This is a genomic window from Tsuneonella dongtanensis, from assembly GCF_001698205.1.
Classification (GTDB): domain Bacteria; phylum Pseudomonadota; class Alphaproteobacteria; order Sphingomonadales; family Sphingomonadaceae; genus Tsuneonella; species Tsuneonella dongtanensis.
In genome coordinates this window covers 2747326-2858914 of the sequence record NZ_CP016591.1, presented here as the reverse complement: position 1 = coordinate 2858914, position 111589 = coordinate 2747326, and the positions used below count along the sequence as shown (strand labels likewise).

The following is a 111589-nucleotide window of genomic DNA, read 5'->3' as shown; positions in this document are numbered from 1 at the left end:
ACCCTGCGCCTTGAGCGAATCCACGACGTACTTGTTGTGGACGATCTCGTGGCGGACATAGACGGGCGCGCCGTAGCGCTCGATCGCGCGCTCGACGATCTCGATCGCCCGGTCCACGCCGGCGCAGAACCCGCGGGGGGCAGCGATCAGGAGCGTCAGCGCAGGCTTGCCAGACTTGGGGGATTGCAATGGAGCGTTCATCGCCCGCCCCCTAGCGCTTCGTTGCAAGCACCGCTAGGGCGGCGGCTCAACGACTTGACCGGGACCTCGATTGACATGACCACCCGCCTTCGCCTTGCCGGAATGCTGATGATGGGGGCCGCGCTTGCCGGCTGCAAGTCCGATGGCGAACTGGTGGTAGACCAGGGCGTGGGGATCACCGCGGTCCGCACCGCCTGCCCTGCGGTGGGCGTGCCCGACTACACCGGCGATATCACGACTTTCCGCGTACCGGGCGACACATCGGCGGCGAACATCGACGTGACTGCGTCGATCACCAACCTGCGTTCGACTTGCGACGAAGGAAGCCCGCGGATCTACACCAACGCGACGTTCGACGTGTTCGCGCGGCGGACCGATACGCGCGGCGCGCGCCAGGTGACGCTGCCGTACTATTCGGTCGTGCTCCGCGGCGGGTCTTCGGTGGTGACCAAGCGGGTCGGTCAGGTGACCCTGAGCTTCGCCGATGGCCAGGACCGCGCCCAGGCACGTGCGCAGGCCGGCGCCTATGTCGATCGTTCCGAGGCCACGCTGCCTGCCGATATCCGCCAGCAGATCACCCGACGACGCAAGGCGGGTGACGAGGATGCCGCGATCGATCCGCTGACCGATCCTGCGGTCAAGGCCGCCGTCGCCCGCGCGACCTTCGAACTGCTCGTCGGCTTCCAGCTGAGCGAGCAGCAGCTCGCCTACAACGCAACGCGCTGAGGCATCGCGCCGCGACCCCGTCGTATCGGGGGAAGGGCGCCGCCCTTGCGCTTTGGCCCGGATGGACTAACCGCGCCGCCATGTCTGATACCGCTACGCTTCACGCCGCCTTCGCGGCGCGCATCAATTCCGTGCTCCACGCGCTCGAGATGGAGGGCGCCCTTCCGGCCGGCGCCGCCGAAGGTTCTGCCGTGACGGTCGAACCGCCGCGCGATCCGTCGCACGGCGACCTCGCCACCAACGCGGCGATGGTCCTTGCCAAGAAGGCCGCGACCAATCCCCGGGCGCTGGCCGAGAAGATCGTCGCGCATCTCGAACGCGATCCGGCAGTGGTCGAGACTTCGATTGCGGGTCCCGGGTTCATCAATCTCCGTTTGGCGGACAGCGAATGGCTGGCCGAACTGAACGCGATCGCTGCGCTGGGCGCGGACTATGGCCGCTCGACCGTGGGCGAGGGGCGCCGGGTCAACGTCGAATACGTGTCGGCCAACCCGACCGGCCCGATGCACATGGGGCATTGCCGCGGCGCGGTGGTAGGCGATGCGCTCGCCAGCCTGCTCGAGTTCGTCGGTCATCCGGTCACGCGCGAATATTACGTCAACGATGCCGGCGGCCAGGTGGATACGCTCGCCCGGTCGGCGCACCTGCGTTATCGCGAGGCGCTGGGCGAGGATATCGGCGCCATTCCCGAAGGCCTCTATCCCGGCGAATATCTTGTCCCGGTCGGCAAGATGCTCGCCGAAGAGTACGGTGACCGCTTCGCCGACGCGCCGGATGCCGAGTGGCTGCCCGAATTCAAGGCCAGGACCGTCGCCGCGATGATGGACATGATCCGCGCCGACCTCGCGCTACTCGGCATCGAGCACGACGAGTTCGCGAGCGAGGCCGCCCTGCAGGCTGCCGGCAAGCCAGCCGAGGCAGAGGCGTGGATGCGGCAGCACGACCTCGTCTACGATGGCGTGCTCGAGGCGCCGAAGGGCAAGACGCCTGAGGATTGGGAGCCGGTCGAGCTCCCGCTGTTCCGCGCGACGAAGTTCGGCGACGACCAGGACCGCCCGATCAAGAAAAGCGACGGAAGCTGGACCTACTTCGGCGCCGACCTTGCCTATCACATGCAGAAGGCGGCCGCGGCGGACGAGCTGATCGACATTTGGGGCGCCGACCATGCCGGTACGGTGAAGCGCATCAAGGCCGCCGTCGCCGCGCTTGCCGAAGGCGAGGGGCGCTCGATCCCGTTCGACGTCAAGCTGGTCCAGATGGTCCAGCTGCTGCGCAACGGCGAGCCGGCCAAGATGTCGAAGCGGTCGGGCAACTTCGTCACGATCGCCGACATGGTCGAGGAAGTGGGCAAGGACGTCGTGCGCTTCACGATGCTGATGCGCAAACCCGACGCGCAGATGGACTTCGACTTCGCCAAGGTGGTCGAGGCGTCGAAGGATAACCCTGTATTCTACGTCCAGTACGCCAGCGCTCGGATCCATTCGACCTTGCGCAAGGCTGCCGCGGAAGGCCTCTCGCCTGACCCCGCCGCCCTCGACAGGCTGGGTGACGAGGAACTGGCACTGGTCAAGCTGGCCGCGCAGTTCCCGCGTGCGGTGGAGGCTGCGGCGGCCGCGCGCGAGCCGCACCGCATCGCGTTCTTCCTCTACGACCTCGCGGCCGGTTTCCACGCCTACTGGAATCTCGGCAACGATTCGCCCGACAAGCGCTTCATCGTCGCGGGCGACCCCGCGCTTACCGGCGCAAGGCTTTTCCTCGCCACGCAGATCGGGCAAGTAATTCGCAACGGCCTTGCGCTATTGGGGGTCGAAGCCGTCGAGGAGATGTGAGCATGACCGGGCGCGAGGATGACGATTACGTCGACGACGAGCAGCTGACGCTGGCCGACGACGACGAGCGCTTGCCGTGGCTCGAATCCGGCGACGAGGACGAAGAGGCGCAAGGCGTCGACACCGGACGTATCTTCGGCTTCGCGATCCTTGCCCTCCTTGCGCTCGTTGCCTTCGTCGGCGGAATTTGGTGGTTCGGCAACCGCTCCGCAGACAATGAGGTCGTGGCGGACGGCAGCACCATCGAGGCGCCGGAGGGGCCCTACAAGGAGCGACCGGAGGATCCGGGCGGCAAGCAGTTCGAAGGTACCGGCAACCTCGCCCCGGCAGTCGGCGAAGGCCGCGATACCGAGGGCCGCATTGCCGATTCGACGCCCCGACCCGGAATCGAAATGCCGAAGCCCGGTCCGGCGCCGACGGCAGCCGCGTCCGCGCCGGCTGCTGGTGGCGTCGGCGTGCAGGTGGGGGCCTATTCCACGCGCGAACAGGCCGAAGCCGGGTGGCAGAAGCTCCAAAGCCAGACCGACAAGCTCGCAGGGGTATCTCACCGCGTCATCCAGGGTCAGGCCGATATCGGAACGGTCTTCCGCCTGCAGGCCATTGCTGGCGACGCTGCCGCGGCCAGCCGGCTCTGCGCCTCGCTCAAGAGCGACGGGGTCGCCTGCCAGGTCAAGCCGTAAGGCCCAGACCCGCAACCCAACCGCTTTTGCACACCGCCGGAAGGGCACACGCTTGAACTGAGCGGCCCTTCCTGCGACTCTTTCGCCCATGACCCCCGCAATTTTCGGACTGTCCGGACTGACATTGACCGACGACGAACGGGCGTTCTTCCGTGAATGCGATCCGGCTGGTTACATCCTGTTCGGCCGCAACATCGACACGATGGACCAGGTCCGCGCGCTGACCGACGACCTGCGCACGATCCACGGACGCGAAAAGCTGCTCGTCAGCATCGACCAGGAAGGGGGGCGGGTCGCCCGATTGCGGCCGCCCAACTTCAGCGCGTTTCCCGCGGGCGCCGCCTTCGAAGCCCTTTACGACATCGCGCCCAGCTCCGCGATCGCCGCGGCGCGGGCCAACGCGCAGGCGATGGGGATCGAGCTGGCCGAGGCAGGCATCACGGTCGACTATCATCCGCCGCTCGATGTGCGGCAGCCGGGCGCGCACGACGTGATCGGCGACCGCGCCTTCGGCAGCGAGCCGCTTCGGGTGGCAGCCCTGGGTCGCGCGACCTTGGACGGGCTGGCCGAGGCGGGCGTCGCCGGCTGCATCAAGCACATGCCCGGCCACGGCCGCTCGATGTGCGACACGCACAAGGAACTGCCCACGGTCACCGCGAGCGAGGACGAACTCGAGACGGACCTCGCCCCGTTCCGCGCGCTGAAAGACGCTCCGGTCGGAATGACCGGGCACCTGATCTTCACGGCCTGGGACCCCGAGCATCCGGCCACCCAGTCGCCCACCGTCATCCGCGATGTGATCCGCGGCAACATTGGCTTTGGCGGTCTTCTGCTGACCGACGATCTGGACATGGAGGCGCTGTCGGGCTCGGTGCCCGAACGCGCGGAAATCGCGATCAAGGCCGGGTGCGACCTCGCGCTCAATTGCTGGGCCAAGATGGATGACATGACCGGCATCGCCGATCGCCTGCCGTCGATGTCCGCCGAGACGGCCGCTCGCCTCGACCGCGCGCTGGCGGGGACGGGCCGTCCGCCCGAAGGCGACAAGACCGAATTGCTCGCCACGCGAGACAGGCTGCTCGCGATCGTGGGGGCGAACGCGTGATCGAAGACGCGCTCGTGCTCGATCTCGGCGACCAGCCCGCCGACGACTGGTCCGGCCCCGCTGCCGCGCAGACCGACGACGCCGCGCTCTATCTCGAACTCGACAACTGGGAAGGTCCGCTCGACCTGCTGCTCGACCTCGCCCGGCGACAGAAGGTCGACCTCAAGGCGATTTCGATCCTCTCGCTGGTCGACCAGTACATCGCCTATATCGAGCGGGCCGAGGCGCTCCGGCTCGAGCTGGCCGCCGACTACCTCGTCATGGCCGCCTGGCTCGCCTACCTGAAATCGGCGCTGCTGCTGCCCAAGGAGGAGCAGGAAGACCCGAGCCCCGAGGAACTCGCGCTCCGGCTGCAGTTGCGACTGGCGCGGCTGGCGGCGATGCGCGAGGCCTCCGCGCGGCTCATGGGCCGCGACCGTCTGGGGCGCGACGTGTTCCTTCGCGGCGCGCCCGAGGGTCTCCGGACCGACCGCAAGACGCTGTGGCAATGCGACTGGTTCACGCTCGTCCAGGCCTATGGGCAGGTCAATGCGCGCACTGCGCCCGTCGTCCACATGGTTCGCGACCGTCCGGTGATGACGCTCGATTCGGCCCTCGACCGTGTGTCGGCGATGCTCGGCGTCACGCTCGACTGGATGGAAATCCGCCAGTTCCTGCCGCCGCATGCCGAACCGCGCCTGCGCCGCTCGGCACTCGCCTCCAGCTTCGTCGCTGCGCTCGAGTTGGCGCGGCTGGGCAAGGCCGAGCTCGCACAGGATGAGGCGTTCGGCCCGCTCCGGCTACGGCGCGCCTCGGCGTGAGCACCGAGCTCGAACGCGCGCTCGAGGCGACGCTGTTCGCCGCCGAGGAGCCGATGACCGCCGAAGCACTCGCCGGCCATCTCGGCGGGGCAGCCGCAGGCGAGGTACGCGATGCGCTGCGCCGGCTGTCCACCCATTACGAGCCACGCGGGGTGCACCTCGTCGAGCGCGGCGGGCGCTGGCACTTCCAGACCGCGCCCGACCTTGCGCATGTCCTGCGCCGGGAACGGGAGGCGGTTCGTCGGCTGAGCCGCGCGGCGACCGAGGTGCTGGCGATCGTCGCCTACCATGAACCGGTCAGCCGGGCCGAGATCGAGGCCATACGCGGGGTACAGACCTCCTCCGGCACGCTCGATGTGCTGATGGAGGCGGGCTGGGTGCGGGTAGCCGGGCGGCGCGAGGTGCCGGGCCGGCCGGTGATCTATGCGACGACGCCCGAATTTCTGCAGCATTTCGGCCTCGAATCGCGCAAGGACCTGCCGGGAATCGACGAACTCAAGGCCGCGGGCCTGCTCGATCCGGTCGACGATGCGTTCGATGCGATGACCACGACCGACGACGCAGAGGCCGAGGCTGGCAATGAGGCGGCCGATACCCTAGATTAGCCCTCAAGGAGATTACCCATGGGCTCGTTTTCCATCTGGCACTGGCTGATCGTGCTGCTCGTCGTGCTCGTCCTGTTCGGCAAGGGCCGGGTGGGCGACATCATGGGCGAATTCGGCAAGGGCATCAAAAGCTTCAAGAAAGGCATCGCCGACGACGAGGCCGAGGCGAACGCCAAGGCCGCGGCGGCCAAGCCCGTCCACAGCCTCGAAGGTCCGCACCACGATGCCAAGCCCGCTTCCGAAGCGGCGAAGGATCCCCACGTCGGCGCCGAGCACCGCGACTGACGCGCTTCCTCGCGAAAGGCTGAAGATCCATGTTCGGAATAGACTGGCAGGAACTGCTGGTCATCGTGTTCATCGCGGTGGTGGTGATCGGTCCCAAGGACCTGCCGCGGGCGATGCGCACCGCGGGCAAGTGGCTCGGCAAGATCCGCCGCACGTCCAACCATTTCCGCTCGGGCATCGAAGCCATGATCCGCGAGGCCGAGCTCGAGGAGATGGAAAAGAAGTGGGCCGAACAGAATGCCCAGATCATGGCCCAGGTGCCGCAGGTCGACCTGTCCGACCACGAGATGAAGCCGCTGCCCGCAGCTGATCGGGGACCGACCGCGGAATCGCGGGTCGCGGAGGCTCCCCAACCGGTCGCTGAAGAACCGCCCGCCGATCCACCGGCGACCGACGAACCGCAATTGCCGCTGCGCTGATGGTCTTCAAGATCCCCGAAATCGACGAAACGCAGGCCCCGCTGCTCGACCACCTGATCGAGCTGCGCGCGCGGCTGCTGCGCGCATTCACGGCGTTGCTGCTGGCATTCTTCGTGTGCCTCTACTTCGCGAAGCCGATCCTCGGCTTCCTGGTACAGCCGCTGCTCGATGCCGGGCAGACCAAGCTGATCTTCACCAAGCTCTACGGCCAGTTCTTCGTCGAACTGAAGGTGGCGCTGTGGGCGGCATTCTTCGTGAGCTTCCCGGTGATCGCCAACCAGCTCTGGGCCTTCGTCGCGCCGGGGCTCTATGCCAAGGAGAAGAAGGCCTTCCTGCCGTTTCTCCTCGCCACGCCGGTGCTGTTCATCGGCGGCGGCGCGCTGGCCTATTACGTCGTCATGCCGACAGCGTTTCACTGGTTCCTCGGTTTCGAGGGGACGCAGGGCGGGGTGGAGATCGAGGCGCTGCCCAATTCCGAGGATTACCTCGGCCTCGTCATGCAGTTCATCCTCGCGTTCGGCTTGAGCTTCCTGCTGCCGGTGCTCCTGCTGCTGCTCAACACCGCGGGGATCGTCAGCCGGGCGCAACTGGTCGGGGCGCGGCGCTACATGATCGTGTTCGCGTTCGTGATCGCGGCGATCGCCACCCCGCCCGACGTAATCAGCCAGCTGATGCTGGCGATCCCGCTGATCCTGCTGTTCGAGGGCGCATTGGCGGTGATGTATTTCACCGAGCGAAAGGCGGCAGAGGAAGCGAAGGAGGAGGCCGCCGAAGCGGCTACTTCAGTGTCCGAATGATGCCGGAGAAGTCGACCTCTGCATTCCCCGCACCGACGAAATCCTCGTAGAGAGCGCGCGCCCGGGCGGCGAGCGGCACGGGGGCATCGACGGCCTCCGCAGCTTCCATGGCAAGGCGCAGGTCCTTGAGCATCAGTCCGGCCGCGAAGCCGCCCTTGTAGTCGTTGTCGGCTGGCGTCGTCGGGCCGACACCCGGGACCGGGCAATAGCTCGTCATCGACCAGCACTGGCCGCTGCTCACGCTGCTGATGTCGTAGAACGTCTGCGGATCGAGCCCCAGCTTCTCGGCCATCGCGAAGGCCTCGCAGGTGCCGATCATGTGGATGCCGAGCAGCATGTTGTTGCAGATCTTGGCTGCCTGTCCGTTGCCGGCGGGGCCCGCGTGGATCACCGCCTTGCCCATGCATTCGAGTATCGGCCGGGCGCGCTCGAAAGCCGTGTCCGACCCTCCCACCATGAAGGTCAGTGTGCCGCCGTTGGCCGCCGCGATCCCGCCGCTCACGGGCGCGTCGACCATGTCGTATCCGCCCGCTTCGGCCAGTCCGATCACCTCGCGCGCAGTGGCGACGTCGATCGTCGAACAGTCGAGCAGCACCGCGCCGGCGGGCGCCTTGCCGATCACGCTGTCGGCGTAGACCGACTTCACGATCGCACCGTTGGGCAGCATCGTGACCACCGCGTCGACGCTCTCGCATGCCGCCGCGGCGTCGGTAAAGGTCGTGCAGCCATTCTCCCGCGCCACATCGAGCGCCGTGTCGGAGAGGTCGAACGCGTTCACCGCGTGCCCCGCCTTGACGAGGTTCGCGGCCATCCCGCCGCCCATGTTGCCGAGGCCGATAAAGGCGATCTTCATCCCATTTTCCCTTAGTCTACGAACATCGACAGGCCCAGGATAACCGCCGCTATCCCGATGACTAGCGGGATAACGACCGACACGATGCCGAGGCTGTCGCTATCCTCATCGGCCATCTCGTCCGCATCGTCAGACTTGCGACGATCGTCGCGCCATGCCTGCACCCCTTGGATTACGAGCCAGGTCCCGGTTGCGACAAGGAAAAGGCGGAAAACTAGCGCCCCTTCCACTTACCCTCACGCTTTTCGATGAAGGCGGCCATGCCTTCGGCCTTGTCCTCGCTCGCGGTGAGGATCTGGAAGATGCGGCGCTCGATGATCAGGCCCTGGTCGAGCGTGGTCTCGAACGCGGCGTTCACCATTTCCTTGTTCGCGATCGCGGCCATCGGCGGCTTGCTCGCGATCGTCGCGGCGATCTCGAGTGCCTTCTCGAGCAGGTTCTCGTGCGGGAAGACGTGCGCGACGAGGCCGCTGCGTTCGGCCTCCTCGGCGCCCATCATCCGGCCGGTGAGGCACATCTCCATCGCCTTGGCCTTGCCTACCGCGCGGGTCAGGCGCTGGCTGCCGCCCATGCCGGGCGCGACGCCGAGGTTGATCTCGGGCTGGCCGAACCGCGCCTTGTCGCTCGCGACGATGAAGTCCGCCATCATGGCAAGCTCGCACCCGCCGCCGAGCGCAAAGCCGTTGACCGCCGCGATCCACGGCTTGCGGACCTTCTTGACCAGGTCACTTGTCCAGCGAGCGAAGAAATCGTCGAGGTAGAAATCGGCCGCGGGCTTGTCGGCCATTTCCTTGATGTCGGCGCCGGCCGCGAAGGCCTTGTCGCCCGCGCCGGTGAGCACTGCGCAGCGCTGGCCGGGGTCGCCCTCGTATGCGGCGAACGCGCCGATCAGGTCCTCGAGTACCTGCGAATTGAGCGCGTTCAGCGCCTGTGGGCGGTTGAGCGTGATGAGCGTGACCGCGTCCCGCTGTTCGACGGTGATCGTTTCGTAGTCGGCCATGGGCCTCCCTTCCAGACTGTCCGCAGGTGCCGGGGGGCGTGGAAGGCGACACGAAGTCTACACCTAAACGCGGCCGGGCCTGAGGAAGCAACTTATTGAACTAGCGGTATTTCCCGGCAGCGATCTGACTGGCTCGGACCCTGACAAATCGGTTCGATGTAGGAAAGCGAATAACGACCTGCGCGTGGCGCGGGCGAGAGGGCGATTCTCACAGCGGCTGCCACTCCTCATCCTCGGGCAGCGGCGCGAAGATGCTGTCCAGCAGCTCCTCGCTCACATCCTCGGGCGTGGCCGGGTCCCACCTGGGGTCGTTGGTCTTGTCGACGATCACGGCGCGCACCCCTTCTGCGAAATCGGGACGCAGGAGCACGCGGCTCGCGATGCGGTATTCCATCGCCATGTTGTCGGCAAAGTCGTCGAGGGTCGCGCTCGTTGCAAGCTGGCGCAGCGCGACCTTGCAGGTCTGCGGGCTCTTGGTGCCGAGCGTGTCGCGTTCCTTCGCCGCCCATTCGCTGTCGTCGCTTTCGAGACTGGCGAGGATGTCCTCGTAGCGGTCCGAGCGGAAATGCCGCGCGATCTTGTCGGCGTTGTCCTCGATCCGCGCCCTGGGCGGCGAGCCGACCATCTCCGACAACTGGCCGGGAATGCGGCCGGGCTTCTCGATGATCCGCGATTTCGCCTCGGCGAGCAGATCGCTCGGGACGTAGTGGGTCGCGATTCCCGCCCAGAGGCATTCCGCCCCGTCGAGCCGCGCACCGGTAAGCGCAAGGAACTGGCCGAGGCGTCCCGGCAGGCGCGAAAGGTGCCAACCGCCGCCGACGTCCGGGAACAGGCCAATCCCCGTTTCCGGCATGGCGAACCGGGTGTTCTCGGTCGCGACGCGATACTTGCACGGCAGGGCGATGCCCACGCCACCGCCCATCGTGATGCCGTCCATGAAGGCCACGATGGGCTTGGGATAGGTCATCATCTGGTGGTTGAGCTGGTATTCGTCGTGGAAGAACCTGCGCCCCGACACGCCGCCGTCGGTCAGCGCGCTTTCCCGCAGCAGGTTGATGTCGCCGCCGGCGCAGAACCCGCGCCCCTCGGCATGGTCGAGGATTACCGCCTCGATCCCATCGTCATGTTCCCATTCGCTGAGCGCGGCGCTCATCGCATGGCACATATCCAGCGTCAGCGCGTGGAGCGCCTTGGGGCGATTGAGCGATATGTGGCCCACCGCGCCGTGGCGGTGGATCAGTACTTCGTCGGTCATGCAGCTTTCTCGAATTGCGCGTCGAGGACGTCCCAGCGGTTGCCGAAGCGGTCGCGCATCACCGCGACCCGTCCATAATCAGCGGTCCAAGCGGGTTCGGCGATCTCGACGCCGTTCGCGGCCCAGCGGGCGATCGTCGCATCAAAATCGTCGATGTTCAGGAAGAACGCGACGCGGCCCCCGGCCTGGTTGCCGATCGCCGCACGATGCGCGTCGGTGGTCGCTTCGACGAGGCGCAACCGCGCGCCATGCCCGGGATCGATCTCCACCCAGCGGTGGCCCGAGACATGGCGGGTGTCGGCTGAAAGCGCGAAGCCCCAGTCGTGAGTGAAATGCGCGATGCCGTCGTCCATGTCGGGCACGACCAGGGTCACCATGAAAAGCGAGGCTGCGCTCATTGCCGCAGCATGTCCCGGCCGACGATCATTCGCATGACCTGGTTGGTCCCTTCGAGGATCGAGTGCACGCGCAGGTCGCGCCAGAAGCGCTCGATCGGATAGTCCTTGAGATAGCCGTAGCCGCCGAACAACTGCAGCGCGTCGTTGACGATCTTGCTGCCCGAGTCGGTCGCGAGACGCTTGGCCATCGCCGAGAAGCGGGTCTTGTCGGGCGCGTTGTCGGTGACTTTCGCGGCGGCGAGGTAGAGCAGGGCGCGTGCCGCCTCCAGTTCGGTGGCCATGTCGGCGAGCATGAACTGGGTGTTCTGGAAATCCGCGATCGGCTGGCCGAACTGCTGGCGCTCCTTGGTGTACTTTACCGCCTCGTCGAGGCACCGCTGCGCGCCGCCGAGGCTGCACGCGCCGATGTTGAGCCGTCCGCCGTCGAGCCCCGCCATCGCGAAGCGGAAGCCCTCGCCTTCGCCGCCGACGCGGTTGGCGACGGGGACGCGGCAATCCTCGAAGATCAGCTGCGCGGTCGGACTGGCGTTCCAGCCTAGCTTCTTTTCCGGAGCGCCGTGGCTGAGGCCGGGGGTGCCCTTCTCGACCACGAGGCAGGAAATGCCCTTCGACTTGTCCTCCGAGGTGCGAACCATCACGACGTATATGTCGTTGAAGCCGCTGCCCGAAATGAACTGCTTGGTGCCGTTCAGTACGTAGTGATCGCCGTCGAGCCGCGCGGTGGTCTTGAGCGCCGCGGCGTCCGATCCCGAACCGGGCTCGGTCAGCGCGTAGCTGGCGATCTTCTCCATGCTCACGAGGCTGGGCAGGAAGCGCGTCTTGATCTCGTCTCCGCCGAAGCGGTCGATCATCCAGGCCGCCATGTTGTGGATCGAAACGTAGGCGCTCGTCGCGGGACAGCCATAGGCCATCGCCTCCATGATCAGCGCCGCCTCGAGCCGGCCCAGGGCGATGCCGCCGCTCTCCTCGCTCACGTAGATCGAACCGAAGCCGAGTTCGCCCGCCGCCTGGACGACATCGCGCGGGAAGTGATGATCCTCGTCCCACTGCGCCGCGAACGGGGTGATGCGGTCGGCGGTGAATTTGCGCGCCATGTCCTGGATGGCGAGCTGGTCGTCGGTCAGCTGGAATTGCCCTGTCATGGCTTTGCCCCTAGCCAAGAGGGGGGAGTGTTGGAAGGGTAGTGTAACCCTTGCGGCATTGTTTGCGAATGGGGAGACCATGACGGCCGAACATCCCCACCTGCTGATGGTCTACAACGCCGACGGCGGTGTGTTCGCGATGGTCAGCGACGCGGTGCACAAGGTGCTGTCGCCCGATACCTATCCGTGTTCGCTGTGCATGATCACGTATGGTGCGGTAAGCATGAAGCGCGAATGGCGCGTTTACCTCGAGCGGTTGCCGGCGAGGGTGACCTTTCATCACCGCGATGATTTCGCAGCAGCCTGGCCGGGTGCCCGGTTCGAACTTCCCGTGATCCTGCGCGAATCGGGCGGGCAACTGAGCATGCTGGTATCGGCCAGCGAGCTGGATGCAGTGGAGACCGTGGAACAACTGTCCGCGCTGGTGGATGCGCGGCTTGCTCAGCCGCAGCGCGTATAGGTGAAGGGTCCGCCGGGCTCCCCGCCTCCGCGATCGGTCCGGGTCAGCGTGTCGCCGTCGACGCTCAGCGAAACGTCGCGGGTCCACTCCATTCCCTCGCCCGCGAAGGCATAGTCGGCACGGATCGAGGTGTCGCTCCGCTCCTTGATCGAGCCGAGGCGGCCGACCGATTCGTAGAACGTGAGCGTCGTGGCGGAGACGCGCAGCAGTCCCTTGGCATCGCCCCGGGTGCTCGTGCAGTCGGCGGGGACCATACCCCAGTTGCCCTGGATGGCGGTCGGGATGCCCATCTCGGGAATGCCGGCCGTATCGGTCGGCGAAACAGTGGGCGAAGGCGCCGGAGCGTCGGCCACAGGACCCGCGTCCCGATTGTCTGCGGGCGAGCCTGGCGATTCCTCCGCCGGCTGCTGCTGACAGGCTGCAATCGACATCGCCATGATCGCGGTGACAAAGAGGGCTGGGCGCATGGTTCGGTCCTCGAGGTTGCTGCTCCTGCAACCCGCGAATGACCGATTGGGCTCCCGCTTCTCGGAAAAAAATTCGGGCGGCCCCGCCAAAACGAGAGCCGCCCAGTCGGAAGGTTACCCTTCGGGTCGCGTGCGGCCCCGTTAGGCGAGCGGCCCCCTGCGCGCGATAGCCATTTGTATAGCAAAGGTTCTTTTTTCGGTCGCTTCGCGTCCGCGCGTTGCCGATTGACCGGCGCGGCGCGTGCGCGCTAAGGGCCGCGCCGCGTTTCGCGACGCCTCATCGGGCGTTTCGCTGCGCGGGTATGATGTAATGGTAGCCTGTCAGCTTCCCAAGCTGAACGCGCGGGTTCGATTCCCGCTACCCGCTCCAGCCGGCCATGCCACGATCGGCCTGCAGCTCTAGAAATCGGCAGCTACGGACAATTGGAACCGGCGCTCGGGGTTGAATGCGAAGGCCGAGTTCGAAGAGACCTCCCACGCATAGACATCGAACAGGTTCGTGATCTGCGCCCGCAGGGTGATCGGCACCGCACCCGCTTTCAGGCGATAGCGCGCGCCCAGGTCGAACGTGGTTTGGGCCCCCGTGCGCAACTGGTTTCCGCCGAGCTCGCCATAGGTCAGCGCGCTCGCGACCTGGCCTGCCGAGTGGGCAATGCCGAGGTCGACGGACACGGGATCGAAGAACGGCAGGCGATAGTCGAGATTGGCGCGGACGACCAAGGGCGAGATGCCGACCGGCTTCGGACCGATTATCCCGAGCTCTACCGCTTCGCCGGTCACGTCGGCGTCCAGCAGTACGGCACCGGCCACCACGTTCAGTCCTTCGATCGGCCGCCCGGCCAGCGATATCTCGACCCCGCGATGGCGCACCGTGCCGAGCTCGCGATAGACGCGGCCCGGATCGAGATTGAAATAGGGTTTGCGCACGTCGAATACGCCGGCGACCAGCGTGATGTCGGGCGTCAGGGCATAGCGGATCCCGGCATCGCGCTGGCTGGTCAGCAGCGCCGGGGGCGGCTCGTTGCGGTTGACCGCATCCGCGGGCGCCGCGGCGCTGTCCTCGAGGCCGCGGGTGTAGCCGGCATAGGCCACCAGGGCCTCCGAGACGCGAAGGGCAACCGCGCCGTTGAACAGCCACGGACTGGCCTTCGTCCGGATTGCAGGACGTGCGGGATCGGGAAAGACCGTCTGCTTGCGGTAATCGGTCTTCTGCACCCCGAGGCTGAGTTCGCCCACATCGAGCCAGCGCAGTTCGTACCCCACGCCTGCAGTGAGCTGGCGAACGGTATCGCGGGTTCGCGGGCCGAACACATAGTCGGGTTCGGGCAGTTCGCGGTCGACGCCGATCACCGCATCGCCGAGGTTGCGCACGTCGGCCCCGCCGAATTGCCTGCGCGTATCGCGCCCGCGCAGGGCGGCATGCAGCGTGTGGCGCCGGTTGCCTTCGGTGATCGAATAGGATGAGCGCATCTCGCCGGAAAAGGACCTGGCGGTCGTGTCTTGGCTGGTGACCACGGTTCGCTGCGCCGATCCGTCGGGCTGGACGCCTCGATAAAGCTCGGTCGCGTTGCGGTCGATGATCCCTTCGGCGTAGAACAGCCCGGCCCGAAGCTGCCAGTCGTCGCTAATGCGCAGCGTGCCGAGCCCGCCTGCGACCTGCGCGGACACGCGCGATTCGGTCCATTCGAGCCCGAAGTCGCGCCGCTCGATTTCCGGCGGAAGGTAGGGCCCGCCCACGAAGATGCTGCCGACATCGCGATCGTCGATCACGTCGAGCCGGCCGTAGAAGGCCTTCAGATCCATGTCGCTCGCGGGTCTCAGGTCGAGCACGGCACCGCCCTGGACGATGTGTCCGTCGACGCCCGGGAAGTTCTCCTCGTACTTGTAGCTCGCGCCGGCGGCGAGGCCCCCCGCCTTGCCGAACAGCGGCAGCTTGGCGTCGGCCGAAAGGCCGAGAGTGCCGTACGGGCCGATCTGACCGACCGCGCTCAGGACGGTATCGGTCCCGACGCCGCGCAGGGTGAAGTCCGCAATCCCCGTCGGCGCAAGGAAGGGATAGCCCTGCGCCGTCAGCCCGACCCGGATCGCCGACCCGGCGACGTACCGGCTGTGCAGGCCGCCGTGCTGGGTGATCGCCAGCCCCTCGATCCGGATATTCCCCGCGGTCGACGGGCTGAAGCCGCGGACCTCGCCGGAATTGTAGAGGCCGATCTTCTCGTCGCCGACGCTGGTGCCGAAGGCGTCCTCGGCTTCCTCGACGGCGTTTTCCTCCGCCCTTTGTGCATGGGCAGGGGACGACAGGGCACAGACTGCAACGAAAGCGAAAGGGGCGGCGGACCTGATCACGGCATTTCCTCGTTCTGAAACGCGTGAATTGTGCCGCGAGCACGGGATTGCGTAAGTGCCGCAAGTGGTCCGCGGACCCATGACTTTTGGCATATGGCATGCGCCGCGAAGCTGTGTCAGGTTCACGCCGTCATGACGAACATGTTGAAAGCCCGTCAGAACTGGTTGTTCTGCATTCTCGCGCTGGCGACCGCCGTTGCGCTCGCCTGGCCGGTGTTCGAAAGGTTCGCGACCGGCGACACGATCCGGGGCGAGCCCGTCTCGCCTTACTGGTTTGCCGCCTTCGGCGTCTTCGCCGTGGCGATCGTTGCCTCGATGTTGCTCGAACTGCCCCGGCGCCTGCACTGGCTCGTGCTGGCCCTGCAGGTCGCCGCGGTCGCGACGATGGCGCTCATCGTCAATTGGGCGATGATGACCACGTTCCTCATGATCGTGGCCTGGCAGGTCGGACTGATCACGACATGGCGCCGGGCGACGGTCTGGGCGGTGGCCCAGACGGTCGCCGTCGTCGCCGCGCTCGCGCAGGCGCTCGACCCGGATCTGTGCTGGGTGATCGCCAAGGCTTTCGCCCTGCAGCTGCTGGTCGTCTTCACCGCCCAGGCGGTGCGCCGGGAAGCGGCCACGGCGGAGAAGCTGGCCCGCACCAACCACGAGCTGCGCAGCGCGCAGGCGGTCCTGGCGGCAAGCGTCCGCGACGCCGAGCGGCTGAGGATCTCGCGCGAGCTTCACGATGCGTGGGGGCACGAGCTGACCGCTCTCGGCCTACAGCTGGAGATCGCCAGCCACGCTTCGGACGAAGGCGTCGTCCGCCAGCACGTGACGCAGGCCAAGGGCCTGTCGAAGGCGCTGCTCGGCAAGGTTCGCGACGTGGTTTCGACCTTGCGCGAGGCGGAGCGGGACGAGCTCGATGCGGCCTTGCGCAAGCTGGCCCAGAGTGTCCCCGTGCCCAGGATTCACGTCGCGCTGACGCCGTCGCTGCGGGTTACCGAGGACCAGGCGCACGCGCTGTTGCGCTGTGCCCAGGAGGCCGTGACCAATTCCGTCCGGCACGCGCAGGCGCAGAACCTGTGGCTGAGCGTGTCGCAGGACGCCGGCGGCGTACGCCTGCTTGCCGAGGACGACGGGTCCGCGCAGCTGCAGGACCTCGTGCCGGGTTCGGGCCTGCTGGGGATGCGGGAGCGGATCGAAAGTCTCGGCGGACGGCTTGCCGCCGGGGCCCGGCGCGAAAGCTCCGGTTTCAGCATCAATGCCTGGCTACCCCCGACCGGCGCGCTGCCGGCATGATCCGGGTCGTCCTGGTCGACGACCAGATGCTGGTGAGGCAGGGCATCAAGGGCCTGCTCGATCTGCTGCCCGACATCGATGTCGTGGGCGAGGCGTGCGACGGGCTCGAGGCGCTCGAAATCGTTCCGGCACTCGGCCCCGACGTCCTTCTGCTCGATATCCGCATGCCCCGCATGGACGGCATCGCCGTGCTCGAGGCGCTGGCGGCGCAAGGTAGGCAGCCGGCCACCCTGATCCTGACCACGTTCGACGATGGCGATGCGATCATCGCCGCGATCAGGGCAGGCGCGAAGGGGGTGATGCTCAAGGACGTTTCCCTCGACGACCTTGCGAATGCCATCCGCGCGCTGGCGAACGACGGCACCGCGCTCCAGCCGGCCATGACCAAGAGCCTGATGGCGGCGATCCGGCGCAATCCGTCCGAGACGCCGGACGCCTATGCATCAGACGACCTCACCGACCGCGAGCGCGACGTGCTGCACCTGATCTGCGCGGGCTACAGCAACCGGGAAATCGCCGACCTGCTCCAGCTGGCCGAGGGCACGGTGAAGAACCACGTGTCGGCGCTCCTGCTCAAGCTCGATGCGAGGGACCGGACCCGCGCCGCGCTCAAGGGCATCCAGCAGGGGTACCTCGGCTAAGGCTCCAGCCGTCCCCCTGCGATGCCATTGCCGGACTTGCCAACTGCGCGTGCGCCGTCAATGGTGGCGCTTTGCAACCTTCTTCGGGGACGAAGGCTTGAACGACATCGCATCGCTGGATCCGAACTACGACGGGACCCTGCTCGGACGGTTCGGAGGCGAGCGGCCGCCGGCAGCGGCCTGGTTCGAAGAGGCGATCGCGCACGAGCCCGAGCGCTCGTTCTTCGAGGTCGACGGCGCGCAGATCGAACTGCTGACCTGGGGCGAGGTCGGCAAGCCGGGCCTGCTGTTCCTCCACGGCAATGCCGCGCATGCCGACTGGTGGAGCTTCATCGCCCCGCAGTTTGCCGGAGACTTCCGCTGCGCCGCGATATCGTGGTCGGGCATGGGCCGCTCCGGGTGGCGCGACCGGTATGCCATCCCGATCTTTGCGAAGGAGGTCGAAGCGGCGATCAAGACTGCGGAGCTGGGCGCTTCGGGCCGGGCCCCCGTCATCGTCGCGCATTCGTTCGGCGGCTTCCCCACCCTCCACGTCGCGAGTTTCCACCCGGAGATCATCTCCGGCGCGATCCTCGTCGATTCGGCGCCGCCGAAATCCGAAGGCGGGCCGCCGCCGCGATTGGCGCAGGGCCGGGCCCACAATCCGCGCTATCCCACGATCGAATCCGCGCTCCGCCGGTTCCGCTTCCTGCCCGAACAGGACAAGGGCATGCCCGAGATCATCGACTGGATGGCGCGCGGCGCGCTGCACGAAGTGCCCGAGACGGAAGATGCACCCGGCGGCTGGACCTGGCGGTTCGACCCGCAGTTCTGGCAGCACTTCGAACGCGGGGACCTGGGCCCAAGTCCGAAGGTTCCCATCGGCCTCATCGTCGGCGGGAAGTCGGCGCTGTTCCCGACCGGCCGGCTGGAGGAACTGCAGGCGATCGTCGAGGACCTGCGGTTCACCACGGTGGTCGCCGAAGCGTACCACCATGTCCTCGTCGATCACCCGCTCGAACTGATCGAGGCGATCCGGGAAGGCCTGCCGAAACTCGCCTGAGCGCTATTTCGGCGGCATGCGGATCCCGCCGTCGAGGCGGAACTGGTGTGCATTGAGATAGCCGTTGCGCGCGATCTCCAGCACCAGCGACGCGAACTCCTCGGGCTCACCGAGCCGCTTGGGGAAGGGCACGCTGGCGTTGAGCTGGTCCCACATCGCCGGATTGCGGTCCTTCATGCCCAGCATCAGCGGGGTCGCGAAGATCCCCGGCATGATCGAATTCACCCGGATGCCGAGATCCATCAGGTCGCGCGCCATCGGCAGGACCAGGCCGTTCACCCCCGCCTTGCAGCTGCCGTAAATGACCTGGCCGATCTGCCCGTCCTGCGCCGCGACGCTGGCGGTCAGGATCACGCAGCCGCGCTCGCCGTCGTCGTTGAGCGGGTCCGCGTTCGCCATGCCCAGGGCCGAGATCGAGGCCACGCGATAGCTGGAAACGAGCACGCCCTCGGCACCGAAGGCGTAGTCCTCTGTGGAGAGACGCTTGTACCCGCCGCTCGCCTTGTCCCAGCCCACGGTCTTGCCGCGGCGGCTGGTCATCGCGCAATGCACCGTGACCCGCTCCTGCCCGTGCGCGGCGCGCGCCTTCTCGAACCCGGCGACGACCGAGTCTTCCGAGGTGATGTCGACATGGCAGAAAAGGCCGCCGATCGCCTCGGCATGCGCTTCGCCCGCTTCCGCGTTCACGTCGAAGATCGCGACCTTGAAGCCCGCATCGGCAAGCGCCTGCGCGCTCGCCTTTCCAAGCCCCGATGCGCCTCCGGTCACCACTGCTGCCAGGCCGGGTTCGAACTTCATCTTCATCCTCCGCCAAGAATCGGCTGTTATCGCCGTGTCATCACGCTATCGCAGGCAGACGGCCAGAACGCCAAGAGGGAACGCCTGAAATGACCATGCCGATGCACCGCCGCCGCTTCCTGGAAGCGACCGCCAGCGCTTTCGCGGCGCTCGCCGCAAGCGGCTGCGCCACGACGATGAGCCGCAAGGGCGAGATCGGCTACGGCGGGCTGGTGCCCGATCCGGCAGGCTTCATCGACCTGCCCGAGGGATTCTCGTACCGCGTGCTGTCGCAGCTCGGCGAGAAGATGAGCGACGGCTTCACCGTGCCCGACGCGGCCGACGGCATGGGCTGCTTCGACATCGGCGGCGGCAAGCTGGCACTGGTGCGCAATCACGAGTGTTTCCCCGGCCGTCACGACGGCGGCGGGGTGATGGGCAAGGCCTACGACACCGTGGCCCGCAGCCTCGTGCCGCTGCCCGGGGGGACGACCACCATCGTGCTCGATGCGAAAAGCCTCGCGGTCGAGAAGCAGTATCGCTCGCTCGCGGGCACGATCCGCAACTGCGCGGGTGGCGAGACGCCGTGGGGCAGCTGGCTGACCTGCGAGGAATTCGTTGGCCTGGCCGACGGCAGGATCAACAAGGATCACGGCTGGGTGTTCGAAGTGCCCGCGAAGGCACCGGGCCTCGTCGACCCGATTCCGCTGAAGGCCATGGGCCGTTTCAACCATGAAGCCGCCTGCGTAGATCCGCGGACCGGCGTGGTCTACCTTACCGAGGACCGCGACGATTCGCTGCTCTACCGTTTCATCCCGAAAGTGCAGGGCCGGCTCGCCGAGGGCGGCAAGCTGCAGGCGCTGGTGCTGACCGATGGCGTGCGCGACACGCGCAACTGGGGCGGGGTCGCCTTCGCCCCCTTCAGCAAGCGCGGCGTGCGCTGGATCGACCTTGACGAAGTAGAGGCGCCCAAGGATGACCTGCGCAAGCGCGGCGCTGCTGCCGGCGCGGCGCTGTTCGCGCGCGGCGAGGGCATCTGGATGGGCGACGGCGAGATGTATTTCTGCTGCACCAGCGGCGGCACGGCCAAGCTCGGCCAGATCTTCCGTCTCGACGTCTCGGGCAGCGCGGACGAGTTGCACCTGTTCTTCGAATCGACGAGCCCCGACCAGTTCAACTACGGCGACAACCTGACCATCGCGCCGTGGGGCGACCTGATCGTGTGCGAGGACCAATACAGCGATCCGGTCGACAACTACCTGCGCGGCATCGCGCCTTCGGGTGTCGCCTACCCGCTCGCGCGGCTCCGGGCGCAGACCGAGTGGGCAGGCGCGTGTTTCTCGCCCGACGGCAAGACGCTGTTCGTCAACGTCTACAGCCCGGCCAAGACGCTCGCGATAACCGGCCCCTGGATCTGAGCGCGAGGGGCCGGGAATGGCCGCCGCGTTCCTTCTCGCCCTGACCGCGGTCTTCGCGGTTTCCCTCGGGGGACGCGACCAGCTTCTCATGGCCCGGCTGTCCGACCGGGTCGGCAAGGGCGGCGGGCTGCTCGTCGTCGGGGCGCTGGCGGCGACAGTGTCGGCAATGGCCATGGCCGCGGCGGGACTTGCCCTGACGATCGCGCTTCCCGGCCCGGCGGCAGACATGCTGGTGGCGATCGCGCTGCTCTTCGCCGCGTTCGAACTCGCGTGGCAGCGGCCCGCGCGCCTGCCCGAGGAGCCGACGCGGTCGCTTTTCGCCTCCTTCATCGTCCTCCTCGCCCGGCAACTGGGTGACGCGGCGCGGTTCTGCGTCTTCGCATTTGCCGCCGGAGGATCGGCCTGGATCGCCGGGGCGGGCGGGGCCGTTGGCGGTACTGCGGCGCTGGCGCTGGGCATTGCGCTTGGCAGCGAACTCGATCGCTGGCCGCTTCGCCCCATCCGCCTGGCGCTTGCCGCGCTCCTTGCGGGGACCGCGGTCTGGACCGGCCTTGCGGCGCGCGGCATCGTGGGCTGATCGGGGTCGCGAGACAGCGGATACGAATTTATCGGTGTGCGGCGTCGGCCGGACTGTCTGACGCCGCGCGTTCTGCTATCGGACACGGATGGACAACCTTTCCATCGTTGAAGGCGCCGACGACGCCGCAATCGCCGACTGGCTGGCGCGCGTGCTGGCAGAGGCGCTCGCCGCGACCGGGGGACCAGTGGCGATCACCGTGCCTGGCGGCTCGACGCCTTTCCCGATCCTCGAACGGATGGCAGCGATGCCGCTCGACTGGACGCGGGTAACCGTCTGGCCGGGGGACGACCGGGTGGTGCCAGAGGATCATCCGGCATCGAACACCGGCCGCATCCGCGCGCTGCTGGAACCGGCCGGTGCCGAAGTTGTCACGCTGACCGAGATGGAAGCCGTGCCGCGCTTCGCGATCGCATGGCTGGGCATGGGAGAGGACGGCCACGTCGCTTCGCTTTTCCCGAACACCGATCCGCGCGTGGACGAGCCCGCATCGATCCGTCGCCTGACCCCCCATCCCCTGCCGCCCGAAGCGCCGTTCGACCGCATCAGCCTGACGCTTCCCGCCTTGCTCGCGTCCGACCGGCTCGTCTTCGTGATCCGGGGAGAGGGGAAGCGGGCGGTGTTCGACGCGGCGGTGCGCGGCGAGCACGACCTGCCCGTCGCGCGGTTGCTGGGGGCGGCCAGACAGCCGGTGACATGCTTCACCTGATCCCCCGCCCGCTGCACCGGATGGCGCTGCGCTGGGCGCACGCCCTGCGTCATCGCTGGCGCAGGTTCGTCCGGGTGCGGCTGGCCGGGGTCTCGGTCATCGTCACCGATCTCGAAGGTCGTCTGCTGCTGGTCCGGCACAGCTATGGTCCGGGTGGGTGGGCGCTGCCGGGTGGGGGGATGGGCAGGGGCGAGGATGCGCTCGACGCCGCGCGGCGCGAAGTGCTGGAGGAGGTCGGGTGCCTGCTCGAGAGCGTGCGCACGCTGGAAAGCATCGAGGAGGTTATTTCCGGATCGCCGCACACGGCCTGGCTGGTGACCGGCGTGACGCAGGATCACCCCCGGCCCGACAAGCGCGAAGTGATCGAGGCGCGTTTCTTCCCGATGCATTCGCTGCCCGAGCCGTTGACGCCGCTTACCCGCAAGCGGGTCGACGTCTGGCGCCGGTTCCTCGGCTAGAGCAGCGAAAGCTGCGCCTCGTCGCGGGGGCGCTCCTCCGCGCCGCCCCGTTCGAGGTTCGACAGCGTCAGGCCCATCAGGCGGATCGGCAGCGGCAGGGGCAGAGCCTCGTCGAGCAGCGCCCGCGCCACGCTGGCGAAGGTCGCCTTGTCGGCAACGGCCGCGGGCAGCGACTTCGCGCGGGTGGAAATCTGGAAGTCGGTGTACTTCATCTTCAGCGTGACCGTGCGGCCCTTGGCCTGGGTCCGCTCGATCGATTCCCAGACGATATCGATGATGTTTTCCAGCGTCTCGCGCAGCGCCGTCCCGCTCGAGATGTCCTCGCTGAAAGTGCGTTCGCTGCCGACCGACTTGCGGATACGGTTGGCACGCACCGGCCTGAGGTCGATGCCGCGCGCCGCCCGGAACAGGTAGTCGGCCATCGAACCGAAGTGCGCGCGCAGCCAAGCGAGGTCCTTTGCGGCAAGGTCGGCGCCGGTCTCGATGCCGAGACGCGCCATCTTCTCCGCGCCCTTGGGCCCGACCCCGTGGAAACGGCGGACGGGCAGCGACTGGACGAACGCAGCTCCTTCGCCCGGGCGAATCACGCACAGTCCGTCGGGCTTGTTCTGGTCGCTCGCTAGCTTGGCGAGGAACTTGTTGTAGCTCACCCCTGCGCTCGCGGTGAGGCGGGTCTCCTCGCGGATGCGGCGGCGGATCTCCTCGGCGATGAGGGTCGCGCTGCCGATGCCCTTCAGGTCGTCGGTGACGTCGAGATAGGCCTCGTCGAGCGAGAGCGGTTCGACGTGGGGCGTGTAGTCGCGGAAGATCGCGCGGATCTGCTGCGACACCTCCTTGTAGACCTCGAACCGGTGCTTGACGAAAATGAGGTCGGGGCAGAGCCGCTTGGCGGTGATTGAGGGCATCGCGCTGCGCACGCCGAACTTGCGCGCCTCGTAGCTCGCCGCCGCGACCACTCCCCGTCCGCCCGACCCGCCGACCGCGACGGGCTTGCCCCGCAGCTCGGGATGGTCGCGCTGCTCGCAGCTCGCGAAGAAGGCATCCATGTCGACGTGGATGATCTTGCGCAGGCCCGAAGATTCCTGGGCCGCTTCGCCTTCCTCGTCGTCCTCGCTCATCGCGCAAGCTTAGGACGGCGCGGGCGATTCCTCCACATGGTCGACGCGGCGGCGGAAGGTTTCGGGCAGGAACAGCAAACCCACCACCAGCGTCAGCGCGGCAATCCCGATCGGATACCAGAGGCCCGCGTAGATATCGCCCGTCGTCGCGACCATCGCGAAGGCGATCGTCGGCAGGAAACCGCCGAACCAGCCGTTGCCGATGTGATAGGGCAGGCTCATCGCGGTGTAGCGGATGCGCGCGGGGAAAAGCTCGACCAGCAACGCGGCGATCGGGCCATAGACCATCGTCACGAGCAGCACGAGCGCGGTGAGGATCGCGACCACGAGCGGGGTGTCGACTGCGGCCGGGTCGGCTTTTTCGGGATAGCCGGCTTCCGCGAGCGCAGCGGCGAGGTCCGGCGCGGCGCCTGGAGCAGCCCGCAGGGTCGCGTTCCCGATCCGCACGATGGCCGCGTCACCGTGATCCGCGTCCTCGTTGGCGTAAGGCACACCCGCCTTGGCCAGCGCGGACTTGGCGATGTCGCAGCCGGTCCGGTCGAACTTGGTCTTGCCGATCGGGTCGAACTGGACCGAGCAGGTCGCGGGGCTCGCCTCGACCACTACCGGCGCGCGCGCCTGCGCTTCGGCCAGCGCCGGATTGGCCGCGCTCGTCAGCGCACCGAACAGCGGGAAATAGAGCAGCACCGCGAGCGCGCAGCCGGCGAGGATGATCGGCTTGCGCCCGACCTTGTCGCTCAGCCAGCCGAAGAACACGAAGAACGGGGTCCCGATCGCCAGCGCCACCGCGATCAGGACGTTGGCGGTCGCACCGTCGACCTTCAGGATTTTTTCCAGGTAGAACAGTGCATAGAACTGCCCGGTGTACCAGACGACCGCCTGACCCGCGACCGCGCCGAGCAGCGCCACCAGCACCCATTTGAGGTTCCGCCAGCGACCGAACGCTTCCGTCAGCGGCGCCTTCGAGGTTTCGCCTTCATCTTTCATCGCCTGGTAGACCGGACTTTCGGCAAGCTGGAGGCGGATCCACAGCGATACGATCAGCAAGACTGCCGAAATCAGGAACGGGACGCGCCAGCCCCAGTCGGCAAATGCCTCCTCGCCCATCGCGGTCCGAAGGCCGATCACCACGAGCAGCGCGGCAAAGAGCCCGAGCGTGGCGGTGGTCTGGATGAAGCTGGTATAGAGCCCGCGCCTGCCATCGGGCGCGTGCTCGGCCACGTAGGTCGCGGCGCCGCCGTATTCGCCGCCGAGCGCGAGGCCCTGGATGAGGCGCAGCGCGACCAGCAGGATCGGGGCGGCTACCCCGATGCTCGCGTAGCTCGGCAGCAGGCCCACCGCGAAGGTTGCCGCGCCCATCAGACCCATGGTGACGAGGAAGGTATACTTGCGCCCGACGAGGTCGCCGACGCGCCCGAACACGAGCGCGCCGAAGGGTCGTACCGCAAACCCTGCGGCGAAGGCGCCGAGAGCGAGGATGAAGCCGGTCGTCTCGTTCACCCCGGAAAAGAACTGCGCCGAGATCACCGTCGCGAGCAGCCCGTAGAGGTAGAAATCGTACCATTCGAACACCGTCCCCAATGACGATGCGACGATCACTTTCGCGTGGTTGCGATCCATCCGGCCCCTCCGATCCCGCGCGAGTGGTCGCCCGCTTCCCGATTGAAGTCAAACGGTGAAACCGCTTTCCATGGTGCGCTGCAACAGGCATGGCGCGGGCCATGAATGGGGCAATCCACGCGAGTCACGGACGCGAGCGGTCGATCGGCCGCGCGGAATTCGTTGCGCTCATGGCCGCCATCATGAGCCTCGGCGCGCTGGCGATCGACGGCATGCTGCCCGCGCTCGACGAAATCGCGGCGACGTTCGGCGTCGACGATCCCAACCGGCGGCAGCTGGTCGTCGGCGTGTACCTGCTCGCGGGCGGAGTCGGATGCCTCGTGCCCGGCAGCCTGTCCGACCGGTTCGGCCGCCGCCCGCTGCTCTTCGCCGCGTTCGGGTTCTACGTCGTCACCTCGCTGCTGTGCGCCATCGCGCCGAGCTACGACGCATTGCTGGCCCTGCGCGTGATCCAGGGGCTCGGCACGGCGGGACTCGGCGTGATCCCCGCGGCGATCATCCGCGACCGCTTCGAAGGCGACGCGATGGCGCGGCTGATGAGCACGATCTTCATCGTCTTCATGGTCGTGCCGGTGCTGGCGCCGACTTTCGGCCAGGCGATCCTGACCTTCGCCGACTGGCCGTGGGTCTTCGTCGGCATGGCCGCGCTCGCCGCGCTGGTCGCATCATGGACATGGGCGCGGCTCCCCGAAACGCTCGCCGCGGAGGACCGCCAGCCGCTCGATTTCCGCAGCGTGGCGCAGAACCTGCCGCTGACCTTCCGCACGCGCGAGGCGATCGGATACGTGCTCGGCAGCGGCCTCGTGTTCGGGGCGATGTTCGGCTACATCAACAGCTCGCAGCAGCTCGTCGGCGAACATTTCGGCGCGGGCGACGACTTCCCGTTCATCTTCGGCGCCACCGCCTCGACGCTCGCGGTGTCGAGCTTCCTCAACTCGCGCATCGTCGAGAAATTCGGCGCGCGCCGGGTGAGCCACTCGGCGCTGGTCATCTTCATCGTCGTTTCCGCCGCGCAGGTCTGGGCGTCGCTCTATCGCGGGGAATCGCTCGAACTGTTCGTGCCGCTGATGGCGGCGAACCTGTGCCTGCTGGGCTTCATGGGCGCGAACTTCGGCTCGATCGCGATGCAGCCGTTCAGCGAGACCGCGGGCGCGGCGTCGAGCGCGCAGGCCTTCGTGCGCATGTCGATGGGCGCGATCCTGGGGATCGCTATCGGCCAGCTCTACGACGACAGCGCGCGCCCGATGGCCTTCGCGCTGCTGACCTGCAGCCTGCTGTCGCTCACCCTCGTGCTGTTCAGCGAGCGCGGGGTGTTGTTCCGGCGGCCGAGGGATGCGCGCAAGTACCTCGCCGCGCACGGGATATATTGATCCTCCCCGGAACGGGGAGGGGGACCACACGGAGTGTGGTGGAGGGGCACCTTCGGATTGGAAGGACCTTGCGAGGTCACGCCATCGGCCTGTGCCCCTCCACCATGCTGCGCATGGTCCCCCTCCCCCGATGGGGGAGGATTATTCCGCCCCCAGCCTCCGCCAAGCCAGCCCGGCGAATTCGCACAGCAGCGGGCGGGTGTCCCGCGGGTCGATGATGTCCTCGACGTTGAAGCGCTCGGCGCTGCGGAAAGGGCTGGTGACCTTGGCGAGGCGGGCCTTGATCGCTTCCAGCTCCGCCGCGGGGTCCTCCGCTGCCTCGATCTCGGACTTGTAGGCGACCTCCAGCCCGCCTGCGATGGGCAAGGATCCCCAGTCGCCCGAGGGCCAGCAGTAGCGGTATTGGTAGGTGTCGGCGTTCGACATGGCGCTGCCTGCGATGCCGTAGGCGCGGCGCATGACGATGCTCGCCAGCGGCACGGTCGCCTTGTAGATCGCGTTCATCGCCTGGACGCCGTAGCGGATCGTGCCCGCCATTTCCGCCTCGCGCCCGATCATGAAGCCGGGGTTGTCGACGAGGTGGACGATGGGCAGGCGGAACAGGTCGGCGAGCTTGACCCAACGCTCGACCTTCTCGGAGGTCTTGGCGTCCCACGATCCGCCGAGGAAACTCGGGTCGCTCGCGAGCACCATCACCGGCCACCCGTCGAGCCGGGCGAGGGCGGTGATAGCCGCCCGGCCCCAGTTCTTGCCGATCTCGAACACGGTGCCCTTGTCGAACACCAGGTCCATCGCGCGGCGCATCGAATAGACCTGCTTGTCGCCGCGCGGGACGAGGGAGAGCAGCGCCTCCTCGCGGCGATCGGCGGGGTCTCCGGTCTCGATGCGGCGGGCGGGCTGGCCGGCGTATTCGGGCATGAACGAGAGGAAATGCCGCGCGCGGGCGAACGCTTCGGCCTCGCTGGCGACCTCGTCGTCGACCACGCCGTTGCGGGTGTGGATCTCGCTGCCGCCGAGCGCTTCCTTGGCCTCTTCGTGACTGGCCGCGCCGCCTTTCCAGCTCTCGCCGAGCGCGTCGACCACGGCGGGCCCCGCCGCGAAAATCTGGCTCAAGCCCCGCACCATCACCGAATAGTGGCTCGCCGCGATCCGCGCGGCGCCGAGCCCTGCCGTCGGGCCGAGCGAGAGCGCGACCACCGGTACGGTGTCGAGGTTCTTCACCACCTCGCCCCACATGTGCACCGCGGGGATGTAGGTCGCGCCGATCATCTCGAGCGTCTTGACCGAGCCGCCACCGCCGGTGCCGTCGATCATGCGGACGATCGGCAGGCGCAGCTCGTGCGCCATCTTCTCGGCCTGCTCCATCTTGCGCCCGATCCCCGCATCCGCCGCGCCGCCGCGAATGGTGAAGTCGTCCGCGGTGGCGACCACCGGCCGCCCGTTGATCGTCGCCTTGCCGAACAGGAAGGGGGCGGGGACGACGCCGGTGAGCTCGCCGTTCTCGTCGTAGGAGCCCTTGCCGGCGATCTTGCCGATCTCGCGGAAACTGCCCGGATCGACCAGCGCCGCCAACCGCGCGCGCGCGTCCATCTTGCCGCGTCCGTGCTGCCGGGCGACCTTGTCCGCGCCGCCCATTTCCTCGGCCAGCGCTTCACGACGGCGCAGTTCCTCGAGTTCCTTCGCCCAGGTCATGAATCCTCCCCGGCACGGGGAGGGGGACCACACGAAGTGTGGTGGAGGGGTACGCGCCAATGGCGTTCCGCCAGCGGAGGGGGCCCCTCCACCCCGCCGCTTCGCGTCGCGGTCCCCCTCCCCGTTCCGGGGAGGATCACTCCGCAGCCTCCACCCGCGCCAGCAGCGCCTCGACCTGCACCTGGCTGCCCTCGCCGACCGAAAGCTCGGCCACCGTCCCGTCGAACGGCGCGGTGAGGGCGTGCTCCATCTTCATCGCCTCGAGCACCATCAGCCGCTGCCCCGCGGTGACGGTATCGCCTTCGGCCACATCGACCGCGATGACCTTGCCCGGCATGGGGGCGATGATGTCGCCGTCGTGGGCGGAGTGGGTGCCGGTGCCGCGTTCTGCGAGCGCAAACTTAAATGGCTGCCCTTCGTCGAAAACGATGAGGCCGTCGCCTTCTCCGTAAACGGGGAGTCCGAGGTCTTCTTCGTCCGAGATTTCGATGACGCGACTATCGTCGCCATGACGCATCGCAACGGACAACCGAGGCTCTCGATTGAGGCGGAACCCTGTAAGCGAACCGAACTCTTCCTTCGCTTCGTTCAAGATGGCGCGTGCGGCCTCGTCCCAAGCGTGTGGAAAAGGGTTGGGGTGCGGTATGACTCTATCGAGGTGGCGCTCGATGTAGCCGGTGTCGATAGCGTCGCCCTCAAAGAAATCGTGGCTGAGAATCAGGTTGAACAGGAATGTGGCGTTGGTCTTCACGGGCCAGATCGCCATTTCGTCGAACATATCGGCGAGTGCCCGGATGGCATCTTGGCGGGTCTCTCCCGTGCCAATCAGCTTCGCGATCATGGGATCGTAGAATGGCGACACTTCGCCGCCCTGTTCCACTCCGGTTTCGATGCGGCCTTCGTCGCCCAGATCGAAAATCTCCAATGGCCCCGTGCTCGGCAAAAATCCCTTCGCCGGGTCCTCGGCATAAAGCCGCGCTTCCATCGCCCAGCCGTCGATACGCAGCTCCTCCTGCTTGAGCGGCACCGGCTCGCCGCTCGCGACCCTGAGCTGCCATTCCACCAGATCCACCCCGGTGATCTCCTCGGTCACCGGGTGTTCGACCTGGAGGCGGGTATTCATCTCCATGAAGAAGATGCGGTCGGCGCGCAGGCCCTCGCTGGCGTCGGCGATGAATTCGATCGTGCCGGCGCCCTCGTAGTCGACCGCCTTGGCGGCGCGGACGGCGGCGGCGCAGATCGCTTCGCGGGTCGCCTCGTCCATGCCGGGGGCGGGGGCTTCCTCGATCACCTTCTGGTGGCGGCGCTGCAATGAGCAGTCGCGTTCGAACAGGTGGACGACGTTGCCGTGGCTGTCGCCGAAGACCTGCACCTCGATATGGCGGGGCGAGGTGATCCACTTTTCGAGCAGCACCTCGTCGTTGCCGAAGCTCGCCGCGGCCTCGCGGCGGCACGATTGCAGCGCGGCTTCGAAGTTTTCGGGCGCGTCGACCTTGCGCATTCCCTTGCCGCCGCCGCCCGCGACCGCCTTGATCAGGACGGGGTAGCCGATCGCGTCGGCCTCGGCCTTGAGGCGCTCGGGCGACTGGTCCTCGCCCTCGTACCCCGGGGTCACCGGCACGCCGGCGGCGCGCATCAGCTTCTTGGCCGCGTCTTTGAGGCCCATCGCCTCGATGCTTGTCGGTTTCGGCCCGACCCAGATCAGCCCCGCCGCGATCACGCTGCGCGCAAAATCGGCGTTCTCCGACAGGAACCCGTAGCCCGGATGGATGGCGTCCGCCCCGGTCTCTTTCGCCGCGGCAATGATCTTCTCCCCGACGAGATAGCTTTCCGCCGCGGGCGAGGGGCCGATGTGCACCGCCTCGTCGGCGCTGCGCACGTGCAGCGCCTTCGCATCGGCATCCGAATAGACCGCGACCGTCGCGATCCCCATCGCGCGCGCAGTGCGCATGATGCGGCAGGCGATCTCGCCGCGGTTGGCGATCAAGAGCTTGGTGATCATAATTCCTCCCCGGCACGGGGAGGGGGACCGTCCGCGCCAGCGGATGGTGGAGGGGGCCCGGCATCGCGGCAGGCCTCGACAATAGCTTTCACGCAACTCTCCAGATCGCTCAGCACTTCCCGCGCCGGGATGCGCAATACGCGGAAGCCTCGTTGCATGAGAAACCGGTCACGTTGCAAGTCGCGCCGTGGCGCATCGCCGCGATCATGGGAGCTTCCATCGATTTCGATGGCCGTCCGAGACGCGAGGCAGGCGAAGTCCAGGGTATAAGGTGCTTGCGGGAATTGGCGACGGAACTTGAAGCCGCCGGGCCTCTTCCTGAGTTCCTGCCACAGCAATACTTCGGGAAGGGACATCTCGGAGCGCAGCCTTCGTGCTCGCTTCACCTGCTTAATCGGTTGGGCCAGCACGTCGGGCGGGCCCCCTCCACCGTGCTGCGCACGGTCCCCCTCCCCGTGCCGGGGAGGATCAGTCGCCATCCGGCAGCGGCTCCATGTTCGGCGCGGGGATCGGCTGGCTCATCCGCACGTCGATCAGGATCTGCCCGCGCGACCACTGCGGGGCCTCGCCGGGCTCCTCCGGCTTGTTCCGCACCGCTTCCCAGAACGCCGCGGACACGTGGCGCAGCTTCTCCGTCCGGCCGATGACCACGCGGTTGTCCCACGCATGGGGCCCGAGTTCCGCCACCCGCCGCCCGATCGCGCCGTAGATGCGCGCGGCGGCGAGCACAGCCCAGCGGCTGCGGAACGGCAGCTGTGCCGCGCCCAGCCGCGCCCACGCCTCGTGCCGCTCCATCCGCCGGATCAGCCGCGCGACGATGTCGGCGAGCTCCTGCCGGTGGTGCGGGTGCATGATCATGCCGGGCTCGATGTCCTCCTCGACCATCCATTCGAGCGGCAGGTAGCGGCGGTCGGCCTTGTCGTCCTCGGCCACGTCGCGGGCGATGTTGGCGAGCTGGAAGGCGAGGCCGAGGTCGCACGCGCGGTCGAGCATCCAGCTGTCGGTGCGGTCGACGCCCATGACGACGGCCATCATCACCCCGACGGCGCCCGCGACGTGGTAGCAGTAGCGCGCGAGATCCGCCTCGCTGCGCGGGCGCCAGTCCTTGGCGTCGAGCTCGAAGCCCATGATGACGTCCTCGGCCATCTCGCGGGTGAGGCCGCATTCGCGCGCGACCAGGCCGAAAGCGTCGAACGCCGGGTCGGCGGTCGGCAGCCCGTCGAGCGCACGCTCGGTGAGCAGGCGGATCGCGGTCAGGCGGCGTTCGGCGCCCTCCTGCTCGCCCAGCGTGCCGCCGTGGTCCTGGTTGTCGGCCAGGTCGTCGCAGCGGCGGCACCAGGCGTAGAGCAGCCAGACCTTTTCGCGCGTGTCGCGGTCGAACAGCCGGCTTGCGAGCGAGAAGCTCTTGGAACCGCGGGCGATCGACTTTTCGGCATAGTCGACGAGGTCGTCCCATTCGCGCCCGCCGCCGGCTTGTGCAGGCGTGGCGCGCAGGATGCGACTGGGCGCCAGCATCCGCGGGACGATGCGCCGAGGGCGTCTCATCTGGACGGCCTCATAGGTCGCTGGCCTTCATCGCGAAGATCGGGGTGTGCGGCTGGTAGGCGGCCATCCGGTCGAGCAAGCCGGGCAGGCTCTCGTCGGCGATGATGATGCCCTGGTGCGCCGGGCGCACGAAGCCGACCTCGGCCATGTGGCGGTTGAACGCGATCAGGTGATCGTAGAACCCGAAGGCGTTGAGCAGGCCCACCGGCTTCTGGTGATAGCCGAGCTGCGCCCAGCTTACCGCTTCCCACAATTCGTCCATGGTCCCCACTCCGCCCGGAATGGTGACGAAACCGTCGGAAAGGTCGGTAAAGCGCTGTTTACGCTCGTGCATTCCCGACACGGTGTAGAGCTCTGTACAGTCGTGGTTCGCGACTTCGGAATTGGCGAGCGCTTCGGGGATCACGCCGATGACTTCGCCCCCGCCCTCGAGCGCGCCCGCGGCGACCGCGCCCATCAGGCCGAGCCGTCCGCCGCCGTATACCAGCCCGATGCCGCGCCCGGCCAGCTCCCGCCCGACGTCGTGCGCGAGCTCGATATACCGCTGGTCGGACGGCGAGGCCGATCCGCAATAGACGGCGAGGCGCTTCACTTAGAGAGATCCTCCAGCATCAGCCCCGCGGTCGCCTTGGCGCTGCCGACGACGCCGGGGATGCCGGCGCCCGGGTGGGTGCCCGCGCCGACGAGGTAGAAGTTCTCGATCACGTCGTCGCGGTTGTGCCCGCGGAACCACGCGCTCTGGGTCAGGATCGGCTCGAGCGAAAAGGCGCTGCCCATGTGGGCGTTGAGGTCGAGCGAGAAATCGCGCGGCGCGTAGTGGAACTTGGTCACGATCCGGTCGTGGATGTCGGGGATCAGCCGGCGGCCGACCTCGTCGAGGATGCGTTTTTCCAGCATGGGGCCGACCGTTTCCCAGTCGACCGTCAGCTTGCCCATGTGCGCGACCGGGACCAGCGCGTAGAACGTGCTCTTGCCTGGCGGCGCCATGCTCGGATCGGTCACCGTGGGGTGGTGCAGATAGATCGAGAAATCCTGCGGCAGCACGCCGTGCTCGTAGATGTCCTCGAGCAGGCCCTTGTAGCGCGGGCCGAACAGGATCGCATGGTGCGGGATGCCCGGCCACGTGCCTTCGAGCCCGAAATGGACGACGAACAGCGACGGACTGAAGCGCTTGCGCGCGAGGCTCTTGGCCTGGTCCTTGCCCCGCTTGGTCTTGCCGAGCAGGTCGCGGTACGAGTGCATGATGTCGGCATTGCTGGCGACGGCGTTGAAGCGCTCGCGCCAGCCGCTCTGGGTCTCGACCTCGGTCGCCGTGGTGCCGATGGTGTGGATGCGGGTGACCGGATCGTGGAGGCGCATGGTGCCGCCCAGCCGCTCGAAATGGCGGACCATCGCCGCGACGAGCCGGTTGGTGCCGCCGCGCGCCCACCACACGCCGCCGTCCTTTTCCAGCTTGTGGATCAGCGCGTAGATCGCGCTCGTGGTCATCGGGTTGCCGCCGACGAGGAGGGTGTGGAACGACAGCGCTTCGCGCAGCTTCTCGCTCTTCACATAGCTCGAGACCATCGAATAGACGCTGCGCCACGCCTGGTACTTGGCGAGCGCGGGCGCGGCCTTGATCATGCTCGCGAAGTCGAGGAACGGCACGTTGCCGAGCTTGACGTAGCCTTCCTCGAACACGCCCGCGGAATAACGAAGGAAATCCTCGTACCCGGCCAGGTCGCCCGGCGCGACGCGGTCGATCTCCGCCCGGAGCGAGTTCTCGTCGTTCGAATAGTCGAAGTTGGTTCCGTCGGGCCAGTTCAGCCGGTAGAACGGCATGACCGGCATCAGCTCGACGTCTTCGGCCATGTCGTGGCCCGACAGCGCCCACAGCTCCTTGAGGCAGTCGGGATCGGTGATCACGGTCGGGCCGGCGTCGAAGGTGAAGCCGTCGCGCTCCCAGAAGTAACCGCGTCCGCCGGGCTTGTCGCGCGCCTCGACCACGGTGGTCTTCACCCCGGCCGATTGCAGCCGGATCGCGAGCGCGAGCCCGCCGAACCCGGCACCGATCACGCAGGCGGTCTTGTTCTCGATGGTCAAGCGGCTTTCCTTGTCAGCGGGGTTCCGTGGGTGCCGAGCGCGCGCAGCGCCCCGAGCACCGGCACGGGGGGTTTGCCGCACAGCACCCGCGCCATGTCGGCTGGGGTGGAGCGGCCGGAATAGAAACGTTCGATCACGGGTTGGGGCAGGCGGTAGACGAGTGCGAAGGCACGGTAGCGTTCCTCGGGGGTTCCGGCGCCGAACATCATCCGCCCGAGCCGCCGGTAGAACGCGGTCCGCCGCCAGTGGTTTCGCGCCCGCGCTTCCATCAGCGCGGCGAGCTGTGTGCCCGGCAGGTCGCTTTCGGCGGCGATGGCGAGCGCGGTCTCGACCGCGAAGGGCAGGGTGTAGCTGGTGAGCGGATGGACGAACCCGCCGCGCGCGCCGATCCTCGCCACGCCGTCCACGCGGTGCGCGGCCTGGAACGCGGCAAAGTCTCCCCCGGTGATGACCGGCAGCACGCCGGTTTCGAACTCGATCGGGTCGCCGTCCCACCCGCGCGTGGCGCAATACCGGTCGATCCGCGCCGACAGCGCCGAACGGTCGAGATCGGGCGCGTCGTCGTAATAAGTGTCCTCGACGAACAGCTCGTCCGCGCCCAGCGGCAGCGAATAGACGAAGCGGCACGAGCCGTGCTGCTCGACCTTCGCATCCATCACGATGGGCCGGTCGAGGCCGTGCGGCGCATGCGTCCGCAGGCGGCGACCGAGGAAGACCTGCCAGCCGCCTTCGAGATGGGGGGCGGAATCGATTCCGCGCGCGTCGATCACGCAGCGCGCATCGATCCGGGTCCCGTCGGCAAGGTCGATCCCGCGCGCATCGAGAGCAGCGATGGTCCGCCGGGTGGCGACCGCGTCGGCCGGCAGCAGGCGGCGCAGCGCCGCATCGAAATCCACCGACGCCAGCGAGTTGTACCCGGTCGAAAGGGTCCGGGCGAAAGCGGGGAACCGGACCTCGTACCCGCTCCATGCCGTAGTCCGGAACGGCGCGAGCAACGCTGCGCCTTCGTCGGTCAGGTCGGAGGAGAACCAGCTCCACCGGTGATGCCCGCCCAGGGTCTCGCCGCTTTCCACCAGGGCGATGCGCAGTTCGGGGCGCGCGACGTGGATTGCGAGCGCGGCCAGCCCGCCCGCAAGCCCTCCGCCGGCAATCGCCACATCGATCATGCGCCCGCTCATTGTGGCCAAGCCCTAGGGCGCATCGCGCCATGGGGCAATCGCCATGCGGGACGATCTTTCGCCAGCCCCTTTTCTCCCGGCGACTGGCCGCTAGAAGATCCCCCGAGAGTCGCAAGGGAAGCAATGACATGAGAGGATTAGGCAGGCTGGCGTGCGCGGCGGCGGCGTTGGCGATCGGGATTTCGGCGCAGGTGTCGTCGGCGCAGGAAGCCGCGCCGCGGACCACGGTCATCCATGCGGACCGGGTGGTGGTCGACGCGCAATCCCCCGTGCGCGGGCAATCCACGGTGATCGTCACAGACGGCCGGATCGTCGGCATCGAGGACGGCTTCGTCGACGGGCCCGTGGGTGCGGAGATGGTCCACCTTGCCGGCAAGACGCTCGTCCCCGGCCTGACCGACCTGCACACGCATATTTCCGGCGACCCAACCGGCGAATACTGGCGGGCGGCGATCGATCCGCCCGAATGGTTCACGATGCTCGCGGTCAAGAACGCGGGCAAGACGGTCCGCGCCGGGTTCACCACGATCCGCGACCTGGGCTCGCGCACCCCGCAGGTCACGCAGGCACTGCGCCGCGCGACCGCCGAGGGCCTCGTCGTTGGTCCGCGCGTGGTCACCTCGGGCCAGACGATCGCGATCGTCGGCGGGCATGGCGACACCAGCGGGTTCCGTTCCGACGTCAACGACCTGCTCGCCTCCGGTATGGCCTGCACCGGCCCCGTCGAATGCGCCGAGAAAGTGCGCCGCGCCTCCAAGGCTGGCGCGGACCTCGTCAAGATCACCGCGACCGGGGGCGTGCTCAGCCAGCAGGGCCGCGGGCTCGAAGCGCACTTCACCGACGCCGAGATGCAGTCGATCGTCGACACCGCGAAGACGCTCGGGCTCAATGTGGCCGCTCACGCGCACGGCGCGCGGGGGATCGAGGCGGCGAGCCGGGCGGGCGTGCAGACGATCGAGCACGGCACCTACCTCGACGACGGCGCGATCGCGGAGATGAAGAAGAACGGCACCGTCCTGATCCCCACGCTGATGGCGTTCCAGGGCATCAGCCAGCGGCTGGGCAAGGGCGTCTACACCCCGGTCGTGGAGACCAAGGTGCGCGCGGTCGCTGATGCGGCGGGCGTGTTCCTGCGCAAGGCGCTGAAGGCGGGGGTCAAGGTTGCCTTCGGCACCGACGCCGGGGTGTTCGAGCACGGCCTCAACGCGCGCGAATTCGGCCTGATGATGGCGCAGGGAATGTCGAGCCGCGATGCGCTTGCCGCCGCCACCACCGGGGCAGCCGAAGTGCTCGGCCTGTCGGGCGAGATCGGCCGCATCGCGCCGGGTTATTCGGCCGACATCATCGCGGTCGAGGGCGACCCGACGCAAGACGCCCGCGTGCTCGAGAAGGTGGACTGGGTCATGGCCCGCGGCCGCGTGATCGACTGAAGCGGGCAGACGCGTCTCGTCGGGCGGGGTCGCGCGTTCGTCGAGCCGCCCGTTGCGGCACAGCGCGGGTCGATAAGGCCGCGCTCCATATCCTTCGCAGAGGAATGACATGACCCTTCGTACCCTGGCCGTGCTCGGCCTCGTCGCCCTTCCGCTGGCGGCATGCGCCACCGTTCCCGAAGCGGCTCCTCCGCCGGTAACCGCCGTCACTCCCGAGGCGACGCCGGCGGAGCGCCTGCGCGACCTCTTCGCGCGGTCCGACGCCGCGTTCCTCGATCGCAATCCTTCGACTTCGTTCAGCCGCGGCGACTACAGCCGCGCCGACCGCATCACCAACAGAGCCGCGCCGGACTATTATGCCGTCGAGCGCCACGCTGCCGAGGTCGCACTCGCCGAACTGGCGACCATCGACCGTGCGGCGCTCGGCCCGGTCGACCAGATCGCCTACGACGTGTTCGCCTACGACAAGCGCCGCTGGCTGGCGGGGACCGAGGCTGAGGTGGCGAAGTTTCGCCACGCCCTTGTCATCGACCACCGCAGCGGGGAGCACATCACCTATCCGCGGCTTGCGAGCGCCGGCGGGCAGATGCCTTTCGCGACCGTGGCCGACTACGAAAATGCGCTGAAACGGCATGCCGCGTTCGCCCGGGTGCTCGACGATTCGATCGCGCGCCTGCGCGAAGGGATGGCGGCAGGGGTGGTCCACCCGCGCGTGTCGACCGAGATCATGATCGCCCAGCTCGATACGCAGCTGAAGATGCGCGTCGAGGAGATGCCCTACTGGACCCCGGTCGCGGCGTTCCCCGACGCGATCGGTGCCGCGGACCGCGCGCGCCTGACGCTGGCGTTCCGCCGGGCGATCGAGACCGACATCCGTCCCGCTCTCCAGCGGCTGCGCACTTTCCTTGCCGAGGAATACCTGCCGCGCTCGCGCGATAGCGTCGGCCTCGGCGGGGCTCCGGGCGGCGACGCCTATTACCGCTACCGCGTCGCCGAAATGACGACGCTGCCGCTGACCCCCGACGAGATCCACGCGACAGGGCTCGCGGAAGTCGATCGGATCGAGCAGGCGCTCGCCGCCGCGCGGGCCGAGGCGGGGGACCGCAAGCCGGTCGTCTACAAGGACAAGGCTTCGCTCACGCAGGCCTGGTACGCCCTGCAGAAGCGCGTCGATCCGCTGCTGCCCCGGCTCTTCGCGACGATCCCGAAGACCCCGCTCGAAATCCGGCCCTACGAGGAGTACCGCGAGGCGTTCAACCTGGCCGCATCGTACAACTCGGGCGACGTGAACACCGGCAAGCCGGGCATTTTCTACTTCAGCGGCTACAACCTGGAAAACCGCGAGGTCTCGCCCACGGTCTCTCTCTACATGCACGAAGGATCGCCCGGGCATCACTTCCAGAACATGACCGCGGCGGAGAACCGCGACCTGCCCGATTTCCTGCGGTTTGGCGGGTTCACCGCTTACGGCGAGGGGTGGGGGCTTTATGCCGAGAGCCTGGGCTACGAGCTTGGCCTCTACGACGACCCGGTCGAGCGGATCGGCGCGCTGGCGGGCGGCGAATTGCTGCGCGCGGTCCGGCTGGTCGTCGATACCGGGCTGCACGCGAAAGGCTGGAGCAGGCAGCAGGCGATCGACTACATGGTCGCCCACGGCCAGCCGCGCGATCTCGCGACGAGCGAGACCGACCGCTACATCGTGATGCCGGGGCAGGCGCTCGCCTACAAGGTCGGCGAGCTCAGGATCAAGGCCATGCGCGCCCGCGCGGAGGCCGCGCTGGGCCCCCGGTTCGACGTGCGCCGCTTCCATTCGCAGGTGCTCGAGACTGCCGACCTTCCGCTGGCGGTGCTCGAGGCCAAGATCGATGCGTGGATCGCCGCGGGCGGTCCCTAGGGAACAATCCTGACCCCCGGCTTGGTTCGGGGGCAAGGGGTCACCGCCTATCGCGGCATGATGCTGCCCTTCCGGACTTTCCGGCCATGACCACGCCCGGCGCCGCGCTCGATCCGGCCGTTGTCGAAGGCTGGGTGGCGGCGATCGACCGTTCGCAATTCGTGCTGGAACTCGCCCCCGACGGCACGATCCTCCATGCCAACGCGCTCATCTGCGCGGCGCTCGGCTACGCGCGGGAGGAACTGGTCGGTCGCCGTCATCGCGACATCATCCTGCACCGCGAGGAAGCCGCCTGCGACGGCGAACACGCGCACCGCACCATCTTCTACCGTGCAAAGGATGGCAGCGAGCTGATCGTCCAGGCGACGTCCAGCCCGATCGTCGGGAGCGACGGGCGGCCCGAGCGATTGCTGCTGCTGGGGATCGACATGACCGAGCGCAGCGCATTGGAAGCGGCGCTCGAAAGGGCCGAAGCGGACCGGCGCGCCCGCACGACCATTCTCGCCGCGATGAGCCGCGAGGTGCGCACGCCCATGTCCGGGCTGCTGGGTTTCGCCGAACTGCTGATGCATGGCGAGCTGGCGCCCGATCAGTACCGTCAGGCGCGCATGATCTTCGATTCCGGCCGGACCATGCTCTCGCTGATCGAGGACCTGCTCGAGGTATCGCGGATGGACGATGCCGCAACCGAGGTTCAGGTCGAGCCGGTCGACATCGGGGACAAGGTCCGCGCCTGTGCCGACCTGATGCGCCCCGCGGCCGAAGCCAAGGGCCTTGTCCTGCGGTGCGAGGTCGATCCCGACCTGCCGCGCCGCAGCGCCTGCGACGCCCTGAGACTGCGCCAGATCGTGCTCAACCTCATCGGCAATGCCGTGCGGTTCACCCCGCGGGGCTGGGTATCGGTCTGCGTCGAGCCGGCATGGGACGATCGGACGGCAGTAGCGATCTCGGTGACCGACACCGGGATCGGGATGTCGCGGGACGAAGCCCGCGCGGCGCTGGGCAACGAGGATCCGGCCGGCCGGCTCGCCCATGCCCGGCCCTCGTCCGCCGGACTTGGATTGACGATCAGCGCAGAGCTTGCCCGCCTGATGGGCGGCACGCTGACACTGGCGAGCGAACCGGGGCGTGGCACACGCGCCGAGCTGCGCCTGCCGCTGCGCCCTGTTGGGGCCACTGCGGGCGGCGGTGCGCGAGCGGTGCCGCTGGCCATCGCCCGCGAACCGCGCCGGGATGCGCCGCGGGTGCTGGTGGTCGAGGATCACGACGTCAACCAGGCTCTTGCGCTGGACCAGCTCCAGAGCATGGGCGCGCGTGCGGACGTGGCCGCCGACGGGGCGGAAGCGATCGACATGCTCGCCGGGGCGAGCCGGGCGGGCGACCCCTATCGCCTGGTGCTGATGGACCTGCAGATGCCCGGTATCGACGGGATCGAGGCGACCCGCCGGTTACGCGCGCTCGGGTTCTCGCCAGAGGTGCTGCCGATCATAGCCCTGACTGCCAACGCAACGACCGAGCACGTCGCGGCCTGCCTGTCCGCCGGGATGCAGGGCCATCTCGCCAAGCCGACCGCGTTCGATTCCCTGCGCTATGCGCTCGACCGGTGGGCTCCGGCCGGTGCAGGCAGCCCACCGGTGGAGCGCCGCCGCAGGGATCGCGCCGCCGCGCGCGCCTGACCTAGCAGAAGCGCCGGGCCGCGTTGGCGGGGCCCACCAGCCGCATCCTCGCGCGGCGGTCGTTCTCCTCCGCGAGCTCTTCCATGCTCGGCCCGCGAAGCGCGGCGAGGTGGATGAGTTTTTCGGCCTGGTAGACGATGTCTTCCGGGGTGGCCGGCTTGACGAGGTAGGCATTGGCGCCCTCGAACCGGGCGATCTGCTGGTCGGCGAGAGTCTCGCGTCCGGTCAGCATGAGGACGGGCAGGCTGACGAGGCCTTCGCCCTGGCGGACGATGCGCAGCGCCTCGATCCCCGAAAGGCGCGGCATGTTGCAGTCGAGGATCAGCAGGTGCGGCAGGCGAAACCGCACCGCTTCGATCGCCTGCAGGCCGTCGGTGAAGTGCGCGACGGCATGCCCCGCCTTCGCCAGCGCGTCGATGGTCGTCGCGGCAGAAATCTCGTCGTCTTCGGCAAGCACGATCAGGCTCATGGGTGCGTCCCTCCTTCAAAGCGTGAACCGCCTTAACGGAAGGGGCATGATCCGTGGTTTCGGGCCGTCTAGGGATTTACCCGTGCGCGCCGGGGTTGCACTGGCGGTGCGATAGAGGCACATCTCCATACCGATACTTCGGAGAGGGAATGCGAGACCGATGAACGCCGCCGCCACGATGCCCGCGATCGACCGCGAAGCACTGCGCCGCAAGTACGCGGAGGAGCGAGACAAGCGCCTTCGTGCCGATGGATCCGCGCAATACCGTCGGCTCGAAAGCGAGTTCGCCGACCTCGCTACCGATCCCTATACGCCGGTAACCCCGCGCGATCCGGTGACCGACCATGTGACTTTCGCCTTCATCGGCGGCGGTTTCGCCGGGCTCGTCGTCGGGGCGCGACTGAAGGCGGCGGGGATCGACGACTACCGCATCGTCGAGAAGGGCGGCGACTTCGGCGGCACCTGGTACTGGAATCGCTATCCCGGCGCGCAATGCGACACGGCGAGCATGATCTACATGCCGCTGCTCGAGGAGACCGGGCACATGCCGAGCGAGAAGTACGCCCACGCGCCCGAGATCCGCGAGCATTGCAGCCGCATCGGCCGTCAGTTCGGACTGTACGAGAAGGCCCTGTTCCACACCCAAGTCACCGCGCTGGAATGGGACGAGGGTGCAAACGTCTGGCGCATCGAGACCGATCGCGGCGACAGCTTCACCGCGAAGTACGTGGGCCTTGGCACCGGGCCTCTGCACGTCGCCAAGCTTCCCGGATTGCCGGGTATCGAGACCTTCAAGGGCAAGAGCTTCCATACCAGCCGGTGGGACTATGCCTACACCGGCGGCGATCCCGAGGGCGCGCCGATGGACAGGCTTGCCGACAAGCGCGTCGCGATCATCGGTACCGGGGCGACCGCCGTGCAATGCGTGCCGCACCTGGCGCGCGACGCGAAGGAGCTCTTCGTGTTCCAGCGCACCCCCTCTTCGGTCGACGAACGGAACAATATCCCCATCGATCCCGAATGGTTCGCCGACGTGGCGAAGCCCGGCTGGCAGAAAGCCTGGCTCGAGAACTTCGTCGGCAATCTGGGCGGAGGCTTCGCGAGCGAGGACTGGGTGCAGGACGGCTGGACCGACCTCGGCAAGCGCATCCGCAAGGAGATTCTCGCGCTGCCGATGGATCAGCGGAACCCCAAGACCGTGCTCGCCGCCTACGAGGATGCCGACCACGCGAAGATGGAGGAAATCCGCCAGCGCGCCGAGCGGATCGTCGAGGACCCGGAGGCCGGGCAGAAGCTCAAGGCGTGGTACCGCCAGCTGTGCAAGCGCCCGTGCTTCCACGACGAATACCTGCAGGCGTTCAACGAGCCCGGGGTCACTCTGGTCGATACGGACGGCAAGGGTGTCGAGCGGATCACCGAGCGCGGTGTCGTGGCGAACGGGGTCGAATACCCGGTCGACTGCATCGTCTACGCCTCGGGCTTCGAGGTCGGCAGCGCCTATACCGAGCGGGCCGGTTTCGATGCCAGGGGGCGGGGCGGGGTGACGCTGTCCGAGCACTGGGGCGATACCATGCGCACGCTCCACGGACTGCACATCCACGGCTTTCCCAACCTGTTCATGGTGCAGCCGACACAGGCCGCGAACCTGATCGCCAACGTGCCGCACAATATCGTCGACCACGCCGACACGATCACCGCGGTGGTGTCCGAAGCCGAAGCGCGCGGCGCGGCGACGGTCGAGACGACCGCCGAAGCGGAATCGGCGTGGGTCGATCTGATCGCCAGCGGTCCGGGCATGAACCTGGGCGGCGATGCGTGCACGCCGGGATACTACAACAACGAAGGCCAGGGTTTCGCCGACCGCACGCGGTTCTTCGCCGGGCATCCGATGGGCGCGCTGGCCTATTTCGCCCACATCGACGCGTGGCGGAAGTCGGGAGAATTCAAGGGGCTCGCGTTCGGCTGAACGGATCGCGCAGGCGAAGGCGGGTTTTTCGCCGGAGAGGCCGCCGGGCGGCTGGACCGTCCCGCCGCCTTCGCCTAACATCGCTCCATCCCCGGGGAGCGCGCGTGCGCTGAGAGGTGGGTTTCGCGCCCCACGACCCGTCGAACCTGAACCCGTTAGCACGGGCGGAGGGAGGGTCGCCGCCAAGCGCTCCCCGTCCGCCCCGGAAGGACAAGAGCGCATGGCCGACATCAACTCCACTTTCGACATCGGCGTCACCACCGGCCCCATTCGCGGCAGCCGCAAGATCCACGTCGGCCCCCTCGGCGTGGCCATGCGCGAGATCGACCTCGAGCCCTCGAGCGGCGAGCCGCCGGTGCGGGTCTATGACACCTCGGGCCCCTACACCGACCCGGCAGCGCAGATCGACATCCGCAAGGGCCTGCCCCAGCTCCGCCGCGAGTGGCAGCTCGCCCGCGGCGACGTCGAGGAATACGCCGCGCGCGAGGTGAAGCCGGAAGACAACGGCCAGCTCGGCCCCGACCGCTCGGGCGGCGTCCCGGCGTTCCCCAACGTGCGCCAACGGGTGCTCCGTGCCAAGCCCGGCGCGAACCTCAGCCAGATGCACTACGCCCGCCGCGGCATCATCACGCCCGAGATGGAATACGTCGCCATCCGCGAGAACATCGGCCGCGAGCAGATCGCGCGCGAGATGGACGGCAACAGCTGGGGCGCGGCGATCCCGGAGTATGTGACTCCCGAATTCGTCCGCGACGAGGTGGCGCGGGGCCGCGCGATCATCCCCTCCAACGTCAACCACCCGGAAGCCGAGCCGATGGCGATCGGGCGCAACTTCCTGGTCAAGATCAACGCCAATATCGGCAACTCCGCGGTCGCCAGCGACGTCGCTTCCGAGGTCGACAAGATGGTATGGTCGATCCGCTGGGGCGCGGACACCGTCATGGACCTCTCCACGGGCCGTAACATCCACGACACCCGCGAATGGATCATCCGCAACAGCCCCGTCCCCATTGGCACCGTGCCGATCTACCAGGCGCTGGAAAAGGTCGGCGGCATTGCCGAGGACCTCACCTGGGAGATCTTCCGCGACACGCTGATCGAACAGGCCGAACAGGGCGTCGACTACTTCACCATCCACGCCGGCGTGCGCCTGCCCTACGTCCCGATGACCGCCAAGCGCGTCACCGGCATCGTCAGCCGCGGCGGCTCGATCATGGCCAAATGGTGCCTCGCGCATCACAAGGAGAGCTTCCTCTACGAGCGCTTCGACGAGATCACCGAGATCATGAAGGCCTACGACATCGCCTATTCGCTGGGCGACGGCCTGCGCCCCGGCTCCATCGCCGACGCCAACGACGAGGCCCAGTTCGCCGAGCTCTACACGCTGGGCGAGCTGACCAAGCGCGCCTGGGAGCAGGACGTGCAGGTGATGATCGAAGGCCCCGGCCACGTGCCGATGCACAAGATCAAGGAGAACATGGACAAGCAGCTCGCCGCCTGCGGCGAGGCGCCGTTCTACACGCTCGGCCCCCTCGTCACCGATATCGCGCCCGGCTACGACCACATCACCAGCGGCATCGGCGCGGCGATGATCGGGTGGTTCGGCACCGCGATGCTCTGCTACGTCACGCCCAAGGAACACCTCGGCCTGCCCGACCGCGACGACGTGAAGGTGGGCGTGGTCACCTACAAGCTCGCCGCCCACGCCGCCGACCTCGCCAAGGGGCATCCCGCCGCCAAGGTCCGCGACGACGCGCTCAGCCGCGCCCGCTTCGAATTCCGCTGGCGCGACCAGTTCAACCTCAGCCTCGACCCCGACACCGCCGAGCAATACCACGACCAGACCCTCCCCGCAGAAGGCGCCAAGACCGCCCACTTCTGCTCGATGTGCGGGCCCAAGTTCTGCTCGATGAAGATCACGCAGGAAGTGCGGGATTTTGCGGCAAAGCAGAACTCGGAGAGCTATCTCGCGGCAACCGCGCCGGTGGCGGATGCGGAGAAGGGGATGGACGAGATGAGCCGCGTCTACAACGAGACCGGGCGCGAGCTATACATCGGGCAGGGCGATCGGGAGCATGATTGAGCGTCTACAAGGGGGGGTGGAAATCATCCCCCCCAATTTCTACCCCTCGCGCGATGCGCGAAATCGAGCTTCAGACTGTCGGGAAAGGATCACGCCATGCCGACAATCTTCCGGATCGGGCCTTACCGGTTCTACTTCTTCAGCAACGAGGGGCTGGAACCTCCGCACGTCCACATCGATCGCGACGAGGCCACGGCGAAGGTCTGGCTCGACCTGATCGAACTGGCACGCAGTCGCGGCTTCCGTCCGCAGGAAATCGGTGGCATCATGCGCCTCGTCGAAGAGCGACAGGCCGAGTTGCTGGAGGCATGGCATGACCATTTCGGAACGCCTGACTGACGAGCGGGTCAGCGACGTGCGCTGCACCGACGACACGCTGACGGTCGATCTGATGGACGGCCGCACGATCTCCGTCCCGCTCGCCTGGTTCCCCCGCCTCGCGACCGGCACTCCCGCCCAGCGCGCCAACTGGCAGCCCTGCGCCGGGGGTCTCGGGATTCACTGGCCCGATCTCGACGAGGACCTGAGCACGGCGGGCCTCCTCGCCGGCAACCCGGTGCCGAGGGCGGCGTGAAAGCGGCTGGCGCGACCGGTTCTTGCCTCACCCGACCCCGACACCGCCGAGCAATACCACGACCAGACCCTCCCCGCGGAAGGCGCCAAGACCGCGCACTTCTGCAGCATGTGCGGGCCCAAGTTCTGCTCGATGAAGATCACGCAGGAAGTGCGCGACTTCGCGGCGAAGCAGAACTCGGAGAGCTATCTCGCGGCGACAGCGCCGGTGGCGGATGCGGAAGCCGGAATGGACGAGATGAGCCGCGTCTACAACGAGACCGGGCGCGAGCTATACATCGGGCAGGGTGACCGGGAGCATGACTGACACGCCCGTAATGGTCCCATGCTAAGTGAGTCTCGATTGCAACAGCGAGTGATTTTTCGAAGCGACCTTGAAACTGGTCGATTCCATTTTTTCTCGGGTCCGACCAAGGTGCCTGTATGACGACACTTTACACCATCGGTTACGAGGGTGCTGAGCTCAGCGATTTCCTCGCGACCCTGAGCGAAATGGGTGTTCAGCACGTGGCGGACATTCGAGACGTGCCCGTTTCACGAAAGAAGGGCTTCTCCAAAAACAAACTAGCCGAAGCTTTGAGCGGTGCCGGGATTTCGTATTCTCATTTCAAAGCTTTAGGAGATCCAAAAGAGGGCCGCGAAGCAATGCGTAGCGGCGATAGGGATCGCTTCTTTACAATCTTCGAGCGTCACGTTGACCAGATTGAAGCTCGAGACGCGATGACTGAATTGGCTGACGTTGCTGCAGAGGTCGATACTGTTTTGTTGTGCTATGAGCGCGATCCTAAAGACTGCCACCGAACCATTGTCGCCTCGATGATGCGAGATGATGGGCTGATCAGGCAGTTCAAGCATCTAGGTGTGAAAAAATACGCGCGGGCTATTTCGTAAGGCTAAAGCATCGTTAAGCTCTCCATCAAATGCGAGGGCTAAATGTCAGTAGTCGACGAACAAATCCTGATCCTCTGCAAAACGTATCCTTCGCCGAGCGAAAAATACGTGGAGACTTCTTGCGTCGCGGGAATGCGGGAAAATGGTGCGCTTATTCGCCTTTTCCCTGTGCCATTCCGACTTGTGTCGGCAGATAAGCAGTTCAAAAAATGGCAGTGGGTTACGGCGAAAATCGAGAAGGCTCGTAAAGACCACCGTCCCGAGAGCTATCAAATTAAGATTGATACGTTGGATTGTAGCGCAGAGGCCCTTCCGACGCGAAACAGTTGGGCAGCGCGTCGTGCGGCCCTCCAGAGCACGCCGGTTTTTCGTACCTTCACCGATATTGAGCGAGAGCGTTCAGCCAATGGCACAAGCCTTGCCCTCCTTCGCCCCTTAAAACTTGTCGGGCTGGACATCGAACCGGTCAAACCCGCCGACTGGACCGAAGAGGAAATTGCCAAACTGCTCGCAGAGCAGAGACAAGGCGCGTTATTTGAAGAGGATAAAGCTGAGCTCAAGACGCTCAGAAAACTACCATTTGCTTTCCACTATCGTTACGAATGCGTGGGGGCCGCTGGTGTTATCCAGCAGTTTCGACACAAAATTGTCGACTGGGAGGCCGGGGCGCTTTTTTGGCGGTGCCAGCGAGAATACGGCAAAGATTGGGAGAGGAAATTTCGCCAGCGTCTTTGGGACTACATGAACACGCGCGATATTATTTTCTTGATGGGAAATATTCACCGATTTCAAAACCAGTGGTTGATCGTCAGTCTTCTCTATCCACCTAGCGAATTGGAGCGAACTCAAGGCGACTTATTCGCCTAAACGGGCCCCAACCGCACCAACTCACGGTCCAGCGCCTGCATAAAACGTGAGCCCGCAAGTGGCCTTTGGCCGTCTCCGCCTTCGGCTCCGACCCCCTCCTTGCCGAACGGTGCGAGCCCGCCACCGCTGCCGTCCGGCGGTCCGTCCATCCCGTCGCTCAGGTCGGCCATGATGGCGCGGGTGGCCACGGTGCACTCCGCGGACAGTATGTTAAACTAGCCCGTAGATTGTCGCTTGGCGGAGAGCTTCACCACACCGCATGCAGCACTACGGTCGAAGTGAGAAAAGGAAGAAGGTGGGACGCCGGTTGTCCGGTGGCCTGAGGCACCAGCAGTAAAACTGCCCCTCCTTTGCGAATTGTCTGATCTCGGTTTCCGCACGCTCTGCGGTGTCGTCGTTCTCGATAAAATATAGAGAGACGATAAGTCCGGCGACGGGAACGCCATCCACGCTCTCGATAACTTGGCGCGCGCAGCGCTGCGCTTCGGTCATCCAATATTTGAGACGGCCGTCGGCGCGAGATGCACCGACGCTAAGACGTTGTTTGAACTCGAAAGCCCAATGACGTCGATCTGTATGCAGCCATAAGTCGGCGCGCCCATGCCGCTTCCTCTGTTTTACCTTGTCTGGGTCCTTCTTACTTTGAGTCAGCTTTTCAGTCGTACACTCCGCAAGTGTAACGTGACCCGCCAACGAACCAGCCGCAGCCAGCAGAGCAACACTTGCCGTTTCATTGTAGGCGAACGGATCATCGTCGTTCCACTTAGCGATATGCCGATCGTAAAGTTTGGCAGCATGAGAAAGCCAATCCCGCCAAACTTCGATTTCCAGTGTCCGAGGCCGACCTGAGACCAGTTCCAATTTAGTCTTGGCCATTCCACGTCCCCCCCATCCAACTCTCCAAAAAGACTTTCCTACATCCCTCCTTTTGTGCCTTAAACTCTCGGATGAGCAAGACCAATTCGCAGCGCCTGACCGCCAGCGACTCGCCCGCCCCTTCCGCCGATGCCGACGAATTCGGCCTCGCCGCGCCCGACTACGATCCCGCCGAATACCGCTGGGTGCCCGTCCGTCGCCGTCCGCGCTACGACGGGTGGACCGAAGAGAAGCAGCGGCGGTTTATCGAGGTGCTCGCGGATACCGGGATGGTCGGCCATGCGGCGCGCGAGGTCGGGATGACGCGCAGCAGCGCCTATCGCCTGCGCCGCGCGGCCCATGCGGGGGCCTTTGCCCGCGCGTGGGACCGGGCGCGCGAGCTGGCGGGCGCGATGCTGGAGGACCTGGCGTTCGAGCGGGCGATCGAGGGGGTCGAGGTGGAAACCTACGATGCCGCGGGCCAGCTTTCGGGCGCGCGCACGGTGTACAACGACCGGCTGCTGGTGTTCCTGCTGCGGCATCTCAAGCCAGAGATCTATTCGGCCGCCGCGCGCGAGCGGCGGGGCGGGGCGCTGCTGCAGGCGGGCTCGCACACCGGATCGCACGTGGCGCCGGACGGTCGTACCGCTAACGACGCCTCGCTCGATGCGGCGCTGCGCGCGATGGAGCCCGAGCCGCCCGCGCCGCCCGAAACGCTGGTCGAGGGCGGCGACCTGGAAAGCGCGCTGCTCACCGCCGAGGTCGCCAACGGCACGCTGCCGCGGTTCCTCTCCGAACAGCGCGCGCCCCGATCGCCCGAGGCGGTCCGTGCCGAAGCGCTGGCGGCGCAGCTCCGCCGCGGCGAGGCGGCCTACGCGAAGGCCGGCCGCGAGCCGCTGTCGGACCAGGAATACGACGACATGTGCGCCTACATGGACCCGGCCGAGGCCGCCCATGCGCGTCCCGGGCGCCCGCAGCGCTCCGCCCCGCAGCCCCGCAGGTCCGGGTGATTCAGGTGTCGCTTTCGTGTCGCCTTTCGCGGCTGCCCGCGCGGGTCCTCAGCCGTTTTTCATGTTCTCCAGCCCCTTGATCCCGCCCGGCTTGAGCGTGGGCTGCGAGGCGTTGGTCTTGGGTTCGTCCTTGTTCGCCTTGGGTTTGCGGATTTCCCTGTTCGACTTGCGTTGGCCCTTGGCCATGATCGGTTCCAATCGGGGCGGAAGGCCCCGGCTCCATATGGGGTGCCGCACCGCCGATGCCGCGCGAAATGCGACGGGCCGAGGGGCTGGCCTCGCGCGCGGTTCGCAGCCATAGGCGGCTGATGGCCGATCTCTATCTCAAGAACCTCGAATCCGAACGGCGCCAGCTCTGGGCGACCTGCCGGCTCAAGGGCCTGCCGCGCGGCTCGGAAGAGCGGCTGCGGATCGCGGCGATCGACGAGGCGATTGCGGCGCACAAGGCGAAGACCAGGGGCTAGCGCAGGGCGCGGGCGTTCTTGTTCGCGCTACCGCTCTGCTGCTTGAGCGCGGGAGAGCCGCACCAGCTCCCTTTCCAGCGCCTGCAGGAACCGCGAGCGGTCCTCCTTGCGGAACGGGGCCGGCCCGCCACCGGTCCCTCCCAGCGGCCCGTCCATCCCGGCGCGCAGGTCGGCCATGATGGCGCGGGTGGCGATCGCGCTGCCGATGCTGGCGGCGTCGAAGGGCTTGCCGGTGTGGGCCAGCACGGTCGCGCCGGCCTTCAGCGCGCGGTCGGCGAGGAGGATGTCGCCGGTCACCACCAGCGTGCTCGGCGACGCGTGCTCCGCGATCCAGTCGTCCGCCGCGTCGAAGGCGTCCGAGACCGTCACCCGCTTCACCCGCTCGCTCACGGGCACGCGGAACACCTGGTTGCTGACCACGCGGACGTGTGCGCCGTGCCGCTCGGCTACGCGGTATATCTCGTCCTTCACCGGGCAGGCGTCGGCATCGACGAGTATGGTGACAGGCTCGCTCATGGCGGTGGGTGTAGCGGGGCGCGATTCTGACGGAAAGGGCGGAGCCGAACCCCGCCCGAGGCGTTGATATCACGACACCCCGAAGGAGATACCCAATGCAGGTCCAGTTCAATTCCGACAGCAGCGTCATGGGCACCGAGAACGTCGCGACGAGGATCGAGGAGGCGGTGCGGGCCAAGCTGGCGCGGTTCGAGGATCGGCTGACCCGGCTGGAAATCCACGTCCGCGACGAGAACGGGCCCAAGCACGGCGGGGACGACAAGTCCTGCACGATCGAGGCGCGTCCGGCGGGCGGCCGGGCGATCGGCGTCACCGAACACGCCGCCACCGTCGACGATGCCGCGAGGCTGGCCGCGGCCACGCTCGCCCAGCGGCTCGACCGCCACTTCGGCAAGTCGGAGCGCCACGGCCACGACCCGCGGCCCGAAAAGGTCGGGTAATGGCTTCGCGCTTTGCCTCCATGACCCGCGCCTATCCGCTCGTTGCCCTTGTCGCGCTCACGCTCGCCGCCTGTTCGCAAGAGGCGGCCCCGCCTTCGGACGACGCAACGTCTGAGCCGTCACCCGCCGCCGTGCCGACGCCCGGACAGTCGATGCCCGCGACCGACGCCGGGAAGACCTTCCCGGCGGGAACCTGGGAAATGGCCTCCAGCGGGGAAGGGGACGGACTGTTCTTCGGCGTGACCGAGGGTGAACCGGCCCGCATCCACCTGTTCTGCCCGTCCGGCGGCGCCTTGCTGGTCAATGGCAACAGCTTCCGCCCGATCGGCAGCGAGGAGCGCATGAGCTTCGGATCGGGGGCCACCGTCGTCACGCTCGTCGCCGACCCGGCGGGCGATCCCGACCGCGGCGGGGTGAGCGGCGAGTGGACAAGCGGCGGGCCAGTGCCCGCGAACCTCGGAGCGATCCTGACCGGCGCAGAGGGCGTCTCGGTGAGCTATGGCGCTCAAGCCATCGCGCTCCCCCCGGTGCCCGCCGCCACCGCAGAGCTCTTCGTGACCGGCTGCACCGATTAGGCGTATGCAAAGTAACCGACACCCTTGAGGCACTGACAACTTAAAGGCCTTTCCTACAGTCCATCCTTCGTGCCCTAAGCTCTCCCATGGCCACCGTCGTTCCCGCTTCGCGACCTGTAGGTCGGCATCCTCCCGGCGAGAGCTGCTGCTCCCGGCCCGGAGTTTTCGCCCTGGACTGTGTGACAGGTGTGACACGACCCCTCTCGTGCCCCGCCGTTTGGCGATCCGGCGGCTCCGCGCTAGGCTCTCCGAAGGGTCGCCCGGGAGGGGAGGGCGAAGACGATGGCTCCGCAAGCGAAACTCGCGCGGCCGGCAACGCGGCGGGTGCACAGCCGGGCCTCGCTCAGCAGCGCGTGGGACGATTTCCCGATGCGGCCGGACGACATCGTGATCTCGACCTATCCCAAGTGCGGAACCACCTGGACGCAGCGGATTGTCGGGATGCTCGTCTTCGGCAGCGCTGCACCCTTTCCCATCCAGGAAAGCTCGCCGTGGCCGGATTTCCGGCTGCCGCCGCCCGGCGCGATGCGGGAACTTGCGGAGAGCCAGACGCACCGGCGCTTCCTCAAGTCGCACCTGCCGTTCGATGCCCTGCCGTTTTATGAAGGGGTGAAATACATCCACGTCGCCCGCGACGGGCGCGACGCGGCGATGAGTTTCTTTCACCACAAGTCGAACTACACGCCCGAAGTGGTCGCGCGCTGGATCGAGATCAGCAACGAGGACCCCAAGTTCGGCGATGGCGACAGCTTCGACTTCTCCCCGCAGGACCCGGTCGCGCACTTTGCGGACTGGGTCGATGGGCCGGAGGACGAACGCGGCGATCCGGGTGGAGGATACTTCGCCATGGAGAACAGCTTCTGGGCCGCACGGCACGAGCCCAATGTCCTCCTGGTCCATTTCAATGACCTGAAGGCCGACCTCGAAGGCGAGATGCGGCGCATTGCCGATTTTCTCGATATTGCGTTGCCCGAAGATGTGTGGCCCGAAATCGTCGCGGCGGCGGATTTCCCCGCGATGCGGGCCGCTTCGTCGCAGCTGATGCCCACAGCTGCCGGCGTGTTCAAAGGAGGCGGCCAGACTTTCCTCAACAAAGGTACCAACAAACGGTGGCAGGGGGTTGTTCGCCCCGAGGATCTGGAGCGATACGAGGCGAAGGTCAGGGCAGAGTTCTCGCCCGAACTGGCTGTATGGTGCGAACACGGGCGCCTCGCGACGCGTGATCCGCGAGACGTGATCTAGAACGGGAGAGATTTGGGCATGGCGCTATGGAACATCGTCCTCTGGGCTGCGGCGGGCTTCAACCTGCTGATCGGCGCGGGCGCCATGCTGCAGAAGGGCGCGAGCCGTGAGGGGCGCATGGTCGGCCTGCTCGTGTTGGCCTTCGGGGTTGTCTACGCATTCGTCGCGCTGGAGCCGGCGCGGCACCTCCCGATGCTTTGGGCGGGTGTGCTCGGCAAGGCGGGGGCAATCGCGATCATGCTGCCGGCGGTCGCCCGGGGCGAGGCACCGAAAGCGCTCGGCTGGATTCTCGCGGGAGACGCTCTCTTCGTCGGTTTCTTCCTGATGATGCTCCTGCGCATGGCATGAGCAAGGGCGGTGGACTCGCCGCAATCGCAAGGATAGCTTTCCGGCCGGGTCGCCCGAACGGGGAGAGGTGACCATGGTCGACAGGTTGATTTCACGCAGGACGTTTGCGGTCGGAACCGTAGCCGGTGCCGTGATGGGTACGCGGGCGCTTGCCCAGACCATGACCGCGACATCGGACATGGGCCCGTTTTTCCCGGTATCCTATCGCGGCGAAACCGACGCCGACCTGACCCGGGTCGACGGTGGTTCGGGCCGCGCGAAGGGCCAAGTGATCGAGGTGATGGGCCGCGTGCTCGACCGCTTCGGCAAGCCGATCCCCGGCGCGAAGCTGGACATCTGGCAGGCGAACGCGGCGGGCCGCTACGCCCATCCACAGGATCCTGCGATTATGCCCCTCGACCCCAATTTTCAGGGCTTCGCCTCGATCCACACCGGCACGGACGGGAGCTGGAAGATGCTAACCGTGAAGCCGGGAAGCTATGCCAGCCCGATCGGCGAACGCCCGCCGCACATCCACATGGATGTCGTCGGCCGCGACTACCGGGGGGTCTATCAGATGTACTTTCCGGAGGACGAAGAAGCGAACAAGCGCGACTCGCTCTACAAGACTCTCGGAGACGGCGCGCCGAGTTCGATCGCACGCGGCCTCGGCGATCATCGTTACGGGTGGGATATCGTCCTGTTCGAAGGGTAGCCGCCGTTTTAGCCCTGCTCCGTCAGCGCCGCCGCCACGTCGATCGTGCGCGAATGCCCGACCGCGGCAGGTGCCGAAACGTCGAGCGGCTCGACAGGGGCTTCGATCGGCTCCGCGTCGATGACCGCCATTTCGGGGTTCGCCGACGGGGAATGCTCTTCCTCGAACAGCGGCTCGGCCGGCGGCGAATAGGCGGCCTCGCGCCAGGCAAACCTCTGTTGCGCGTAGAGGCCCCGCGTCGACAATTCACCCACCTCGAATCGGCCCGCAGGCGTAACGATGGCGTACTGATCGGGAAGTGCAGCTTGCGGCTGTCCACTGTCGGCCGGGTCGAACGCGATGGTCTGCTGCGGCAGCATGTCCATGCCGATGCCGCCGTTCTGGATGGGCGTTGTGTTCGTCGTAGCGCCGCCGACCGCTCCTGCGATCGACGCAAGGACGCACGCGCCCAAAAACAAGGGCGTTGCCTTCATGGCATTTGCTCCGAAAATGCGTAAACTGGTTTGACCCGACAATGCGCAAGGTCTCGGTTATGTTCCGGACGCCGCCGGAACCCCGCTGCAGCTCGAACGTCCGTAGCTCTATGAATGCAACCGCGCTCGCCCTTCCCTTTCTGGCTCTGATGACCGCGTGCAGCGGCGGCGGATCCAGCGATGGTCTTCCCGGCAATCCCGATGACAAGGCACCCTTCTCCGCGATCGGGGAGAGCGAGACGGTGCGGTTTACGGGGACAGAGCCATTCTGGGGCGGTCAGGTAGCCGGAACCGCCTTGACCTACAGCACGCCCGAGCAGCCCGATGGTACGGACATCGCGGTGACCCGGTTTGCCGGACGCGGCGGAGTCTCATGGACGGGCATGCATGGAGGCGCCCGCTTCGCGCTCGCGGTTACACCGGGGGACTGCTCCGACGGAATGAGCGACCGCACGTATCCGTATGTCGCCACACTGGAAGTGGCGGGAGAACTCCGCAGCGGCTGCGCCTGGACCGAGGACTCGCCCTTTACCGGCTCCCAAGCTTCCTGACCGTTCACGGTTCGTCGCATGGCAGCCGCTGCCCATCCCGTAATGCCGACCCCTGCGGGTTTGCATTACAGGAGGTTAGGCCGTTGCTGAACGCCCGATAAACGGAACCGCGTCCGTAGCCGACCCGTTTTGGTGGTGAACGGCCAGATAGCCTCGAGCGCTGACGTTCACCTTACTCGCGAGGTCGCAAGCGAGAGGGGCGGCTCCTCCGGCCATTGCGCCGATGAGGAGTCGCCCCGATCTCCTCACTGTTCCAGGTGAAGCCAGGTTGGGAGACGTGCAGGCTCGATCGACTCGACGCGGAGATGGTCCACCGCGAGATCGAGGTGCGGGTAAGCGACGCGCTGTCGCTGGGGATCGGACGATGCGATCGGAACGACCAGAAGACGGCGATTGACCTTTGCGCGCCAGTTCATGCGGGCCGTGTTTTCCTGCCCCACATAGCAACCCTTGGTGAAGCTCACCCCGTTGAGCTCTGCCGCGTTGGTCTCGAGCCAGAGAACGTCGCCCATCTCGGCCCGGCCTTCCGGCACCCCGAGCCGCAGCCGGTGCGCGCGCCAGGCCTCATCGGCTGGCGCGTCGGCCGGATCGGAGGGCGCGAGCCACCGCTCGCCAAGCGCGCCAAGGCGCGGATCGGCGGCTGCGCCATCGCCCGGGTGCGGCGCCCAATGCACCCCGACCCCGTCGTCCCGCGCGATCGCGAGCTTGCGCCGTAGACGATAGAGCGACAGCCGCTTGACGAGTTCGTCCGCCGTGGCCGCTTCGCAGTCCAGAAGGAGTTCGCCGGGGGCGCCGGGCCAGACGATGAGGTCGAACATTGTCTTGCCCTGCGCGGTCAGCAGCGCGGCATAGGCGGGAAGCGGACCCGTGACGTCGTTGGTCAGCAGACCCTGCAGGAAGCCGGCGGCATCTTCGCCTTCGGCTTCGGGAGATACGCGGACGACGGCACGATCGAACAGGCGAGTGGCGGGCATGACTGGCAGATAGGGACGCCCGCGCCTAAGGGGAAGCCGATGACCGAATCCCTCACCATCCGCCGCCCCGACGACTGGCACGTGCACTTGCGCGACGATGCCATGCTGCAAGGCGTGGTGGCCCACACGGCCCGCCAGTTCGCGCGGGCGATCGTGATGCCGAACCTGTCGCCGCCGGTGACCACGAGCGCGTCGGCGGCAGCGTATCGGGACCGCATCCGCGCGGCCGTGCCCGATGGTATCGCATTCGAGCCGCTGATGACCGCCTACCTGACCGACGCGACCGATCCGGACGACCTCGTCCGCGGCAAGGACGAGGGCGTGCTGACCGCGGCCAAGCTTTACCCCGCGAACGCGACGACGAATTCCGCGCATGGCGTGACCGAGATCGCCAATCTCGCACCGGTGCTTGCCGCGATGGAAAAGGCCGGCCTTGTGTTGTGCGTGCACGGCGAGGTGACGACGAGCGACATCGACGTGTTCGACCGCGAGGCGGTGTTCATCGAGCGCCACCTGTCGTGGATCGTCCGGCAGTTCCCCGGTCTCAAGGTCGTGCTCGAACACATCACGACGGGCGAGGGCGTGGACTTCGTGGCGAGTGCCGGGCCCAACGTCGCCGGCACTATCACGCCGCAGCACCTGCACATCAACCGCAACGCCATGTTCGTCGGCGGCATCCGGCCGCACGCCTACTGCCTGCCGGTCGCCAAGCGCGAGACGCACCGGCTGGCGCTGCGCAAGGCTGCGACTTCGGGATCGGGCAAGTTCTTCCTCGGTACGGACAGCGCGCCCCATGCCAGGGACGCAAAGGAGAGCGCCTGCGGCTGCGCGGGCATCTTCAATGCGCCCTTCGCGCTCGAGAGCTATGTGCAGGTGTTCGAGGAAGAAGGTGCGCTCGACCGCTTCGAGCAATTCGCCTCGCTCGCCGGCCCCGCGTTTTACGGCCTGCCGGTCAACTCCGGGACCGTGACGCTCGAGCGCGGCCCTGTCGCGGTGCCCGATACGATCGATGCGCAGGGGACCCCGGTCGTCCCGTTCCACGCCGGTGAAACGCTCAACTGGCGGCTGCGCGCCTAGACCACAGGTCCCAGACGAAGACGCCGACGGCCATCCAGATCAGGACGAAAGAACCGAGCTCTATGGCGGTCAGCGGCTCGTCGAACACGGTCAGGCCCAGGACGAACACAATCGTCGGGGCAAGGAACTGAATGAAGCCCAGCAGCGAGTAGTCCATCCTGCGCGCCGCCTCCGCAAACAGCCAGAGCGGGATCGCTGTCACGACTCCGCCGACCACGATCGCCAGGCTGAGGCCGATATCCTGGCCGAAGGCGGACCCGGCCGGACTGGCGGCATACCAGGCGACGATCCCGAGCGCAGGCAGGATGAGGATTAGCGTTTCGACCGTAAGTCCGGGGAGTGCGCCGACCGCAACGCGCTTGCGCACCAGACCGTAGGTGCCGAACGACAGCGCCAGCGTCAGGCTGATCCACAGCGTCGTGAGCGCGCCGCCCAGCAGCAGCGCCACCCCGGCGGCGGCGAGCGCGACCGCTATCCACTGCCGGCGGGAAAGCCGTTCTCCGAGGATGAGGGTCCCCAGCAGCACGTTGACGAGCGGATTGATGTAATAGCCCAGGCTGGCGGCCAGGACTTCTCCCGCCTGGATCGCCCAGATGTAGACCAGCCAGTTCAAGCCGATGAGCACCGCGCTGACAGCGAGCCACAAGCGGGCGCCCGGATCTTTGAGTGCGGAAGCGATCTCTCCCAGCTGGCTGCGAAACGCGGCGATCGCCAGGCAAAGCGGAACAGTCCAGACGATCCGCCAGGCGACGAATTCCACGGGCGGAACGCTCGCTACGAGAATCAGGTAAAGCGGGAGGAAGCCCCAGATGAGGTATGCGCCGAGCGCCTGGGGAAGCCCATTGGGCCGCGTGCTCGGCGTCTCGTTCATCTTCGGCGGGCGTTAGGCCGCGGGGAGGCATTCGACAAGGTGCGAGAAACTGCGCTTTTTCGAGCAACACGGCCCGCGTCGAAAAATTTTTGAACCTGAAAGCGCCGTTGCCGATCGTTCAGCTTTGGGTCCCTATTTATGAACGGGACAGATGGGGTCGCACTCAGCCTCTCGGTCGCGAGAGACATGGAAGGAAATACCGATGCACAAGAGCCCGCTCAAGACCGCCGCACTGGTGCTGGCCGTGCCGGGTCTGGCGCTCGCCGCCCCGGCTGCCGCTGCGCCTCCCGCGCACAGCGCCGCCTACGAAAACAGCGCCGTCTGGGGCGATCACGCCGCCCAGCACAAGCGCAAGCATCATCGCAAGCACGACCGCCACGATCGTTACGACAGTCGTTACGACGGACGGTATTACGGAAACGGCTATGGCTACCAGCAGACCTATTACGGCGAGCCGGTCTACGCCAACACCCGCGTGTGGCGCGGCGAGGACAGCCGTTACTACTGCCGCAAGTCCAACGGCACGACCGGTCTGCTGATCGGTGCCGCGGGCGGAGCGCTGCTCGGCCGCGAGATTGCCGGCCGCTACGGCGACCGCACGCTCGGCGCCATCCTCGGTGCCGCCGGCGGCGCGCTGCTGGGCCGCGAGATCGCCCAGAGCGGAGCGCGCTGCCGCTAAGCTAGCACTTTCGAACTTCGCGGTCGTGCCCACCCGCGGCCGCAAGCGCGCACCCCCCTCGGGGTCGCGGAAGGCGTCCTGCGCTTCGGCGTAGGGCGCCTTCTTCTTTTGTACTGCCTGCTGCGCTAGAACCACGGCGCATGGTTCGCACGGTCATAGCTCTTCCGTTTCTCGCGCTGCTTGCGGCGTGCAGCCCGGGCCCCGGTCCCGAAGAGGTGCCGCCCCGGGATCCGCAAGTCGCGCAGGCACTCGACGATCCGCTGATGACCGATCCCGACCTTTCCGCGCGCAACGAACGCGCCGCTGCGCTCACGGTCGAAAGCGACGGCTCGCTGCCGCTCCTGCCCGCAACGCCGGAGGCGATAGCCGCAGCCCGTCTCGAGGCCGCCGCGCTGGTGGGCGGAGCGGACAAGCTGGTTCCGCTCGGCGATCCGCAGGCGACGGGTCGCGAACTGAAGCGACGTGCCGGTCCGGCCGATCAACTCGCCGCGCTCGTCGGAGGCGAGGCATGCCGCGACGAACTCCAGGTCTCGGCGATCTGGGCCGCGCGTCTGCCCGTGGCGATGCCGATGTATCCGCGCGGAGCGACGCAGTCGGCCGCAGGATCGAATGCCAAAGGATGCGACGTGCGGGTCGTGTCTTTCACAACCCCCGTGCCGCTCGCCGAGGTGATGGCGTTCTATGCCGTCAGGGCCAGGTCGCTCGGCACCGGGCCGCTTTTTCTGCGCGCGGGAGAAGACCTGCAGCTTCGTGGGAGCGGAGACGGACTTGTCTATGACGTGCGGGCCCGCAGCGAGGGGGACCACACCTTCGTCCGCCTGACGACGCTCGCGCGCTAGTCTCCGATCGGGCGGCGAGCCTTGCGGCGTTCTTCCCTGAAGCCCGCTCCCAAGCTGGCGCGCGGCTGGTCCATCTCGGTGCTGGCAACGGGGTAGGCGCAGTAGTCGGCGGCATAGAAGGCGGAAGGGCGATGGTTGCCCGACAGGCCGAGCCCGCCGAACGGCGCCTTGCTGCTCGCCCCGCTGGTCGGCCGGTTCCAGTTGACGATCCCGGCGCGGATGTTCGCCCAGAACCTGTTGTAGTCCTGCGGGCTGCCACCCACGAGCGAGGCCGACAGGCCGAAACGGGTGTTGTTCGCTTCTGCGATCGCCTGGTCGAGGTCGTCCACCTTGATGACCTGGAGGAGAGGTCCGAACAGTTCGACGTCGGGCCGGTCTTTCATCGCGGTCACGTCGATGATACCGGGGCCGAGGAATGGGAGTTTCTCGTCCTGGCGCAGCATGTGCTTGATCGCCTTCCCGCCGTTCGACAGCAGGTAGATGAAGCTTTCCGACAGTTGGTCCGCCGCCCGGTTGTCGATGACCGGGCCCATGAACGGTGCGGGATCGGCAAACGGTTCTCCGACGATGATCCGATCGGCGAGGTTCTTCACCTCCGAGACCAGCGCGTCGTACATGCTGGCCTTGACGATCAGTCGGCGGGCCGCGGTGCAACGCTGGCCGGCGGTGGTAAAGGCGCTCTGGACGACGAGGATCGCGGCGTCGGCGACCTTGGGGGTGTCCACCACGACGATCGGGTTGTTGCCGCCCATCTCGAGCGCAACGATCTTACCGGGATTGGTCGCAAGCCTTTTGTTGATCGCGATGCCTGCCTGCGCGCTGCCGGTGAACAGCACGCCGTCGATGTCGCGGTGCGCCACAAGGGCCTGACCCTCTGCCACGGCTCCCTGCAGGCACTGCACCACGGCGGCGGAAATCCCCGCGCGATGAAAGCAGCCGGTGAGGAACTCGCCGACGGCCGGGGTCTTCTCGCTCGGCTTGAAGACGACGGTGTTGCCGGCGATCAGCGCGGGGACGATGTGTCCGTTGGGCAGGTGAGCCGGGAAATTGTAGGGCCCGAGGACCGCGAGAACCCCGTGCGGCTTGTGGCGCACCGCGGCGGTTCCCTGGAGCGCGCTGTCGAGCCTCTTCTGCCCGGTCCGCTCTGCATAGGCCGTCACCGAAATATCGACCTTGGCGATGACGGATTCGACTTCGGTGCGCGCTTCCCAAAGCGGCTTTCCGGTCTCGCGCGCGATCAGCTCGGCAAGCTTGTCGTGCTCCTTGCGTACCTCGTTGGCGAAGCGGCGGACCAGTTCGACGCGCGTGGCGAGCGGTTTCGCCGCCCATTCGGGCCAGGCCCGGCGCGCGCGATCGACCGCTGCATCGACGTCGCCAGCCCTGCCGCGCCATAGCTCCCTGCCGGTCGCGGGCTCGTATGAGATCAGTTCGCCGGGCGACACGGAAGGCTTTCGGTTGGAATGGGAGGGACTGGGCGATCGGTTGGCAAGTTATCCGCAGTTTAGCGTATGGATTACCGCTGTCCAATTTCCCGAGATGGTGAAGATTGCGTTTCGCGCAAAAATCGTTCTTATCCGTATGGATTGCAGGAAATATGGAGTTGTCTTTGTGGGGCAAATTGGTGCATCAGTGGCGCCATCCAAGATCGGAGACCACTTTCATGCAAGGTGAGTCGACCGGCTAAAATGGGTTGCGCACACAAATTCCGGCGGAAGCCGGTCAGTTATCTGCGTTCGACGGATCGTCGTCGCACAACATGGGGTACATTCGTCATGAATATCAAATTCTCCCGCCTTGCGGCGCTCGGCCTTACCGCTTCGGCTAGCGTTATGGCATTCGTCACAGTGACTGCGCCCGTGTCGGTTGCCGCCGAAGAGTGCTTGCTCGATACGACGGATGACGGCATCGTGTCGCAAGCCCCCTTTTACCCGGTTCCTGACACCGATGGCGGCGCGATCAGCGCGCTCGGATCGCTTGCTTGCGGAACGGGCGCTAATGCGACGGGCCCCTCGGCTACTGCCGTTGGAACCAACACGACAGCGACCGGCATCGAGAGCGTCGCGGTCGGTTCGGAAGCTTTTGCGAATGCGGCCGGCGCTATTGCAATCGGCGCGGAAGCGGACGCTTTGAACGAATCCGCAATCGCACTTGGCAACGAAACTACGGCGAGCGGATTCCATTCGGTGGCTATCGGTGAACTCGCCACCGCCGTTGGCCAATCGAGCATTGCCTTGGGCGACACCACCAATGCCGGCGGCCCTTTTGCCATCGCTATCGGTAATGAGGCAAGCGCGACAGATTTCGGCTCGCTCGCCAATGGTTCGTTCGCTGTTTCGCAAGGCGTCGTTTCCTCAGCGACTGGTTGGGGCTCCTTTGCCGACGGGTTCGGTTCCAGCGCTTACGGTTTTGCTTCGGCTGCCATCGGTGAGAACTCGGTCGCGGTCGGTATGTTCTCGTCGGCCACCGCCCAGAGCGCCATAGCTGTCGGTCTGTCGGCGCAAGCCACGGCCGAGCGCAGCGTCGCTGTGGGCGACAGTGCTGTCGCCAACAATACCTTCGCCACCGCGACCGGCTATATTTCGGAAGCCAGCGGCCGCGGAGCGAGCGCGTATGGCGCCAATGCCGTTGCCAGCGCCGACCAGGCCTCGGCCTTCGGCAACGGCGCCCACGCCACGGCGCAGGGTTCGGTAGCGGTCGGGCGTTTGGCTTTCGCAACGGCCGAAGGGGCGGTCGCCGTCGGTGACGCCGCAACGGCCACCGGGACTCAGGCGGTCGCGGTGGGTGAAGCCGCAGAGGCGAGCGGCGTATTCTCGACCGCCACCGGCTACATCGCTGCCGCCACCGGCCGCGGCGCATCGGCCTATGGTGCTGCCGCCCAGGCGACCGGTTTCCAGTCGACCGCGGTGGGCAACAACGCTCGTGCCACGGCCGACCAGGCGACTGCCACCGGCACTCTGGCCGAAGCCAGCGGCATTAACTCGACGGCGAATGGGTACATCGCGGCAGCGACCGCCCAAGGCTCATCGGCCTATGGTGCTGCCGCGCAGGCGCTCGGCTTCCAGTCGACCGCGCTCGGCAACAATGCTCGCGCCACTGGTGCGCAGGCCACCTCGACCGGTACGCTGGCCGAGGCGACCGGCGCCAACTCGACCGCAAACGGCTATATCGCCGCTGCGACTGCGCAGGGCTCGTCGGCCTTCGGTGCCGCCGCGCAGGCGCTCGGCTTCCAGTCGACCGCCGTCGGCAACAACGCGCGCGCCACGGCCGAGCAGTCGACTGCGACCGGCACTCTGGCGACCGCGACTGGCGTGTTCTCGACCGCCAATGGCTATATCGCGAATGCGGAAGGTCGTGGTTCGTCGGCTTACGGTGCGAACGCTAATGCCATCGGTGACCAATCCGTCGCGGTGGGTAACGCATCGCGTGCGGGGGCCCAGTCGGTTGCCGTCGGACGCATCGCTTCGGCGAATGCCCTGACCGCCGTGGCGATCGGTAACGACGCCCAGGCGAACCAGGAAGACGCCGTCGCGATCGGTGACCTGACCCGTGCCGGCTTCCACTCGACCGCCATTGGCGGCGAGGTGACCGCGCTCGGGACGGGTGCCACCGCGATCGGTTGGCAGACGACCGCCTCGGGCAACCAGTCGGTGGCCGTCGGTCGTCAGGCGACTGCCTCGGCGCTCCAGTCGACCGCCGTCGGCCAGTCGGCCACCGCGGCGTTCGCCGGATCGACCGCGGTCGGCTTCGGTGCCACGACCACGCGCACCAACCAGGTCGTCCTGGGTGGCGCGGGTTCGTCGGTGACGGTTGGCTCGCTCGCTTCGAGCACCGCTGCGCAGACCGGGACCGATCGGTTCATTACGACGGTCGACGCATCGGGCACGCTGGGCCAGGGCGTAAACGTAAACACCCTCGCCACCGTCTCGCAGCTCAATGCCGCGAACGCCGCAACTGCGACCAACACGGCCAACATCGCGACACTGCAGCAGCTGACCGCCGGTCAGCAGGCGCAGATCACCTCGCTCTTCGGCGGCCTCGACAAGGCTTACGAAGGCGTGGCGATGGGTCTGGCGATGGAGTCGCCGTCGCTTCCCGCCGGGACCAACTTCGGTCTCTCGGGCGGCATCGGCTACTTCGAGAAGAACGCTGCCGGTACGCTCGCCTTCGCGGCGCGCGTCGGCGAGAACGCGTCCATCTCGGCCGGTCTCGGCGTCGGCTTCGACAGCGGCGAAGTCGGTGCACGCGGTGGCTTCCAGGTTGCCTGGTAAGTCGCTACATACCGCTGCATGACACTGAATTCATGCAGCTTCGGAATGCCGGGGCGCTTCGCCCCGGCATTTCTTTTTGCCCTCGCCGCATTCGTCGTGCCAAGTGCCGCTCAGGCACAGCAGCAGCAGCGGCAGGGAACCATCGTCGCGCCGCCGGCGGCCCGCCCGGTTCCCGACCAGCTTGAGCTGACCAAGATGATCTGGTCGACGCTTCTCGCGGTCGATCACGCCAACAAGTCCGGCAATTACTCGGTCCTGCGCGACATGTCGGCGCAGGGATTCCAGATCAACAACGATCCCGCGCGGCTCGCGCAGGTCTTCGCGGGGCTGCGCACGAGCGGCATCGATCTGTCGAATTCGCTGGTTCTCGCCCCGACCTTCTTCGAGGCACCGCGCCAGATTCAGGCGGACGTGTTCGAGGTGAAGGGCGTCTTCCAGCTTCGCCCCTCGGCGATTCAGTTCGACATTTTCTACCAGTGGGAACAGGGCCGCTGGAAGCTGTTCGGCATCGACATCCAGCCCATCTCGATGGCGCAGGCGCTTCCAGGTTCGAACATCCAGCCGGTCCCCCAGCAGCCGGCACCCGCTCCGCGGCGTCGTTAGTCTTCAGGAACGTGTGACGCCGCCATTGGCGGCGCGCCAAGCAGCTCGCCGAAGGCGCGGATACGTTCGACCGCTTCCCACAGCGGTGTCCACTGGTCCTGCTTGGCGATCGTCGACCATAGGGGTTCAACTTCATCGATGACGAGGCTGGGTGGTTCTTCTCCATCCGGCCAGGGTCGTGACCCGGCGACCGGATTGTAGCCCGCGAATGCCTCGGCGAGTTCGCCCTGCGCATGGGCACCGAACCGATGGCGATGGAAGAAAAGGTCCGGCACTTCGCCGCTATCGGCCATCGCCGCCTCGCATGCGGCAACCAGCGCGGCGTCGCGTTCCTCGCCGCGCGACGCGACCCCCAGTCGCCACAACCATCGCCGCCGCACGTTCTCCATGTAAAGCGGGCCGAACCGCTCCAGCGCGGCCAGGAGAGGCGCTGAGTCGACCAGCGTCCGCAGTGCCACGGCCAGCTGTCCGCAATTCCAGTAAAGCGCCTCGGGCTGACGTCCGAAGGCGTAGAGCCCTGCATGGTCGAAATAGGCCGCAGTGAATCCCGGGTTCCACGCCGGCAGGAAACGCCAGGGTCCGTAGTCGAAGCTCTCACCCGTCACGTTCATGTTGTCGGTGTTCAGGACGCCGTGAACGAAACCCGCGACCATCCAGCTCGCGGCAAGGTCCGCCAGCCGTTCGACCACCTGGTGCATCAGGATGACGGCGGGTTCTTCGCGTCCCGGAACGCCGACCGGCGGCAGCTGTCCCGGAAACTGGGCGAGGCAATATTCGACGAGTGCCGCCATGTGATCGGCCTCCTCGAGTGCGGCGAGCCGCTGGAAGCTGCCGATACGGATATGCCCGTGCGACAGGCGGACCAGCACCGCCGACCGGGTGGGCGAGGGTTCGTCTCCGCGCCAGAGTTCCTCGCCGGTCTCGACGATCGAAAAGGTCTTGCTGGTGTTCACCCCCAAAGCCTTGAGCATCTCGGTTGCGAGAAGCTCGCGCACGGCGCCCTTGAGCGTCAGCCGGCCATCGGCGGTCCGGCTCCAGGGTGTCGTCCCCGAACCCTTTGTACCCAGTTCCAGCAGCCGTCCGTCGCCCGCCCGCATCTGCGCGAAGGTAAACCCGCGTCCGTCGCCCAGCTCGGGATTGTAGATGCGGAACTGGTGCCCGTGATAGCGCAGGGCCAGCGGGCCGGGCAGCGTTCCGGGTAATGGCTCGAACCGGGCGAAGTGCCGGACCCAGTCTTCATCTGAGAGGCCAGACAGCCCTACCGTCGCCGCTGCGCGGTCGTTGCGCCAGCGCAGGATGGTTTCGGGAAACGCCGCAGGCTCGACAGGGTCGGCGATCCATTCGGCAAGGTCGAGCAGGGGGCGCTCGGGCCGGTACGCGGCAGGTTGCTCTCCGGCGCTCATCCGGCGATAGTGAAGGGGTATGTGCGGCCGTGCAAGCCGCCTGGCGAACAAGGGGCCGCGCGACTTCGATGATCACGGTGCCAGCGGCATGAGCGCGACGCGGCCTGCGGCGGTGCGCTTTCTCCACCTCCATTCCACGTTCGCCGCCGGCGGCAAGGAACGCCGCGCGGTTCGGCTGATGAACGCATTCGGGCCGCATGTGCACCACGCGATCGTTTCGGGCGTTCCGGGAGCCACTTCCGCCGCGGCCGAGATCGACCGGGCGCTGACGGTGTCCTGGCCCCGTGACTTTCCCTCGCTGCAGGGGCGTCCCACTCCGGGCAGACTGAAACGGATCGCCGAAGCGATGCGGGGATACGACCTCGTCCTGACCTACAACTGGGGTGCGATGGACGCGGTCATGGCACACACGCTGTTCGGCGAGATGCTGTCGCTTCCACCATTGATCCACCACGAGGACGGCTTCAACGAGGATGAGCGCGATGGGCTCAAGGCGTCGCGGAACTGGTATCGCCGCATCGCGCTTGGCCGGGCGCGCAGCCTGGTCGTCCCGTCCGAAAAGCTGGAGGAGATAGCGCTGACCACCTGGGCCCAGCCGATCGGACGGGTCCAGCGGATTCCGAACGGGATCGACGTCGCTGCCTTCGCCGCCGAACCGAAGCCCGATGCGCTTCCAGGGCTGATCAAGCGCCCGGGGGAATTCTGGATCGGCACCGTGGCGGGGTTGCGTCCAGTTAAGAACCTCGGCGCGCTGGTCAGAGCGTGCGCGCCGTTGCAGGATGATTGCCACCTTGTGATTGTCGGTGAAGGCCCGGAGCGACAGGCGATCCTGGCGGAGGCCGAGCGCCTCGGGATCGAGCACCGGGTGCACCTTCCCGGTTTCGCGCCCGCGCCCGAAACCTACATCGGGCTGTTCGACGTCTTCTCGCTGTCCTCGCATTCCGAACAGTTTCCCATCTCGCTGGTCGAGGCGATGGCCGCCGGACGGCCGGTTGCCGCGTTCGACGTTGGCGACGTTGCCGAGATGGTCGCCAGCGAGAACCGCCGGCTGATCGTGCCCGCTGGAGACGAGCTGGCCCTTTCCGATGCCCTTGCGGCCCTCTTTCACGACACCAGGGCGCGCGGCGAGCTGCGCAAGGCCAACCGGGCGAAGGCGCGCGCGGAATTCGACGAGACGCGAATGATCGATGCCTATCGCCGGCTCTATGCCAGCGCGATGGGCCGAGCGTCGCTGCCGTGAGGCTGGAAGCGCTTCAGTCGGCGTTCACCCTGCGGGGGACATCCGGTTTTGCACGTTGAATTGAACCGCCCATCGGCTAAAGACCCGGCGCACCTGACCTTTACCGTACAACACGAGACGCAAGCACCCCGTGGCCCTTCGACCCGATAGCGACCTGACCCCCGAGGAAAAGCGCGCACGTGCGCTGGCTGCGCAGGAAGACGTCCTCCTGCGCGAAGTCGACGATGCCGTGCGCCAGGACCAGTATGCCGAGGCTGCGCAACGATACGGCAAGCCGATCGTCGCGGCGGTCGTGCTGCTCCTCGCCGCGTTCGGGGGATACCTTTGGTGGGACGGTCGCCAGGATGCCGCGCGGGAAGCCGACAGCGAGAAGCTGATCGCCGCGCTCGACCAGGTCGAACGAGGCAACCTGCCGAGCGGCGATGCGGCGCTCGCGCCGGTCATCGCCGAGGGCGGTGCCGGTGCGCGGGCGGCTGCGCAGTTGCTCAAGGCAGGAATCGCGATGGAGCAGGCCAAGCCCGCCGAGGCGGCTGCGCTGTACGACAGGATCGCGGCCGACGACGGCGCACCGGAAGCCATGCGCAACATCGCCACGATCCGCGCAGTCGCCGCGCGCTACGACACGATGAAGCCCGCCGACGTCGTCGCGAAGCTGAAGCCGCTCGCGACCCCCGGCAACGCCTGGTTCGGACCGGCGGGAGAACTCGTCGCGATGGCCTATCTCGACCAGGGCAACCAGGCCGAGGCGGGCGCGCTGTTTGCCGCGATCGCGCGTGACAAGGACACCTCCGACACGCTCAAGGCGCGTTCGCGCCAGATGGCGGGGCTTCTCGGCGTCGACGCCATCGACGACGTCGACACCGTCATTGCCGAGACCAATCCAGTCACCCAGCCGGGCGGCGAATGAATTTTTCGAGGACCATAGCGCCGATGACCACCGCAAAGGCATTCCGTTCTTCCGCTCGGGCCGGCCTGGTGCTCGCGCTTGCGCTCGGCCTGTCCGCCTGCGCCGGCGGCGGCCTGTTCGGCGGCAAGGACAAAAAGGTCACCCCGACCGTCGGTAACCGTCTGCCGGTCCTGTCGCGGATCGAGACGGCGAAGATCGATCCCGCGCTCGCGGGCGTTTCGGTGGTCCTGCCTCCGGCCCAGACCAACGCGGAATGGGCCCAGCCGGGCGGGGCAGCCGGAAAGAGCTACGGCCATCTCGCGTTGCCCGACAACCTCGGCAAGGCATGGAGCGTGTCGGTCGCGGGTTCGAGCGACCGCCGACGGCTCGCTGCGGCTCCGGTAATCGGCGAAGGCAAGATGTTCGTCGCCGACACCAACGGCGTGATCCATGCGTTCGACGCGCAGAGCGGCGGCAAGCTGTGGAGCCAAGTGGCGGAAGTCGAAGGCAACCTGCGTGCAGCCAACTTCGGCGGCGGCGTAAGCTACGATGGCGGCCGGGTCTTCGCGACCAACGGCGTCGGCGAAGTGCTGGCCCTCGATGCCCAGACCGGCGCGCAGCAGTGGAAGGTCAAGCCGGCCGGGCCGCTGCGCGGTGCGCCGACGGTCGCCTTCGGTTCGGTCTACGTGATGACGCAGGACAACCAGCTGTTCGCGCTGTCTGCGACGGACGGCAAGCAGCTGTGGAACGAGTCGGGGTCGACCACCCAGACCGGCCTGTTCGGCGTCGCCTCGCCCGCCGCGGGGCAGGGCACGGTGATCTCGGGCTACGCGAGCGGCGAGCTCATCGCCTACCGCTACGAGAACGGCCGTGTGCTGTGGGCCGACGCGCTCGCGCGTACTTCGATCTCGACCGAGGTCGGCGCGCTGTCCGACATCGACGCCGATCCGATCATCGACGCGGGACGCGTCTATGCCCTCGGCCAGGGCGGCCGCATGGCGGCCTACGAACTGGTCACCGGCCAGCGCATCTGGGAGCTCAACCTCGCGGGCGTATCGACCCCGGCGATCGCGGGCGAATGGATCTTCACGCTGACCGACGATGCGCGTCTCCTCGCGATCGCTCGCGGCAGCGGCCGGGTGCGTTGGATCACCGACCTTGGGCGGTGGAAGAACGTTGAGAAGAAGAAGGATCCGATCTTCTGGACCGGTCCGGTCCTCGCAGGGAACACTCTGTGGGTGGCGAACTCGGAGGGCCAGATCTATCGCGTGAGCGTCGGCGAGGGGTCGGCAAGCCTGTTCCAGACGCTGAAGGAACCGATCGCGCAGGCCCCGATCGTGGCCAACAACACGCTCTATGTCCTCGACGAGGGCGGGACGATCCACGCTTTCCGCTAGCCCGCGCGCTTACCGGCAAATTAACCCTTAGGCGCTAGCGCGGGCGCGTGACGAACGCGCGCTCGCCCGACCTGCCGTCCGCTCCGCCGCCTGCCCGGCCGGCGAGCGATGTCTCGCCGTGGGTCGGGCTGGCCGGCCTCGCAGGACTGTTCGCGTGGATCGCGATCTGCCGCAACTGGCCGGCGATTGCCGACGCGTTCGGAATTCCCGGCCCCCGCGCGCGCCTCGACGGCCCCTATGCCGCGGTCACCGCGATGCTCTTCTCGACGCTGCCGATGGTCTCGGTGTCGCTGCTGGTCGACAAGGTACACCTGCGTCCATCGACCGGGATCGACTGGACGTTAGCGAGGTCGCTTGCCGAGACGCGGCGGGTATCGCTGGTCAAGCTGGCGGGGCTCTGGGCGACCTGGGCGATTCTTGCCGGGATATATGCCTTGGGCCGGTGGTACTGGGACGGCCAGTACCTCTTCGCGATGGGGGTGCTGAAGGCAGCAGCAATACCGCTGTTCGTCCTGTCCGTACCGTATGTCCTGTGGCTCGATCGCTACATGGTGAACCCGCGCGACCATGCGTGGCACTTCGGCGCGATGCTGCTGGGCCGCGAGGCGCACGACTTCGAGGAAGTGAAACGCCACTGGCGCGCGTGGATCATCAAGGGCTTCTTCGGCGCGTTCATGATCTCGATCCTGCCGCCGGGCTTCGAGGCTGCGGTAAACGCCGACTTCTCGGGCATCCTGGGCGACCCGGCGATGCTCGGCATGGTCCTGATTGGCATGCTGTTCCTGGTGGACGTGCAGATCGGCACGGTCGGCTACCTCGTCACCTTCCGCCCGCTCGACGCGCATATCCGCAGCGGCAACCCCTACCTTGCCGGGTGGATCGCCGCGTTGATGTGCTACCCGCCCTTCGTCTTCGCCTTCATGGGTTCGGGTCTGCTCGGCTACGAGTTCGGCACTCCGGGACAGGGCGATGCGAACTGGACGTTCTGGCTGCAGGGGCAGCCCCTGCTGCTGTGGCTATGGGCGGGGGTTCTCGTCTTCCTCACCGGGGTCTACGCCTGGGCAACGTTCGCCTTCGGCCTGCGCTTCTCCAACCTGACCTATCGCGGGGTGCTGACGAACGGGCCCTACCGGTTCACCCGCCACCCGGCCTACCTCAGCAAGAATGCGTTCTGGTGGCTGTCGACGCTGCCCTTCATGGTGACCAACGCCTCCGCGACCGACGCGGTGCGCAACGTCATCTGCCTGCTGGCGGTCAACGCGATCTATTACTGGCGCGCCCGGACCGAGGAGGAGCATCTCTGGCACGAAGACGCGAAGTATCGCGCCTACCACGCATGGATGAGCGATCACGGCCTGATCACCGCTCCGCTCGTGCGGATAAAGCGGCGGCTTGGGGTGCGGGTACGCGGGTTCGACAGCGTGCCGCAGCCTGCGGAGTGAGCTAGAAACTCAGTTCGTAGACCCGGCTGACGTCGCCGTTCCACTCGCCGTAGTAGAGGTCGAGCAGGCGCTGGGCGGGCACCTTGCCGCTGGCGACGATTTCGTCGAGCGTTTCGAGGAATCCGCTCTCGTTGTCGCCGCTGCTGTTGAGCTGGCCGCGCGCCGTCAAGCCCGAGCGGGCGATCTTCAGGACCTCGGGCGCGATGTCGCGCAGGGTGCGCCCGCCCGGGACCGGTGCATCGAGCGCCAGCTTCGGCACGCTGGTGCGCAGCGCTTCGCGCTCGTCCATCGACCAGCCTTTGACGAGGTCCCACGCGGCATCGAGCGCACCCTGGTCATAGAGCAGGCCGACCCACAACGCGGGGAGGGCACAGATACGGTTCCACGGCCCCCCGTCGGCACCCCGCATCTCGAGGAAGGATTTGAGCCGGACTTCGGGAAAGGCGGTCGAGAGGTGGTCCCACCAGTCGCTCATCGTCGGTTTCTCGCCGGGCAGGACCGAGAGGTTGCCGTCAAGGAAATCGCGGAAGCTGAGGCCGGCGGCGTCGATGTATTTCCCATCGCGGAAGACGAAGTACATCGGCACGTCGAGCATGTAGTCCGCGTAGCGTTCGTACCCAAAGCCGTCCTCGAACACGAAGGGGATCATGCCGGTCCGCTGCGGGTCGGTGTCCGACCAGATATGGCTGCGGTAGCTGAGGTAGCCGTTGGGCTTGCCTTCGGTGAACGGCGAGTTGGCGAACAGCGCGGTCGCGAGCGGCTGGAGGGCAAGGCTGACGCGGAATTTCTGCACCATGTCCGCCTCGCTCGCATAGTCGAGGTTGGTCTGGATCGTGCAGGTCCGCAGCATCATGTCGAGGCCGAGCGAGCCCACGCGCGGCATGTGCCGCATCATGATCTCGTAGCGCCCCTTGGGCATGATCGGCAGCTCTTCGCGGGTCTTGTCGGGCCACATCCCGAGGCCGAGGAAGCCTACGCCGCATTTCTCTCCGATCGCCTTAACCTGCGTCAGGTGCCGGCCGGTCTCGGCGCACGTCTGGTGCAGGTTGACCACCGGCGCGCCCGAGAGTTCAAGCTGCCCTGCGGGCTCGAGGCTGACGGTGCCGTCGTCACCGCGCATCGCGATGACTTTCCCGTTTTCCTCGACCGGCTCCCACCCGAACTGGGTGAGCGCCATGAGGAGGTCGCGGATGCCGCAGGCCTCGTCGTAGGAAGGGGCGTGATGGTCGGGCAGCTTGTAGACGAGCTTTTCGTGCTCGGTGCCGATGCGCCAGTCCAGTTTCGGCTTTTCGCCCGCCTGCATGGGCGCCACGAGCTGGTCGCGGCTTTCGATGATGGGATCGTCCGCCTCGGAGGCCTGCCGCGTGCTCATAGCGGCCCGCACTAGAAAACGTAAAACCTCGGCGCCAGCGATTTAATCTTTCCAGTCGCCGACGGTCCCCATCCACAATGCAATCGCCGCCATCGCCGCGGTTTCGGCGCGCAGGATTCGCGGGCCCAGCGAAATCGGGATCGCCTGTGGAACCGCCCGTATCGCCGCGTTCTCGGCATCGTCGAATCCGCCTTCGGGACCGATCAGGATCGCCGCAGGACCCGGATGGGCTTCCATTGTAACCCGCGCCGGGGACCCTCCGCGTTCGTCGCAGAAGAACAGTGCACGGTCCTGCGGCCAATCGGCGAGGAGGCGCTCCAGCCGCACCATCGGGGCGATTTCGGGCAACGCGGTGCGTTCGCACTGCTCGGCGGCGCCGACCATGCGCGCATGGAGACGGGAATCGTTGACCTGGCGCACCACTGTGCGGTGCATCTCGACCGGCTGGAATTTGCGCACGCCGAGTTCGCAGGCCTTTTCGGCGACGAGCGCGAAGTTGTCGCGCTGTATCGGGCTGAGGCAGAGCCAGAGGTCGGGCACATCCTCGCGCGCGGCGATGCGTTCGCCCACACGCGCAGCCCACTTGCCCTTGCCAGCCTCGCGCAGTTCGGCGGAATATTCTCCCGTCCGGTCGTCGAATGCGCGAAAGACGTCGCCTTCACCCTTGCGCATGACTGCCAGCAGATAGCGCGCATGCGCCGGATCGAGCGGGAAATCCCCACCCGCAGACAGGTCGCGATCCACGAACAGGCGCGGGGCGCTCTTGGGCGGCCAGGCGGGGGTGGCGGGCATTATCGGGCGCTGTCCTACATGACGGGATTGTGCCAAGAATGAGCCATGCCGAGCCCTTTTCCAAGACCGCGGCCATCGTTTCTCACGCCCGAGCGGGCGCCGGATGTTTTTCTCCAGGACTGTGTGACAGGTGTGACAGGTTCATCGCGCGGGTACCCAGCATGAACGGCGAGACGATCGTTCCCGACTCTGAGCATCGCGGGCTGGTGGCGCGCCTGCCGCAGCTTCCGCGAGACCTTGCGATGCTCGCGCGGTTCGACCGGCCGATCGGCTGGTGGTTGCTGTTCTGGCCGTGCGTGTGGGGCGTCTGGCTCGCGGGGGCGGGCTGGCAATTCGCGCTGCTCGGCTGGCTGCTGCTCGGCTCGATCGCGATGCGCGGGGCGGGGTGCGTATACAACGACATCGTCGATGCCGATCTCGACCGGCAGGTGGCGCGAACGGCAGTTCGGCCAGTGGCGAGCGGGCGGGTGTCGGCGAAGCTGGCGTGGGGCTGGCTGCTGGCGCTGTGCTTCGTCGGGCTGGTCGTGCTCCTGCAACTGCGCTGGCAAGCGCAGCTTGTCGCGCTGGCGAGCCTGGTGCTGGTCGCGGCCTATCCCTTCATGAAGCGGATCACATGGTGGCCGCAGGCATGGCTGGGGCTGGTCTTCACGTGGGGCGTTCTGGTCGGGTGGACCGCGCTGCGATCCGATCACTGGGACGTCCCGGCGGCGATGTACGCCGGTGCGTTCTTTTGGTGCATGGGCTACGACACGATCTACGCGCTCCAGGACCGCGAGGATGATGCCCTGGTCGGTATCCGTTCGAGCGCGCTGCGGCTGGGATCGCAGGTGCAGGCGGGAGTGATCGCGTTCTACTGCCTTGCGCTGACGATGTGGGGTCTTGCCTTCTGGATGCTGCGCGGGGACTGGCTCGCGTTGCTCGCGCTTGGGCCCGCCGCCATCCACCTCCTGTGGCAGGGGCTGACGCTCGAACCGGCCGATCCCGACAATCCGCTCGACAGGTTTCGCTCGAATCGCTGGACGGGCGCGCTGGTCGCGGCCGCCTGCTTCGTCGTCGGGAACGCCTGATGTGCAACCTCTACCGCATGACGAAGAACGCCGACGAGGTCGCCAAGTGGTTCGCAGCGATCAACGATGCCGCCGGCGCCAATTTCGGCGAGGAGATGTATCCCGGCTACCCCGGTCTCGTCGTCGCCGAGGGCAAGGTTCGGCAGATGAGCTGGGGTTTCCCGGTCGTGCTGAAGGGCAAGCAGGGCCAGCCGCTCAAGCCCAAGCCGGTCACCAACGCGCGCGACGACAAGCTGACGACCGCGTTCTGGCGCGACAGCTTCGCCAAAAGGCGCTGCCTTGTCCCGGTGACCCAATGGGCCGAGGCCGAAGGCAAGGCGGGCCAGATGACGCGCACCTGGTACCGCCTTGCCGGGCACGACCTGTTCGCCGTCGCCGGGCTTTGGCGCCCGACGGCGGAGTGGGGCGATGCCTACACGATGGTCATGGCGGATGCCTGCGCGCAAATGGTCGACGTGCACGACCGGATGCCGGTGATCCTCGTCCGCGAGGACTGGGAGCAGTGGCTTCACGGCACCGCGGACGAGGCGCTAGCCCTTGCGCGGACCTGCGATCTCGAGCTTGCCGTCGAGCGGACCGACGAGCGTTGGGCGGGCGGTGGCAGGGCGGCGCAGCGGAGCCTCTTGTGATTTCTCGCGGCGGGGAAAGAGAGGCTCGCGCGGCAGGAACTCATTCATAGCAGACGATCTCCCACTCGATCCCGTCCCAGTCGTAGAAATAGAAGCTGCGCGGCCCGGGATCGTACTCGCCATGGTTGAACGGCTCGAGCCCGGCATCGGACACGATCGCTTCCGCCGCCGCCAGGTCATCGACCGCGATGCCGATGTGGTTCATCGGCACACTCTTGGAAAAATTCCCGGTGATCCGCGGGCTCGTGTGAATGGCAACATAGGCCCGGTCGTCGCCGAGATGGATCGAGCGGCCGTTGTCGAGCGACGGTCCTTCCCACCGGCGATGCCACCCGGTGAGGCGCGCGACTAGGTCGGCGGTGCGGTCGGCGTCGGTGACCGAGATGTTGACGTGTTCGAGGCGGGCAGTGGGCATTTCGCAGGTCCTTTTCGGCACGGGTCGAATCGCCCGCTTGGCTCTTGTGCAACCTCAAGCTAACTTGAGGTCAAGGAGAAAAGCCCGTGCTGCGATCGACCGACCTTCTGACAATCGGGGAGCTTGCCCGGCGGACTGGCCTCAGCGTGTCCGCCATCCGCTATTACGAGGACCGCGGACTGGTCGAACCGATCCGCACCGGCGGCAACCAGCGACGCTTCCTGCGCGGCGACATCCGGCGCCTGAGCTTCGTGCTGATTGCGCAGGGCCTGGGTCTGTCGCTGGGCGAGATCGAAAGTGAGCTCGCGCGATTGCCGCAGGGGCGCAATCCGAATGCCGCAGACTGGAAGCGCATCAGCGGCCGGGTTCGCGCGGCGATCGACGCGAAGATCGCGACGCTCCAGAAGACCCGCGAGGACCTCGACGGGTGCATCGGCTGCGGATGCCTCAGCCTGAAGAAATGTCGTCTCTACAATGCGCAGGACAAGTGGGGGGAGCGGGGCAGCGGCCCGCGGGTGCTGCGCTAGTGTTCCGGGCCCAGCGTGGGATCGAGGTCACGCGGGCGGGCGAAGTGGACCAGCGTGCCGCACGGTTTGTCGAGCAAGGCCCAGTCGTCGATGTCGAGTTCGACGAGAGCGTAGGCCGCCGTCGGAAACTTGACGACAGCCTCGTCGAACAGCGCATTCTCGTTGGCCGGGGCGATGAGTTTCAGGAGCATGTCCTGCATGCCGGGATTGTGCCCCGCCATCAGCACCGTCTCGGCGTCGCCACTACCTTGCAGAACTTCGATCAGCGTTTCGACGTCGGCGAGGTAGATACGCTGGTCCCAGCGGACCGGAGCATCGGGCATTGCTTCGGCCAGCGTTGCCTTGACCCGCTCGGCCGGGCTGGCGACGATCAGGTCGAACGGGATTCCCTGAGCCGTGATGTGCTCGCCGATGAGCCTCGATCCGCGGCGCCCGCGCTCGTTGAGCCCGCGATCGAAATCGCGCTGGCCGATATCGTCCCAGTCGGACTTGGCATGGCGCAGCAGGCCGAGGCGCTTCACGTGGCTTCCGGTCGTCCCTCTTGCGGCGCCGCGTCGGCGTCGATGCGCGGCCCGTCCACACCGCATCGCGCGTCGGAGAGACGTTGTAAAGCCTCGTCTAGCGTCAACCGCAGCACCGGTGTCCCCGGCGGAAAGGCGGACAGCAGCCGACTCGGAAACGCCGACGAGAGGACGACGAAGTGACCGGAATCGTCCTTCGACCGGATCAGCCGCCCGAACGCCTGCGCCAGCCGCGCGCGGATGATGCGGTCGTCATAGGCCGAGCCGCCGCCCGCCGCACGGCGCGCTCGGTGCAGGATGGTCGGCCGCGGCCACGGCACTTGCTCCATGACCACGCAGCGCAGGCTATGGCCGGGTACGTCGACCCCGTCCCGCAGGGCATCGGTGCCGAGCAGGCTTGCCATCGGATCATCGCGAAAGATGTCGACCAGCGTGCCCGTATCGATCGGATCGACGTGCTGCGAATAAAGCGGCAGACCCGATCGGGCGAGGCGGTCGGCGATCCGCCCGTGCACCGCGCGCAGCCGACGTATCGCGGTGAAAAGGCCGAGGACCCCGCCACCACACGCCTCGACGATCCGGCCATAGGCTCCCGCGAGCGCGGGAATGTCGCCGCGCGGGACGTCGGTGACGATCAGCACCTCGGCGCGCTTTGCATAGTCGAAGGGGCTTTCCGCTTCGATCAGCCGGGGCGCTACTTCGATATGGCTCGCACCGCTGCGCGCGATCGCGGCATCCCAGTCGGGCCCGTCTTTCAGGGTGGCGCTTGTCAGCATAACTCCGTGCGCGGGTTCGAGCACGACATGCGCGAAGGGCTTCATCGGATCGAGCCAATGCCGGTGCAGGCCGACGTCGAACTCACGCGTGTCGCTGCGCTCCACCGCGAGCCAGTCGACGAATTCCGGGTCTCCCGGCCCGCCCAGCCGATCGAGCAAGGCTTCCCAGGCAGCCAGCAGGTCGCAGCGCCAGGACAGCGAGTGACGCGCGCCCTCGATTCGCGCGCGACCCTGTCCATCGAGCCAGTCGGGCGGATCGGCCAGGATCGCCTCGAGCCGTCCCCCTAACCGAAGAAGCGGCGACCGGATCGCGGCGAGCGCGCTGGCAGCCTGCGCCGCAAGCTCGACCACCGGTCCGTCGAGCGCAGCCGCTTCGGTTTCGATGCCGTAACCCGCTTCCTGTCCGCCGCTCTCGTCGCGGGCATATGTCGTCGCACGCACCGCGCCGAGCAGGGCCTCGACCGGGCCGTGCGGTGTGCCGTCGTGCAGCCGCTGGAGCCAGCCGTCGCTGGGAAGCGCCTGGGCGGCTGTCAGCGCCGCCTCGATCGCCTTGCCGCCTGCCTCGTCGTAGCTTGCGATGTCGGCCAGCCGCGCGGCGAGACCCCTGCGGCGGCCACGCGACTGCTTTTCCGGGCCGACGATCCAGCGCCGCAGTTCGATGGCCTCGGCCCCGGTCAAGACGGCCGCGAAGGTGCTGTCCGCCGCTTCGAAGACGTGATGCCCCTCGTCGAAAACGATCCGCGTGGGACGCTGGGCATGGTCCCGGCCGCGCGCGGCGTTCACCATCACGAGCGCGTGGTTGGCGATCACGAGGTCGGCCTGAGCCGAGGCGCGCGCGGCGTGCTCGATGAAGCACTTCCGGTAATGCGGGCAGCCCGCATAGACGCATTCGCCGCGCTGGTCGGTGAGGGCGGCTATCCCGCGCTTGCGGAACAGCGTGCCGAGCCAACCGGGCAGGTCGCCGCCGATCATGTCGCCGTCCTGGCTGAACGCAGCCCATCGGGCGACCAGATGCGCGAGGATCGCCGCGCGGCCGCCGAATCCGCCCTGGAGCGCGTCTTCGAGATTGAGCAGGCAGAGGTAGTTCTCACGCCCCTTGCGCACGACGACGGGTCGCGATCCGTCGGTGCGGGCAGCGGGCCATGCCCGCGCGCTTTCGCGGCGAAGCTGGCGCTGGAGGTTCTTGGTGAAGGTGGAGACCCACACCGTACCGCCCGAACGCTCCGCCCACACGCTCGCCGGCGCCAGATAGCCGAGGGTCTTGCCGATCCCGGTCCCCGCTTGCGCGAGCAGGACATGCGGGACTCCCCGGGTGGCACGCGGCGCGAATACGCTGCCGGCTTCGCGCGCGTAGAGGCGCTGCCCTTCGCGGCGCTCGGCCGCTTCACCGGTCAGGCGCGCCAGGCGGGCTTCGACTTCCGCCTCTTCGATCAGGGCCAGGGACGGCTGTGGCCGCTCGGGCGCTTCCTCCCATTCCGGCAAGCGCGCGAAGAGCCAGCGCTCGGCTTTTTCGGGTTTGCGGACGTACGGCAGTAGAACTTGCGCCCATGGCCAGCGCAGCCGCATCAGGGACTGCAGGGTGGACCACGCGCCCTCTCGTTCGGGCCAGTCGTCCGCCTCGCACGTCGCAATGAGGTGGCCTGCGGCAGTTTGCAGGAATGCGGGTATCGCATCGTCGCTCGCCGGTTCCTCGATCCCCAGCGCATGGGCGAGGCCCTTGGGCGTAGGCACGGCGAAACGCGCAGGATGGACGAAGGCAAACAGCTCGAGCAGGTCCAGCCCCGAGAGATCGGGATATCCGAGCCGGTTGGCTACCAGCGGCGCGTTGAGCAGCAACAGGGGCGTATCTGCTGCAGCGGTCACCGCCTCGCCCTTGCTGACCCCGCGGGTTGCCCCATTGCCGTCGCGAAGCCAGGTCCCCGCGTGGCTTGCGTGGAGAGCCGGGAGACGTAGTGCGGCGGTCATCGCCGCGTGGTGGCGCGCGGAGAACGAAAAGTAAACAGAAGGAACGTCAGGCGGCGGCGCGCATCTCCGGCAACGCGTCCCGCATGGCCTTTACGCGCTCCTCGTCGCGCTCGGCACTGACGATCGCGTGTTCAAGACGGCGGCTGATCGTGCCGAGATCGGCCTGCCCGAAATGCGCGGCCGTGCCTGCGATCTTGTGGAGCTCGGCGGCGATGGATTGCCAGTCCGCAGGGCCGGTGCCGTTCACGCAGCGCTCGATCTGCGCCAGCACGCCGTCGCGCTGGCTGCCGTATCGCTCGGCCAGATCCTCGAGGGTCGCGCACGCATTCGACGGTTGTGCCGCTGCATCACTCGACCAGACCTTGCTCAGGGCCGCCACCAGATTTGCAACCTCGACCGGCTTGCCCACGTGATCCTGCATCCCCGCCGCGAGGCACAGGGCGATGTCGTCGGGGTAACAATTCGCACTGAGCGCGATGATCGGCAGTTCCTGTGCCGTCACGCCTGCCGTGCGCAATCGCCGGGTGGCTTCGAGTCCGTCAAGCCGGGGCATCTGCACGTCCATCAGGACCGCATCGAAGGGCGTGCCGGCCGCACGCGCATCGAGCACTGCCATGGTCGCCTCGAGTCCGTCGGCAGCAAGGGTCGTCTCGAGCCCGACGCTCCGCGCGATAGCGACGATCAACTGCTGGTTGATGTCGTGATCCTCGGCGATGAGCACGCGCTGTCCGGCGAAGCGTGTCCAAACGGGTTTAGACGCCGCGGGACGCTCGGTGACGCGCGACGCGACACGGACGAGCGGGAGGTCTATCGTGAACGTGGACCCTTGGCCGAGCTCGCTTTCCACGCTCAGCGCGCCGCCCATCCGCTGAGCGAGTTGACGCGATATCGACAGGCCGAGGCCGGAGCCCCCGTGAACCCGTGCGGTCGTGCCGTCCGCCTGGCTGAAGGCATCGAAAACGACATCGAGTTTATCCGCCCCGATGCCCTGGCCGGTATCCCGCACGGCGACACGCAGCCGCTCGCCATGCCCGCTTTGAGCGACTTCGGCCGCAATCGTGATCGCGCCGCGATCGGTGAATTTGACTGCGTTGCCGAGCAGATTGAGCAGGATCTGGCGCAGACGCAGGGGATCGCTCTCCACGAATTGCGGCACGTCGGGGGCGATATGCAGTTCAAGGCCAAGGCCCTTCGCCACGGCATTCGGCTCGATCAGGCTGAGGCAATGCCGCAGCTTGCGGGTCAGATCGATGCGCACGGCCTCGATCACGAGCTGGCCTGCCTCGATCTTCGAGACGTCGAGAATATCGTTGAGGAGAGCCATCATCGCCCGGCCTGAATCGGCGATCAGGGTGGCGTGGCGCCTCTGGGTCTCGTCGAGCGGGGAAGCCAGGAGCAGATCGGTGAACCCGATGACCCCGTTCATTGGGGTGCGGATCTCGTGGCTCATGTTGGCGAGGAAGCGGGACTTCGTGAGTGCGGCATGTTCGGCGCGTGCGCGCGAAGCCTCGAGTTCGCGCGCCATCTCCTTCGTTTCGGTGATATCGATGTTGATGCCGACGTAAGCAGCGATATTGCCATCGCCATCATATTCCGGGGCCCCCATGCTCAAGACCCATGGCGAGGTGCCGTCCGGTCGCAACCAGCGCCATTCTCCGCGGAACAGCGCGCCGGCAGATGTCGCGGCGGCGAATTCTTCGAACACCCGTTCGGCGTCGTCGGGATGCAATGCGTTCGCCCACCCGGAACCGAGCCACTCACCGGCGTGCATCCCAGTGGCCTGCTGCCACGCGGGGTTGACGTAAGTACATTGCCCATCGGCGGTCGTCCGCCAGATGCCGGCCGGAGACACCTCTGCGAGCGTCCTGAAACTTGCATCGTCCAAGCCGCTCTCCCTGCCTCTGCTTCCCGCCATGCTCAGCCTCGTCTTCACTACGGGCAGTTCACTTATCGCCGCGCAGATTGTGATCGCATGGCCGACGGGGTCCGTAGTCTCCCGGGTAAGCGGCGCAGGGATTTCGCGCTTGCAACACGATGCGCCTTGGCCAAAGGCGGTGCGGCAATGACCGACACTGCCCTGATTGAAGCCGCCCGCACGTCCAAGGCCTGGCCGTTCGAAGAGGCGCGCAAGCTGCTCAAGCGTTATCCCGACGGTCGCCGCCCGGATGGCAACCCGGTCGTATTCGAGACCGGATACGGCCCGAGCGGTCTGCCGCATATCGGAACATTCCAAGAGGTCCTTCGCACGACGTTCGTGCGCCGCGCATTTGAAGCGCTGACCGGCGGGGCGCCCACCCGCCTGATCGCCTTCAGCGACGACATGGATGGCCTGCGCAAGGTTCCCGACAACATCCCCCACGCCGGACTCCTCGCCGACAACCTCGGCAAGCCGCTGAGCCGCATCCCCGATCCTTTCGACGCCGGCTACGACAGCTTCGCCGCGCACAACAACGCCATGCTGCGGCGTTTCCTCGACCGCTTCGGCTTCGACTATGAATTCATTTCATCGAGCGACATGTACAACAGCGGGGCATTCGACAACGCGCTGCGCCAGGTCCTGCGCTGCAACCAGGGCATCCTCGATATCATGCGGCCGACGCTCCGGGAGGAACGTCGAAAAACCTATTCGCCGATCCTTCCGGTCAGCCCGTCCACGGGCCGCGTGCTGCAGGTCCCAGTCGAGGTCGTCGATGCCGAGGCCGGCCTGATCCGCTTTACCGACGAAGACGGTCGCCAGGTGGAGCAGTCCGCGCTCGGCGGCCGGTCGAAGCTGCAATGGAAGGTCGACTGGGCGATGCGCTGGTACGCTCTCGGCGTCGACTACGAGATGTGCGGCAAGGACCTTACCGACAGCGTCACCCAGTCGGGCCGGATCGTTCAGCTTCTCGGCGGCCGCAAGCCGGAAGGCCTGATCTATGAGCTCTTCCTCGATGCCCACGGCGAGAAAATCTCGAAGTCGAAGGGCAACGGGCTGACGATCGAGGAATGGCTGACTTACGGAAGCGAGGAGAGCCTCGGCTTCTATATTTTCCCCAATCCCAAGAGCGCCAAGAGCCTGCACGCGGGCGTCATTCCGCGCGCGGTCGACGATTACTGGCAGTTCCGCGCAGCGCTCGGCGAGCAGCCGGTGGACAAGCAGCTGGGCAATCCCGTGTGGCACCTGCTCGGCGTCACCGATCCGGCGCGGGCGGGAGCGGGCGACGGCTTGCCGGTGACTTACGCGCTTCTGCTCAACCTGGTGGGCGTGCTTGGAGCAGGGGCCACGCGCGAACAGGTCTGGTCATACCTCGCCAATTACGTGGACGACGCGGATCCCGCGAAGCACCCCGCACTCGACAAGCTCGTCGGCACGGCGCTCGCATACAACCGCGATTTTGTTGCGCCCGGGCTGATGCGCGCCAAGCCCGCCGACAACGAAGCCGCGGCGCTGCGAGCGCTTGACGCGCAGTTGTCGGTTCTGGAACCGAACAGCTCGGCAGAAGATTTGCAGACGATGGTCTACGAGATCGGCAAGCGCGAGGAATTCGGGTTTGCGAACCTGCGCGACTGGTTTCAGGCGCTTTACAGGACGTTGCTGGGCAGCGACCAGGGGCCGCGCATGGGCAGTTTCATCGCGCTCTACGGGATTGCCAACACCCGGCGCCTGATTGCAGAGGCGCTCGAGAGGTGAACCGACGCGCCGCCGATCCCGAGCGGCTCGCACGCGACCTCCTAGGGCGTGAGCTCGCCGAGCTGGATACGGAGGAGCAGGAGGTCATCCAGCGCGTCGCCGCGGGGTGCTATCTCGGCATCGACGCCGCCGAAGCCCAGCAGCTCGAGGCGTCTTTCGGTGACCGCATGGCCGACCGGGTGGCGGCAATCGGCGGCAGCTGGGGCTTCATCGCGGCGTTCATGCTCATCATGGCGGCGTGGATGGCGGCCAACGTTTCGCATTTCATGGGGGTGGATTTCGATCCTTTCCCCTTCATCCTCCTGAACCTGACGCTGTCGACGGTGGCGGCGTTGCAGGCGCCGATCATCCTGATGAGCCAGAACCGCCAGTCGAAGAAGGACCGCATCACCGCGCGTCACGACTACGAGGTAAACTTGCGCACCCAGCTCGAGATCGTGCGCCTGTCGCGCAAGCTTGACCGGATGATGCATGTCGCCATCCGCGAAGCGAAGAAAGCCGAGGAGACGATCGACGACGTCGTCGACGCGGTACGGAACGGCAAATAGGATCCGCTATTTCCAGCGGCGGGTCCGATACCACTTCGTCAGAACGTATTTCACCCCTTCGACGACCGGAGTACCGGCGTGCAGGGTGTTCTCGTTCGGACTGCCGTCGGGCAGGGCGTTGTTCCAGACAAGTAGCACGCCGGGCTTGGGCTCGATCTTCGCCCCGACCTCGACGAAATGGGTCTCGCCGCCTTTGTCGACCTTGTTAAGGAACGCCATCGCGGTCCAGGCGCGCTGTCCCCCGCGCTTGCGTTCGCCCTTCCAGTAATCCTGGTCGGTATAGAACCAGTCGTTGTGCGGCTTGAACTGCTGCCCCGGGAAATAGCGCTGCGCCTGAATCGATTCGCCGCATATCGGATTGATGCCGAGAAGGTCGTCGATCCTCCGGCTGATCGCCTTCACCAGCGGTTCGTTGGCATCAAGGTCGCCCGAATAGGACGTGCGGAATCCGGTCGAATAGTCCTGGTCGTAAAGCGAACTTGGCCGGGCGACCGTATCCGTCATGCGGACCATTCGCGCGCACTCCGAAGGGGAAAGGAAGTCGCCGATCGCGAAGATTTCCGCCTTGTCTGTCGGCACCTTGTAAACCCGCGGATCGCTCGAAAGCCGCTTGCGGACGGTTTCGCCCAGACGGCGCAGGGCATCCTTGTCGGGAATCATTTCGGTAGTCGCCATGGGTGTTTCCTAGCAATCGGCTTGCGGGGCGCAAACCCGTCGTTACAACCACCTGCACACGAATTTCGGGAGCACGGCGATGCAGGCTGAGCGGGGAACACGGTATTCGGGAGTGGCGATGCTGCTCCACTGGGTGATCGCGATCCTGGTGATCATGAACTGGCAGATCGCCGAGCGCGCAGAGGGGCTGGACGGGCCGCTGCGCGGCGAAGTCATGGGCTATCACAAGGCCTGGGGGATCACGATCCTGGTGCTTACGCTCGCGCGGCTGGCGTGGCGGCTTTCGCACAAGCCGCCGGCTCTTGCGAGCACCCTCAAGGCATGGGAGCGCGCTCTCGCAAGGACGACGCATACGATCTTCTACGTCCTCCTGATCGGGCTGCCGCTTGGCGGCTGGCTGGCGAACTCGCTCGCGGGACGACCGCTCAGCTATTTCGGCCTGTTCAATATTCCTGGGTTCCCGGTGGGAGAGAACAAGGAACTGGCCGGTGCCATCTTCGATGCGCACGCTGCGGGCGGCACCTTCCTGCTCTTGCTTATCGTGTTGCACGTTGCGGGCGCGCTCAAGCACACATTCTTCGACAAGGATGGCAACCTCTGGCGGATGCTGCCCTTCGGGACGCCGAAGGCCTGATCCGAGACGAAAAGGACCCCCGCCGGCGCAAGGCTGGCGGGGGTCCAGTTCTTCCGTGCGCGGGCCACTCAATCCCGCGCCGGAAAAGCTCACCAGAAGAAGTCGTAAATCACGTCGACCACTTCGCCGCTGTAGATGTCGACCAGCAGAGCGTCGTCGTAGTACCGCACCCAGCGATACGGGCCGTAGGCGGCGGGCAGGCGATACTGCCACGGATCGTTGATCCAGTACCGGCTGCCGAAGAACAGGCTGTCGAGGTGGAACCCGATGCTGATCCGGCTGTAGCGGTATCCGCTGTACGGCGCGTAATAGCGGCCGATGCGGTACAGGTGCCGGTTGGCGCTGCGATAGCTGTACCAGTTGTAGCGGTTGTCGCGGCGCCAGTCGTGGCTCCACCGGCGATAATCGCCCGAGTAATGGCGACCGTCGTGACGGCGCCCGTCGCGCCAGCTGTCGTTGCGCGTGCCGTCGCGGTAGCCGCTGCGGTACGCATCGCGCTGCTGGTAGCGATCCTGACGGCTGTCGACAGTGCGCCCGTCACGATAACCGTCGCGGTAGGAACCGTTGCGATCGCGGTTCGCGTAGGTGCGATTGCGCTCCCACTCACCCGAGTTCGCGCGGTCGCCCCGGCTCCAGGTGCGCGAGGTGTTGCGGCTCGCCGCTTCGGCCTGAGCGCGGCGCGCTTCTGCCTGGGCCTGGACCTGGGCGGCGCGCGCCTGGCCCCAGTCGTTGTTGGTGTTGTCGCGGCGGTTCCAGTCCCGGCCCGCCCGTTCGGTACCGGTCGCGCTCCGGCGATCGCCGCGGTTCCAGTCGCGGCCCGAGCGCTCGACACTCTGGCGCTGCGCCTGCGGCGGTTGCCAGGTGCGTTGCTGACGCGCTTCGGCCTGCCGCTCCGCACGCATCTGCGGGGCTGCCTGCACCTGCGGCCGCTGGCGTTCGGGACGCTGGCCAAAGGCGCGCTGCCGCGCTTCGCCCGCACGGGGTTCGGGGTTGTCGTTCTGGCCCTCGACGTTGCCGCGGCGCCCGGGGGCGTCGTCGGCAGCGGCAGGCGCGGCGAACGCGCCGACCGCCAGGGCAGCAGCGAGCGTCGATGCCCCGCACGAACGCAGGAAAGTCTTGAATGTCATCGGTTCACTCCGTCCAAGGAACCGCCCCACCACCTGCGGATCGTCATTAACGATTCGCTGACTAATTCAGGTTGGCTGTCGGATAACTGAATGAAACGATCGGCCCTTGGCCGTCGCGCGCCCGCGGTGCTATCGATTGCGCGCTGGGATCGAAGCAGCGTTCGTCCGGAGATGCCCGCCGCATGCAGTTCCGCTATTTCCGCCCGCGCGACGACGTCCGGTCCCTTGCCAGCAGCTATTACTCCGTGAACTTCGCCGATCCGGTGGCCGACATCATGCGCGCGGAGATCGCCAACGTCCGCTTCATTCTCAAAGGAACGGTGTCGACCGACCTCTCGGGCCAGCCGAGTGAATACGCCGCCGGCCAGACGCTTCTGTGCGGACCCACGCACCGGGCGAGCAACGTCACCTTCTCCGCCGGTGCCCGGGTCTTCGGCGCGGCGATCACGCCGCTCGGCTGGGCACGCCTGTTCGATGTGTCGGCCGATGACCTGGCGGATCGCATCGTGCCGCTGGAGGATCATCTGACCGGGGAGGGGCGCGACCTGCTCGATTCCGTCTTCTCGGCACACGACGACGAGGCCCGCGCGGTGGCCTGCGACGACCTGTTCGCCGCCGCCGCAGACATGGGCCGGCCGGTCCATCACGTGTTCCTCGATCGCGTGACCGCGTGGATCACCTCGCCCGATCACAACGAGCTGGTCGACCTGCTGGCGGAACTGCCCATGTCCGACCGGCAGATCATCCGCCTCAGCCGCAAGTACTTCGGCAGCGCGCCCAAGCTGCTCCACCGAAAGTTCCGCGCGCTCAATTCGGCCAACCGGCTGACCTGGCACGATCTCACCGACTGGCGCGACGTCGCCTCGACCAGCTATTCCGACCAGCCGCACTTCATCCGCGAGTTCAAGCAGTTCAACGGCCGGACCCCGGGCGAATTCATCAAGGGAACGCACATCCTGGTGCGCATGACCCTCCAGGAACGCCTCCAGATCGCGCACGATTCGCCGTTCAGCCTGATCGGTTGAGCGAAGGGGCGGGCACCCGTTTCGCCCGGCTCCTGTCACACCTGTCACACAGTCCAGGGAAAGAACTCCCGCCCGGGGCGAAACGGCGTCATCTGGCGCCGAGCCAGGCGCTTGAGACTTAGGGAATTGGAGATGCTGCATCGGACCCGCCTAACACGTTGTGGTCGCTGTAGGAAAACGCCCCGGCGCGCCGCGCGGGAACCGGACGGGTGGTTCGTCGGTCCTACTCTACAGACCCCCGCAGATCCCCCCGCGTCGGGCCCAGACTAGGAGTCGCACCATGAAGAAGATGCTCATCGCCCTCGCTCTTTCGAGCGGACTCGTCCTTTCGGCATGCAACACCGTTCGCGGTGCTGTGGACGATGTTGAATCGGTTGGCGATTGCGCTGACGGTCGGCCGGGCAACTGCTGATCGGCTGATCGAGAAGCCGGGTCGAACCGGCGGGAAACCGGCGGGTCGAGGGTTCAAGCCTCGGCCCGCCGTTTTCGTTTGACCTCAGGCCACCGGACAGGCCGCCCCGATCCTGCGGACCGCTTCGTGCGCCGAGGCGAGGGCGGCATCGCGGGCTTCGTCGCCGAGCGCGAGGCCTTCTGCGATCACGAAGCGCGGTTCGGTGATGCCGATGAAGGCGAGTGCGTCGGCAAGGTAACGCTCGGCGTGCTCGATGCTGCGCTGCGCGGTTCCCTCGCCGTAAAGCCCGCCGCGGGCGAGCGCGACGATGACGGTCTTGTCACCCGCAAGGCCCTCGGGACCGCTCTCGGTGTAACGGAAGGTTTCCCCCGCCACGAGCACGCGGTCGATCCAGGCCTTGAGCTGGCTCGGGATCGTGAAGTTGTACATCGGCGCGCCGATCACCACCACATCGGCCGCCTTGAATTCGCTCAGCGCCTGCGCCGACTGGGGGGTGGCAAAACCGGGAAGGGTAAGGTGGTCGAGTGGCTGCGCGACGAGATCGCGGTAGGTGACGCTCGCCGACGGATCGGCATCGGTCAGCTCGCGCACGATCGCGGCGCTGAGCGCGCGGCTGGCCGAGTTGTCGCCGGTGATGCTGGAATCGAGGTGGAGGATGTTCATGCCGGTCTGCTCCGTGAAAGGTGGTCAGAAATATTGACCAGCACCACATAAGTGACCACATTGGGCCCGCAAGAACGCAAATTTTCGTGACCAGGTCAGCTGCGTGTGACCTGCTCAAACCGGCGAGACCGCATGACCGAGAACCCGCACCCCCACGCCAACCCAGACTGCCGCGCGGTGAGCGAGTTGCTCAGCCGCGTCGGCGACAAGTGGACCGTGCTGCTGGTGAAGGCGCTGGTTGAACGGCCCCGCCGTTTCAACGAGCTCAAGCGCGAGATCGGCGGAATCAGCCAGCAGATGCTCACCCGCACCCTGCGCACCCTGGAACGCGACGGCATGGTGGAGCGCACCGTCCACCCCACCGTCCCGCCCTCGGTCGAATACGCGCTGACTGGCCTCGGCCATTCGCTCAGCGTGCCGGTGATGGCGCTGGCGGACTGGACGTTCGCACACCTGCCGCAGATTCATGCGAACCGGGCGGTGTATGACGGGGCTATGGGAGAGGCGGCTTGAAGTGTGTTTCCGGGGGTTTGCGGGCATTCCAATGACGTCGGTTGCCCTCGGGCCTTGAACCTAAAGCTGTTCGACGCGCTTCAACTCGGACGTGAGACGCTGCAAATCGAACGCGTGTTGCTCAAACTCGCCGCCGCGTTCGACCCAGAACAGGAAAAGGTGAGCAGACCATCCATTTGGGTTGGGGCGCGACCGACCGTGACGCAGATTTATTCCCCGATACAGCACTGCGTCGCCAGGCTGCATTTCTACTGACGAGAATGGTTCGTCGCCAAAATCGTCAGTGCAGGGTCCCTCTTCGGTCACACGCTCTGAGCCGACCTCGAGGGCCCATGGTTGGTTGTCGCTGTAGGCCAGAGTCAATGAGACGCTGTGCTCGCAGGAGGGCCGATCCGAATGGATTCGGCACACATCGCCCTTTTGATAAATCCGAAAATAGTCATAGCTTGGAAGAACATCGGCGCCGACGAGCTCGCCGATAATTGGCGTAAGGCCCCATAAGAAGGTTGTCAGAGGCCGATAGAAATGCCCCGATATGTCGACCGTCTGATTGATTGAAAGCTGGTGCGACTTGGCGAAGTTGGCGAATGATTGTCCTGCATTCGCGAGGTCAATCTGAATCTGCTTGAAGAGGTTCGTAGCGACCTCGGGGGGTATCAATCCCCTGATCGTCGCATACCCGTCTTTGCGATAATCGCCCTCGACCCGCATATTCTTCCTTAAATGGCCTTGGCGCCCTGCCAAAGGCTGGCCTTTTATGCTGATGTCTAGCGATCCAGCAAGACTTGCGTCAGCGCACGACAGATCACTTCTGTGCTTACCAAAGGCCACGATAGGGTCGCTAGCGGACGGTCCGCAGCGACCCCGAGCGATCACCTGGTCAACTTCTTGTACGCCAATCGCGTCGGCCGGTCAGCCGCGTCGCCCATCCGGCGCCGCTTGTCTTCCTCGTAAGCCTCGAAGTTACCCTCGAACCACTCGACGTGGCTGTCGCCCTCGAAGGCGAGGATGTGGGTGGCGAGGCGGTCGAGAAAGAAGCGGTCGTGGCTGATGACCACGGCGCAGCCGGCGAAGTTCTCGATCGCGTCTTCCAGCGCGGCGAGGGTCTCGACGTCGAGGTCGTTGGTCGGCTCGTCGAGCAGCAGCACGTTGCCGCCGGCCTTCAGCATCTTGGCCATGTGCACGCGGTTGCGTTCACCACCCGACAACTTGCCGACGTTCTTCTGCTGGTCCGCGCCCTTGAAGTTGAACGCGCCGACATAGGCACGCGTGCTCATGTCCTGGCCGTTGACCTTCATGTAGTCGAGCCCGTCGGAAATCTCTTCCCAGACGTTGTGCTTGGGGTTGAGGTGGTCGCGGCTCTGGTCGACGTAGCCGAGGTGGACGGTCGAACCGATCTCGATCGTGCCGCTGTCGGGCTGTTCCTTGCCGGTGATGATCTTGAACAGCGTCGACTTGCCCGCGCCGTTGGGGCCGATCACGCCGACGATGCCGCCCGGCGGCAGGGTGAACGACAGGTCCTCGAACAACAGCTTGTCGCCATAGGCCTTCGAGATGTTCTTCACCTCGATCACCTTGCCGCCGAGCCGCTCGGGCACCTGGATGACGATCTGCGCCTTGCCGACCTGGCGCTTGTCCTGCGCGTTCTGCAGTTCCTCGAACTTGCGGATACGCGCCTTCGACTTGGTCTGGCGCGCGGCGGGCGTCTGCCGGATCCACTCGAGCTCGCGCTGGAGCGCCTTCTGCTTGCCCGATTCCTCGCGGCTTTCCTGCTCGAGCCGCTTGGCCTTCTTCTCGAGGTAGGTCGAATAGTTGCCCTCGTACGGGTAGTAGCTGCCCCGGTCGAGTTCGAGGATCCAGCCGACCACGTTGTCGAGGAAGTAGCGGTCGTGGGTGATCATCAGCACCGCGCCGGCGTATTCCTTGAGGTGATTTTCCAGCCACTGGACGCTCTCGGCGTCGAGGTGGTTGGTCGGTTCGTCGAGCAGCAGGATGCTGGGCTTCTGGATGAGCAGGCGGGTGAGCGCCACGCGGCGCTTCTCACCGCCCGACAGGTCCTTCACCGACCAGTCGCCCGGCGGGCAGCGCAGGGCCTCCATCGCCACTTCCAGCTGGTTGTCGAGCGTCCAGCCGTCGACCGCGTCGATCTTGTCCTGCAGCTCGGCCATCTCGGCGCCCAGCTTGTCAAAATCGGCGTCGGGTTCGGCCATTTCCATGCCGATCGCGTTGAAGCGCTCGACCATGTCGGCGGTCGCGCGCGCGCCGTCCTTGACGTTCTCGAGCACCGTCTTGCTCTCGTCGAGCTCGGGCTCCTGTTCCAGATAGCCGACGGTGATGTTCTCGCCCGGCCAGGCCTCGCCGGTGAAGTCCTTGTCGATGCCCGCCATGATCTTGATGAGCGTCGACTTGCCCGCGCCGTTGGGGCCGACGATGCCGATCTTGGCGCCTTGGTAGAACTGCAGGTTGATGTTCGACAGCACCGGCTTCTGCGCGCCGGGGAAAGTCTTCGTCATGTCCTTCATGACGTATGCGTACTGGGCGGCCATCGGGCGTGTCCTTCGGGTGGTCGTAAGTGTCTGGAGTTGGCGGCCAGATAGGGGGTGAGCGGCGAGGGGGCAAGCGCGTTGCGGAGCGGGCACGGCGAAGGGCCTGCGCTATTATGGTGCAAGTGCGAAGAAAAGCGCGTAGGGCGCGCGCCATGCCCTATTCCAGCCTCCCCCCGGCGCTCGCCGATGCGCTGCGCGCGCGCGGCTATGCCGAGCCCACTCCCGTCCAGGCCGCGGTCATCGCGCCCGATGCCGCGGGCCGCGATCTCGTCGTTTCGGCGCAGACCGGCTCAGGCAAGACGGTCGCCTTCGGCCTTGCCATGGCGGACCAGCTTCTCGGCCCCGCCGGACTTGCCGAGCCGTCCGAACAGCCGCTCGCGCTGGTCGTCGCGCCGACCCGGGAGCTTGCCCTTCAGGTGAGCCGCGAGCTCGTCTGGCTTTACGGCCAGGCGGGGCTGCGCGTCGCCACCTGCGTCGGCGGCATGGATCCGTCGAAGGAGCGCCGCGCGCTTCGTGCCGGCCCGCAGGTCGTCGTCGGCACGCCGGGACGCCTTCGCGACCATCTCGAACGCGGCGCGCTCGACCTCGGCGCCTTGCGCGCGGTGGTGCTCGACGAGGCCGACGAGATGCTCGACATGGGCTTTCGCGAGGACCTCGAGGAACTGCTCGACGGCACGCCCGACACGCGCCGCACGCTGCTGTTTTCGGCCACCATCCCCCCGCCGATCGCGCGGCTGGCGCAATCCTACACCCGCGATCCGCTGCGCATCTCGACCGTCGGCGACGACCGCGGGCATGGCGACATCGCCTACCAGGCGGTCACCGTCGGCCCGGCCGAGATCGGCCACGCTGTGGTCAACCTGCTCCGCTTCCACGAGGCGGAGACGGCGATGCTGTTCTGCGCCACGCGCGAGAACGTGCGCCGACTGCACGCCATCCTGCAGGAACGCGGCTTCGCCGTCGTGGCGCTGTCGGGCGAGCATTCGCAATCCGAACGCAACCAGGCGCTGCAGGCGCTGCGCGATCGCCGCGCGCGGGTCTGCGTCGCGACCGACGTCGCGGCGCGCGGGATCGACCTGCCGACGCTCAGCCTCGTGATCCACGTCGAGCTGCCGCGCGACGCCGAGACGTTGCAGCACCGATCCGGCCGCACGGGACGCGCGGGCAAAAAGGGCACCGCAGTCCTCATCGTGCCTTACAACCGCCGCCGGCGGGTCGAATCGATGCTTCGCGGCGCCAAGATCGAGGCCGAGTGGATCGCCGCCCCGACCGCCGAGGCGATCCGCCGCAACGACCGCCAGCGCCTGCTCGACGCGCTGCTCGCGCCGGCCGAGTTCGACGACGAGGACCGCGCGCTTGCCGCCGAGCTGCTCTCCCGGCGCAGCGCCGAGGACATTGCCGCCGCGCTCGTCCGCTCGCACCGCGCGGCGATGCCCGCGGTCGAGGAACTGGCAGAGAATACCCCCGAAGCGCGGGAGGCCGATCGCCAGCAGCGCCACCGCGCCGGTTTCGAGGATGTCGTCTGGTTCCGCATGGACGTCGGGCGGCGGCAGAATGCCGACCCGCGCTGGATCCTGCCACTGCTGTGCCGCCGCGGGCACATCACCCGCAACGAGGTCGGCGCGATCCGCATCGGGCCGAACGAAACCCACTTCCAGATCCCGCGCACGATAGCCGACCGCTTCGCCTCCACGGTCGCCCGTACTGCGGGCAGCGAAGACGGCGGCGACGTGGCGATCGAGCTTGCACCGGACTCCCCGCGCGAGGTCGCCCGCGAACGCCGCAAGGGCAACGACGTACGCCCGCGTCCGGTGGGGCAGGGCGCAACCGGCAAGAAGCCGTGGCCGAAGAAGCCGCATCGCAAAGGGCCGAGGAAGTAGCGAGATCGAGTGGCCGTCGCCGCGGCCGCCATTCGCTTTCGCTCGGGAGTTTCCGGCCAAAACCATCCCCCGGATGGTTTTGCGCTCCGGAAACTGGTCGGGGAGACAGGATTGGCTGCGCCGATCATGTCTCTCTCACTCCCAACCGTCCTGCGGCCGGTTGGTCGGGGAGACAGGATTCGAACCTGCGACATCCTGCTCCCAAAGCAGATATTTTTCGCTTAATGACAAATGCTTATGGGTAAAACACTGCCCTTTTCGCATGGCGTGGCCGTAGGCTTGAAGGACCGGGGGTAAAATGGGGGTAGCGTTTGCGACGATTTTTGCCGCTCTGCCCATTGAGCAACGTGTATTGGAGGCAAATCAGTGGGATGGATGTAAAACACCCGAAATTTCGCTCCAATCTGCTCAATGGCTTAGCCTAAAGCTGTAAAACAAATTCCGGCATAACTAGCCGGCGAATGGGCCTTGGCCCGGTCCTCTTTCGTACACATAAACTTGCTCGCAGGACCTTCCGCATCCTTCTGAATTACAGTTCCAGATAGCCTCTCTGAGATGGGTCGTACCGGTCGCAAATCTGCCTCGGCCGTCGGCTCGAGACCCTCTCCTGGATTTCAAGCAAAGTCGGTTACGGCGCCTTTTCCGCAAATGGATTTGATAGGCCCGTGGCGGGTTGGTCGAGAGCTTGTAAACCTGTGAGGAAGCTCAGCCCTGGGCGAAGCTCATGCCAGCCATTCACCTTGGGGCATGCAATGAAAAGCGGACTGGGACACACCTCCTTGATGGGCTGCGCTAGATCTGATGCGAAAATTGAGAACCGCGGGGCACGTCCATCGTGCCCCAGTTCCATCTGCTCGTTGGTGAGGCACTCAATGTCGCTGGATGAATGGTAACGCAGCAAGCCTGCTGCATCGAACAGGTTAATGCCAAGCAATCGAGCTGCTCCCGCTCGCACGTTAGCCTCGCTACCGTAGAGCTTCGCATTGAAATCCATCTCGTCTTCTGGGGCGCCTTGATACCCCCAGTTACTCAAGTCGCATGCTAGCCGGACAAGGGCCTCGGTGCGGAGCCGTGGAAGCCACGGCCGCAACACCTTCGGTTCTATGCCATGATCTGCGGCTGTCGATAAAACCAGCACGTTGATCGCCCCGCTGATGTCGAGTTTTGCGAGATGTCCTGAGAGGCCATGCCACCCCACAAGCGATGCAAACTCTGCCACAACGCTCGAGGGCCGATTGATCATACGCTCGAGCTGAGAGCTGTTGACAGACGTCTGAATCGCAGAAAATTCGCTGCTCATTTTCAATCCTAAAATGTCGATTGGAACCACTTCCTTGGCATCCGTCAAAATGCACTCAACGAGCGTGCAGGTGGAATACGGAAGTGAGCTCATTGTACTGAAACTGGTAGATTTTGTCAATCAAAATCGGATTGGTAACGGGCTATTTCGGGTGGAAGAAGTTATGGATCAACTGCTCCACCGGACAATTCTTCCGGAAACTACTTCTGGTAATAAAGTTGAACTTTGGGGCCGTCCCCCGCGAGGCACGCATCTGATTTTGTAAGGACGAACATTACGTAACCACGCTGCATCACTGCGGATCCGGCGCCTAAGTGTCAATTCCGAGTGCCCGTTGAGCCCAGTCGCTCTGCGTGCTTGCTCCAGCGTCCGATAATGGGCCGGTTGCAGACAGTCCGCTATCAGTAGCCAAGATTCTGAAAGCGGCCGGTCAGGAATCGCCCCCATTGCAGACCTTCCCAAGCTGGCTTCCGGTGGTGGTTTTGCGCCTCAACAAAGGTCGTTCGACACACCTGAGAGGCGGAGCGAACGCTGACGTCTTTTCAAGATCAAACGTTCGGCTCTCTTCTGTCCAAATTTGGGGAGGAGCAGAGGCTGCAAATATTTCCGCAGCCGACGGTCGCGCTTGTCGTTTTCAAGCCGCATGGGGCCGGAGCGATGCGAATGTAGGAAATTTTTCAGATTGCGCTTTGATCGACTTTGCTCCGCTCTTCAGCGTCTCGGGCCAAAGCCATCAAGCGCAGCGGCGCGTGAACAAATTTGCCGATGGGCAAGATGACGAGAAACGCTGCGACGCTACCGAGGTGGAGGACCACCATCGATGTCAGCATCGCGCCGTCTGCCGACCCGCGAAGTGCCAACCCGGTCACTGCAACTGTCAGGAGCAGAAGAAGCGTGACATGGTCGATGGCGTTCATGCCTTGCGATGTTGGTTCCGACATTTCCACTCGCTTGAGCCACAGCAGACCTACTGTGCCAGCAATGATCGCGAGCCCTCCGACAGTACCCAAGACGCCCGGCGCGCTCAGCAAAGGGTACGGAGCCTGCCAGCCGAGAAAATGATCATAGTAGGCGCCGACCGATGTCGCGGCGAAACATGCCGTGAAGCCCCCGGCCATTAGGTGGTGAAGCACGCGGCGGCGCTGGCCGAAAGTTTCGTCGGCATCGTTGCAGCCCACTCCGCCCCCACCAAGATTGCGCAAAGTCGCGGCGTCGCGCACAGCTGACAGCCAGTTGGCGGGAGACGGCCGGGTGAGGTTGGCCGTGCTTACAAGCATGCGATAGCGCCAAACCGCAGCCAGCAATCCGATGGCCGATGCCGTTGCGACGATCATCCCGAACGAAATCATCGCATCGCGCCCTAGAACGGCGTAAAAACCTCGCCCGCTCACATCTCCACCGAATATCCGCCGCAGTGCTTCGGTCGCCGCGACAGCCAGACACGATACCAACAGGGCGAAGATGTATGGGCGCGCGAATGCGAACGCCGGTGCGGGCGAACTAGTTCGATAACTGTCGAGCCGCACCTCGGCGAACGTCCGCGGTGCGTTGATCGCAAACTCGTGCGGCGGTGCGTATTGGCAAGCGTGGAAGCAATCGCGACAGCCGTGGCAGAGATTGGCGAGATGAATGATGTCGGCGTCCAAAAAGGCGCGCCGCCTGGTCATCGCTGGAAAGACCGCGCAATACCCCTCGCAATAGCGGCAGGCATTGCAGATCTGCAGCGTGCGACGCGCTTCCTCGAGGGCTTCAGTACCCCTCGCGCCGGTCATTGCCACGAGATCAGGCTGCGTCATGACCCGCGGCCTCCCTGCCAGCGATCATACCGAACACGCTGCCGATCGCCATACCGAACCCCGCCAGATAGCCTTGCCCCAGTATCGAACCCGCCATGATCTCGCCCGCCGCGTAAAGATTGGCGATCGGCGCTCCGTCCGCTGTCTGCACGCGCGCCTGTGCATCGACCTGCACACCCAGGTAGGTGAAGGTGATGCCCGGACGAAGCGGGTAGGCGACGAAGGGCGGCTCCATTATCGGGCGCGCCCAATTGCTTTTCGGCGGTGACAGACCAGTGGTAGCGCAGCCGTCGAGCTGGGACGGATCGAAGCCGCTCTCCGGGCACGCATCGTTGAATGCGGCTACCGTTCGTTCGAGAGACCTGTCGGGAAGCCCGAGAGCCGCAGCGAGTTCCGCAATGGTCCCGGCGGTGATCGGGGGATAGCACGAAGGCATGAACAGCTTGGTCGCGGGTGTATCGCAAATGGCGTAGGCAACCTGCCCCGGTTGCTGCGCGATCAGCCGTCCCCAAATCGCATAACGCTTGGGCCAGATATCCTCGCCCTCGTCGTAGAACCGTTCTCCATCCCGGTTGACCGTGAGCGAATAAGGTATCGCATCGAGCCGCGTGACGATGCCCCCGTCGAATCGTGGCGCGCGGGCGTCCACCGCGACTGCATGGCACTGTGCCGGATCGCCCACCGATGCCACGCCCTGGTTGAGGAGGTCGCGCAGGACGGTTCCGGTCGCAAACGGTGTGCCTCGGATGGTAAAGTTGGCGGCCGCCGGACCCCATGCTTCGGCCAGCCACTCGAGGTTCGCCTGAAAGCCGCCTGACGCTGCGATGACCGCCGACGGGTATGCGACTTTCGCGGCTTCGCCAGAACGCCAATGCACTTCGGCGACGCGGCCGTCGCGAATGTCTAGGTGCTCGACAGACGCCTCGTAGCACACGGCAATTCCCAGTGCTTCCGCCCGGGCGTAAAGCGCGTTCACCAGCGCCTTGCCGCCGCCGAGAAAGAACGCATTCGTGCGCGCGAGATTGAGTGTGCCCGACAGCGCGTCCTGGAAACGGACCCCGTTTCGCGAAAGGAATTCGAAGGCCTCTTCACTCCTCTCAATTACGAGAGTGGCGAGCTTGCTGTCGGTCCTGCCTGCGGTCACACGCAACAGATCGTCCAGATATTCCGCTGATACGTAGCTTTCGACGAGCGGCGCCAGCGGTTCCCGGTGCATGACCCTGAGATTGCGGGTATGGCGGGAATTACCGCCGCGCATATGGCGCGGTGCTGCCTCTAGGACGGTTACGTCGGCGCCGGCCTCGCGCGCTGTGATAGCGGCGCACAGCGCGGCGTTCCCGCCGCCGATGACGACAACCTCAGCGGGCAACGACAGGATCAAGCCCGGTCGCCGCCACCTGCTTCGACACACGTGGCGAGGTCAGGAACGCGAACAGTTTGTCGCTATATGGATTGCGTGCACCTGCCTCAGTCTTCGCGGCGCTGAAAGTCGTGATCTTCTGGTACGCACCGGGTATCGGCCCGACGACCGTGATCCCTGGAATGGGTAGCAGTTCGCTCATTTGCTGAAATCCAATCGCGACTTCACCGCGCGCAACAACCGATCCGACGCGCTCGCTCAGAATCCGCTTGGACTTGGGGAGTAGCTGGTCGGCCAAGCCCAGCCGGGGCCAAAGGTCGGTAGACAGGTATGTGCCGCTGGCGCTGGCCGAATAGCCTATGGACGGTGCCGACAAGAGAACCTGGTTGAACTTCTCCGCGGTGGAAATATCCGGCACCGGAGCCCCCTTCCGCACCGCCATGCCGATGACAGAGCGAACAAGATCGCGGCTCGATCCCACCTGTACAAGATTGTCGCGCTCCAGCGCTGCCAGACCCTCGCGCGACAGGATGACGACGTCGGCGCGCTCGCCGCGCTTGAGGCGTTCCGGGATCGAATCGCTCGCTCCTCCGGACGAACTGCCTTTCACGATGACAACGTCTCGCCCGATCTGGCGCTCATACTGTGGCTCGAGCCGGTCCATCGCCTCTGCGAACCCACCCGACGTCATTACCACCAGCGCCGACTTCTCCGTTGGAGCACTGTCGGCTGAATGCGTTGCGCACCCGCTCAGAAGGAACGCCAGGACAATGCCCAGGATGCAGTGCTGCTTCACTTCCGTCTCTCCTTGTGCAACGAAAAAGACGATAGAAGTCGGCCACCGGCAATCCGCCACATGACGCATGGCGGCGCCGCAAGTGGCGGGTCGTGGGGGAAGGATAGGTTGAGCGCCATTTCCGGCCGTCGATTCTTGACTGCGCTGGCCATGATGCTGGCGATGCTTCTTGGCGCGCCGGGGCTTCTCGCGCAGGACCGCATGCCTCAGCTCGAAATCGTAGTGCCGGGATCCCCCGGCGGCGGGTTCGACAAGAATGCGCAGGCCCTGGCCCGCGTGCTCAGATCCGAGGGGCTCGTCGACAAGATCGACATTCGATATTCGCCGGGCGCGGGTGGCCTCATCGCGCTGGCCCAGTTCGTGGGGGAACCTGCCCCTGATGTTCCGACGATCTTCATTGGAGGGACGACGATTCTGGGCGCGGCGGCGCAGAACCGGTCGGTCGTCTCGCTAGACGATCTCGCCCCGATCGCGCAACTCAACCGGATCGGTCTCATCATCGTTACCCGTCGCGACGGGCCGGTCGATTCGCTGGCCGAACTCTTGACTCTCATGCGCAACAAGACCGAGCGGATCGAATGGGTCGGCGGCTCGCCGGGGAGCAAGGACGAGATGCTCCTCATCGCGCTTGCCAAGAAGCTCGGGCTCCCGCGCGAACGGTTTACGTTCATTGGCAACCCCGGTGGTGGCGGTGTCGTGGGCGAGCGCCTTCTCGACGGGCATCACCTCGTCGCGGCCACGAGCTTCGAAGAGTTCGAAGCTTTTGCTAATCGAGACAAATTCCGGATTCTGGCGGTTTCATCGGCTACAGCGATTCCCGGAGTCGATGCGCCCACCTTGCGGGATGGCGGCATCGACCTTGCGATGGACGATTGGAAAGGCGTCTTTGCATCCCGCAAGGCCAGCCCCGACGAATTGGCGCAGTTGCGCGTCCTGGTCGCAGCCGCGCTGGCGAGCCCGGCTTGGCGCGCCGAACTCGTCCGGCATGGCTGGGCGGCGCCTGCACAGCCCGAAGCTTTTGCTCAGATCATCGAAGCCGGCAAACGTGAGGCAGAAGATCTTGCAAGCTATACGGTCCCCAATCGTCGATCCGACTCTGCAGTGCGGGAAATCCTCGACGGGCCTTGGCGCTACTTCCTCTATGCCATCAGCGTTGCGTTAGTGCTGATGTTGATCGCACTGTTCGAGGAACGGAAAGCGCGTCGCCGCAAACACGAAGTTTTGGCCAAGGAACAGGAACTCGAGGCGATCCGCGACCGGACGGCCGAACAAGCGTCAGGCGAACGAACCGAGATCTCTCGTCAGCTAGGGGAATGGGGTCTTTCGACGGCTGAAATCGATATTGCATGGATGATCCTGAAGGGCCTTCAGTTCAAGGAAATCGCCGGAGCGCGCGGTACCAGCGAGCGCACTGTGCGCCAGCAGGCCCAGACGATTTATGCCAAGTCAGGCATGGCAAATCGCACAGAGTTCGCCGCGCATTTCCTGGAAAGTTACAGGTTCTGAGCGCTTTATAAGCACCGATCCGTCACGTGACGGACGTCGCGCAACCAATCTTCCAGCCCGCTTAGTCCAATGACGGATTGGTGCATCGGTTCGCCCCGGACATCATCCCAATCGACGGCATCGCGCCAAATGCAAGGAGCGCGGGCCGCGACAACGATTGTGTTCATGGGAGAGGAACTCGATGCGCAAGACCGCATTCCACGGCGCTTTGCTCGCCACCGCCAGCACCATGCTGTACGCCGCGCCGGCCTTTGCTCAGCAGTCGGCCGATCCCGACACCGCGCAGGCTTCAGAACAGGTGGTCGGGGACGCCCAAAGCAATTCCGATGAACCCGGAATTGTTGTGACCGGCTCTCTCATCCGGAACAGGGATTTCAATTCGCCATCGCCGGTCGTGTCGTTGGGAGAGGAGCAACTTGAAACCTCCGCGGCGACGGTAGTGCAGGATGTCTTCAAAGGCCTGACAGCGAACGCCGGATCGCAGCAGAACAATGAGCAGAACGCGCTTCAAGGTGTGTCGCAATTCTCGTTGCGCGGCCTGGGCGTCGGCTCGACCCTTACGCTCATAAACGGTCGGCGCGCCGGCCTAGCGCCGGTGTCGGACGAAACCGGCCAATTGTTCACCGACGCAAACGCATTCCCGGTCAACGCCATCGAGCGCGTCGAAGTTCTGACTGACGGCGCCTCGGCGACTTACGGGTCCGAGGCCGTCGCCGGCGTGGTCAACATCATCACGCGCAAGAAATTTACCGGGCTCGAACTTACGGGTGACTATCGCGAGTCGATTATCAAGAGCTGGCAGGCCGGCCTCGCCTTCGGGCAAGAGTTCGATCGCGGCAATTTCACGTTCTTTGCCAACTATCGCGGCCAGACCGGTGCATTCCGCTCCGACATCGATCTCCTGCGTGAAGCCGATGCGATGAACACCATCGACAACGTACCTATCGGCGGCGTGTATAACTCCGGCACCGGTGCTCCCGGTCGATTCCGGCGCGCGGTAGCGACTGCGACAGGATTCGGCGTCGCTGGCAACACCCTCGCCGACCCCGATTGCGCGGCGGCGGGCGGAATATTGCGCGGAACGTCGTGCCGCTATCCCTTCATCGACCAGCGCCGCGCGATCGCGGCGGAGGATCGTCTCCAGTTCCTCGGCCAGTTCGACTACGAAATCACCGACAAGCTCACCACATTCGTGGAAGCCAGTTTTTCTCGCAACCAGATCACGGACAAGATTGGTGGCACCGTCCTCAATCGGACGACGTTCGCCGGTGGCTTTCTGGTCCCCGCGTCCCACCCATTCAACTACTTCGTCGCGAACGGAACGGGCATCCGCTACGCCGGTCCGACCGAGTTCGCCGCCAATCCAGCGTTGCAAGCCGTCGATGTCATATTCTTCGGACGACCGCTTGGTGCCGCATACGATGGCGACGCAGCGAAAGACTTGGTCACCACATTCCAGAACCAGCGTCTCGCAGTCGGTGCGACCTACGAACTGAGCGCCGACTGGACGATCGACACGAGCTACACCAATGCACGCAATAGCTACACGCGTTCGCAACCGTACGACTACGATACCGCGCTGTTCCAGACTGCACTGCTCAATGGGACCTTCAATCCGTTCGGCACGGCGATCACCCAGCCGACCTTGATCGGGAAAGACGGCAGATCCTTGGCAGGCAACACCGATGCCGAGATCAACGCTTTCTCGTTCACCATCAACGATGTCGGCCGCGTGACGCAGCAGGCGGCAGAGGCGATCATCAGCGGCCAGTTGCCGATTACCCTGCCAGGTGGAAGGGTCTCGCTCGCGGTAGGGGGACAGTGGCGCCAAGTCGCTTTCGAGAACACGCCCGACGGCCGTCGCCAATCGGGCAACAACGGACGTGACGAGGTTGAGCCGGCGATCCCGCTGACCAAGCAGACCGTCTATTCGGTGTTCGGCGAGATGGCGTTGCCCATCCTGGACCGCTTCAACATGCAGCTTGCCCTCCGTTACGAGGATTATGGTTCACGGGGCGGCAGCACGGTGGATCCCAAGGTGTCGGCGAAGCTCGACGTGACGGACTGGTTTTCCCTGCGCGGTAGCTACGGCACCTCCTTCCAAGCGCCCTCGATCCGGCAGATCGCCGGGGCGATCGGCAACGACAGCGTGACCGATCCGCTGCTCGGTGCTGCAGGCGGTTCGTTCAATGTGACCGTCATCACCCGTGGGTCTGACAATCTCACGCCTCAATCGGCATCGAACCTCAACCTCGGCGCGATCCTCAACACCGATTTCGGCCTGCGCGCCACGGTCGACTACTTCACCTACGACTACAAGGATCTGATCCTGCCCGGTGGCGATCCGCAATCCATCGTCAACGCGGTGCAGGCTGGCACCCTTCCCGCCAATCGGGTGGTGCGGGACGGGGCGGGTCAGCTACGGCAGGTGTTCACCGAATTCCTCAATCGTGGAAACGCCAAGGCGGCCGGGGTCGACTTTAACGCGATCTACCGACCAGGCTTTTGGCCGTGGGGCACGCTGGACCTGACCGCCCAGTCCACCATCATCACCAAGTTCCGGTCTGACCAGTTCGCCGGCCTCGACGGAAACGGAGACCTGAAAGGCAGCCGCAACTTTGCCAACGCGTTCGGATCGGTCCCCGACTTCAAGATGAATCTCGGCGCCAATCTGGAGGTGGGCAACCACGCGTTCAACGTGACTGGGCGGTACATCGGATCGTACACCGACGACCAGTCGAACCTTCCGATCAAGTCGAACACGGTGGTCGACGTGCGCTACACGCTGACCCTGCCGGGCTTTATCGGCGGCGACGAGACGAAGATTTCGATCGGAGCGATCAACCTGTTCGATGTTGATCCGCCGCGTATCCGGGATCGCCCGATCTACGACACCGAAGTGCACGATCCCAAGGGCCGACAGGTTTACGTCAGCCTAAAGCACAAGTTCTGATCGGGCGGTCAGGATCATGCATTACAAAGGTTCATCACCGACCGGCCTTACCCGCCGGGCGGCGGTGGCCGGCGGTCTCACCCTGGCCGTCGCGCCCTTGGCGGCCGCTGCGGACGAAACATTTCCACAGCGGCCGCTCTCTTTGCTGGTCCCCGCCAATCCGGGTGGGGGGTGGGACCAGCTCGCACGCCTGATGCAGCAGGTCATCGTTGCCGACCGCCTGAGCCCGCGTCCGATCGACGTGTTCAACAAAGGCGGCGCAGGCGGCGCGATCGGCCTTGCCGATCTGATCACACGTCGACACGACGATCCCTACACGCTGATGGTCGCCGGTTCAGTGATGATCGGCTCCACGATCTCGCAAAACAGCCCGTTCAAGGTCAGCGAAGCCAAGCCGCTGGCTCGCCTGATCCTGGAGGATCTTGTCGTGGCGGTACCGGCGAGTTCGCCTTTCAAGACCATGCAGGATTTGATCACGGCCTATCGCGCCGATCCCGGTTCTATCTCGTGGTCGGGCGGCTCGGCGGGCGGGGTCGATCACATTCTTGTCGGACTCATCACCGAGGCAGCTGGCCTGAGCCCCGACAAGGTGAGCTACGTGGCTTACTCGGGCGGCGGCGAGGCATCTGCCGCGATCATGGGCGGGCAGGTCTCCGCGGCGGTATCGGGCTACGGCGAATGGGCACCGCTGGCAGCCGGCGGGCACATCCGCCTTTTGGCGACAGCTTCGCCCGAACGCATCGGTGACAAGACGTTGCCCACACTGGGAGAGACCGGTCTCGACGTCGTGTTGCAAAACTGGCGCGGTGTGTTCGCCGCCCCGGGCGCGCCCGACCACGCAGTTCGTTGGTGGTCGAACCTCCTCGACCGGATGCGCCGACAACCCGACTGGCAGGCTTTCCTGCGCAACAACCGGTGGGAGGACGGCTGGCTGCCGGGGGCGGAGTTCGCCCAGTTCATCAAAGCCGAAGAAAAAACCACCGCCGCTATCCTCGGTCGGCTCGGCATCGGCGGGACCGCGGGCGGCAACTCTCCCGTCGGCCCTTGGGCTGTGCCCAAGGCAGTCGCCGTGCTCGGAGCGGCGTCACTCGTCGGCATCGCAATTGAAACTAGGCGAATGAAGCCGGGTGAAGCGGTCGCACCTGCCGGTGCCGAGGATGATGACGAAGGCGGCGGGCCATTGCCATTATGGGGCCGCTTCGTGGCCGGCGCTTTCATCATTCTGGCCTTCATAGCCGGGCTTGAATTCGTGGGCTTCGCGATTGCCACGCCGATCTTCATTCTCGCCATCTGCCTGCTTATGCGATCGGGCACGCTGAAGTGGGACATTCCTGCCGCGATCGCGATCTCGCTCGGCGTGTGGCTTCTCTTCACTCGCGTTCTCAACATCGCGCTACCTTGAGGCCGGAAGATGGACCTGACATCACTGATTGCGAACATGAGCGCAGGTTTCGGCGTTGCGCTCAGCCCCGACAAGCTGGTCTTCGGGTTGCTCGGTGTGCTGATAGGCACCGCGGTCGGTGTACTGCCGGGCCTCGGCCCATCGGTTGCCATCGCCCTCCTGCTCCCGCTTACTTTCGGGCTTGAGCCCACCACAGCGTTCATTCTGTTCGGCGGCATTTACTACGGTACGATGTACGGCGGATCGACGACCTCGATCCTCATCAACACGCCGGGCGATGCGGCGGCATCGGTGTCGACGTTCGAAGGCTATCCGATGGCCAAAAAGGGGCTCGGCGGCGTTGCGTTGGCGACATCGGCGATCGGCTCATTCATCGGCGGTACCTTCGCCACCTTCATGCTGATGCTCGCGGCATCGAGCCTCGCTGCCGCGACGCTGTGGTTCGGTCCGCCCGAGTATTTCGCGATGATGGTGCTGGCGCTGGCGATGGTGACCGGCATGGCAGGTCGCTCGCTGCCGCGCGCGTTGCTAGCCCTCAGTATCGGGCTAGGGCTGGCGATGGTTGGCATCGATATGCAAACTGGCGCCAATCGGCTGACATTCGGTGTACAGGAATTGTACGGCGGGATCGATATCGCGCTCGGAGCGGTAGGGTTGTTCGCGGTGGGCGAGGCACTTTGGCTGATTGCCGCACCCCCGGGCGGCGCGACTGAACGCCTCCCAACCAATCGGCTGCTGCTGACCCTGGACGAATGGCGTCGGTCGGCCATTCCATGGCTACGGGGTACGGTCGTGGGGTTTCTGAGCGGACTGCTGCCGGGCACGGGGGCGACGTTTGCGACCTTCCTGTCCTATGGTGTCGAACGAAAGTTCTCCAAACATCCCGAACAGTTCGGCAAGGGCGCGATCGAGGGGCTCGCTGGTCCCGAGGCTGCGAATAACGCAGCCGCCGGCGCCAGTATGGTTCCGCTGCTCGCGCTTGGCATCCCAGGCTCCGCTACCACCGCGATCATGCTCGTCGCTTTTCAGCTATACGGCCTCCAGCCGGGACCCACGCTGATGGAGACGAACAAGGATCTGGTGTGGGGGCTCATCGCCAGCCTTTATGTTGCCAACGTCTTGCTGGTGATCCTCAACCTCCCGCTCGTCGGGCTGTGGGTCCAGCTGCTGCGCATTCCCAAGGGTCTGCTCACCGCCATCATCCTCGTGTTCTCGACAGTCGGAGCATACAGCCTGCAGGGCAGTCTCGGCGACGTGGTGATCGTCTGGTTGCTCGGCATCGCCGCTTTTCTGCTACGCCGCTTCGGGGTGCCCATCGCGCCGGTTCTCCTTGGTTTGGTGCTGGGCCCGATGCTCGAGCAGGACCTTCGCCGGACGTTGGCGATGTCTTCGGGCGACTTCGGCATCTTCCTGACCCGGCCGATCGCGCTGGGGGTCTTCGCACTGATCGCGGTGCTGGCCGTCTATCGACTTGTCGGGGTCCTCAGACTGCGGAAAGCAGCCGCCGAAGCGCGGCTTGCGAGTACGTGAGCGTGGAACCCGCGACTGAGCAACAATCCGAGATCGCCGTCCGCACCATGCGTAAGGTGTCTTGGCGACTGATGCCATTCTTGGTTCTCTGCTACCTCATCGCCTACATCGATCGGACGAACATTGGTTTCGCGGCGCTGACCATGAATGCCGACCTCGGCATTAGTTCGGCGGCCTTCGGTCTCGGCGGCAGCCTCTTCTTCGTCGCGTACGTGCTGTTCGAAATACCCAGCAACATTGCGCAGCAACGCTTCGGCGCGCGGCGCTGGATCGCCCGCATCATGATCAGCTGGGGCCTCGTCGGCCTCGCCATGGCCGCGATGAGTGGGCCGACCATGTTCTATTTACTGCGATTCCTGCTCGGCGCGGCAGAGGCCGGGTTCTTTCCGGGAGCGGTGCTGTTCATTACGCAGTGGTTCCCCCGCCGCCAACGCGCCTCGATGGTCGCTCTATTCATGGTCGCCATTCCGTTGTCGAACGTTCTGGGTAGCCCGCTGGCCGCGCTGTTGCTTTCCCTGGACGGCAAAGCTGGTCTGGCCGGTTGGCAATGGCTGTTCATCTTGGAATCGGTGCCGGCCATCTTGCTGGGGCTAGTCGCATTGACAGTGCTCAGCGACGGTCCGGCGAAAGCGCGCTGGTTGGACGATGAAGAACGAGCGTGGCTGAGCGACACTCTTGCCGCCGAGCGCGAGCCCGGGTCCGTTGACCACCCTTCGATCATTGCAACGCTGCGCAGTGGCAAGGTCTGGCTGCTTGCGATTGTCTATTGCGGTAGTTCGGCGACCAGCAACGCGTTGTCCCTCTGGCAGCCCCAGATCATCAAGTCGTTCGGCGTGTCGATTTGGGAGACCGCTGCGCTCAATACCCTTCCCTTTGCAGTGGCGGCGGCTTTCATGCTTTATTGGGGGCGCCGCGCTGACAGGAACGGAGAGCGCATCCGTGCAACCGGATTTCCGCTCCTTCTGACGACGTGTTCGATCTTTGCGACCCTTCTGACTTCGTCGTTGGCGGTGACGATGGTCCTGCTCACACTCGTCCTGCTTGGAAATTACGCAATCAAGGGCCCGTTCTGGGCGCTGTCGTCGGAAACCCTGGCGCCGTCGATCGCCGCTGCGGGTCTTGCCGCCATCAATGCCATCGCTCACCTCGGTACCGCCGGCGCCAACGCGGCGGTCGGCGCCATTCACGAGCGCACAGACAGTTTCCCGCTCGCGTTGACGCCGTTAGGTTCCCTGACGGCGCTTGGCGTGGCGATCACGTTCGTGTTGGGACGTGCTCGAGGTGCACCGGAAGGCCGATAAAGTAGGCCGGTCGAATAGAACGATCTGCCATGCAAACCGACGGGTCTGTACGAGCTATTGCGCGCGACAGCGCTTCGTCCGCTCCTATTGGTGAGCTTTCAACCGACCAGTCGCGCCAACAGTAGGAATATCGCTCCTCCCACGAGGAGGCTCTCACCTGTTCACCTAGAGGACGCTGATCGAGCGAGTGGTCGGAAACGACCAGTTTGCACTCACCTTGCTGGCATTCAGTAGCTAGGCGGCGGAGCCCGAAAGCTGGCTGTCCGCTTCGAGGAGATTGCGGCTTGGTTGCGAATGGCCGAAATGAGGGCGGGAACCTGTCGAGGGGGCTTTTCTGAATGGACGGCTACTTTCGGGCATTGACCTTTCTGGCCGGAATGACCGACTCGAGGGCGCCTAGCTGATCGACTGCTCCTGGGCCGGAAGCGGAATGTCTGCCTAAAGTCACACCACTCGAAGAGCAGACAAACAAACTGTGCCGAGCGTTAAACTCATTCGCGTGCCGCGGCGCTCAGCGTGCCGCAACCGGTCGACCGAACATCATCTGCCGATAATAGAGGTTGCCGAATGGCAATGCGTTGACCGGTATTCCATCCGAGAGGTCCAACTGGACCTGACGCATGCCCTTCGACACGTCGAGATATGCGCGGTTCAAGACGATTGTGCCGTGTCCGGGGAGGAGAATGTCCCAGCGAATACTGGACTTTGGGTTCAAACCCAGCGTGGCCAGCTTTTTGAGGGACGCCCCGTATCTTTCGTTATCGGCAAAAGGAGTGCCTTGCGCGCCCAGACGGTAATCGAACAGGATCGTGTCGCCGCCGAATAGTACCGTCCGCCCCCCCGCCTGGAGAACGTAACAGGTGGATCCGTCGGTGTGGTCGGGGGTGGCGATCGCAAGGATGGTCTTGTCGCCGAGCCGCAGTTCTTCGCCATCGTCGACCGGCCAATCAACTTCCAACGTCGGGTAGCTCTTCTGCTCATCGGGCGGCAGGACGTACTTGGCGGTCACCAGAGTGCCCTTTTCGACGGCGCCGACGTCCGCCTCACCCACCAATATCTTTGCGCCAAGCCGCTGGAATTGCGCATCGGCCATCGAATGATCGAAATGCGCGTGCGTATTGATGACCCACTTTATGTCCGTACGGGCAAAGCCAAGCGATTCGACATTGGCAAGTATGACCTCCACATTCGTCTCGGGGCCCGGATCGACCAGGACGAGGCCGGCCGGGCCCGCATCAATGAGGTAGGCGTGATTGGTCTTGCTCGCCACGAGATAGACGTCCGGTGCCACCCGCGAAGGTGCGGGGAGGACCTCGCTGACGGGAGGCTTGTCGAGATCAAACCTCGCAAGAGTCGCCTCAATGTCCTTCTCCGCCGGCCACGGTTCGTCGAGGGGCAGGCGCTTCGCAAGCTCGCGCCTCTGCCACGTGAATGCGTCATAAGCGACGGACTGACCCTCCTCCGTCTGCGTGACGGCGATGTCGGGCGCCCGCCGTTCGCGGAGCTTCGCTTGCTGCGCAGGTATTTCCTCGCGCGGCACAGCGGCCCTGGACGGAACCGGGTTGATAGCGACTGAGAGTAGAGGCGAGGCTACGACTGTCTTCACTGGCAATCTCCCCTGATCTGCACTGCGGGCGACCGAACGCCTCGCCTAATTGGACGCGGAATATCCATCCGTGATGCCGAATTCGAGCCGGCGGGTTTTTGCGCTGCGCATGCCGTCTTCATAGGCAGTCGCGATCGAACGGCGGATGACCTCGACCGATCCTCGTATGAACGGGGAACTGGCCGCGATCTCGTTGACGAAGATGTAGCTATAGTACGACAGGCGCATCTTGGCGTTCAGGACGACGACGTTGTCGGGCGTGCAGAGGCGATCGATGATGAACCAAGGCGCGTAGGTGATCGAATCGCTAGCCAGAACCATGTCGAAGATTGATGAATAATCCTGACAGACATAGGCAGTCGCATTCCGCGTCTGCGCATCGTTCAGCGTGGTCGGCAGAGCGCGCTGGAAATCGAAATAGAGCCCGGGGCTGGCAATCGGATATTCGAGGAATCGCGGGACGTCGGCGTCTCGGCAACCCCGCAATGGGTGGTTTGCACGCGCAACAAAGTACACGTCATCCTGCAATACGGCGAGGCTCACGAGCCCGCGTGGGGCCGCATCGCGGCGATGGCTGGTGATCACGACATCCAGTTCGCTCGACCGGACCCGCTGCATCAGATTTGGAACGACGTCCTGATGCATTTCGATCCGTAAGTGCGGAGACATTTTCAGGAGATCCGCAAGCACGATGCGGTCACAGAGGTGCCGCGACGCCGCCCCTACCCCGATCCGCAAGGGTGCCCCATGGCCGCTGGCGATCGCGCGGACTTCGCGCCCGACCTTCTCCACGTTCTCGAGGATCGCCGCCGACCGACTGGCGATGTGATGCGCGAGCACATTCGGCACAAGGCTGCGCCCCCGGACATCAAAGAGGGGAACGCCGAGCTGGTCCTCGATACGGCGTATGCTCTTGCTGAGCGTCGGCTGCGAAATGCCAAGCATGTGTGCCGCGCGCGTCACCCCGCCCGCCCGGCAAATCTCTGCGATCTGCCGAAGTTGGCGCAGGTCGAGCGAACCGATATCCATCGATGAATCATAGCCAATAGCTATCAACATGCGCAAGTCATAGCTCTGGTGAAAATTCAGGTCACCCGGTAGGACCTGCCTCGGGAGCAAACCAAAAAGCATGTTGGTAGATCGGCGGAGCGTCTTGGCAGTTTTGGCATCGTCTCCGACAAGTGCATTGAACTTGCGCTCTGCAGGCGATCTCCGGGCGTTCGCCCGGACGGTCTGGACTTTCGGGCTTCCCTTGATCGAGACGGCGAACGTGCGGGCAGCCTTCGCACGCCGGACGCGGCCCAACACGTTTTTCCATTACCGCAGTCTGGTCACTCCAACGTCGCAGACGGTGACCACCCCCAACGTGGACACCCTGTATTCCACGTCGTGGCTCGACCTGTCGGCCGGGCCGCTCACGATCGACGTGCCATCGTTTGGCGACCGGTATCTCTCGGTGGCAGTGATGGACACCTATTCGAACAACTTCGCCCTGCTGGGGTCGCGCACGAGCGGCAGCAGTCCCGTGCGATTTTCGATCTCCGGGCCTGATCGCACGGCCGCCGGCGCGGTGAGCTCGCCGACGCGCTGGGCATGGCTTCTGATCCGCGCCGAGGTTGACCAGCGCGAAGACCTGGGCGATTTCCATGCACTTCAGGACCAATGCCGGATCGCGGGGCCCACCGGATCGGCTGCCTTTGCCCCCGGGTGTCGCGCCGATGGCGATCCGGTTGTGGTGCTCGAAACCCTGACGAGGCTTCTAGCCGAGTCGCCCCCGTCGAGCGCGCCGGACGAGGTCATGCGCGCGATCGCCGCGCTCGGTCTTGCCGGCGAGGGCCGCGGCCGACCCTGGTCGGCAGACGAGCTTCGCACCATCCACGACGGGTTTATGGAGGCACGCACCCAGCTGCTGCGCACACCGCCGGGATTGCGGCAATGCGGCTGGATCCTTCCTTTTGAAAACATGGGGGCGTTCGGGCCCGACTACCGCTCGCGCGCGCTGATCGCGCTCAAGGGCCTCGGCGCATTGCCGAACCGGGAAGCGATGTACTTCTGGGCGCTGGCCCCCGACGGCCAAACAGAGTTCGACGCCGATCAGCGCTGGCGCCTGACCCTCCCGTCGGGGAGCCTGCCCGTCGATGCGTTTTGGTCGCTGACCGCGTATCGGCGGACGCCGAGCGGCCAGAGCTATCTCTTCGACAACGCGCTTGGCCGGCACGCGCTGGGAAGCCACCAGGACAACTTGCAAAGGGCCGATGACGGTTCGATCACCGTGTTCTTGCAGCGCCATCCTCCCGCAGACGGCCCCATTGCGAACTGGCTGCCTACTCCGCCCGAGGGTGCGTTCGAGCTCGTGCTGAGGGCTTACTTGCCCCGGCGCGAACTGCTCGACCGAAGTTTCCGACTCCCCAGCGTGGTCCCTGCGTCATGAACCCATTGAACCACCCTTTTGCTAGCCTCCTCTTGGCGACGATGGGAACGATCGAGGGGCCTGCGGCTCTGGCAGCTGCTCCCGAGAACCCGCAAGCCTTGCTGAAATTGTCCGGCGATCCCGCGTCGCGCGATGCCAAGGCCTTGGAAGAGATGGCCTACAGCTATGGCCTCCTCCTGTATCAATTTGGATTGCCGTACGTCTATTTCGACGATTGGCGCGCCCGGCGCATCGCGCGGGATACGGACGCGGGCCGCCCGCGGCCTACCGCCAATTCGCTGACCGGCGTTCCCACCCTGATGACCGCCAGGGAGAGCACCGGCGGCGCACCGAATGTCGATACGCTCTATTCGTGGTCGCCGTTCGATCTGGCGCAGGGCCCGGTGGAGATCGACGTCCCGGCGACTCCCGGGCGCTATGCCGCGATGCAGATCGCCGACGCCAGCCTGACGAACATCGGGTATATCAGTCACCGCACGCAAGGGGACGGTGCCGGCCGATATCTGCTCGTCGGCCCGGACTGGAAAGGACGCGCACCGCGTGCGCGCAAGGTCATCCAGTCGCCGACCAACGAAGGTCTGATTATCCTCCGCGTTGCGGTGAAGGGAGACGCCGACCTTCCGGATGCACAGAAAGTGCAGGACAGGTACCGGATGTCGGGTCCGCCGGCAGCCACGACGGGGTCTCCCGTTTCTCAAATGGTGTCGGCGCCCGGCCTGCTGGGCTTTTACGATCGTCTCGCGCGGATTCTCGAACGCAACCCTCTGCCCGAGCGCGACCGGGCATGGCTTTCGGCGTTCATGGCGATCGGCTTCGACCCCGCCCGGCCGGGTCCGATCGGTCTCGGCAACCCAGCCATCGAGCGAGGCCTGACACGTGCGCTCGAAGCCGGTCCGAGCACCGTCGCTTGGAAGATTCGCAATCGCGGGGGCGAGCTGCGCGGCTGGACCATGGACTTCCGCGGCGGCGACTATGGAGGCGATTTCCTGAGCCGGGCAGCCGGGGCGATTTTCGGCCTCGTGGTCAACAGTCCGCAAGAGGCGATCTATTTCCGCGCCCTGAAGGATTCGAGCGGGCGCCCGCTCGACGGTGCCCGGACCTACACCGTGACGCTGCCGCAGGCGTTCGTGTCGCAATGCGCGGCCTTTTGGTCGCTAACCAGTTACGACAGCGGTTCGAACCTGATCGACAATGCGGACGACAAATACGCGGTCGTGGGCCGCGATCCCGCGGTCGCGGTCGAACCCGATGGCGCGATCAAGGTGGCCGTCGGCGGAACCCCCGCCGCGGATCGATTGAGCAACTGGATGCCGGCGACACAGTCCGGCCCCTTCGCGATCACCTTTCGTTGCTACCAGCCCGGACAGTCCATTTTGCACGATCCGTTCCTCGAACGGACCCTGCCGATGATCGACCGGATCGAATGAGGGCACGGCAGGGGATCCGATCACGACGAGAAACCGGTCGCAGACGAACGATTCACATCCAGGGGAGAGCAGGATCATGAAACTTAAGCCGACAGTGTGCTCTGGCGTAGCTACGCTGGCGCTGGTCACTGCTACCGCGGCCCACGCGCAAGATGCAGCAGCGCCGACGACGACGGACCCATCCATGGCGGCGGCCGACGACGACGGAGGCGACGCGGCCTTCGGCGGCATAGTCGTGACGGCGCAGAAGCGAGCGGAACGGGTCAACGACGTGCCGCTATCGGTCGTGGCGCTTTCGGGCGCCCAGCTCGAGCGATCGGGTGTTCGCGACGTTACCGAACTGCAGCTCGTGGTTCCCAACCTTCGCATCGCGAAGCTGTCACAGGCAGCCGGCGTCACCTTGCAGATCCGGGGGTTCGGGACGGGGGCCAACGCAGCGATCGACTCCGATGTCGCCACGTCGCTCGACGGTGCGTTCGTGCCGCGTCCAGGCGCGATCATTTCCACCTTTCTGGACGTCGCCAGCGTGGAGGTCCTGCGCGGACCGCAGGGAACGCTTTCCGGGCGCAATGCCGTGGTCGGGGCTATTGCGATCACGACCAATGCACCCGATCTGTCGGAAATGAATGGCCGCGCCGAGTTCGAGTACGGGTCGTTCAACACGTTCAAGGCGTTGTTCGTGGGCAATGTACCCGTTTCCGAGACATTCGGCCTGCGCGTTGCCGGCGTTTCGCGGACCACGGATGGCCACGCGTATAACCTTTTCGACAAGCAAACGTACGGCGCTTCCACGACGCTGGCAGGTCGCCTGTCGGCCAAATGGGAAATCACCCCGGCCCTCACCTGG

General features: G+C 66.0%; 107 protein-coding genes, 1 tRNA gene, 1 pseudogene and 1 riboswitch (2 of these 110 running past the window's edge). Of the genes and pseudogenes, 64 read left to right on the top strand and 45 right to left on the bottom strand.

Annotated elements, in window-relative coordinates; all coding sequences use genetic code 11:
- Positions 1-201, bottom strand: partial view of a 4-hydroxy-3-methylbut-2-enyl diphosphate reductase gene (ispH, locus tag A6F68_RS13915; RefSeq protein WP_067681415.1) — the beginning only. 768 nt of this gene lie to the left of the window's left edge; only the first 201 of its 969 coding nucleotides appear in the window; it begins with the start codon at positions 199-201; its stop codon lies off the left edge, out of view.
- A gap of 75 nt (positions 202-276) precedes the next feature.
- On the opposite strand from ispH, the gene A6F68_RS13910 reads away from it, so the two are divergent.
- From A6F68_RS13910 to tatC, 9 genes are all read left to right on the top strand, one after another.
- On the top strand, positions 277-927 hold the full coding sequence (locus A6F68_RS13910) for a hypothetical protein (RefSeq protein WP_067681413.1): 651 nt from the start codon (positions 277-279) through the stop codon (positions 925-927).
- Between the two features lie 80 nt (positions 928-1007).
- Positions 1008-2756 carry an arginine--tRNA ligase gene (gene argS / locus A6F68_RS13905; RefSeq protein ID WP_067681410.1) on the top strand — a complete coding sequence of 583 codons (1749 nt, stop codon included), beginning with the start codon at positions 1008-1010 and terminating at the stop codon, positions 2754-2756.
- Between the two features lie 2 nt (positions 2757-2758).
- On the top strand, positions 2759-3436 hold the full coding sequence (locus tag A6F68_RS13900) for an SPOR domain-containing protein (protein WP_067682743.1): 678 nt from the start codon (positions 2759-2761) through the stop codon (positions 3434-3436).
- Positions 3437-3524: 88 nt separating this feature from the next.
- Complete coding sequence (gene nagZ / locus A6F68_RS13895) at positions 3525-4541, top strand: beta-N-acetylhexosaminidase (protein WP_067681407.1); 1017 nt, start codon at positions 3525-3527, stop codon at positions 4539-4541.
- Positions 4538-5341, top strand: coding sequence for a segregation and condensation protein A (locus A6F68_RS13890; RefSeq protein WP_067681404.1), 804 nt, complete (start codon positions 4538-4540; stop codon positions 5339-5341). Before nagZ ends, A6F68_RS13890 begins: the two co-directional genes overlap by 4 nt.
- The gene (gene scpB, locus A6F68_RS13885) at positions 5338-5946 is read left to right on the top strand and encodes an SMC-Scp complex subunit ScpB (RefSeq protein WP_067681401.1); all 609 of its coding nucleotides are present in this window, start codon (positions 5338-5340) and stop codon (positions 5944-5946) included. Before A6F68_RS13890 ends, scpB begins: the two co-directional genes overlap by 4 nt.
- A gap of 18 nt (positions 5947-5964) precedes the next feature.
- Complete coding sequence (locus A6F68_RS13880; RefSeq protein WP_067681398.1) at positions 5965-6231, top strand: twin-arginine translocase TatA/TatE family subunit; 267 nt, start codon at positions 5965-5967, stop codon at positions 6229-6231.
- Between the two features lie 29 nt (positions 6232-6260).
- Positions 6261-6650 carry a Sec-independent protein translocase protein TatB gene (gene tatB / locus A6F68_RS13875; RefSeq protein ID WP_067681395.1) on the top strand — a complete coding sequence of 130 codons (390 nt, stop codon included), beginning with the start codon at positions 6261-6263 and terminating at the stop codon, positions 6648-6650.
- Positions 6650-7447 (top strand): twin-arginine translocase subunit TatC, encoded by a 798-nt coding sequence (gene tatC, locus A6F68_RS13870; RefSeq protein ID WP_067681391.1) that lies wholly within the window; start codon positions 6650-6652, stop codon positions 7445-7447. The genes tatB and tatC overlap by 1 nt, the downstream gene beginning before the upstream one ends.
- Here the strand turns inward: tatC and mmsB are convergent.
- The 6 genes from mmsB to A6F68_RS13840 form a co-directional block, all read right to left on the bottom strand.
- Positions 7428-8300 (bottom strand): 3-hydroxyisobutyrate dehydrogenase, encoded by an 873-nt coding sequence (gene mmsB / locus A6F68_RS13865; RefSeq protein WP_067681388.1) that lies wholly within the window; start codon positions 8298-8300, stop codon positions 7428-7430. The two genes, tatC and mmsB, sit on opposite strands and share 20 nt — an antisense overlap.
- An 11-nt stretch (positions 8301-8311) precedes the next feature.
- On the bottom strand, positions 8312-8530 hold the full coding sequence (locus A6F68_RS13860; RefSeq protein ID WP_067681383.1) for a hypothetical protein: 219 nt from the start codon (positions 8528-8530) through the stop codon (positions 8312-8314).
- Positions 8515-9300 carry an enoyl-CoA hydratase-related protein gene (locus A6F68_RS13855; protein ID WP_067681380.1) on the bottom strand — a complete coding sequence of 262 codons (786 nt, stop codon included), beginning with the start codon at positions 9298-9300 and terminating at the stop codon, positions 8515-8517. Before A6F68_RS13855 ends, A6F68_RS13860 begins: the two co-directional genes overlap by 16 nt.
- Positions 9301-9508: 208 nt before the next feature.
- Complete coding sequence (locus tag A6F68_RS13850) at positions 9509-10555, bottom strand: enoyl-CoA hydratase/isomerase family protein (protein ID WP_067681377.1); 1047 nt, start codon at positions 10553-10555, stop codon at positions 9509-9511.
- Positions 10552-10953 (bottom strand): VOC family protein, encoded by a 402-nt coding sequence (locus A6F68_RS13845; RefSeq protein ID WP_067681372.1) that lies wholly within the window; start codon positions 10951-10953, stop codon positions 10552-10554. Before A6F68_RS13845 ends, A6F68_RS13850 begins: the two co-directional genes overlap by 4 nt.
- Entirely contained in the window at positions 10950-12095 is a 1146-nt protein-coding gene (locus A6F68_RS13840; protein WP_067681369.1) for an acyl-CoA dehydrogenase family protein, read from the bottom strand. The genes A6F68_RS13845 and A6F68_RS13840 overlap by 4 nt, the downstream gene beginning before the upstream one ends.
- Positions 12096-12174: 79 nt before the next feature.
- Here A6F68_RS13840 and A6F68_RS13835 point away from each other — a divergent pair, with 79 nt between their 5' ends.
- Positions 12175-12555: a hypothetical protein gene (locus A6F68_RS13835; protein ID WP_067681366.1), complete on the top strand. Its 381-nt coding sequence runs from the start codon at positions 12175-12177 to the stop codon at positions 12553-12555.
- On the opposite strand, the gene A6F68_RS15260 is transcribed toward A6F68_RS13835, so the two are convergent.
- A complete protein-coding gene (locus tag A6F68_RS15260) occupies positions 12537-13022 on the bottom strand; it encodes a hypothetical protein (protein ID WP_067681363.1) in 486 nt (161 codons plus the stop codon). The two genes, A6F68_RS13835 and A6F68_RS15260, sit on opposite strands and share 19 nt — an antisense overlap.
- 296 nt (positions 13023-13318) lie before the next feature.
- Here A6F68_RS15260 and A6F68_RS13825 point away from each other — a divergent pair.
- Positions 13319-13392 (top strand) — tRNA-Gly (locus tag A6F68_RS13825).
- Positions 13393-13421: 29 nt separating this feature from the next.
- On the opposite strand, the gene A6F68_RS13820 is transcribed toward A6F68_RS13825, so the two are convergent.
- Positions 13422-15368, bottom strand: coding sequence for a TonB-dependent receptor domain-containing protein (locus A6F68_RS13820; RefSeq protein WP_198152623.1), 1947 nt, complete (start codon positions 15366-15368; stop codon positions 13422-13424).
- 141 nt (positions 15369-15509) lie between these two features.
- Between A6F68_RS13820 and A6F68_RS13815 the strand changes: the two genes are divergently transcribed.
- From A6F68_RS13815 to A6F68_RS13805, 3 genes are all read left to right on the top strand, one after another.
- On the top strand, positions 15510-16652 hold the full coding sequence (locus tag A6F68_RS13815) for a sensor histidine kinase (protein WP_198152622.1): 1143 nt from the start codon (positions 15510-15512) through the stop codon (positions 16650-16652).
- A complete protein-coding gene (locus tag A6F68_RS13810) occupies positions 16649-17293 on the top strand; it encodes a response regulator (RefSeq protein WP_067681357.1) in 645 nt (214 codons plus the stop codon). Before A6F68_RS13815 ends, A6F68_RS13810 begins: the two co-directional genes overlap by 4 nt.
- Before the next feature lie 97 nt (positions 17294-17390).
- Positions 17391-18335, top strand: coding sequence for an alpha/beta fold hydrolase (locus A6F68_RS13805; RefSeq protein ID WP_198152621.1), 945 nt, complete (start codon positions 17391-17393; stop codon positions 18333-18335).
- Positions 18336-18338: 3 nt separating this feature from the next.
- Here the strand turns inward: A6F68_RS13805 and A6F68_RS13800 are convergent, their stop codons facing one another.
- Entirely contained in the window at positions 18339-19133 is a 795-nt protein-coding gene (locus A6F68_RS13800) for an SDR family oxidoreductase (protein ID WP_067682733.1), read from the bottom strand.
- Positions 19134-19222: 89 nt separating this feature from the next.
- On the opposite strand from A6F68_RS13800, the gene A6F68_RS13795 reads away from it, so the two are divergent.
- From A6F68_RS13795 to A6F68_RS13780, 4 genes are all read left to right on the top strand, one after another.
- Positions 19223-20530, top strand: a complete 1308-nt coding sequence (locus tag A6F68_RS13795; protein WP_067681354.1) for an alkaline phosphatase PhoX — start codon at positions 19223-19225, stop codon at positions 20528-20530.
- 16 nt (positions 20531-20546) lie between these two features.
- The gene (locus A6F68_RS13790; protein WP_067681351.1) at positions 20547-21107 is read left to right on the top strand and encodes a TMEM165/GDT1 family protein; all 561 of its coding nucleotides are present in this window, start codon (positions 20547-20549) and stop codon (positions 21105-21107) included.
- Between the two features lie 88 nt (positions 21108-21195).
- Positions 21196-21816 (top strand): 6-phosphogluconolactonase, encoded by a 621-nt coding sequence (locus tag A6F68_RS13785; RefSeq protein ID WP_067681348.1) that lies wholly within the window; start codon positions 21196-21198, stop codon positions 21814-21816.
- Positions 21804-22274, top strand: a complete 471-nt coding sequence (locus A6F68_RS13780) for an NUDIX domain-containing protein (RefSeq protein ID WP_067681345.1) — start codon at positions 21804-21806, stop codon at positions 22272-22274. Before A6F68_RS13785 ends, A6F68_RS13780 begins: the two co-directional genes overlap by 13 nt.
- Here the strand turns inward: A6F68_RS13780 and dinB are convergent.
- Positions 22271-23392: a DNA polymerase IV gene (gene dinB / locus A6F68_RS13775; protein ID WP_067681343.1), complete on the bottom strand. Its 1122-nt coding sequence runs from the start codon at positions 23390-23392 to the stop codon at positions 22271-22273. The two genes, A6F68_RS13780 and dinB, sit on opposite strands and share 4 nt — an antisense overlap.
- Before the next feature lie 9 nt (positions 23393-23401).
- On the bottom strand, positions 23402-25012 hold the full coding sequence (locus A6F68_RS13770; protein WP_067681340.1) for an MFS transporter: 1611 nt from the start codon (positions 25010-25012) through the stop codon (positions 23402-23404).
- A 101-nt stretch (positions 25013-25113) separates the two neighbouring features.
- Here A6F68_RS13770 and A6F68_RS13765 point away from each other — a divergent pair, with 101 nt between their 5' ends.
- Complete coding sequence (locus A6F68_RS13765) at positions 25114-26382, top strand: multidrug effflux MFS transporter (RefSeq protein ID WP_067681337.1); 1269 nt, start codon at positions 25114-25116, stop codon at positions 26380-26382.
- Positions 26383-26523: 141 nt separating this feature from the next.
- On the opposite strand, the gene A6F68_RS13760 is transcribed toward A6F68_RS13765, so the two are convergent.
- The 7 genes from A6F68_RS13760 to crtY form a co-directional block, all read right to left on the bottom strand.
- Entirely contained in the window at positions 26524-28074 is a 1551-nt protein-coding gene (locus A6F68_RS13760) for an acyl-CoA carboxylase subunit beta (protein ID WP_067681334.1), read from the bottom strand.
- 136 nt (positions 28075-28210) lie between these two features.
- Entirely contained in the window at positions 28211-30076 is a 1866-nt protein-coding gene (locus tag A6F68_RS13755; RefSeq protein ID WP_067681331.1) for an acetyl/propionyl/methylcrotonyl-CoA carboxylase subunit alpha, read from the bottom strand.
- Positions 30073-30555, bottom strand: coding sequence for an endonuclease domain-containing protein (locus A6F68_RS14795; RefSeq protein WP_157096754.1), 483 nt, complete (start codon positions 30553-30555; stop codon positions 30073-30075). Before A6F68_RS14795 ends, A6F68_RS13755 begins: the two co-directional genes overlap by 4 nt.
- Positions 30545-31621, bottom strand: coding sequence for a phytoene/squalene synthase family protein (locus A6F68_RS13750; RefSeq protein ID WP_067681328.1), 1077 nt, complete (start codon positions 31619-31621; stop codon positions 30545-30547). The genes A6F68_RS14795 and A6F68_RS13750 overlap by 11 nt, the downstream gene beginning before the upstream one ends.
- 10 nt (positions 31622-31631) lie before the next feature.
- A complete protein-coding gene (locus A6F68_RS13745; protein ID WP_067681325.1) occupies positions 31632-32213 on the bottom strand; it encodes an LOG family protein in 582 nt (193 codons plus the stop codon).
- Positions 32210-33703, bottom strand: a complete 1494-nt coding sequence (locus A6F68_RS13740) for a phytoene desaturase (protein ID WP_067681322.1) — start codon at positions 33701-33703, stop codon at positions 32210-32212. Before A6F68_RS13740 ends, A6F68_RS13745 begins: the two co-directional genes overlap by 4 nt.
- Positions 33700-34881 carry a lycopene beta-cyclase CrtY gene (crtY, locus tag A6F68_RS13735; protein ID WP_067681319.1) on the bottom strand — a complete coding sequence of 394 codons (1182 nt, stop codon included), beginning with the start codon at positions 34879-34881 and terminating at the stop codon, positions 33700-33702. Before crtY ends, A6F68_RS13740 begins: the two co-directional genes overlap by 4 nt.
- A gap of 128 nt (positions 34882-35009) precedes the next feature.
- Between crtY and A6F68_RS13730 the strand changes: the two genes are divergently transcribed.
- The 3 genes from A6F68_RS13730 to A6F68_RS13720 all read left to right on the top strand — a co-directional run bounded on the left by A6F68_RS13730 (position 35010) and on the right by A6F68_RS13720 (position 39881).
- Entirely contained in the window at positions 35010-36311 is a 1302-nt protein-coding gene (locus tag A6F68_RS13730; RefSeq protein WP_067681316.1) for a metal-dependent hydrolase family protein, read from the top strand.
- Between the two features lie 109 nt (positions 36312-36420).
- Positions 36421-38205: a DUF885 domain-containing protein gene (locus A6F68_RS13725; RefSeq protein WP_067681313.1), complete on the top strand. Its 1785-nt coding sequence runs from the start codon at positions 36421-36423 to the stop codon at positions 38203-38205.
- An 86-nt stretch (positions 38206-38291) separates the two neighbouring features.
- Positions 38292-39881, top strand: coding sequence for a PAS domain-containing sensor histidine kinase (locus tag A6F68_RS13720; protein WP_067681310.1), 1590 nt, complete (start codon positions 38292-38294; stop codon positions 39879-39881).
- Between the two features lies 1 nt (position 39882).
- Here the strand turns inward: A6F68_RS13720 and A6F68_RS13715 are convergent, their stop codons facing one another.
- A complete protein-coding gene (locus A6F68_RS13715) occupies positions 39883-40350 on the bottom strand; it encodes a response regulator (protein WP_067681307.1) in 468 nt (155 codons plus the stop codon).
- A gap of 160 nt (positions 40351-40510) precedes the next feature.
- Here A6F68_RS13715 and A6F68_RS13710 point away from each other — a divergent pair, with 160 nt between their 5' ends.
- From A6F68_RS13710 to A6F68_RS13680, 7 genes and pseudogenes are all read left to right on the top strand, one after another.
- Positions 40511-42316 (top strand): flavin-containing monooxygenase, encoded by a 1806-nt coding sequence (locus tag A6F68_RS13710; protein WP_084001847.1) that lies wholly within the window; start codon positions 40511-40513, stop codon positions 42314-42316.
- 82 nt (positions 42317-42398) lie between these two features.
- A riboswitch (TPP riboswitch) is annotated at positions 42399-42506 on the top strand.
- 30 nt (positions 42507-42536) lie between these two features.
- The gene (thiC, locus tag A6F68_RS13705; protein WP_067681304.1) at positions 42537-44399 is read left to right on the top strand and encodes a phosphomethylpyrimidine synthase ThiC; all 1863 of its coding nucleotides are present in this window, start codon (positions 42537-42539) and stop codon (positions 44397-44399) included.
- 96 nt (positions 44400-44495) lie between these two features.
- Complete coding sequence (locus A6F68_RS13700; RefSeq protein WP_067681301.1) at positions 44496-44738, top strand: DUF4160 domain-containing protein; 243 nt, start codon at positions 44496-44498, stop codon at positions 44736-44738.
- The gene (locus A6F68_RS13695; protein WP_067681298.1) at positions 44713-44973 is read left to right on the top strand and encodes a DUF2442 domain-containing protein; all 261 of its coding nucleotides are present in this window, start codon (positions 44713-44715) and stop codon (positions 44971-44973) included. The genes A6F68_RS13700 and A6F68_RS13695 overlap by 26 nt, the downstream gene beginning before the upstream one ends.
- Positions 44960-45279: pseudogene (locus tag A6F68_RS13690) on the top strand (phosphomethylpyrimidine synthase ThiC); the annotation flags it as partial. The gene A6F68_RS13695 and the pseudogene A6F68_RS13690, both read left to right, overlap by 14 nt.
- Before the next feature lie 116 nt (positions 45280-45395).
- Complete coding sequence (locus A6F68_RS13685; protein WP_067681292.1) at positions 45396-45863, top strand: DUF488 domain-containing protein; 468 nt, start codon at positions 45396-45398, stop codon at positions 45861-45863.
- Positions 45864-45905: 42 nt separating this feature from the next.
- Entirely contained in the window at positions 45906-46730 is an 825-nt protein-coding gene (locus A6F68_RS13680) for a hypothetical protein (RefSeq protein ID WP_067681289.1), read from the top strand.
- Positions 46731-46997: 267 nt separating this feature from the next.
- Here the strand turns inward: A6F68_RS13680 and A6F68_RS15110 are convergent, their stop codons facing one another.
- Positions 46998-47606 carry a hypothetical protein gene (locus A6F68_RS15110; RefSeq protein ID WP_157096753.1) on the bottom strand — a complete coding sequence of 203 codons (609 nt, stop codon included), beginning with the start codon at positions 47604-47606 and terminating at the stop codon, positions 46998-47000.
- A 71-nt stretch (positions 47607-47677) separates the two neighbouring features.
- Between A6F68_RS15110 and A6F68_RS13665 the strand changes: the two genes are divergently transcribed.
- On the top strand, positions 47678-48595 hold the full coding sequence (locus A6F68_RS13665; protein ID WP_067681281.1) for a hypothetical protein: 918 nt from the start codon (positions 47678-47680) through the stop codon (positions 48593-48595).
- A 48-nt stretch (positions 48596-48643) separates the two neighbouring features.
- Here the strand turns inward: A6F68_RS13665 and A6F68_RS15255 are convergent, their stop codons facing one another.
- Positions 48644-48781: a hypothetical protein gene (locus A6F68_RS15255; protein WP_198152620.1), complete on the bottom strand. Its 138-nt coding sequence runs from the start codon at positions 48779-48781 to the stop codon at positions 48644-48646.
- A gap of 122 nt (positions 48782-48903) precedes the next feature.
- On the opposite strand from A6F68_RS15255, the gene A6F68_RS15250 reads away from it, so the two are divergent.
- Positions 48904-49059, top strand: coding sequence for a hypothetical protein (locus A6F68_RS15250; protein WP_198152619.1), 156 nt, complete (start codon positions 48904-48906; stop codon positions 49057-49059).
- Between the two features lie 27 nt (positions 49060-49086).
- Here A6F68_RS15250 and A6F68_RS13660 read toward each other — a convergent pair whose 3' ends face one another.
- Positions 49087-49575 (bottom strand): YaiI/YqxD family protein, encoded by a 489-nt coding sequence (locus A6F68_RS13660; RefSeq protein WP_067681278.1) that lies wholly within the window; start codon positions 49573-49575, stop codon positions 49087-49089.
- Positions 49576-49670: 95 nt separating this feature from the next.
- On the opposite strand from A6F68_RS13660, the gene A6F68_RS13655 reads away from it, so the two are divergent.
- The 5 genes from A6F68_RS13655 (at position 49671) to A6F68_RS13635 (ending at position 52874) form a co-directional block, all read left to right on the top strand.
- On the top strand, positions 49671-50015 hold the full coding sequence (locus tag A6F68_RS13655) for an HPF/RaiA family ribosome-associated protein (RefSeq protein ID WP_067681275.1): 345 nt from the start codon (positions 49671-49673) through the stop codon (positions 50013-50015).
- Entirely contained in the window at positions 50015-50590 is a 576-nt protein-coding gene (locus A6F68_RS13650) for a hypothetical protein (protein ID WP_157096752.1), read from the top strand. Before A6F68_RS13655 ends, A6F68_RS13650 begins: the two co-directional genes overlap by 1 nt.
- Before the next feature lie 282 nt (positions 50591-50872).
- Positions 50873-51832 carry a sulfotransferase domain-containing protein gene (locus tag A6F68_RS13645; protein ID WP_067681269.1) on the top strand — a complete coding sequence of 320 codons (960 nt, stop codon included), beginning with the start codon at positions 50873-50875 and terminating at the stop codon, positions 51830-51832.
- Between the two features lie 18 nt (positions 51833-51850).
- Positions 51851-52180 (top strand): hypothetical protein, encoded by a 330-nt coding sequence (locus A6F68_RS13640; RefSeq protein ID WP_067681266.1) that lies wholly within the window; start codon positions 51851-51853, stop codon positions 52178-52180.
- A gap of 73 nt (positions 52181-52253) precedes the next feature.
- Entirely contained in the window at positions 52254-52874 is a 621-nt protein-coding gene (locus tag A6F68_RS13635) for a dioxygenase family protein (RefSeq protein ID WP_084001846.1), read from the top strand.
- 8 nt (positions 52875-52882) lie between these two features.
- Here A6F68_RS13635 and A6F68_RS13630 read toward each other — a convergent pair whose 3' ends face one another.
- Positions 52883-53347 (bottom strand): hypothetical protein, encoded by a 465-nt coding sequence (locus tag A6F68_RS13630; protein WP_067681263.1) that lies wholly within the window; start codon positions 53345-53347, stop codon positions 52883-52885.
- Between the two features lie 110 nt (positions 53348-53457).
- Here A6F68_RS13630 and A6F68_RS13625 point away from each other — a divergent pair, with 110 nt between their 5' ends.
- Positions 53458-53898 carry a COG3650 family protein gene (locus A6F68_RS13625; RefSeq protein ID WP_067682723.1) on the top strand — a complete coding sequence of 147 codons (441 nt, stop codon included), beginning with the start codon at positions 53458-53460 and terminating at the stop codon, positions 53896-53898.
- A 245-nt stretch (positions 53899-54143) separates the two neighbouring features.
- Here A6F68_RS13625 and ygfZ read toward each other — a convergent pair whose 3' ends face one another.
- The gene (gene ygfZ, locus A6F68_RS13620; RefSeq protein ID WP_067681260.1) at positions 54144-54872 is read right to left on the bottom strand and encodes a CAF17-like 4Fe-4S cluster assembly/insertion protein YgfZ; all 729 of its coding nucleotides are present in this window, start codon (positions 54870-54872) and stop codon (positions 54144-54146) included.
- Between the two features lie 39 nt (positions 54873-54911).
- Between ygfZ and pyrC the strand changes: the two genes are divergently transcribed.
- Entirely contained in the window at positions 54912-55949 is a 1038-nt protein-coding gene (pyrC, locus tag A6F68_RS13615) for a dihydroorotase (protein WP_067681258.1), read from the top strand.
- Here pyrC and rarD read toward each other — a convergent pair.
- Positions 55927-56820, bottom strand: coding sequence for an EamA family transporter RarD (rarD, locus tag A6F68_RS13610; protein WP_067681255.1), 894 nt, complete (start codon positions 56818-56820; stop codon positions 55927-55929). The two genes, pyrC and rarD, sit on opposite strands and share 23 nt — an antisense overlap.
- A gap of 202 nt (positions 56821-57022) precedes the next feature.
- Between rarD and A6F68_RS13605 the strand changes: the two genes are divergently transcribed.
- Together A6F68_RS13605 and A6F68_RS13600 are read left to right on the top strand one after the other, a co-directional pair.
- Complete coding sequence (locus tag A6F68_RS13605) at positions 57023-57499, top strand: glycine zipper 2TM domain-containing protein (RefSeq protein ID WP_067681252.1); 477 nt, start codon at positions 57023-57025, stop codon at positions 57497-57499.
- A 140-nt stretch (positions 57500-57639) separates the two neighbouring features.
- The gene (locus tag A6F68_RS13600; RefSeq protein ID WP_067681249.1) at positions 57640-58338 is read left to right on the top strand and encodes a hypothetical protein; all 699 of its coding nucleotides are present in this window, start codon (positions 57640-57642) and stop codon (positions 58336-58338) included.
- Here the strand turns inward: A6F68_RS13600 and astD are convergent.
- A complete protein-coding gene (astD, locus tag A6F68_RS13595; protein ID WP_067681246.1) occupies positions 58335-59780 on the bottom strand; it encodes a succinylglutamate-semialdehyde dehydrogenase in 1446 nt (481 codons plus the stop codon). The two genes, A6F68_RS13600 and astD, sit on opposite strands and share 4 nt — an antisense overlap.
- A 330-nt stretch (positions 59781-60110) precedes the next feature.
- Between astD and A6F68_RS13590 the strand changes: the two genes are divergently transcribed.
- Together A6F68_RS13590 and A6F68_RS13585 are read left to right on the top strand one after the other, a co-directional pair.
- Positions 60111-62606, top strand: coding sequence for a YadA-like family protein (locus A6F68_RS13590; protein ID WP_198152618.1), 2496 nt, complete (start codon positions 60111-60113; stop codon positions 62604-62606).
- A gap of 18 nt (positions 62607-62624) precedes the next feature.
- Positions 62625-63209 (top strand): hypothetical protein, encoded by a 585-nt coding sequence (locus A6F68_RS13585; protein WP_067681239.1) that lies wholly within the window; start codon positions 62625-62627, stop codon positions 63207-63209.
- Here the strand turns inward: A6F68_RS13585 and A6F68_RS13580 are convergent.
- Positions 63206-64612 (bottom strand): protein adenylyltransferase SelO family protein, encoded by a 1407-nt coding sequence (locus A6F68_RS13580; protein WP_067681236.1) that lies wholly within the window; start codon positions 64610-64612, stop codon positions 63206-63208. The genes A6F68_RS13585 and A6F68_RS13580 overlap by 4 nt on opposite strands.
- An 88-nt stretch (positions 64613-64700) precedes the next feature.
- Here A6F68_RS13580 and A6F68_RS13575 point away from each other — a divergent pair, with 88 nt between their 5' ends.
- The 4 genes from A6F68_RS13575 (at position 64701) to A6F68_RS13560 (ending at position 69577) form a co-directional block, all read left to right on the top strand.
- On the top strand, positions 64701-65852 hold the full coding sequence (locus A6F68_RS13575) for a glycosyltransferase (protein ID WP_067682718.1): 1152 nt from the start codon (positions 64701-64703) through the stop codon (positions 65850-65852).
- Positions 65853-65982: 130 nt separating this feature from the next.
- Positions 65983-66759, top strand: coding sequence for a tetratricopeptide repeat protein (locus tag A6F68_RS13570; RefSeq protein WP_067681233.1), 777 nt, complete (start codon positions 65983-65985; stop codon positions 66757-66759).
- 23 nt (positions 66760-66782) lie between these two features.
- Positions 66783-68135 (top strand): outer membrane protein assembly factor BamB family protein, encoded by a 1353-nt coding sequence (locus A6F68_RS13565; RefSeq protein ID WP_067682713.1) that lies wholly within the window; start codon positions 66783-66785, stop codon positions 68133-68135.
- Positions 68136-68182: 47 nt separating this feature from the next.
- Positions 68183-69577, top strand: a complete 1395-nt coding sequence (locus A6F68_RS13560) for an isoprenylcysteine carboxylmethyltransferase family protein (protein WP_232308157.1) — start codon at positions 68183-68185, stop codon at positions 69575-69577.
- Between the two features lies 1 nt (position 69578).
- On the opposite strand, the gene A6F68_RS13555 is transcribed toward A6F68_RS13560, so the two are convergent.
- Together A6F68_RS13555 and A6F68_RS13550 are read right to left on the bottom strand one after the other, a co-directional pair.
- Positions 69579-70949, bottom strand: a complete 1371-nt coding sequence (locus tag A6F68_RS13555) for a glutamate--cysteine ligase (protein WP_067681230.1) — start codon at positions 70947-70949, stop codon at positions 69579-69581.
- A 42-nt stretch (positions 70950-70991) separates the two neighbouring features.
- Positions 70992-71741, bottom strand: a complete 750-nt coding sequence (locus tag A6F68_RS13550; protein WP_067681227.1) for a 16S rRNA (uracil(1498)-N(3))-methyltransferase — start codon at positions 71739-71741, stop codon at positions 70992-70994.
- Between the two features lie 161 nt (positions 71742-71902).
- Between A6F68_RS13550 and ubiA the strand changes: the two genes are divergently transcribed.
- Together ubiA and A6F68_RS13540 are read left to right on the top strand one after the other, a co-directional pair.
- Positions 71903-72808 (top strand): 4-hydroxybenzoate octaprenyltransferase, encoded by a 906-nt coding sequence (gene ubiA / locus A6F68_RS13545; RefSeq protein ID WP_067681224.1) that lies wholly within the window; start codon positions 71903-71905, stop codon positions 72806-72808.
- Complete coding sequence (locus A6F68_RS13540) at positions 72808-73437, top strand: SOS response-associated peptidase (RefSeq protein WP_067681221.1); 630 nt, start codon at positions 72808-72810, stop codon at positions 73435-73437. Before ubiA ends, A6F68_RS13540 begins: the two co-directional genes overlap by 1 nt.
- A 40-nt stretch (positions 73438-73477) precedes the next feature.
- On the opposite strand, the gene A6F68_RS13535 is transcribed toward A6F68_RS13540, so the two are convergent.
- Positions 73478-73852, bottom strand: coding sequence for a VOC family protein (locus tag A6F68_RS13535; RefSeq protein WP_067681218.1), 375 nt, complete (start codon positions 73850-73852; stop codon positions 73478-73480).
- An 89-nt stretch (positions 73853-73941) separates the two neighbouring features.
- On the opposite strand from A6F68_RS13535, the gene soxR reads away from it, so the two are divergent.
- Complete coding sequence (soxR, locus tag A6F68_RS13530; RefSeq protein WP_067682706.1) at positions 73942-74379, top strand: redox-sensitive transcriptional activator SoxR; 438 nt, start codon at positions 73942-73944, stop codon at positions 74377-74379.
- Here soxR and A6F68_RS13525 read toward each other — a convergent pair.
- The 3 genes from A6F68_RS13525 to A6F68_RS13515 are packed head-to-tail and all read right to left on the bottom strand — an operon-like array spanning position 74376 to position 79526.
- Positions 74376-74900, bottom strand: coding sequence for a SixA phosphatase family protein (locus A6F68_RS13525; protein WP_067681215.1), 525 nt, complete (start codon positions 74898-74900; stop codon positions 74376-74378). The two genes, soxR and A6F68_RS13525, sit on opposite strands and share 4 nt — an antisense overlap.
- Positions 74897-77641 (bottom strand): ATP-dependent DNA helicase, encoded by a 2745-nt coding sequence (locus A6F68_RS13520; RefSeq protein ID WP_067681212.1) that lies wholly within the window; start codon positions 77639-77641, stop codon positions 74897-74899. Before A6F68_RS13520 ends, A6F68_RS13525 begins: the two co-directional genes overlap by 4 nt.
- A 46-nt stretch (positions 77642-77687) precedes the next feature.
- On the bottom strand, positions 77688-79526 hold the full coding sequence (locus A6F68_RS13515) for a PAS domain-containing hybrid sensor histidine kinase/response regulator (protein WP_074428325.1): 1839 nt from the start codon (positions 79524-79526) through the stop codon (positions 77688-77690).
- 177 nt (positions 79527-79703) lie between these two features.
- Here A6F68_RS13515 and A6F68_RS13505 point away from each other — a divergent pair, with 177 nt between their 5' ends.
- Together A6F68_RS13505 and A6F68_RS13500 are read left to right on the top strand one after the other, a co-directional pair.
- Positions 79704-81311 carry a lysine--tRNA ligase gene (locus tag A6F68_RS13505; RefSeq protein ID WP_067681203.1) on the top strand — a complete coding sequence of 536 codons (1608 nt, stop codon included), beginning with the start codon at positions 79704-79706 and terminating at the stop codon, positions 81309-81311.
- Positions 81308-81859 (top strand): DUF1003 domain-containing protein, encoded by a 552-nt coding sequence (locus tag A6F68_RS13500; RefSeq protein WP_067681200.1) that lies wholly within the window; start codon positions 81308-81310, stop codon positions 81857-81859. The genes A6F68_RS13505 and A6F68_RS13500 overlap by 4 nt, the downstream gene beginning before the upstream one ends.
- Before the next feature lie 6 nt (positions 81860-81865).
- Here A6F68_RS13500 and A6F68_RS13495 read toward each other — a convergent pair whose 3' ends face one another.
- Positions 81866-82534 (bottom strand): prolyl hydroxylase family protein, encoded by a 669-nt coding sequence (locus A6F68_RS13495; RefSeq protein WP_067681197.1) that lies wholly within the window; start codon positions 82532-82534, stop codon positions 81866-81868.
- 79 nt (positions 82535-82613) lie between these two features.
- Here A6F68_RS13495 and A6F68_RS13490 point away from each other — a divergent pair, with 79 nt between their 5' ends.
- Positions 82614-83168 carry a cytochrome b gene (locus tag A6F68_RS13490; RefSeq protein ID WP_067681194.1) on the top strand — a complete coding sequence of 185 codons (555 nt, stop codon included), beginning with the start codon at positions 82614-82616 and terminating at the stop codon, positions 83166-83168.
- Between the two features lie 89 nt (positions 83169-83257).
- Here the strand turns inward: A6F68_RS13490 and A6F68_RS13485 are convergent, their stop codons facing one another.
- The gene (locus tag A6F68_RS13485; protein ID WP_067681191.1) at positions 83258-84295 is read right to left on the bottom strand and encodes an RcnB family protein; all 1038 of its coding nucleotides are present in this window, start codon (positions 84293-84295) and stop codon (positions 83258-83260) included.
- A 182-nt stretch (positions 84296-84477) separates the two neighbouring features.
- Between A6F68_RS13485 and A6F68_RS13480 the strand changes: the two genes are divergently transcribed.
- Both A6F68_RS13480 and A6F68_RS15105 read left to right on the top strand, forming a co-directional pair.
- Entirely contained in the window at positions 84478-85320 is an 843-nt protein-coding gene (locus A6F68_RS13480) for a helix-turn-helix domain-containing protein (protein ID WP_067681188.1), read from the top strand.
- Positions 85321-85600: 280 nt separating this feature from the next.
- Positions 85601-85732, top strand: a complete 132-nt coding sequence (locus A6F68_RS15105; protein ID WP_157096750.1) for an entericidin EcnA/B family protein — start codon at positions 85601-85603, stop codon at positions 85730-85732.
- A gap of 84 nt (positions 85733-85816) precedes the next feature.
- Here the strand turns inward: A6F68_RS15105 and A6F68_RS13475 are convergent, their stop codons facing one another.
- Complete coding sequence (locus A6F68_RS13475) at positions 85817-86395, bottom strand: FMN-dependent NADH-azoreductase (RefSeq protein ID WP_067681185.1); 579 nt, start codon at positions 86393-86395, stop codon at positions 85817-85819.
- Between the two features lie 132 nt (positions 86396-86527).
- On the opposite strand from A6F68_RS13475, the gene A6F68_RS13470 reads away from it, so the two are divergent.
- Positions 86528-86908: a winged helix-turn-helix transcriptional regulator gene (locus A6F68_RS13470; RefSeq protein WP_067682702.1), complete on the top strand. Its 381-nt coding sequence runs from the start codon at positions 86528-86530 to the stop codon at positions 86906-86908.
- 60 nt (positions 86909-86968) lie between these two features.
- Here A6F68_RS13470 and A6F68_RS13465 read toward each other — a convergent pair whose 3' ends face one another.
- Both A6F68_RS13465 and ettA read right to left on the bottom strand, forming a co-directional pair.
- Positions 86969-87739, bottom strand: a complete 771-nt coding sequence (locus tag A6F68_RS13465) for a phytanoyl-CoA dioxygenase family protein (protein ID WP_232308156.1) — start codon at positions 87737-87739, stop codon at positions 86969-86971.
- Positions 87740-87780: 41 nt separating this feature from the next.
- Positions 87781-89454 (bottom strand): energy-dependent translational throttle protein EttA, encoded by a 1674-nt coding sequence (gene ettA, locus A6F68_RS13460; protein ID WP_067681179.1) that lies wholly within the window; start codon positions 89452-89454, stop codon positions 87781-87783.
- A gap of 152 nt (positions 89455-89606) precedes the next feature.
- On the opposite strand from ettA, the gene A6F68_RS13455 reads away from it, so the two are divergent.
- Positions 89607-91334: a DEAD/DEAH box helicase gene (locus tag A6F68_RS13455; RefSeq protein WP_067681176.1), complete on the top strand. Its 1728-nt coding sequence runs from the start codon at positions 89607-89609 to the stop codon at positions 91332-91334.
- A 628-nt stretch (positions 91335-91962) separates the two neighbouring features.
- On the opposite strand, the gene A6F68_RS13445 is transcribed toward A6F68_RS13455, so the two are convergent.
- From A6F68_RS13445 to A6F68_RS13430, 4 genes are all read right to left on the bottom strand, one after another.
- On the bottom strand, positions 91963-92727 hold the full coding sequence (locus A6F68_RS13445) for a hypothetical protein (protein WP_067681173.1): 765 nt from the start codon (positions 92725-92727) through the stop codon (positions 91963-91965).
- Between the two features lie 584 nt (positions 92728-93311).
- Positions 93312-94430: a tricarballylate utilization 4Fe-4S protein TcuB gene (tcuB, locus tag A6F68_RS13440; protein ID WP_084001842.1), complete on the bottom strand. Its 1119-nt coding sequence runs from the start codon at positions 94428-94430 to the stop codon at positions 93312-93314.
- Positions 94417-95841: an FAD-dependent tricarballylate dehydrogenase TcuA gene (gene tcuA, locus A6F68_RS13435; protein ID WP_232308155.1), complete on the bottom strand. Its 1425-nt coding sequence runs from the start codon at positions 95839-95841 to the stop codon at positions 94417-94419. The genes tcuB and tcuA overlap by 14 nt, the downstream gene beginning before the upstream one ends.
- Positions 95789-96586, bottom strand: a complete 798-nt coding sequence (locus tag A6F68_RS13430) for a substrate-binding domain-containing protein (RefSeq protein ID WP_198152616.1) — start codon at positions 96584-96586, stop codon at positions 95789-95791. The genes tcuA and A6F68_RS13430 overlap by 53 nt, the downstream gene beginning before the upstream one ends.
- A gap of 108 nt (positions 96587-96694) precedes the next feature.
- Here A6F68_RS13430 and A6F68_RS13425 point away from each other — a divergent pair, with 108 nt between their 5' ends.
- The 5 genes from A6F68_RS13425 (at position 96695) to A6F68_RS13405 (ending at position 105278) form a co-directional block, all read left to right on the top strand.
- Entirely contained in the window at positions 96695-98092 is a 1398-nt protein-coding gene (locus A6F68_RS13425) for a LuxR family transcriptional regulator (protein ID WP_198152615.1), read from the top strand.
- Between the two features lie 208 nt (positions 98093-98300).
- Entirely contained in the window at positions 98301-101045 is a 2745-nt protein-coding gene (locus A6F68_RS13420) for a TonB-dependent receptor plug domain-containing protein (RefSeq protein WP_198152614.1), read from the top strand.
- A 16-nt stretch (positions 101046-101061) separates the two neighbouring features.
- Positions 101062-102447 carry a tripartite tricarboxylate transporter substrate-binding protein gene (locus A6F68_RS13415; RefSeq protein WP_084001840.1) on the top strand — a complete coding sequence of 462 codons (1386 nt, stop codon included), beginning with the start codon at positions 101062-101064 and terminating at the stop codon, positions 102445-102447.
- A gap of 9 nt (positions 102448-102456) precedes the next feature.
- Entirely contained in the window at positions 102457-103977 is a 1521-nt protein-coding gene (locus A6F68_RS13410) for a tripartite tricarboxylate transporter permease (RefSeq protein WP_067681158.1), read from the top strand.
- A 2-nt stretch (positions 103978-103979) separates the two neighbouring features.
- A complete protein-coding gene (locus A6F68_RS13405) occupies positions 103980-105278 on the top strand; it encodes an MFS transporter (protein ID WP_232308154.1) in 1299 nt (432 codons plus the stop codon).
- A 511-nt stretch (positions 105279-105789) separates the two neighbouring features.
- Here the strand turns inward: A6F68_RS13405 and A6F68_RS13400 are convergent.
- Both A6F68_RS13400 and A6F68_RS13395 read right to left on the bottom strand, forming a co-directional pair.
- Positions 105790-106818 (bottom strand): MBL fold metallo-hydrolase, encoded by a 1029-nt coding sequence (locus tag A6F68_RS13400; protein ID WP_067681155.1) that lies wholly within the window; start codon positions 106816-106818, stop codon positions 105790-105792.
- Between the two features lie 111 nt (positions 106819-106929).
- Entirely contained in the window at positions 106930-107913 is a 984-nt protein-coding gene (locus A6F68_RS13395; RefSeq protein WP_067681152.1) for a LysR family transcriptional regulator, read from the bottom strand.
- A gap of 223 nt (positions 107914-108136) precedes the next feature.
- Between A6F68_RS13395 and A6F68_RS13390 the strand changes: the two genes are divergently transcribed.
- The 3 genes from A6F68_RS13390 to A6F68_RS13380 all read left to right on the top strand — a co-directional run.
- The gene (locus A6F68_RS13390) at positions 108137-109315 is read left to right on the top strand and encodes a DUF1254 domain-containing protein (protein ID WP_198152613.1); all 1179 of its coding nucleotides are present in this window, start codon (positions 108137-108139) and stop codon (positions 109313-109315) included.
- Positions 109312-110742 carry a DUF1254 domain-containing protein gene (locus tag A6F68_RS13385; protein WP_084001837.1) on the top strand — a complete coding sequence of 477 codons (1431 nt, stop codon included), beginning with the start codon at positions 109312-109314 and terminating at the stop codon, positions 110740-110742. The genes A6F68_RS13390 and A6F68_RS13385 overlap by 4 nt, the downstream gene beginning before the upstream one ends.
- A 76-nt stretch (positions 110743-110818) precedes the next feature.
- Positions 110819-111589, top strand: the 5' end (the start) of a protein-coding gene (locus A6F68_RS13380) for a TonB-dependent receptor (protein WP_084001836.1). 1632 nt of this gene lie beyond the right edge of the window; 771 of the gene's 2403 nt are visible here — the first part of the coding sequence; it begins with the start codon at positions 110819-110821; its stop codon lies off the right edge, out of view.

Excerpts from the sequence above, each read along its gene's own strand:
- A6F68_RS13725 (WP_067681313.1), top strand. The coding sequence starts at position 36,421 with ATGACCCTTCGTACCCTGGCCGTGCTCGGCCTCGTCGCCCTTCCGCTG.
- A6F68_RS13565 (WP_067682713.1), top strand. The coding sequence starts at position 66,783 with ATGACCACCGCAAAGGCATTCCGTTCTTCCGCTCGGGCCGGCCTGGTG.
- A6F68_RS13700 (WP_067681301.1), top strand. The coding sequence starts at position 44,496 with ATGCCGACAATCTTCCGGATCGGGCCTTACCGGTTCTACTTCTTCAGC.
- A6F68_RS13630 (WP_067681263.1), bottom strand. The coding sequence starts at position 53,347 with ATGAAGGCAACGCCCTTGTTTTTGGGCGCGTGCGTCCTTGCGTCGATC.
- A6F68_RS13635 (WP_084001846.1), top strand. The coding sequence starts at position 52,254 with ATGGTCGACAGGTTGATTTCACGCAGGACGTTTGCGGTCGGAACCGTA.
- A6F68_RS13490 (WP_067681194.1), top strand. The coding sequence starts at position 82,614 with ATGCAGGCTGAGCGGGGAACACGGTATTCGGGAGTGGCGATGCTGCTC.
- A6F68_RS15255 (WP_198152620.1), bottom strand. The coding sequence starts at position 48,781 with ATGGCCAAGGGCCAACGCAAGTCGAACAGGGAAATCCGCAAACCCAAG.
- A6F68_RS13770 (WP_067681340.1), bottom strand. The coding sequence starts at position 25,012 with ATGGATCGCAACCACGCGAAAGTGATCGTCGCATCGTCATTGGGGACG.
- A6F68_RS13710 (WP_084001847.1), top strand. The coding sequence starts at position 40,511 with ATGAACGCCGCCGCCACGATGCCCGCGATCGACCGCGAAGCACTGCGC.
- A6F68_RS13790 (WP_067681351.1), top strand. The coding sequence starts at position 20,547 with ATGGCCGCCGCGTTCCTTCTCGCCCTGACCGCGGTCTTCGCGGTTTCC.
- A6F68_RS13845 (WP_067681372.1), bottom strand. The coding sequence starts at position 10,953 with ATGAGCGCAGCCTCGCTTTTCATGGTGACCCTGGTCGTGCCCGACATG.
- A6F68_RS13660 (WP_067681278.1), bottom strand. The coding sequence starts at position 49,575 with ATGAGCGAGCCTGTCACCATACTCGTCGATGCCGACGCCTGCCCGGTG.
- A6F68_RS13900 (WP_067682743.1), top strand. The coding sequence starts at position 2,759 with ATGACCGGGCGCGAGGATGACGATTACGTCGACGACGAGCAGCTGACG.
- A6F68_RS13645 (WP_067681269.1), top strand. The coding sequence starts at position 50,873 with ATGGCTCCGCAAGCGAAACTCGCGCGGCCGGCAACGCGGCGGGTGCAC.
- A6F68_RS13385 (WP_084001837.1), top strand. The coding sequence starts at position 109,312 with ATGAACCCATTGAACCACCCTTTTGCTAGCCTCCTCTTGGCGACGATG.
- A6F68_RS13685 (WP_067681292.1), top strand. The coding sequence starts at position 45,396 with ATGACGACACTTTACACCATCGGTTACGAGGGTGCTGAGCTCAGCGAT.
- A6F68_RS13910 (WP_067681413.1), top strand. The coding sequence starts at position 277 with ATGACCACCCGCCTTCGCCTTGCCGGAATGCTGATGATGGGGGCCGCG.
- A6F68_RS13410 (WP_067681158.1), top strand. The coding sequence starts at position 102,457 with ATGGACCTGACATCACTGATTGCGAACATGAGCGCAGGTTTCGGCGTT.
- ettA (WP_067681179.1), bottom strand. The coding sequence starts at position 89,454 with ATGGCCGCCCAGTACGCATACGTCATGAAGGACATGACGAAGACTTTC.
- A6F68_RS13445 (WP_067681173.1), bottom strand. The coding sequence starts at position 92,727 with ATGAGCTCACTTCCGTATTCCACCTGCACGCTCGTTGAGTGCATTTTG.
- A6F68_RS13765 (WP_067681337.1), top strand. The coding sequence starts at position 25,114 with ATGAATGGGGCAATCCACGCGAGTCACGGACGCGAGCGGTCGATCGGC.
- dinB (WP_067681343.1), bottom strand. The coding sequence starts at position 23,392 with ATGAGCGAGGACGACGAGGAAGGCGAAGCGGCCCAGGAATCTTCGGGC.
- A6F68_RS13800 (WP_067682733.1), bottom strand. The coding sequence starts at position 19,133 with ATGAAGTTCGAACCCGGCCTGGCAGCAGTGGTGACCGGAGGCGCATCG.
- A6F68_RS13505 (WP_067681203.1), top strand. The coding sequence starts at position 79,704 with ATGACCGACACTGCCCTGATTGAAGCCGCCCGCACGTCCAAGGCCTGG.
- A6F68_RS13495 (WP_067681197.1), bottom strand. The coding sequence starts at position 82,534 with ATGGCGACTACCGAAATGATTCCCGACAAGGATGCCCTGCGCCGTCTG.
- A6F68_RS13625 (WP_067682723.1), top strand. The coding sequence starts at position 53,458 with ATGAATGCAACCGCGCTCGCCCTTCCCTTTCTGGCTCTGATGACCGCG.
- A6F68_RS13470 (WP_067682702.1), top strand. The coding sequence starts at position 86,528 with ATGACCGAGAACCCGCACCCCCACGCCAACCCAGACTGCCGCGCGGTG.
- A6F68_RS13880 (WP_067681398.1), top strand. The coding sequence starts at position 5,965 with ATGGGCTCGTTTTCCATCTGGCACTGGCTGATCGTGCTGCTCGTCGTG.
- A6F68_RS13640 (WP_067681266.1), top strand. The coding sequence starts at position 51,851 with ATGGCGCTATGGAACATCGTCCTCTGGGCTGCGGCGGGCTTCAACCTG.
- A6F68_RS13485 (WP_067681191.1), bottom strand. The coding sequence starts at position 84,295 with ATGACATTCAAGACTTTCCTGCGTTCGTGCGGGGCATCGACGCTCGCT.
- A6F68_RS15260 (WP_067681363.1), bottom strand. The coding sequence starts at position 13,022 with ATGCGCCCAGCCCTCTTTGTCACCGCGATCATGGCGATGTCGATTGCA.
- tcuB (WP_084001842.1), bottom strand. The coding sequence starts at position 94,430 with ATGACGCAGCCTGATCTCGTGGCAATGACCGGCGCGAGGGGTACTGAA.
- rarD (WP_067681255.1), bottom strand. The coding sequence starts at position 56,820 with ATGAACGAGACGCCGAGCACGCGGCCCAATGGGCTTCCCCAGGCGCTC.
- A6F68_RS13550 (WP_067681227.1), bottom strand. The coding sequence starts at position 71,741 with ATGCCCGCCACCCCCGCCTGGCCGCCCAAGAGCGCCCCGCGCCTGTTC.
- A6F68_RS13555 (WP_067681230.1), bottom strand. The coding sequence starts at position 70,949 with ATGAGCACGCGGCAGGCCTCCGAGGCGGACGATCCCATCATCGAAAGC.
- A6F68_RS13540 (WP_067681221.1), top strand. The coding sequence starts at position 72,808 with ATGTGCAACCTCTACCGCATGACGAAGAACGCCGACGAGGTCGCCAAG.
- A6F68_RS13760 (WP_067681334.1), bottom strand. The coding sequence starts at position 28,074 with ATGACCTGGGCGAAGGAACTCGAGGAACTGCGCCGTCGTGAAGCGCTG.
- A6F68_RS13415 (WP_084001840.1), top strand. The coding sequence starts at position 101,062 with ATGCATTACAAAGGTTCATCACCGACCGGCCTTACCCGCCGGGCGGCG.
- ygfZ (WP_067681260.1), bottom strand. The coding sequence starts at position 54,872 with ATGCCCGCCACTCGCCTGTTCGATCGTGCCGTCGTCCGCGTATCTCCC.
- A6F68_RS13785 (WP_067681348.1), top strand. The coding sequence starts at position 21,196 with ATGGACAACCTTTCCATCGTTGAAGGCGCCGACGACGCCGCAATCGCC.
- A6F68_RS13665 (WP_067681281.1), top strand. The coding sequence starts at position 47,678 with ATGAGCAAGACCAATTCGCAGCGCCTGACCGCCAGCGACTCGCCCGCC.
- ubiA (WP_067681224.1), top strand. The coding sequence starts at position 71,903 with ATGAACGGCGAGACGATCGTTCCCGACTCTGAGCATCGCGGGCTGGTG.
- A6F68_RS13605 (WP_067681252.1), top strand. The coding sequence starts at position 57,023 with ATGCACAAGAGCCCGCTCAAGACCGCCGCACTGGTGCTGGCCGTGCCG.
- pyrC (WP_067681258.1), top strand. The coding sequence starts at position 54,912 with ATGACCGAATCCCTCACCATCCGCCGCCCCGACGACTGGCACGTGCAC.
- A6F68_RS13580 (WP_067681236.1), bottom strand. The coding sequence starts at position 64,612 with ATGAGCGCCGGAGAGCAACCTGCCGCGTACCGGCCCGAGCGCCCCCTG.
- A6F68_RS13575 (WP_067682718.1), top strand. The coding sequence starts at position 64,701 with ATGAGCGCGACGCGGCCTGCGGCGGTGCGCTTTCTCCACCTCCATTCC.
- A6F68_RS13535 (WP_067681218.1), bottom strand. The coding sequence starts at position 73,852 with ATGCCCACTGCCCGCCTCGAACACGTCAACATCTCGGTCACCGACGCC.
- A6F68_RS13655 (WP_067681275.1), top strand. The coding sequence starts at position 49,671 with ATGCAGGTCCAGTTCAATTCCGACAGCAGCGTCATGGGCACCGAGAAC.
- A6F68_RS13795 (WP_067681354.1), top strand. The coding sequence starts at position 19,223 with ATGACCATGCCGATGCACCGCCGCCGCTTCCTGGAAGCGACCGCCAGC.
- A6F68_RS13850 (WP_067681377.1), bottom strand. The coding sequence starts at position 10,555 with ATGACCGACGAAGTACTGATCCACCGCCACGGCGCGGTGGGCCACATA.
- argS (WP_067681410.1), top strand. The coding sequence starts at position 1,008 with ATGTCTGATACCGCTACGCTTCACGCCGCCTTCGCGGCGCGCATCAAT.
- A6F68_RS13480 (WP_067681188.1), top strand. The coding sequence starts at position 84,478 with ATGCAGTTCCGCTATTTCCGCCCGCGCGACGACGTCCGGTCCCTTGCC.
- A6F68_RS13855 (WP_067681380.1), bottom strand. The coding sequence starts at position 9,300 with ATGGCCGACTACGAAACGATCACCGTCGAACAGCGGGACGCGGTCACG.
- A6F68_RS13680 (WP_067681289.1), top strand. The coding sequence starts at position 45,906 with ATGTCAGTAGTCGACGAACAAATCCTGATCCTCTGCAAAACGTATCCT.
- mmsB (WP_067681388.1), bottom strand. The coding sequence starts at position 8,300 with ATGAAGATCGCCTTTATCGGCCTCGGCAACATGGGCGGCGGGATGGCC.
- A6F68_RS13600 (WP_067681249.1), top strand. The coding sequence starts at position 57,640 with ATGGTTCGCACGGTCATAGCTCTTCCGTTTCTCGCGCTGCTTGCGGCG.
- A6F68_RS13750 (WP_067681328.1), bottom strand. The coding sequence starts at position 31,621 with ATGAGACGCCCTCGGCGCATCGTCCCGCGGATGCTGGCGCCCAGTCGC.
- A6F68_RS13810 (WP_067681357.1), top strand. The coding sequence starts at position 16,649 with ATGATCCGGGTCGTCCTGGTCGACGACCAGATGCTGGTGAGGCAGGGC.
- tatB (WP_067681395.1), top strand. The coding sequence starts at position 6,261 with ATGTTCGGAATAGACTGGCAGGAACTGCTGGTCATCGTGTTCATCGCG.
- A6F68_RS13755 (WP_067681331.1), bottom strand. The coding sequence starts at position 30,076 with ATGATCACCAAGCTCTTGATCGCCAACCGCGGCGAGATCGCCTGCCGC.
- A6F68_RS13715 (WP_067681307.1), bottom strand. The coding sequence starts at position 40,350 with ATGAGCCTGATCGTGCTTGCCGAAGACGACGAGATTTCTGCCGCGACG.
- tatC (WP_067681391.1), top strand. The coding sequence starts at position 6,650 with ATGGTCTTCAAGATCCCCGAAATCGACGAAACGCAGGCCCCGCTGCTC.
- nagZ (WP_067681407.1), top strand. The coding sequence starts at position 3,525 with ATGACCCCCGCAATTTTCGGACTGTCCGGACTGACATTGACCGACGAC.
- A6F68_RS13780 (WP_067681345.1), top strand. The coding sequence starts at position 21,804 with ATGCTTCACCTGATCCCCCGCCCGCTGCACCGGATGGCGCTGCGCTGG.
- A6F68_RS13395 (WP_067681152.1), bottom strand. The coding sequence starts at position 107,913 with ATGGATATCGGTTCGCTCGACCTGCGCCAACTTCGGCAGATCGCAGAG.
- A6F68_RS15110 (WP_157096753.1), bottom strand. The coding sequence starts at position 47,606 with ATGGCCAAGACTAAATTGGAACTGGTCTCAGGTCGGCCTCGGACACTG.
- A6F68_RS13590 (WP_198152618.1), top strand. The coding sequence starts at position 60,111 with ATGAATATCAAATTCTCCCGCCTTGCGGCGCTCGGCCTTACCGCTTCG.
- A6F68_RS13720 (WP_067681310.1), top strand. The coding sequence starts at position 38,292 with ATGACCACGCCCGGCGCCGCGCTCGATCCGGCCGTTGTCGAAGGCTGG.
- A6F68_RS13455 (WP_067681176.1), top strand. The coding sequence starts at position 89,607 with ATGCCCTATTCCAGCCTCCCCCCGGCGCTCGCCGATGCGCTGCGCGCG.
- A6F68_RS14795 (WP_157096754.1), bottom strand. The coding sequence starts at position 30,555 with ATGGCGACTGATCCTCCCCGGCACGGGGAGGGGGACCGTGCGCAGCAC.
- A6F68_RS13650 (WP_157096752.1), top strand. The coding sequence starts at position 50,015 with ATGGCTTCGCGCTTTGCCTCCATGACCCGCGCCTATCCGCTCGTTGCC.
- A6F68_RS13815 (WP_198152622.1), top strand. The coding sequence starts at position 15,510 with ATGTTGAAAGCCCGTCAGAACTGGTTGTTCTGCATTCTCGCGCTGGCG.
- A6F68_RS15250 (WP_198152619.1), top strand. The coding sequence starts at position 48,904 with ATGGCCGATCTCTATCTCAAGAACCTCGAATCCGAACGGCGCCAGCTC.
- A6F68_RS13695 (WP_067681298.1), top strand. The coding sequence starts at position 44,713 with ATGACCATTTCGGAACGCCTGACTGACGAGCGGGTCAGCGACGTGCGC.
- A6F68_RS13840 (WP_067681369.1), bottom strand. The coding sequence starts at position 12,095 with ATGACAGGGCAATTCCAGCTGACCGACGACCAGCTCGCCATCCAGGAC.
- A6F68_RS13475 (WP_067681185.1), bottom strand. The coding sequence starts at position 86,395 with ATGAACATCCTCCACCTCGATTCCAGCATCACCGGCGACAACTCGGCC.
- A6F68_RS13585 (WP_067681239.1), top strand. The coding sequence starts at position 62,625 with ATGACACTGAATTCATGCAGCTTCGGAATGCCGGGGCGCTTCGCCCCG.
- A6F68_RS13835 (WP_067681366.1), top strand. The coding sequence starts at position 12,175 with ATGACGGCCGAACATCCCCACCTGCTGATGGTCTACAACGCCGACGGC.
- A6F68_RS13520 (WP_067681212.1), bottom strand. The coding sequence starts at position 77,641 with ATGACCGCCGCACTACGTCTCCCGGCTCTCCACGCAAGCCACGCGGGG.
- crtY (WP_067681319.1), bottom strand. The coding sequence starts at position 34,881 with ATGAGCGGGCGCATGATCGATGTGGCGATTGCCGGCGGAGGGCTTGCG.
- A6F68_RS15105 (WP_157096750.1), top strand. The coding sequence starts at position 85,601 with ATGAAGAAGATGCTCATCGCCCTCGCTCTTTCGAGCGGACTCGTCCTT.
- A6F68_RS13730 (WP_067681316.1), top strand. The coding sequence starts at position 35,010 with ATGAGAGGATTAGGCAGGCTGGCGTGCGCGGCGGCGGCGTTGGCGATC.
- thiC (WP_067681304.1), top strand. The coding sequence starts at position 42,537 with ATGGCCGACATCAACTCCACTTTCGACATCGGCGTCACCACCGGCCCC.